This is a genomic window from Kitasatospora sp. NPDC098652, assembly GCF_044760155.1.
Classification (GTDB): Bacteria; Actinomycetota; Actinomycetes; order Streptomycetales; family Streptomycetaceae; genus Kitasatospora.
The window spans coordinates 812703-928045 of the sequence record NZ_JBIWAQ010000002.1 but is presented as its reverse complement, the minus strand read 5'-3'; the positions used below and the strand labels follow the sequence as shown (position 1 = coordinate 928045).

The window sequence follows — 115343 nt, the reverse complement described above, 5'->3', positions numbered from 1 at the left end:
GGGTGAGGTACGGCATGCAGGACGGGCAGGAACAGCCGGACGGCGGTGCGCCGGGGGAGCGCGCGCCGACGGGCGGCGTGCCCGCCCAGGGGCGGCGCGGGGAGCCGGCCGGGGACGTCTACGACTGGTTCCGGCGGGGCGCGCAGCTGCTGGCCCAGGGGCATCCGGCGGCGGCCGAGCAGTTGCTGGCCCGGGCGGCGGAGGCCGAGCCGCACTCGCGCAGCATCCGGGAGGCGCTGGCCCGGGCGCAGTTCGACGCCGGTTCGTACGCGGCGGCGCTGGAGAACTTCCGGGCGGTGGCGCTGGCCGATCCCTCGGACGACTACGCTCAGTTCGGGTGGGGGGTCGCGGCGGCCCGGCTGGGCGACTTCGAGACCTCCGCCGAGCACCTGGCGCTGGCGGTGGCCATGCGGCCGGAGACCGACCACTACCGGGCGGCGCTGCGGCAGACCAGGGCGACCCTGGCGGCCCGCGCCGGAGCCTACGGCCCGCTGCTGCCCGGAGCGCCCGGCTACCGTGAGCCGGGGGTGCACGGGCAGGTCGGGGGAGAGCCGGGCGGCGTCGACGAGGACGCCTGACCGGGCGGGCAGTGACGAGCAGACGAACCGCAGAGAACGCGGACGAACCGCAGTGAATGAGGTAGGGCAGGCATGACCGAGACGGCCACCCCCGCGCGACGGACCGCCCCCGGCGGCAGCGACCGCCCGCTGACCGAGGCGTACGACACGGCGCTGCTGGACCTGGACGGCGTGGTCTACGCCGGCCCGCACGCGATCGAGCACGCAGTGGACTCGCTGGCGGCGGCCCGGACGGCCGGGATGCGGCTCGCGTACGTGACCAACAACGCCTCCCGCCCGCCGCGCGTGGTCGCCGAGCACCTGACCGAGCTGGGCGTGCCGGCCGAGCCCGCGGACGTGATCAACTCGGCCCAGGCGGCCGCCCGGGTGGTCGCCGAGAAGGTGCCGGCCGGGGCGAAGGTGCTGGTCGTGGGTGGGCTGGGGCTGGAGGAGGCGCTGGCCGAGCGCGGGCTGGTCGCCGTCCGCTCGCTGGCCGAGGAGCCGCTCGCGGTGGTGCAGGGCTTCGACCCGTCGGTCGGCTGGGCCCAGCTGGCGGAGGCCGCGTACGCGGTGCGCGGCGGGCTGCCGTGGGTCGCCTCCAACACCGACATGACGGTGCCGACGGCGCGCGGGATCGCGCCCGGCAACGGGACGCTGGTGGCGGCGGTGCGGGCGGCGGCCGGAGTGGACCCGGAGGTGGCGGGCAAGCCGCTGCCGCCGATGCACCGGGAGACCGTGCTGCGGACGGGTGCGCGGCGGCCGCTGGTGGTCGGGGACCGGCTGGACACCGACATCGAGGGCGCCTTCAACGGCGGGGTGGACAGCCTGCTGGTGTTCACCGGGGTGACCACCCCGGCGCAGCTGCTGGCGGCCCCGGTCGAGCACCGGCCGACGTACCTGGCGGCCGACCTGCGCGGCCTGCTGGTCGCGCAGCCGGCCGTGACGGCGGTGACGGCGGCGGGCGGCGGTTTCGCGTGCGGCGGCTGGACGGCGGTGGCGGAGGGCGGTGCGCTGCGGCTGACCGGTGCCGGGGACCGCTGGGACGGCCTGCGGGCGCTGTGCGCGGCGGCCTGGACGGCGCTGGACGCGGACGGCGGGCCGGTGGACGGGCGGAAGGCGCTGGCCGAGCTCGGGTTCTGAGGTGGTTCGGGACGGTCGTCTTGGACGGTTGTACGAGACGACCGTCTGAGTCGTACGTCCGATTCAGACGTCCAGGGCGAGGCATCCAGGACGGGGCGTCCGGATCGGGCGTCTGACACGGACGTACGAACCGGTCCTCGGTACGGACGTCCGTCTCAGACGCCCGGCCACGACCTCAGAGCAGGGTGCGCAGCCGCAGCAGGTCGCGGAAGCCGGCCTCCAGCTTGATCCGGCCGCTCGCCCAGGCGGAGGCGAAGTTGAGTTCGCCGCCGACCAGGGCGAGCAGGTCGTCGCCGGTCATGGTGAGCCGGATCGCGGCCTTCTCGGCGGGCGAGCCGGGCACGGCGACCACGTCCTGGATCCGGCCGTCGCGCAGTTGCCCGGTGAAGGTCAGGTCGAGGTCGGTGATCCGGCAGCTCAGCGAGCGGTCGAGGGCGGCGGCCTTCCGGACGTCGCCGGTGGCCTTCGCCATGTTCCGGCTGAGCTGCTCCAGCGCCTCCCGGCACTCCTCGGCGTTCGCCACGGCGCTCGCTCCATCCCCAGGTCACTACGGTGCGGACTGCCGGGCCACGGTACCTCAGGAGGGTTTTGGCGGTAGCGTCGTCAGTGGGGTGCCCGGAATCGCCCGGGTGCCGAGGGCGACGGAGCGCGGCGCGCGGGCGCGCGCAGGCGCGGAGGAGGCACCCGGATGCTGCCGAGGACGGTGCGGGGAGCGGTGGCGGCCGCCGCTGTGGTGGTGGAGGAGGTCGGCAAGCGGGTCGTCGACACGGCGGCCGCGGTCCTGGAGAAGACCGGCGTCGACGTGGCCGAGGTGGAGCGCAGGCTGGGCGGCCAGTTCCCGCCGTCGGCGAAGACGCTGCAGACCCTGGCGGAGGAGGCCGTCACCGCCGGGCGGGCCGGGGTGGACCTGGCGGTCGGGGTGGCGCGTAACGAGGTGGAGAAGGCCTTCGAGAAGGTCGGCGACCAGGTGACCAAGGTCGGCGTGGTGCTGGCGTACCTGGAGAGCAAGCTGCGCGAGGTCGAGGAGGATCCGGCCGTGGCCAAGGCCGGGTCGGGCCCGGCCGGGTACCCGGCGGAGGAGCCGGTGCCGGCGCCCCGGGCGGACGACCTGTTCGGGCGCGGCTGGGAGTTCGAGGACGAGCGCGTGGCGGCGGAGCCGATAGTGGCCGAGCGGGTGGAGGTGGATGAGCCGGTCGAGGTCGATCCGCCGGTGGCACCGCGGCGGCCCGTGGCGGCGGCCGGGCACCTGGCGGCGGAGCGACCAGCGGCGGAGGCGGAGAAGGCCGCAGTGGTGAAGAAGGCCACCGCCGCCAAGAAGACCGCTGCCGCCAAGAAGGCCACCCCGGCGAAGAAGACCACCCCGGCCAAGAAGACCACCCCGGCGAAGAAGACCGCCGTCGCCAAGAAGGCCACGGTGAAGAAGACGGTCGCTGCGAAGCCGACCGAGGCGGCCGGCCGGGCCGGGACGGCGGCCAAGCGCACGACGACGAAGAAGACCACCGTCCGCAAGGCCAGCAGCACGAAGAAGCCCGATGTCCGGGACGAGTGAGCCGGGCGCACCGGCCGAGCCCGCCCAGCTCGTCGAACCGACTGAGCCCGCCCAGCCCGCCCAGTCCACTGAGCCCGCCCAGCCCGCCGCAGCGGTCGGGCCGCTCGGCGTCGAACTGCTGCCCACCGGGCACCCCGGGGTGGACGCCGGGCTGGCCCGGCTGGAGGCTCTGGACGGGGTCCCGGCCGAGGCACACGTCGCGGTGTACGAAGATGTTCACCAGCGGCTCGCCGACGCGTTGGCCGCACTCGACCGGGAATGATCCGCAGGACCCGTAGGAGCTGAAACACCAGTGGCAGTGGCACGACGCCGACTCGACGCGGAGCTGGTCCGCCGCAAGCTGGCCCGGTCGCGTGAGCACGCGTCCGAGCTGATCGCGGCCGGCCGGGTGACCGTCGGTGGCACCACCGCGACCAAGCCGGCCACCCAGGTGGAGACCTCGGCGGCGGTCGTGGTGGCCAAGGACGACAACGACCCCGACTACGTCTCGCGCGGCGGGCACAAGCTGGCCGGGGCGTTCGCGGCCTTCGTGCCGCAGGGCCTGGTGGTCGAGGGCCGCCGGGCGCTGGACGCGGGCGCCTCCACCGGCGGGTTCACCGACGTGCTGCTGCGGGCCGGGGCGGCCCACGTGCTGGCGGTGGACGTCGGCTACGGGCAGCTGGCCTGGTCGCTGCAGAGTGACGAGCGGGTGACGGTGATGGACCGCACCAACGTCCGTGAGCTGACCCTGGAGTCGATCGGCGGCACCCCCGTCGACCTGGTCGTCGGCGACCTCTCCTTCATCTCGCTGGGCCTGGTGCTGCCCGCGCTGGCCGCCTGCGCGGCCCCGGACGCGGACCTGGTGCTGATGGTCAAGCCGCAGTTCGAGATCGGCAAGGAGCGGCTCGGCAGCGGCGGGGTGGTGCGCAGCCCGCAGCTGCGTGCCGAGATGGTCCGGCAGGTCGCCGGGCAGGCGTGGGAGCTGGGGTTGGGCGTGCGGGCGGTCACCGCGAGCCCCCTGCCGGGGCCCTCCGGGAACGTCGAGTACTTCCTCTGGATGCGCCGGGACGCCCCGCAGCTGGACCCCGCGGACGCGGACCGGGCCGTCGCGGAGGGGCCCCGATAGGGTGCTCTGCGAGCGTCCGGCCCGTCATGCTGGATGGCGCGGCCGCACCGGGCCGAGGGCGACCCGGCAGGCGTAGGGAGAGGGCAGCGGCATGAGCGATGAAGAACGCACGGTCTTCCTGATCGCGCACACCGGCCGGGAGGCGGCGCTGCGCAGCGTCGAGGCCCTGGTGCACGGGCTGCTGAAGTCGGGGCTGCGGATCAGGCTGCTGGAGGCGGAGGCGGTGGACCTCGACCTGCCGGACGGGGTCGAGAAGGTGGCCGAGGGGCCGGGCGCGGCGGACGGCTGCGAGCTGATCCTGGTCGCCGGCGGGGACGGCACGCTGCTGCGCGGCGCGGAGTTGGCGCGCTCGCACGGGCTGCCGATGCTGGGCATCAACCTGGGTCGGGTCGGCTTCCTGGCCGAGGCGGAGCGGGACGACCTGGCCGTGGTGGTCGAGCGGGTGGTGGACGCCGACTACGAGGTCGAGGAGCGGATGACGATCGACGTCATCGTCCGCACCAACGGCGACGTGGTGCACGAGGACTGGGCGCTGAACGAGGCGTCGATCGAGAAGGCGTCCCGGGAGCGGATGCTGGAGGTGGTGACCGAGGTGGACGGCCGTCCGGTCTCCAACTTCGGCTGCGACGGGGTGGTCTGTGCGACGCCGACCGGTTCGACGGCGTACGCCTTCTCGGGCGGCGGGCCGGTGGTGTGGCCGGAGGTGGAGGCGCTGCTGATGGTGCCGATCTCCGCGCACGCGCTGTTCGCCCGGCCGCTGGTGACCTCGCCGGACTCGGTGCTGGCGGTCGAGGTGCAGCCCAAGACCCCGCACGGGGTGCTCTGGTGCGACGGGCGCCGCTCGGTCGAACTGCCCGCCGGGGCGCGGGTGGAGGTGCGCCGGGGGAAGACGCCGGTGCGGCTGGCCAGGCTGCACCGGGCGCCGTTCACGGACCGGCTGGTCGCCAAGTTCGCGCTCCCGGTGACGGGTTGGCGCGGCCGCTCGAACACCCCCTGCTGACGGCCGGCCGGAGCCTCCGGGCGGCTCAGACCGCCAGCGCCTGGCCCTCGTCGGCCGAGCCGAGCCGGCCGCCCGCCGTGGCGCGGGCGGCCAGCGCGGCCAGCCGCCGCACGGCGGCGGGGACGGCCGGGGCGGGCACGGTGAGCGGGATCCGGATGTGGTGCTCGAAGGCGCCGTCCGAGCCGAACCGGTTGCCGGCGGCGATCCGGATCCCGGCGTGCTCCCCGGCCTGGGCGAGCGCCGCGCCGGACAGGCCGCCGGTGGTGACCCAGAGCGCGAGGCCGCCGGGCGGCAGCCGGAAGCTCCACTCCGGCAGCTGTTCGGGCAGTGCGGCGGCGAAGGCGTGCGCGGTGGCCCGCAGCCGGTCCAGCTGGTGGGCGCGGACGGCGGGGAGCGGTTCGCCCAGCAGCTCGGCGGCGATCAGCTGGTCGAGCACCGGGGTGCCGACGTCGCTGTAGACCCGCTCGGAGGCCAATCGCCGGACCAGCGCGGGCGCGGCCCGGACCCAGCCGATCCGCAGGCCGCCCCAGAGCAGCTTGCCGGCCGAGCCGACGGTGACCACCTGGGCGGCCCGGTCCAACGCCGCCACCGGGCGCGGCAGCGGTGTGGACTCCGGTACGCCCCAGCCGAGTTCGGCGGTGGTCTCGTCCACCAGCACGATGCTCCCGACGGCCCGGGCGGCGGCCAGCAGCCGGCGGCGCTGGTCCTCGTCGATCAGCGCGCCGGTCGGGTTGTGGAAGTCGGGGATGACGTACGAGACCTTGGGGGCGGCCCCGCGCAGCACCCGCTGCCACTCCTCCAGGTCCCAGCGCCTGCGGGCGCCGGAGGCGTCGTACGGGACCGGCACCAGGCGTGCCCCGGTGAGGCGCAGCGCCTGGAGGGTGTGGGCGTAGCTGGGGGCCTCGACGGCGACCCGGTCGCCGCGGCCGACCAGCACCCGCTGGACCAGGTGCAGTCCGCCCATCGCGCCGGTGGTGACGAGGATCTGGTCGGGGGTGGTGGGCAGGCCGCGCTCGGTGTAGCGGCGGGCCACGGCCTCGCGCAGCACCGGGACGCCGGTGGGGTAGTGGCCGTGCCCGGCGGCGTACTGCGGCAGCAGTTCGACGGCCCGGGCGGCGGCCCGGCCCAGCCAGGGCTGGGGGGCGGGCAGGGCGGCGACGCCGAGGTCGAGGGTCCGTTCCTGTTCGTCCGGCGGGACGGGGTGCAGGGCGTCGCTGGGCGGCGGGGCGCCCTCGGGCAGGGCGGTCCAGCTGCCGGCGCCGCGGCGGCTGAGCAGGTAGCCGTCGCCGCGCAGGGCCTCGTAGGCGGTGGTGACGGTGGTGCGGCTGAGTTCCAGGGCGGAGGCGAGTTCGCGTTCGGCGGGCAGCCGGGCGCCGACCGGCAGCCGGCCCTCGGTGACCAGCAGCCGGATCTGCCCGGCCAGGGTGCGGTAGGCGGGGCGGCGGGCGGTGGCCGGTTCGGGCAGTCGCGCGGTGGCGAGCAGCCGGGCCAGCGCGGGCGGGGTGACGGTGGTGTGCCAGTCGGCCATCGCTGATCAGTCCACTTGCTCGGGATTGGCCCTGTCATGAGCCACTTTGGCCTCTTCATGATGGCAGGGCGGCCACCGCGCCGCCACCACCGGGGCCGGCCCGGGGTGCAGCACCACCCGCAGGAGCAGCAGTGGCCAGCACGACCGCGTCCACCTCCCCGTCCGCCTCGACCGCGTCCGCCTCGACCGCGTCCACCTCGACCGCGTCCACCTCGACCGCGCCCGCCTCCCCGACGGCCCCCGCGTCCGGCGCCTCCGGCCCGCAGCCCGCCCGGCCGGGGCTGGCCGTCCGGATCCTCGGCGACACCCACGCGCTGGGCCGCCGGCTCCCGCAGCTCGCCGTCGGCCTCGCCCTGTACGGGGCGAGCATGGCGCTGATGCTCCGCTCCGGCCTCGGCCTCGACCCCTGGGACGTCTTCCACCAGGGCCTGCAACGTGTGTTCGGCCTCACCGTGGGCGCCTGGGTGACCGTCTGCGGCGCCCTGGTGCTGCTGCTGTGGATCCCGCTGCGCCAGCGCCCGGGGGTGGGCACCGTCGCCAACGTGCTGGTGATCGGCGCGTCGATGGACCTCACCCTGCGGGTGGTCGACGGCCCGCAGGGCCTGCCCGCCCGGGCCGCGCTGATGGCCGCCGCGGTGCTGCTCAACGGCGTGGCCTCCGGCCTCTACATCGGCGCCCGGCTCGGCCCGGGCCCGCGCGACGGCCTGATGACCGGACTGCACCGGCGCACCGGGCGTTCGCTGCGGCTGATCCGCACCGGCATCGAGGTCACGGTGCTCGCCGTCGGACTGCTGCTCGGCGGCACCGCCGGGGTCGGCACGGTGGCGTACGCGCTGCTCATCGGTCCGCTGGTGCAGTTCTTCCTGCCGTGGTGCACGGTGCCCACCGCCGCCGAAACGCCCCGGAAGGAGTGAACCCGGCGGCATGGAGTTGCCGCGCGCCGTTGCCGCTCGTCGCGCTCCGGGGGCGGAACCTCGTAAGGTCGTCTCCGTGTTGGACGAGATGCGGATACGGGATCTTGGGGTCATCGACGATGCGGTGGTCGAGCTGGCTCCCGGCTTCACCGCCGTGACCGGTGAGACCGGCGCCGGCAAGACCATGGTGGTGACCAGCCTCGGCCTCCTGCTCGGCGGCCGCGCCGACCCCGGCCTGGTGCGCCACGGGGCCGGCCGCGCCGTGGTGGAGGGCCGGCTGGAACTGCCCGCGGACTCCCCGGCGGCGGTCCGGGCCGTCGAGGCCGGGGCCGAACTGGACGACGGAGCGCTGCTGATCAGCCGGACCGTCTCCGCCGAGGGCCGCTCCCGGGCGTACGTCGGCGGGCGGGCCGTCCCGGTCGGGCTGCTCACCGAACTCGGCGAGGACCTGATCGCCGTGCACGGCCAGACCGACCAGCAGCGGCTGCTGCGCCCGGCCCGCCAGCGCGGCGCGCTGGACCGCTACGCGGGCGCGGCGGTCGCCGAGCCGCTGGCCCGCTACCGGGAGACCTACCGGGCCCTGCGCGAGGTCGCGGCCACCCTGGAGGAGCTGACCACCCGGGCCCGCGAGCGCGCCCAGGAGGCCGACCTGCTGCGCTTCGGCCTGGACGAGATCGCCGCCGCCGAGCCGGTGGCCGGGGAGGACGTCGAGCTGGCCGCCGAGGCCGAGCGGCTCGGCCACGCCGACGCGCTGTCCTCCGCCGCGACCCTCGCCCACGCCGCCCTGGCCGGCGACCCGGCCGACCCGGAGGCGCTGGACGCGGGCACCCTGCTCGCCCAGTCCCGGCGCGCCCTGGAGGCCGTGCGCCACCACGACGAGCGGCTGGCCGCCCTGGCCGACCGGCTGAACGAGGTCGGCTACCTGCTGGCCGACGTCGCCGGGGACCTCGCGGGCTACGCCGACGACCTGGACGCCGACCCGGTGCGCCTCGCCGCGGTCGAGGACCGCCGGGCCGTGCTGGCCCAGCTGCTGCGCAAGTACGGCGGCGAGCGCAACGACCTCGCCGAGGTGATCGCCTGGGCCGAGGCCGGCTCCGCCCGGCTCGCCGAACTCGACGGCGACGACGAGCGGATCGACCAGCTCGGCGCCCAGGAGACCGAGCTGCGCGCCGAGTTGGCCGAGCTGGCGGCCGAGGTGTCGGCCGCCCGGCAGGCCGCCGCCGGGCGCTTCGCCGAGGCCGTCTCCGCGGAGCTCGCCGAACTCGCCATGCCGCACGCCCGGGTGACCTTCTCGATCACCCGGGTCGACGACCTGGCCGGCATCGAACTGGACGGCCGTACCGTCGCGTACGGGCCGCACGGCGTGGACGAGGTCGAGGTGCTGCTCGCCCCGCACCCGGGCTCCCCGCCGCGCCCGATCGCCAAGGGCGCCTCGGGCGGTGAGCTGTCCCGGGTGATGCTCGCCGTCGAGGTGGTCTTCGCGGGTGCCGATCCCGTCCCCACCTACCTGTTCGACGAGGTGGACGCGGGCGTCGGCGGCAAGGCCGCGGTCGAGATCGGCCGCCGGCTGGCCAAACTGGCCGAATCCGCCCAGGTCGTGGTGGTCACCCACCTCCCGCAGGTGGCCGCGTTCGCGGACCGGCACCTGGTGGTGGAGAAGACCGTCGACGGCACCGTGACCCGTTCCGGGGTCAAGGTGTTGAACGACGAGGAGCGAGTGCGGGAACTCTCCCGGATGCTGGCCGGCCTGGAGGACTCGGAGCTGGGCCGGGCCCACGCCGAGGAGCTGCTGGCCACCGCCCGGGCCCCTCGCCACCGGTAGCCCGAACCGGCGGCCCTCCCCGTCGGGACGGCGACGCGCCCCCGGTGGCGCCGACTGTCCAAGAGGGCCGCCGACCTGGCATGGTGGCGGCTGGACACTGGCTTTCCAGTCCCGAGCGCCGCCGGGCGGGCAATCCTCGCGAAGCGGCGCGCGAACCTGATCGAGTCGGATGCGAGACGACGTGGACCATTCCGCTGCCCGGGCCACCGCGGCCGCCCCGGAACCGGGGCAGCTGCACGTGGTACTCGTTCTGGCCGCCAGCACCGGCGGCATCGGTGCGCACGTGCGTTCCCTGGCCCAGGGCCTGGTCGCGCACGGGGTGATCGTGACGGTCTGCGCACCGGCCGGTACGGACGCGCTGTTCGGCTTCTCCCGCACCGGCGCGCGGTTCCACACCGTCGACATCACCCCCACCTCGGGGGCCCGCAGCGACGCCACCGCGATCGGCGAGCTGCGCCGGGCCTTCACCGGCGCCGACGTGGTGCACGCCCACGGGCTGCGGGCCGGCCTGCTGTCCGACCTCGCGCTGCGCACCGCCGGCCGCTTCCCGGGCCTGCGCCCGGAGACCCCGCTGGTGGTCACCTCGCACCACGCGCTGCTGGCCACCGGCATGGAGCGGCGGCTGCAGCGGCTGATGGAGCGCCGGGTGGCGCGCGCCGCCGACCTGGTCCTCGGCGCCTCCTCCGACCTGGTCGCCAGGGCCCGCGAACTGGGCGCCACCGACGCCCGGCTGGGCCCGGTGGCCGCCCCGCCGATGCCCGAGGGCCGGCTCGGCCGGGCCGAGGCGCGGGCCGCGCTGCTCGGCGACGGCCCGGACCGCCCGCTGGTGCTGGCGGTCGGCCGGCTCGTCCCGCAGAAGGCCTTCGGGGCGCTGCTGGACGCCACCGCCGAGCTGTCCGCGCTGGACCCGGAGCCGCTGCTGCTGCTCGCCGGGGACGGCCCGGAGGCTGGCCCGCTGCGCGAGCGGGTCGCTGCCGAGAAGCTGCCGGTGCGCCTGCTCGGCTACCGCACCGACGTACCCGACCTGTTGGCCGCGGCCGACGTGGTGGTGGTCTCCAGCCGCTGGGAGGCCCGTTCGCTGGTGGTCCAGGAGGCGATGCGGGCCGGCGTGCCGGTGGTCGCCACCGCCGTCGGCGGCATCCCCGAACTGGTCGGCGACGCCGCCCTGCTGGTGCCGCCCGGGGACCCCGCGGCGCTCGGCCGGGCGGTGCGCGGGCTGCTGGCCGACCCGGCCCGCCGGGAGCAGCTGGTGGCGGCCGGCCGGCAGCAGGCCGAGACCTGGCCGGACGAGGCCGCCACCGTCGCCCAGGTGCTCAGCACCTACGACGAGTTGGTGCAGCGGGGCTGAGCAGCCCTCAGACGCTCGCCCGCTCCACCCGCTCCGCGGCCCGGTCGGTCTCGGCGCCGTCCGGCTGGGCCGACAGGTAGGCGGCGCCGCAGGCGGTCAGCCGCAGGGCGGTGTCGATCAGCGGGACGTGGCTGAACGCCTGCGGGAAGTTGCCGACCTGGCGCTTGAGCCGGGGGTCCCACTCCTCGGCGAGCAGCCCGAGGTCGTTGCGCAGGGACAGCAGCCGGTCGAACAGCTCGCGGGCCTCCTGCACCCGGCCGATCATGGCGAGGTCGTCGGCGAGCCAGAACGAGCAGGCCAGGAAGGCGCCCTCGTGGCCGGACAGGCCGTCCACGTTGTTGCCGGACTCGTCGTGGGTCGGGTAGCGCAGCACGAAGCCGTCCTCGGTGGACAGTTCGCGCTGGATCGCCTCGATGGTGCCGATCACCCGCTTGTCGTCCGGCGGCAGGAAGCCGACCTGGGGGATGAGCAGCAGCGAGGCGTCCAGCTCCCTGCCCCCGTAGTACTGGGTGAAGGTGTTGCGCTCGGGGTCGTAGCCCTTCTCGCAGACGTCCCGGTGGATGGTCTCGCGCAGGACGCGCCAGCGCTCCAGGTGGTTGTCGGAGGGGGCGTCCTCGGGGGTCTGCTCCAGCAGCTTGATGGTGCGGTCGACGGCGACCCAGGCCATCACCTTGGAGTGGACGAAGTGCCGGCGCGGGCCGCGGACCTCCCAGATTCCCTCGTCCGGGTTCTGCCAGTGGTCCTCCAGGTACTCGATCAGGCGCAGCTGGAGGTGGAGGGCGTGGTCGTTGCGGACCAGGCCGGTCATGTGGGCCAGGTGCAGGGCCTCCACCACCTCGCCGTAGACGTCGAGTTGGAGCTGCCCGGCGGCGCCGTTGCCGATCCGTACGGGCAGCGAGCCCTCGTAGCCGGGCAGCCAGTCCAGCGAGGACTCGGTGAGCTCGCGCTCGCCGGCGATGCCGTACATGATCTGCAGGTTCTCCGGGTCGCCGGCGACCGCGCGCAGCAGCCACTCGCGCCAGGCGCGGGCCTCCTCGCGGTAGCCGGTGCGCAGCAGCGAGGAGAGGGTGATCGCGGCGTCGCGCAGCCAGGTGTAGCGGTAGTCCCAGTTGCGCTCGCCGCCGATGTCCTCGGGCAGGGAGGTGGTGGGGGCGGCGACGATGCCGCCGGTGGGGGCGTAGGTGAGGCCCTTGAGGGTGATCAGCGAGCGGACCACGGCCTCCCGGTAGGGGCCCTGGTAGGTGCACTGGTCGGCCCAGTCGTGCCAGAACCCGGCGGTGGCGTCGAGCATCGCCTCGGCGTCCGGGACGGCCGGCGGCTCCAGGTGGGAGGCCTGCCAGGTGAGGGCGAAGGCGATCCGCTCGCCGGCCCGGACGGTGAAGTCGGCGTAGGTGGTGAGGTCGCGCCCGTAGGTCTCGGCCTCGCCGTCCAGCCAGACCGAGTCGGGCCCGGCCATGGCGACGGTGCGGTGGCCGCCGTCGGCCTGCTCGACCCGGTGCACCCAGGGGACGATCCGGCCGTAGGAGAAGCGCATCCGCAGCGCCGAGCGCATCCGCACGGCCCCGGCCACGCCCTCGACGATCCGGATCATCTGCGGCACGGAGTCCTTGCCGGCCAGCGGGCGGGGCGGCATGAAGTCGATCACCCGGACGGTGCCGCCCTGGGAGTCCCACTCCTGCTCCAGGATCAGCGAGTCGCCCCGGTAGCGGCGGCGGTCGGCGGGCACGGCGGGGGCGGCGGCGGTGGGCGGCGGGACGCGCAGGGCGGAGGTGTCGCCGAGGCGGGGCGGGGCGGCCTCGGCGGGGGCGGCGGCCGGGGCGGGGAGATCGGTCGCCACGGCCTCGGCCGGTCCGATCCGCCAGAAGCCGTGTTCATCGGTGCCGAGCAGGCCGGCGAACACCGCCGGCGAGTCGAAGCGGGGGAGGCAGAGCCAGTCCACCGCCCCGTCCCTGCTGACCAGGGCAGCGGTCTGCATGTCCCCGATGAGTGCGTAGTCCTCGATACGGCCGGCCACGTGGATCTCCAGTTCGCAATGTGGTCAGGGCATCGGCGAACCAGGAGCGAGCGGGGCTGCGGGGCCGGAGGTTCACCCCGGGACGTCCGGCCCGCCGGGGGGTGGTGGCGGGCCTTGCTGGAGTGTCCGCGCGGGGCTCGGTCGAGCCCCTGGGGTTGGGTGGGGAGGAGCTGGATTACGGGGAGGTCCGGTCGCGCATCGGGGACCGGGAGTGTCCTGACGCTCCCACGCCCTCCGCGTGCTCGTGCTGTCGCGATGCGTTCGTGCAGCTTACGACGGACGAAAGGGGCGAAGCACGCGGGCGCCGCCTCGTGTGGCGCCGCAATTCGGCGGAAATGCCGTGCATCGCGGGGGCGCGGCGCAGGATGGTCCGGAAGGATCAGCTCCGGGTGGCCGTAACGGACCGGCCGGCATGGCCCGGTCGGAGCGCCCCGGCTGGCCCGGTCCGGTGGGTGGTGCGACCGGTGTGACGCGTGCGGCGGATGGTGCGCTGGTGGTGCGCCCGGCGCACGCTCCCGGAGTGCCGAGCGCGGGGCGAAAGGCGTCCCGGTCAGGTCACTGTTACCCTGGTATCCCGTGGACCGGCGGGATCAAACGCCCCGGACCAGCCGAACCGACGACCCTTCGAGCGCCGCGCACCTGCCGGCCTCCCGTCGCCCGGCGAGCCGCGAGCCTCCCGCCCACGTCACTTTCGACACGCGACCCACGGGAGCCCCCTCTTGGCACAGCCCCATTCCGGCAAGGCAGCGAACGGCCGCGCCGTGACGACCAAGCACCTCTTCGTCACCGGGGGTGTCGCCTCTTCGCTCGGAAAGGGGCTGACCGCCTCCAGCCTCGGCGCGCTGCTCAAGGCCCGCGGCCTGCGCGTGACGATGCAGAAGCTCGACCCGTACCTCAACGTGGACCCGGGCACCATGAACCCGTTCCAGCACGGTGAGGTCTTCGTCACCGACGACGGCGCCGAGACCGACCTGGACATCGGTCACTACGAGCGGTTCCTCGACACCAACCTGCACGGCTCGGCGAACGTCACCACCGGCCAGGTGTACTCGACGGTCATCGCCAAGGAGCGCCGCGGCGAGTACCTGGGCGACACCGTCCAGGTCATCCCGCACATCACCAACGAGATCAAGTCCCGGATCCGCCGGATGGCGACCGAGGACGTCGACGTCGTGATCACCGAGGTCGGCGGCACCGTCGGCGACATCGAGTCGCTGCCGTTCCTGGAGGCCGTCCGCCAGGTCCGCCACGAGGTCGGCCGGGACAACGTGTTCTTCGTGCACGTCTCCCTGCTGCCGTACATCGGCCCCTCGGGCGAGCTCAAGACCAAGCCCACCCAGCACTCCGTCGCCGCGCTGCGCAACATCGGCATCCAGCCGGACGCGATCGTGCTGCGCGCCGACCGCGAGGTCCCGCAGGCGATCAAGCGCAAGATCTCGCTGATGTGCGACGTGGACGAGGAGGCCGTGGTCGCGGCCATCGACGCCAAGTCGATCTACGACATCCCGAAGGTGCTGCACGGCGAGGGCCTGGACGCCTACGTGGTGCGCCGCCTGGACCTGCCGTTCCGCGACGTGGACTGGACCACCTGGGACGACCTGCTGCGCCGCGTCCACGAGCCGCAGCACATCGTCAAGGTCGCCCTGGTCGGCAAGTACATCGACCTGCCGGACGCCTACCTGTCGGTGACCGAGGCGCTGCGCGCCGGCGGCTTCGCCAACAACGCCCGGGTCGAGATCAAGTGGGTCACCTCGGACGACTGCGAGACCCCCGAGGGCGCCCGCGAACAGCTCGGCGACGTCGACGCGATCTGCATCCCCGGCGGCTTCGGCGACCGCGGCGTCAACGGCAAGGTCGGCGCCATCACCTTCGCCCGCGAGAACAAGGTCCCGCTGCTGGGCCTGTGCCTGGGCCTGCAGTGCGTGGTCATCGAGGCCGCCCGCAACCTGGCCGGCCTGCCCGAGGCCAACTCCACCGAGTTCGACGCCGCCGCCAAGCACCCGGTCGTCTCCACCATGGCCGAGCAGCTGGCGATCGTCGACGGCAAGGGCGACCTGGGCGGCACCATGCGCCTGGGCCTCTACCCGGCCAAGCTCGCCGAGGGCTCGATCGTCCGCGAGGTCTACGGCGGCGAGCCGTACGTCGAGGAGCGCCACCGCCACCGCTACGAGGTCAACAACGCCTACCGCGCGGACCTGGAGAAGACCGGCCTGCAGTTCTCCGGCCTCTCGCCCAAGGGCGACCTGGTCGAGTACGTCGAGTACCCGCGCGAGGTGCACCCGTACCTGGTGGCCACCCAGGCCCACCCGGAGCTGAAGTCCCGCCCGACCCGCCCGCACCCGCTGTTCGCGGGCCTGGTCAAGGCCGCCATCGAGATCAAGACCGCGGCCTCCGAGTAGTTCCTCACTTCGGCCTCGGTGGTTCACCGGACGGCGGCCCCGCGATTCCCGCGGGGCCGCCGTTCGGCGTTAGATTGTGTCGTACTGACGAAAAGGGGAGAGCGATGGACGAGCGGAGCGACCTGGTGATCGCCGACACGGCCGAGGAGTGGGAGGTCCGGGCGAGCTCGACGCCGTTCCAGGGCCGGGTCACCGGCGTGCGCAGCGAGGAGGTCCGGATGCCCGACGGCAGCTGGTCCCGGCGCGACTACCAGACCCACCCCGGCTCGGTCTCCGTGCTCGCCCTGGACGACAAGCAGCGGGTGCTGGTGCTGCGCCAGTACCGCCACCCCGTCCGCCAGCGGCTCTGGGAGCTGCCGGCCGGCCTGCTCGACGTGCCCGGCGAGAACCCGTGGCACGCCGCCCAGCGCGAGCTGTACGAGGAGGCGCACTGCCGGGCCGACACCTGGAGGATCCTGGCCGACTACTACACCTCCCCGGGCGGCACCGACGAGGCGCTGCGGATGTTCCTGGCCACCGACCTCGCCGAGGCCGAGGGCGAGCGGTACGAGGCCGAGGGCGAGGAGCAGGAGATCGAGGTCGCCTGGGTGCCGGTGCCCGAGCTGATCCGGCTGGTCCAGGCCGGGCTGCTGCACAACCCGACCCTGGTCACCGGCGTCCTCGCCGTGCACGCCGCGCTGACCTCCCCGGACGGCCTGGACGGGCTGCGCCGCCCGGACGCCCCGTGGCCGGCCCGCCCCTTCGAGGCCTGAGCGCCCGTCGGGGCGCCGGCCCCGTTCGGGGCGTGGGCGAACCAGCGGGGTTGATGCCTTGGGGTGATTCGCCGGTTCGTACGACCGGATGTCACCTCCGATCAGTCGGACGGTCGAACTACGCTTCGCAGACAGGGCGCCCGTCCCGGGCCGCCTCCGCCGAGCGCAGCGGGCCGACCGGCCGGACGCCGGGCGCGGGATGACGTCGGGAGTGGCACGGGTGGCGAGGAAGACGGCGACGATGGACCCCGGCCCCGACGCGCCCGCCGGCGCCGTCCCGGGGCTCGACCGGCTGCCCGCCGGGCCCGCCCTGTTCGCCGGGCGGCGCACCGAACTGGCCGCGCTGCGGGCGGCCGCGACCCGCCGGGTGAACGGCCGCTGCCCCGTCCTGGTGCTGGCCGGGCGCCCCGGCTCGGGCCGCACGGCGCTCGCCGCCCGCTTCGCCCGGACCGTCGCCGCCGACTATCCGGACGGCGTGCTGTTCGCCCGGCTGTCCGCCCCGGACGGGGGGCGGGTGCCGCCGGGCCGGGCCGCCCGGCTGCTGCTGGAGCAGCTCGACCCGCAGGCCGCCGTGCCGCTGCCCGGCGTCGTCGAGGACGGGCGGGACGAGCCGGGCGGCGTGGCCCTGCGGGAGGCCCTGGCGGGACGCCGGGTGCTGCTGGTGCTGGACGACGTCCGGGACGCCGGGCAGCTGTGGCCGCTGCTCGCCGACGAGCCCGGCTGCCTGGTGCTCGCCACCACGGCCGGGCCGCTCACCGGCATCGAGGACATCGACCCGGTGATCCTCGGCGGGCTGGACCGGCAGGCCTCCGGGGAGCTGCTGGCCGACCTGGTGGGCGGCACCCGGGTCTCCTGCGACCCGGTCGGCGCGGCCGACCTCGCCGAGGCCTGCGCCGCCGGGCCGGCCGCGCTGCGGCTGATCGCGCGGTGGCTGCGCGGCAACCCGAAGATCGCGGTCACCGACGCGGTGCGCGAGCTCACCCGGGCGGTGGGGGAGGAGTCGGAGGCCGCGGGCGCCAAGGGCGCCGGCCGCGGCCGGGCGGGGAAGGCCGCGAAGGGCGCGAAGACCGCCAGGGCCGGCCGGACGCCGAGGACCGACGCGGCACCGGAGAAGAAGGAGGAGGGCGCCCAGGCGCAGGACGGCGCCGCGGAGCCGGTCGCCGGGCCCGAGCCGGCCGGCGACCCGTCGACCTGGGTCAAGCCCGGGCCCGCGCCCGCCGAGCCGGTGCCCGTCCCCGACAACGACCCGCTGCTGGGCGCCTTCACCCTGCTCTACCGGGGACTGCCGGCCGCCCAGGCGCGGATGCTGCGCACCCTCACGCTGGCCCCGGCGCAGACCGCCGACCCGCGCACTGCCTCCGCCCTGGTCGGCTGCCCGGTGCCGGAGGCGGCCGCGACGCTGGCCGCGCTGGCCGAGCTGGAGCTGCTCGGCGAGGAGGCGCCGGCCGCCGACGGCACCCCGCGCTACCGGGTGCCCGGACGGCTCTACCAGCGGCTGGTCCGGCTGCGGGAGCAGGAGGACCGCCCCGCCGAGACCGAGCTCGCCCGGGCCCGGCTGCTGGAGCGGCTGGTCCGGCTGACCGAGTCGGCCCGCGCCCTGCTGGACCCGGCCGACGGCCCGGCCCCCGACCCGCTGCCCGCCGCGCTGCGGCTGGACTCGGCCGGGCACGCCCGGGACTGGCTGTCGGGGGAGCGGGAGCTGCTGCTCGGCGCGGTGGCCGACGCGATCGGCCAGGGGGACCTGGACGGCTCGGCCGGCCGGCTGGTCACCGCGCTGCTGCGGGCACTGCCGCTGACCGGCACGGCCGCCCCCGCCGACCTCTACCGGCTGCACGAGCTGGTGCTCACCGTCGCCGAGCGCAACGGGCGCCCCCGCCGGGCCTCGGCGGCGCTGCTCAACCTGGGCGACCTCCAGGCCTCGGCGGGCCGCTGGGAGCAGGCCGCCGGGCACTACCGGGCCGCCCTGGAGCACGCTCGCGCGGTCGGCGACGAACCGCTCTGCGCCCGGGCCCTGGAGGGCGCGGCGGGCTGCCACCGGGCGCTCGGCGACGCGGTGCGCGCCGCCGACTGGTACGGGCGGGCGCTCGGGCTGCGGCAGTCGCTGGGCGACCACGCGGCCGAGGCCCGGCTGCTGGCCCGGGTCGCCGAGGCGCACACCGCCCAGCGCCGCTTCGAGGAGGCCGACCGGGAGTACCGGGCCGCGCTGGCCGTGCTGCGCCGGATCGGCGACGAGCGCGGCCGGGAGGCGATCGGCACGGCCCTCGCGGACCTGCGGGAACGCGTCGACGGCGGGTGGTGAGGGGGGTTTCGGAGGTATCGTCGGAAGTGCCCTGATACGGCACTTATGACAGGTAGGTTCCAGTGGAAGCCTACGAACCTGCCAATGTCTTCGGCGAAATTATTCGATTTGGAAGGCTGACAGGCCGCCTGGGCTTCATTACACTCGAACTCAGTCGCGCAGCGATCCCCTGCCCCGGCATGCCCGGAGGCTTCCCCACGTGCGCGTCGCCCACCGGTCTTCTCCGGTCGGGACCCCCATGGCAAGAGGACGTGTTCAGTCGTGAAGGTCGGCATCCCCCGCGAGGTCAAGAACCACGAGTACCGCGTGGCCATCACGCCCGCCGGCGTGCATGAGCTGGTCCGCAACGGCCACGAGGTCTACATCGAGGACAACGCCGGTCTCGGCTCCTCGATCCCCAACGAGGAGTACGTGGCCGCCGGCGCCACCATCCTCCCCACCGCCGACGAGGTGTGGGCCACGGCCGACCTGCTGCTGAAGGTCAAGGAGCCCATCGCCTCCGAGTACCACCGGCTGCGCAAGGGCCAGACCCTCTTCACGTACCTGCACCTGGCGGCCGACCGGGCCGGCACCGACGCGCTGGTCGCCTCCGGCACCACCGCCATCGCCTACGAGACCGTGCAGCTGGGCAACGGCGCGCTGCCGCTGCTCGCCCCGATGTCCGAGGTCGCGGGCCGGCTGGCCCCGCAGGTCGGCTCGTACCACCTGATGCGCCCGGCCGGCGGCCGCGGCGTGCTGCCCGGCGGCGTGCCCGGCACCCACCCGGCCAAGGCCGTCGTCATCGGCGGTGGCGTCTCCGGCTGGCACGCGGCCACCATCGCCATCGGCATGGGCTACGACGTGACCCTGCTGGACCGCGACATCAACAAGCTGCGCGAGGCCGACCGGATCTTCGGCACCAAGATCAAGGCCATCATGTCCAACTCCTTCGAGCTGGAGAAGGCCGTCCTGGACGCCGACCTGGTCATCGGCGCCGTGCTGATCCCGGGCGCCAAGGCCCCGAAGCTGGTCACCAACGAGCTGGTCTCCCGGATGAAGCCGGGCTCCGTGCTCGTCGACATCGCCATCGACCAGGGCGGCTGCTTCGAGGACTCGCGCCCGACCACGCACGACGAGCCGACCTTCCAGGTCCACAACTCGGTCTTCTACTGCGTGGCCAACATGCCGGGCGCCGTCCCGAACACCTCCACCTACGCGCTGACCAACGCCACCCTGCCGTACGTGCTGGAGCTGGCCAACCGGGGCTGGAAGGAGGCGCTGCGCCGTGACGCGGCGCTCGCCAAGGGTCTGAACGTCCACGAGGGCCAGATCACCTTCCCGGCCGTGGCCGAGGCCTTCGGCCTGGAGTCGGTCACGCTGGAGACCGTGCTCGCCTGAACCCCCTGACCGCGCGGCGGTCGTTCGCCCCCGACCCGATGCCCTCGGGTCGGGGGCTTCCGCGTGCCCGTGAACAGCGGGTGGACCGGGCGGGTCGCTCTGTCGTCAATTTCCGTCGGTGGTGTCACCCGACCCTCGGCGTCCCGCAGAAACGTTAGGGTCATGGGCCTGCTCATCCCTTGACAGCAGCCCGCCCGATAGTCGACACATCGTGCCCACTACCGTGGATTGTGTTGCTGCGAACGCCTTGAACGGCCTAGAGTCGCAAACCGTCGGCATGCTGCCACGCTGACGAATCGACATAGAGTCCTGGATCCCCAAGGAGGTAAGACGACTTGTGAATGAGTCGACAATTGCTCCCGGGGGTGGTCAGCCAGGACTGGCGGAGCTCACCGCCGGCCAGCCGAGTGAGGAGCCCGGGGCCCGGCAGGCATCCGTGGGCTCGGCCGAGGTCGGCTCGGTCGCACTCCGCACCTTCGAAGCACGCCAGAACACAGCACAGGTGACCACGGTGACCGATCACGACGCCGACTTGGCGGCCTACGGCCTGGCCTACGGCGAGTTCGCCTACGGCGCCTACGACGACCCGGACGCCGAGTACGAGCCGGACCCGGAGTACGCCGCCACGCTGGCCCCCGACGCCGCGCGCCAGCGCCGCGAGCGGGTCGGCCCGACCGGCCGTCCGCTGCCGTACTTCCCGATCCCCGCGCCGGTCGCCGAGCACGGCCCCGCCCAGATCATCGCCATGTGCAACCAGAAGGGCGGCGTCGGCAAGACCACGTCGACCATCAACCTGGGCGCGGCGCTGGCCGAGTACGGCCGCCGGGTGCTGCTCGTCGACTTCGACCCGCAGGGCGCGCTCTCGGTCGGCCTCGGCGTCAACCCGATGGAGCTCGACGTCACCGTCTACAACCTGCTCATGGAGCGGGGCCTGACGGCCGATGAGGTGCTGCTCAAGACCGCCGTCCCGGGCATGGACCTGCTGCCCTCCAACATCGACCTCTCCGCCGCCGAGGTGCAGCTGGTCAGCGAGGTGGCCCGGGAGTCCGCGCTGGCGCGCGCCCTCAAGCCGCTGCTGCCGGACTACGACTACGTCATCATCGACTGCCAGCCCTCGCTGGGCCTGCTGACGGTCAATGCGCTGACGGCCGCTCACAGCGTCATCGTCCCGCTGGAGTGCGAGTTCTTCGCACTGCGCGGCGTCGCGCTGCTGACCGAGACCATCGAGAAGGTGTGCGAGCGGCTCAACCCCGAGCTGCGCCTGGACGGCATCCTCGCGACCATGTACGACTCGCGCACCGTGCACAGCCGCGAGGTGCTGGCGCGGGTCGTCGAGGCGTTCGGCGAGCACGTCTTCCACACCGTCATCGGGCGGACCGTGCGCTTCCCGGAGACCACCGTCGCCGGCGAGCCGATCACGACCTACGCCACCAACTCGGTCGGGGCCGCCGCCTACCGCCAGCTCGCCAGGGAGGTGCTCGACCGGTGCCGCCCCGCCGAGTGAGTCTCCCGGGTGCCGACGAGCTGTTCCGGACCACCGGCGGGATGGCGCTGTCGCCGTCCCTCGCCCCGCGTCCGGCCGCCGAGGCATCCAGACCGGAGACCGCGCGGCCCGTCAACGGCACCGAGGGCCCCGAGGCCGCCCAGGGGCCCCAGGACGACCGGCAGGCGCCCCAGGAGCAGCAGCCCGCCGCCGCGGTGCCGCCGCCCGGCCAGCCGCCCGTCCAGCGGGCCGCCGGGGGCCAGGGCGCCGCACCGGCCGCGGCCACCGTGCCCGGCGGCCGCGGCACCGCGCCCGCACCGGCGGGCCGCTCCCACGCCGGCGCCGCCGAGGAGCAGGCCGGCGCCGCCGGACGCGCCCGGCCGCGCGGCCGGGCGCCGCGCCGCCCGAGCGGGCGTGAGCGGCACGACGAGAAGATCACCGTGTACGTGTCCGCCGAGGAGCTCATGGACCTGGAGCACACCCGGCTGGTGCTGCGCGGCGAGCACGGCCTGGCCGTGGACCGCGGGCGGATCGTCCGGGAGGCCATCGCGGTCGTCCTGGCGGACCTGGAACAGCGCGGTGAGGCCTCGATCCTGGTCCGGCGGCTGCGCGGCCGCTAGGGCCCGTCTGCTGGCCGCCGGTGGCGGCGTGCCGCGGGTCCGTGGCGGGCCGGTCGGCGGCGTGCCGGCGGCGTGTCGGTGGGCCCCGTGGCCGGACGGCCGGTGCGGGCGGGTGAAGATGGACCGCCATGCCGAGCACCGCCGAACCAGCCGCCAGCGCCGTGAACGCCACCGAGGAGGAGTCCCGGGGCGGCTTCCGGGTGCGGCTGGACAACTTCGAGGGCCCCTTCGACCTGCTGCTCGGCCTGATCGCCAAGCACAAGCTGGACGTCACCGAGGTGGCACTGGCCACCGTGACGGACGAGTTCCTGGCGCACATCCGGGCGATGGGCCCGGACTGGGACCTGGACGCGGCGACCGAGTTCCTGGTGGTGGCCGCCACCCTGCTCGACCTCAAGGCCGCCCGGCTGCTGCCGGTGGCCGAGGTCGAGGACGAGGCGGACCTGGCCCTGCTGGAGGCGCGTGACCTGCTGTTCGCGCGGCTGTTGCAGTACCGGGCGTACAAGCGGGCGGCGGCCGTGTTCGGCGAGCGCTGGGCGGCCGAGCTGCTGCGCCGCCCCCGGACCGTCGGGCTGGAGCCCCGGCACGCGGAGCTGCTGCCCGAGGTGGTCATCACCGTCGGCGCGGAGCGGCTCGCCCAGCTGGCGGCCAAGGCGATGGAGCCCAAGCCGAAACCGGTGGTGTACGTGGACCACATCCACACCCCGCCGGTCAGCGTGCGCGAGCAGGCCGCGCTGGTGGTCGGGCTGCTCACCGAGCTCGGCGAGGCCTCCTTCCAGCAGCTGGTCGCGGACGCGCCGGACACCCTGGTGGTGGTCGCCCGGTTCCTGGCGCTGCTGGAGCTGTACCGGGAGCGGGCGCTGGACTTCGAGCAGCCGGAGGCGCTCGGGGAGCTGCGGGTGCGCTGGGTGGCCGAGGAGGGCCGGGGCCCGGTGGAGGTGACGGACGAGTTCGACCGGCCCGCCGGTGGTGCGGAGCGGGCCGAGGAGAAGGACGGGCGGCGATGAGCGGCGGGCAGGACGGCGGGAAGGACGGCGGGCGGCCGGTGCGGCGCCCGCTCGGGCTGCCGGGGCAGCCGCGGGCGGAGGAGTGGCTGGAGCCGGCTTTCGTGCTGCTGCCGGAGCCGATGGTGGCGCCGGTGGCTGCTCCGGTGGTTGCTCCGGAGCCGGGGGACGGCGAGCCCCGGGTGGTGCACCAGAAGTCGGCCCCGTCGACTTCCGGTGCGCCGGATTCGGTCGGAACGGATGCGGCCGAAAGGGATGCGGCCGGAACGGATGCGGTCGGAGCGGATTCGATTGCGGCGGATGCGGTCGGGGCGGATCCGCTCGGGCCCGGGCCGGTCGGGCCGGGGCTGCGGGCCGAGCTGGAGGCGATCCTGATGGTCGTCGACGAGCCGGTCGGCGAGGAGCGGCTGGCCGGGGTGCTGGAGCGGTCGAGGGCCGAGGTGGCCGCGGCACTGCGCGGTCTGGCCGCCGAGTACACCGCCCAGGGGCGCGGCTTCGACCTGCGGCTGGTGGCCGGCGGCTGGCGGTTCTACAGCCGGGAGACCTGCTCCGAGGCGGTCGACCGCTTCCTGCTGGACGGCCAGCAGGCCCGGCTCACCCAGGCCGCGCTGGAGACCCTGGCGGTGGTCGCCTACCGGCAGCCGGTGTCCAGATCGCGGGTTTCCGCCGTCCGCGGTGTGAACTGTGACGGCGTGATGCGTACCCTGGTACAGCGAGGACTGGTGGAAGAGGCCGGATCCGAGCCCGAAACAGGTGCGATCCTGTATCGGACGACGAACTACTTCCTGGAACGGATGGGGCTCCGCGGCTTGGACGAGCTGCCGGAGCTTGCTCCCTTCCTGCCCGAGGTCGACGACGTGGAAGCGGAGTCCCTGGAGGGCACGATGATCGCGGAGGCGGTCTCCGCCGCTGCCGCGCAGGCCGCGGACGGCAGTGGCGAGGCCGATCGGGCAACGCCTGATCGGTAGGGGGAGGTGAGGTCGGCCGAGACGACCGCACATCCCAGACGGAACGACGTACGGACACTTTGATGCGTAGCAGTGGCAACGGCAGGAACGGCAGCGGCGGCGGTAGCGGTCGCGGCGGACAGGGCGGGGGTCGGGGCGGCTCCTACGGCGGCGGCAGCGGTGGCGGTCGCGGCGGGTCGGGCTCGGGTTCGGGCTCGGGTTCGCGCGGCGGCTCGTACGGCGGGGGCTCCTACGGCGGTGGCTCGTACGGCGGCGGCTCGGGCTCCGGCTCGCGCGGTGGCTCGTACGGCGGCGGCTCGGGCTCCGGCTCGCGCGGCGGTTCGTACGGCGGCGGCTCGGGCTCCGGCTCGCGCGGCGGTTCGTACGGCGGCGGCTCGGGTTCCGGCTCGGGCTCGCGCGGCGGTTCGTACGGGCGCGACGGCGGCCGTCGGGACGACCGGCGCGACGACCGCCGCTTCCCGGACCGCCCGCTGCGGCCCGAGGAGCGCAGGTACGACCGTCCTGAGTTCGGTGGCGGCCCGAACGCCACCCCGGCCCGCGGCGGCTTCACCGGTCGGCGTCCCGGCCCGGCCCCGCGCCCGCGCCGGGAGGGCCAGGGCGCCCCGGGCGACCCGCGCCGCCAGCCGCAGCGCTCGCGCGAGCTCCAGGCCAAGATCGAGGACGCCGTGCTGGCCCGGCACGACAAGCCGGCCGTCAAGCTGCCCAAGACCTTCGGCGAGCCCGAGGGCGAGCGCCTGCAGAAGGTGCTGGCCCGGGCCGGCGTCGGCAGCCGGCGCGCCTGCGAGGAGCTGATCGAGCAGGGTCGGGTCGCGGTCAACGGCAAGCAGGTCACCGAGCAGGGCAAGCGGGTCGACCCGGAGAAGGACGAGATCAAGGTCGACGGCCTGACCGTCGCCACCCAGTCCTACCTGTTCTTCGCGCTCAACAAGCCGGCCGGCGTGGTCTCCACCATGGAGGACCCGGACGGCCGCCAGTGCCTGGGCGACTACGTGACCAACCGGGAGACCCGGCTGTTCCACGTCGGCCGGCTGGACACCGAGACCGAGGGCATCATCCTGCTCACCAACCACGGCGAGCTGGCCCACCGCCTCACCCACCCGAAGTACGGCGTGACCAAGACCTACCTGGCCGCCATCCAGGGCCCGATCCCGCGTGACCTGGGCAAGCAGCTGGCCAAGGGCGTGGAGCTGGAGGACGGCTACGCCCGCGCGGACAGCTTCAAGGTGGTCTCCAACGTCGGCAAGAACTACCTGGTCGAGGTGACCCTGCACGAGGGTCGCAAGCACATCGTCCGCCGGATGCTGGCCGAGGTCGGCTTCCCGGTCGAGAAGCTGGTGCGCACCCACTTCGGTCCGATCGCCCTGGGCGACCAGAAGTCGGGCTGGCTGCGCCGCCTGACCAACCCCGAGGTCGGCCAGCTGATGCGTGAGGTCGGCCTGTAGGACCCCGGCCGTACGGCCGTTGTTCGTCGGAGGGTCCCCCGCCCGTGGTGGCGGGGGGCCCTCCGGCGTGTGTGTGAGCCGGGACGCAACCGCTGGTCACGGCCTTGTCAGCGCCATGATCCGTGGCCGAGGATGGCCACCGGAGCACGGCCCCGCCGCGTGGCGGGACTGCGCCAGCACGGGCGCCGCAGGGGTGTTCCGGAGCGAACAGGGGGAGACGGCGTCGTGTCCGATGCAGCACTGGGGCGGTCCGCCGGACACGCGCTCGGCCCGTTGGGACTGGCCGAGCCGGACGGGCAGGTGTACGCGGCACTGGTCGCCAACCCGCAGTCCACGGCGGCGGAGCTGGCCGAGAGCTGCGGCCTGACGGTCCAGCAGGGCGTGCGGGCGCTGGACCGGTTGGCGCAGCAGGGGATGGCCACCCGGGCCCCGGTGGACCGGGAGCGCTACCTGCCGGTCGCCCCGGACGTGGCGATAGGGACCCTGATCGGCCACCGGGAGTCCGAACTGCGCAGCGCCCGGGCCGAGATGCACCGGCTGATGGACGCCTTCCGGGAGGCCTCGCGGTACACCGACCCGGCGCACTCGGTGGAGGTGCTGACCGGCGGTGAGGCGATCGCCCAGCGGCTGGAGCACATTACCGGGACCAGCCAGTACCAGGTCCGCGGCTTCGACCGCCCGCCGTACATCCAGGACCCGGTTTCGGCGATGCCGTTGCAGCGGCGGCGGCTGCGGGAGGGCCTGCGGTTCCGGACGATCTACGACCGGGAGGCGGTGGCCTGGCCCGGCCGCCTGGAGCGGAACATCCTGGTCGGCGTCGCGGACGGCGAGGAGGCGCGGGTGCGGCCGACGCTGCCGATGAAGATGATCATCTCGGACGACCGGATGGCGATCATCCCGATCAGCGTCGGCGACAGCGTGCTGGACGCGGCCTACGTGATCCACCCCTCGGCGCTGCTCCAGGCACTGGACACGCTGTTCGAGGCCGAGTGGGAGCGGGCCGTGCAGTTGCAGGCCGCGATCGGCACCGGGGACGCCTCCCCGGAGCCGGACGCCGACCACCGCAAGCTGCTGGGGCTGCTGGCCGCCGGGCTGACCGACGAGTCGATCGCCCGCTCGCTGGGCTGGAGCGCCCGGACCACCCAGCGGCGGTTGCAGGCCCTGATGCGCTCGCTGGGCGCCACCACCCGCTTCCAGGCCGGGATGGCGGCCCGGGAGCGGGGGTGGCTGTGAGCCGGGGTGGCTGTGTGCCAGGGCGGCTGTCGAGCCGGGGTGGGCTGTCGACCGGGTGACGGGCTCCGGCCGGCCCCTCAGCTCCAGGGGCTGAGCGAGGCCCAGCGGCCGTCCGGGCCACGCTCGACCTTCTCCAGGCCGACCACGGCGGAACGGTTCAGCCGCCCGTAGATGTGCGGGAACAGCACGCCGGGGGTGGCGCCGGGCGGTGGGGCGCCGTGCGGGGCCTCCCACTTGACCATCGGCTCCACCAGTGCCTCGTCGATCAGCAGCACCATCAGCGGGTCCGGGGTGTCGGCGAAGAAGGTGTTGGCCACCGCGAGCGCCGTCTGCTCGTCCGCCGAGCAGTGGATGAACCCGTCGGTGAGCAACGACGCGGTGGTGTACGGGCGGCCGGGGTCGGACAGCCAGTCGTCCAGGGGGGCGAGATGGAGGATCATGTTCCTTTTCTACCCGCTTTCCGGTTCTGAGCGGCCGTCACGGGGCTCCGGCGTCACAGCCCGGCCACCTTGGCGGCGGCGGACACCTCGTACACCAGGGTGAGGCTGCGGCGGGCGCCCGGGCCGAGCGGGACGTCCCAGCGGACGATGCCCTCGGTGTCGAAGGCGTCCGGTGCCGGGGAGCACTCCTCCTTGCGCAGCCGCACCTCGACCTCGGCGACCTCGGAGACCGGCACCCGCTCGCGGACCGTGACCAGCTGCTCGTCGTGCTCCTCCGGGCCGGAGAAGCGGGACAGGTGCAGCCGGACGGTCCGGGTGGTGGTCCGGCGGCCGCTCAGGGCGGTGGTGCCGCTGCGCTCCTCGGTCTCGCGGACCACCCGGTAGCCGTCCGTACTGCCGAAGGACAGCTCGGCGTCGGCGCCCGCGGCGGTGAAGCGCAGCTCGCCGCGGCCGGTGAAGCCGCTGCCGCGGACCAGCTCGACCGGGCCGGCCAGCAGCGGGTGCCCGGCCGCGTTGCGGAACCGGACCACCCGGGTGACCAGCGGGGACAGCTCCGGGGCGCAGGCGAACTCGCTGCTCGCCGGGCCGGTGAAGGCGCCCAGCGGGACCCGGTGGGCGCGGCCGTCGGAGGGGACGGTGGCCGGCGCGGGGGCGGGCAGCACCCGGACCTCGCCGCCGTCGTCCAGGCCGGGGACGGCGGCGTCCGGGCCCAGGGTGCTGACCTCCTCCTCGCGCAGCTCGACCTCGACCGTGCGGCGCTCCTCGTCGGTGCGTTCGCGCAGGACCAGCCGGTCCTCGGTGAGCGCCGGCGGGTCGGTGGCCAGGGCGGAGCGGGCGGTGGAGAAGGTCAGCCGGGCGCCGGTCCAGTCCTCGCCGGTGCGCTGCCAGACCACCGCCTCCGACTCCAGGCGCAGCTTGCCGGCGTCCAGGGTGGCGCGGTACGACGGGCGCCACAGCGCGCAGGGCACCAGGTGGTGGACGGTCAGCTCGGCCGGGCCCGGGTGCTCGGCCTGGACCGTGAGCTCCAGGTGGGCGTGCAGCTCGGCGGGCTCCTCCTCGGCCTCGTCCAGGGCCAGCAGGGCCTGGGAGCGCTCCTGGTCCAGGCGGCGCAGCCGGGACCGGGTCGCGCGCAGCTCCTCGCCGTGGCGCTCGCGCTCGGCGTCCACCCGGTCCAGCTCGCGGGCCCAGCGGGTGCGCTCGATCTCGCCGACGCCGGCGCCCTCGCCGACCTCGCGCAGCAGGTCCGCGGTCAGCTGGGCGAGCAGGGCGAGCCGGGCCTCCAGCCGGGCGCGGGTCTGGTCGGCGAGGCGGTACTCGGCCTCCAGCCCGTGCAGCCGGTGGCGCAGCGCGGAGTCCGCCGGGCCGGGCGGCAGCGGCGCGCGCGGGGACCAGGAGCGCACCAGCCGGGCCTCCAGCACCCGGGTGCCGGGCGTGGCGGACTCGGCGCGCAGGGTGCGGTCCACGGCGAGGGCCGTGAGCGGGCCCAGCCGCAGCCGCTGGACGCCCGCGGTGAGGTGGACGGTCACCGAGCGCTCGACCTGGGCGCGGTCCTCCAGGCAGGTGACGGCGGTGACGGGGAGGGGGAGAGGGGTGGCGACGGAAGGAGGGACGGGGAGGGGGACTGGGAGGGGAGCGGTCTCTTCGGTCATCTGTCAGTTCCTCCGGTTTCCGCCGACGATGGCCTTTCCGGCCGGGATCTTGATCTGGTAGCCGCCGTCCAGCTCGGTGCGGCCGCCCGGCGCCAGCTCGACCCGCCAGAGCCGGGTGCCGGCCGGGTACTCCGGGGTGGGGACGGTCGGGGCCTGCCAGTCCGCTCGCTCCTCGATCCGGATCTCGGCGTCCGAGGCGACCGGCACGCGCTCGCGCACCTCGACCGTGACGGGGCGGCCGAGCCGGTTCGCCAGTTGGACGTGCACCCGGTGGTCGAGCACGGTGCTGTTGCCTTTCAGCATGCCGGTGGCGGACTCGCGCAGCTCGGTGCGGCGCGCCACCTCGACGCTCTCGGTGACGCCGATGCCCAGGCTCCGGGTGCCGCCCGGGGCGAGGGTCGGCAGGGCGGCGGTGAGCAGGAACTCGTCGTCCACGGTGACCTCGACCGGGCCGGCCAGGACGGCGCGGTCGGTGCGGTTGGCGAGCACCAGGGTCGCGTACACCTTCTCCTCGACGGCCGGGACGGTGACGTACTCGGGGCTGACGGAGAGCGGGATCTCGTCCACCGTGACGGTGTGCCAGGTGCCGTCGGAGGGGACGTCGGCGCGGGCGGCGGCGTCGAAGCGGTGGTCGAAGGAGCCGGCCGAGACGCGGGGCGGGACGGCGTGGCGGGGGAGGGCGAGGCCGGTCAGGCGGGTGCCCGGGTGGATCCGCTGTCGGGTGTCGTGCTCCAGCCGGGCCGGGGCGGGGCGCAGGGTGCCGCGGCGGTCGGCGGGGGCGTCGGGGCCGGCCAGCTGGAGGTCGGGGTAGTCGAGCAGGTCGGCCGCCGGGACGAAGCCGGTGGCGGGCGGCGGGGTCGCGCCGCGGCGGCGGGCGCCGCGGCGGGCCTCGGCCGGCGGGGCGCCGCCGAAGGCCTGCGGCATCGGGGCGGCGGCGGGGGCTGCGGCGCCGGGGGCGGGCGGGGCGCCGTAGCCGGCGAAGCCCGGCGCCACGGGGGCGGGGGGTACGGGGGCGCTGGGTGCGGAGAGCGCCGGGGCGGGGGGCGGCTCCGGGACGCTGAGCATGCCGCCGCCGGACGGGCCGGCGGGCGCCGCCTCGTCCGCGAGGAACTCGGCGCGGGGGCCGGCCGGGCGGGCGCCGCCGACCCGGGCGGAGAAGCGCGGGCCGGGCTTGGGCGCGCCGGGTGGGACCGGGAGCGGGACGTTGCGGCGGCGGGGACGGCGGTCGGGGCGGTCGGCCGTGGCCGTGTCGTAGCCGGTGAAGAGGTCGGACAGGCCGGCCGGGGGCTCGCGCCAGCCGGAGGGCGGCGGGGCGGGCTGGCTGCGGCCGATCCGCAGGGAGGCGAGTCGGGGGAGGTCGGTGCGGCGGTCGAGGTCGGCGGTGGACAGGGCCAGTCGGACGCCCGTCCAGTCCTCGCCGGTGTGCTGGGCGACGGCGGCGCGCAGGACCAGGTGGGCGGTGTCGGCGCCGGTGCGGTGGCTGAGGCGGTAGGCGGGGACCCAGCGGGCGGTGGGGACGCCGTACTCCAGCTCCAGTTCGATCCGGTCGGGGGTGGGGGCGGGGGTGGGAGCGGGGGTGGGGGTGTCGGGTTCGGGGGCGGTTCGGGGGGTGTCGGGGGCTGGGGTGCTTGCGCCGGTGGTGAGGGTGAGCAGGACGGTTTCGGTGGTGCCGACCGGCTCGGTGCGGTCGGCGGTGGATGCCCGGTCCAGTCGGTCGGCGGCCAACTGGCGCTCGTGGTCGGCGAGTTCGATCTCCCGGGTGAGCTGCTCGGAGCGCTCCTGGAGGCGGGCCAGCCGGTCGTCGACGAAGTCGGCGAGCTCCAGCCAGGCGTCCGCCGGGGTGCGGCGCAGCGGCTCGTCGGGGCGGCGCTGGGGCGGGACGGCGCGCAGCGCGGCGGTCTCGGCGATCGCGGCCAGGACCAGCCGGTGGCGCTCGGTCAGGGCGCCCTGGCGTTCCGAGGCCTCGTCCAACTCGCGCTGCAGCTGCGTGAGTTCACCGGGCTCGTGGAGTTCGGCGAGGGTTTCGAGGCGGGCCTCGACCACCGTGGTGCCGGCCGGGCCGGAGAGCACCCGGGCGCGCAGCGAATCGGCGCGCAGCGAGTCGGGCAGACCGGTCAGCCGCAGCCGACCGCCCGGGGGGACCGGAACGGTGGCCCGGCGCCGGCACACTGCGCCCTCGGCGTACACCACGACGGCGTCCAGGACGGACGGGTGGGCCGGTACGGTGGCCGGCCGTTTCGACGGCCCGGTGTGGCTGCTGTGCTGATCGTCCATGCGCATCCCCTTCGTTCGCGTCCGGTCGTCCTGCCGGCCGGCCGTCCGGTGTGCCGCGGCTCGCCCCGTCTGTCCCCCGGGCGGCCAGTCTGCCCCTCCGGGGGCCGGGCGTCGCCGGATTTCCCGGGGCACGGCGTGTGCACTGGGTGGGACGGGGTGCGGGGTGTGTTGGTTGCCGGGGCGTGGCGGTCGGTGGGGGCTTTGGTTGCCGGGGCGTGGCCGTTGGCGGGGTCGGGGGTCGGCGGGGGTCGTCGGGTGGGAGGATGGGGCGCGGGCGCGCCCGGTCGGCTCCGGCTCTTCGTCGCGCCCTCCGGCACCCGCTGAGCACCGCCCGAGGTCGAGCACCGTCCGTCGTTGCGCACCGTCCGTCGTTGTGCAACACCCGTCGTTGCGCAGCACCCGTTCGTCGAGCACCGCCCGTGTGAACCCGTCCCGTCGAGAAACCGTGATCGAGGAGAGCCACCCGCCATGCGCACTGCCGTCGTCGTCGGCACCGGACTGATCGGCACCTCCGCAGCCCTGGCCCTGGCCGCACGCGGGCTGACCGTCCATCTGGAGGACGCGGACCCGGACGCCGCCCGCACCGCCGAGTCGCTCGGCGCCGGCACCACCGAGCCGGCCGAGGGCCCGGTCGACCTGGCGATCATCGCCGTCCCGCCGGCCCTGGTCGGCAAGGTCCTCGCGGACTGCCAGCGCCGCAACCTGGCGCACTGGTACACCGACGTGGCCAGCGTGAAGTCCGGTCCGGGCAGCGAGATCGCCGCGCTGGGCCTGGACACCGTCCACTACATCGGCAGCCACCCGATGGCCGGCCGCGAGCGCTCCGGCCCGCTGGCCGCCCGCGCCGACCTGTTCGAGGGCCGCCCCTGGGTGCTCACCCCGACCGCCGACACCGACACCGACACGCTCAATGCCGCGCTGGAACTGGTCGCGCTGTGCGGCGCGGTGCCGATCGTGATGGACGCCGAGGCCCACGACCGGGCCGTGGCCCTGGTCTCGCACGCCCCGCAGCTGGTCTCCTCACTGGTCGCGGCCCGGCTGGAGCACGCCGACGAGACGGCCATAAGGCTCTCCGGCCAGGGCGTGCGCGACGTGACCCGGATCGCCGCCTCGAACCCGGGGATGTGGGTCGACATCCTGTCCGCCAACGCGGGCGCGGTCGCCGACGTGCTCGCGGAGGTCGCCAACGACCTCGGCGAGACCGTCACCGCGCTGCGCGCCCTGGCGGCCGAGGAGGCGGGCACGCGCCGTGCTGGTGCCGAGGGCATCGAGGCGGTGATGCGGCGCGGCAACACCGGCCAGGCCCGGATCCCGGGCAAGCACGGCGCCCCGCCCACCCGGTACGAGACCGTCGCGGTCGTCCTCGGCGACCAGCCGGGCGAGCTGGGCCGGCTGTTCGGGGAGGTCGGCGAGGCCGGGGTCAACATCGAGGACGTCCTGATCGAGCACTCGGACGGGCAGCAGGTCGGCTTCGTCCAGCTGTCGGTGGCGCCGATGGCGGTCAAGCGGCTCACGGCGGCGCTGCGCGCGGGCGGGTGGAGCGTCCGGGACTGACGCTCCCGGGCGGTGTCCGGGTCGTGGCGGTGTTCGATCTGGGCGGCGCCCGGGTCGGGGTGGTGCGGGGGGAGCGGACGGTGCGGGGAGCAGACGGGGAGGGGGAGTGGGCGTGATCATCGAGTTGCCGCTGGGGGAGACCCGGCACGGGTTCGCGGGCGAGCCGGTGGACCTCGGGAACGAGCGCTTCCTGCGGGCGGTAGTGGGCGGGGACTTCCTGGTCCGCCACCGCAGTGTGGCGGCGATGGTCGAGCGGCCCCGCCCGCAGCCGGTCCGGGCGGAGTTCTTCGACCCGGAGCCCGCCGAGCCCGAGCCGACCTGGAGCCTGCTGCTGCGCGCCGCCCACGCGGCCTTCGCCGACCACCTGCCGCTGAGCCTGTCGCCGGACGTGCTCTGGTACGCGGTGGTGCACGAGGTCGCGGTGCACGTACGGATGTACCCGCCGCGCTACCGGGCGCTGTTCGGCGCGGCGGACCGCTCGCGGGTGCTCGTCGTGCGGGACGACTCGCTGGTGCCGGGCGGCTCGCCGGTGGGCGGGGACGCCGACTGGGCGCGGTCGGTCCGGCTGGTCCGGGAGCCGCTGACGGCGGCCCTCGGGGCGGAGCTGGTCGAGCTGTTCCGGCCGGCCTTCTCCACCACCACTCCGGACGACGAGGCCTCGGCCCTGGTCGCGCTGATGGACGTGGTCAGCCCCTACTACGACTTCCGCTGGGAGACCCGCTGCGGCATCCCGCGGATCCGGCTGGAGGGCACCGCCGGGGACTGGGCACTGCTCGCGGACCGGGTGGACGTGCTGGCGGAGCGCTTCGACTGGCTGGTGCCGTGGTTCGACGGCCTTCGGCCGGTGCTGGCGGAGATCGCGGCGACGGCGGCGGGCGGTCAGGTGGACGAGGGCTTCTGGCGCTCGCTGTACAAGTGGGAGTCGGTGTCCGGCGGCCCGCTGGTGACCGGCTGGCTCACCGCCTTCTTCGCCCACACCCAGACCCCGGACGGCCCCCGGCTGCGGCAGACCTTCGGCTGGCGGGAGGCGGCGGGCACCTCGTACCACCCGGACGCCTTCGCGGTGAACGACTTCCCCTCGCACCTGTCCGCGGTGCCGTTCGTCTGGGACCTCCTGGGCGTCGAGCGGCCGATGGTCCTGGTCGGCGGGGTGCTCGGGATCGAGCGGGACGGCGACTTCCTGCGGCCCCGGCTGGGGCACGCGGTGCTGGAGGTGCTCCAGGAGGGGCCCGAGCCGGCGGACGTGCTGCCCGGAACGGGGTGGTGACCGCCCCGGAGGTGGGGTGGTGATTGCCCCGGAGGTGGGGTGGTGACCTGGCTGGGACGGGGTTCGGCGGCGGTCCATTAACCTTGAGGGAGAAAATCCCCGGCCGCTCGCCCCCGTAGGCGCCGGCTTCCATGCGTCAGCATGCTCAGAGAGAGGTTCGGCCCCGTGGACACTGCCGACCGAGCGCACGCCCCGGTCGTCGTCGCCATCGACGGACCCTCCGGCTCCGGCAAGTCGACCGTCTCGCGGGCGGTCGCCGCCCGGCTGGGCCTGAGCTTCCTGGACACCGGCGCCATGTACCGGGCGATGACCTGGTGGATGCTGGCCAACGACGTGGACGTCGACGACCCGGAGGCGGTGGCCGTCGCGTGCGGCAAGCCCGTCATCGTGTCCGGTACGGACGCCGACGGGCCGACCATCACGGTGGACGGTCAGGACGTCTCCGGCCCGATCCGGGGCCCCGAGGTGACGGCGCACGTCAGTGCCGTCTCCGCGGTGCCGGCGGTGCGGGCCCGGCTGGTGGAGCTGCAGCGCGGCTGCGCCGAGGTCGCCGAGCGCGGCATCGTCGCCGAGGGCCGGGACATGGGGACCGTGGTGTTCCCGCGGGCCACCGTCAAGGTGTTCCTGACCGCCTCCGAGGCGGCCCGGGCCGCGCGCCGGGCGGCCGAGCTGCGGGCCAAGGGCGTGGACGAGGCGACCATCACCGCGATGGCCGCCGACCTCGCGCGCCGCGACGCCGCCGACTCCTCCCGGGAGACGGCGCCGCTGGCCCAGGCCGCGGACGCGGTGCTGGTGGACACCAGCGAGCTCACCCTGGAGCAGGTGATCGGCCGGATCACCGCGCTGGTGGAGGAGCGGGCAGGACTTTCGTCGGTCTGACCGATCGACCCTCGTGAGTCCTGGCGACTCCGGGGTCCGGTCGGCCGGTCCGGCCGACCATCGAACGAACCGCGGGCCGTCAGGCGCCGCGGAGGAAACCATCGCGCTGCCCCAGCGGGGCAGGTACGCACGGCACGCCCCTGGGAAGGGCCGGGCCGGGAAACGGAACAGACGAACATGACCGCAGACCACTCCGCCGGGCCCGGCGAGCTGGACGCCGCCGACTACGCCGAGTACCTGGCCCTCGCGGCCGAGGAGGGCTTCGACCTCGACGGCTTCGACGGCGAGGACGGCGCCGAGCACGTCCGACTGCCGGTGCTGGCCGTCGTCGGCCGCCCGAACGTCGGCAAGTCGACCCTGGTGAACCGCATCATCGGCCGCCGTGAGGCCGTCGTCGAGGACAAGCCGGGCGTCACCCGCGACCGGGTCACCTACGAGGCCAGCTGGAACGGCCGCCGCTTCAAGGTGGTCGACACCGGCGGCTGGGAGATCGACGTCCTCGGCATCGACGCCATGGTCGCCGCGCAGGCCGAGCTGGGCATCGAGCAGGCCGACGCGGTGCTGTTCGTCGTGGACGCCACCGTCGGCGCCACCGACACCGACGAGGCCCTGATCAAGCTCATCCGCCGGGCCGGCAAGCCGACCGTCCTGTGCGCCAACAAGGTCGACGGCCCGTCCACCGAGGCCGAGGCCGCCTACCTGTGGTCGCTGGGCCTGGGCGAGCCGTTCCCCGTCTCCGCCCTGCACGGCCGCGGCTCCGGCGACCTGCTGGACGCCGTCATGGACGCGCTGCCCGAGGCCCCGCCGCAGACCTTCGGCGACGCCGCCCCCGGCGGCCCGCGCCGGATCGCGCTGATCGGCCGGCCCAACGTCGGCAAGTCCAGCCTGCTGAACAAGGTCGCCGGCGAGGAGCGGGTGGTCGTCAACGAGCTGGCCGGCACCACCCGTGACCCGGTCGACGAGATGATCGAACTCGGCGGCAAGACCTGGAAGTTCGTGGACACCGCCGGTATCCGCCGCCGGGTCCACCTGACCGCCGGCGCCGACTTCTACGCCTCGCTGCGCACCTCCGCCGCCCTGGAGAAGGCCGAGGTCGCGGTCGTCCTGATCGACGCCAGCGAGACCCTGGCCGAGCAGGACACCCGGATCATCTCGATGGCCGTCGAGGCCGGGCGCGCCGTCGTCGTCGCCTACAACAAGTGGGACCAGCTCGACGAGGAGCGCCGCTACTACCTGGAGCGCGAGATCGAGCGCGACCTCGTCCAGGTGCAGTGGGCCCCGCGCGTCAACGTCTCGGCCAAGACCGGCCGGCACATGGAGAAGCTCGTCCCGGCGATCGAGACCGCGCTGGAGGGCTGGGAGACCCGCATCACCACCGCGCGCCTGAACGCCTTCCTCGGCGAGCTGGTCGCCGCCCACCCGCACCCGATCCGCGGCGGCAAGCAGCCGCGCATCCTGTTCGGGACCCAGGCGGGCATCCGTCCGCCGCGCTTCGTGCTGTTCGCCTCGGGCTTCCTGGAGGCGGGGTACCGGCGCTTCATCGAGCGTCGTCTGCGGGAGGAGTTCGGCTTCGTCGGGACGCCGATCTCGATCTCGGTGCGGGTGCGGGAGAAGCGCAAGAAGAAGTAGGTAGAGGCTGCGGCCGCAGTTGTGGCTGTGGCTGGGGCTGTATGAGCTGGAGGGCTCCGTCACCGGTGGTGGCGGGGCCCTCGGGCGTTTCTGCCGCCGTCTCAGCGGTGATCGCCGGTGCGGCCCGGGGGGAGCGAGAGCATCTGGCGGTGGCGGCCGCCGGTCGGGGCGGGGGCGGGGGCGGTGGCGAGGCCGGTGGCCGTGCCGAGCAGCGGGGCCGGGGCCGGCGGTGGGGCGGGCACGGTGTGCTGGACCGCGCCGAGGTAGCCGGCGGCGACCCAGCCCTGGCCGTGGCCGTCGCTGGTGGCGGTGGTGGGGGCGGGGGCCATGGCGGCGGTGGGCTCGGGGTGGGGGGGTGCGTGGGTGTGCGCGTGGGGGTTCGGCTGGTGCTGGGGGTGGACGTGCGGGTGGTGCTGAGAGGTGTGGTGCTGGGCGGTGTGGTGCTGGGCGGTGTGGTGCTGGGGGGCGTGGTGCTGGGGGGCGTGGTGCTGGGTGGTGTGCTGCTGGGGAGTGTGGTGCGACTGCGCCGGCATGAACTGGGGGAGGCCGGACGGCTGGCCCGCGTAGGTGTGGAAGGCCTGCTGCTGCGCCGACGGGTACGGGCGCTGCTCGCCGAGCAGCAGGTGGCCGTCGCGGATCGCGAAGCCGGTGAACCTCAGGTCCTCCTCGCCCGAGCGGTCGCCGGGCAGGGCGCGGAACAGTCGTCGGTACTCGGAGTACAGCTCGTCGTAGATCGGGGTCGTCGAGTGCGGGTGCTCCGCGTCGTACGACGGGCGCATGCCCGGGATCGAGCGGGGGGCGGTGGTCGACCGTCCGGCGGGTGCGGAGACGTCGTAGCTGTACACGTAGGGGCCAACGAGTGAGAGGCGGTGGGGATGCGGGGGCGTTCGGCGTACCGATTCGGCGTACCGGGTGGGCGGAGGAGGGGCGGACGGTCCTCCTCCGCCCACCCTCCGCCTCGGCGCGCCGGGCGGCGGGATCAGGTGCCGGCGAGCGGGAGGGAGGCGGCGACCACCTGGCCCAGCGCGACCGCCCGCTCCAGCGCCTGGCGCAGCAGGTCCTCGCGGGGCTGGCGGCCGACCATGCCGGCCGGGACGGCGTACATGGTCACCTCGGAGAGCTGGCTGGCGGCCATCCGCCAGGCGTCGGTGACCTGGAGCGGCTGGTGGGCCTGCCACCAGCCGGTGCTGCCGCCGGCCGCGGCTGGCTGGAGGATCGCGTGCAGCTTGCCCATGGCGACCAGGACCGACCAGCCGGGCAGTTGCTCCGGGGTCTCGTCGAGGTCGGCGACCGGCTGGAAGCCCGCGTCCTGGAGCAGGTCGAGGAACTCGTCCTCGCCGGAGGTGCTGCCGGGCCGGCCGACCGGGCCGGTGGGCTCGACCACGAGGGAGGCATGGCCGACCTTGCCGTGCAGGACGAGACCGCAGGTGATGCCGAGGATGGCGGCCTGGCCGGGGGCGGGCGGCTGCGCGGCGGGGGCGGTGGGGGTGGCCGGTGCGGGGAGGGCGAGGTCCGGGGCGGGGACGGTGAGGCCGGGGGCGGCGGGCTGCGACTGGTTGATGCTGCGGACGGCGCCGACCAGCTGCTCCTCGGCGACCGGCACCACCTGGGAGGGGATGCATCGGGCGTGGGCGAAGGCCAGGACCGCCGTCTCGTCGCCGACGAACAGCACGGTGCTGGTGGGCTCCACGTGGGTGTCGCCGGGGGTGCGGCAGGAGGTGCATTCGTAGCTGTCGGGGGCGCGGTCGCCGCCGAGCAGGCGGTCGGCCTCGTCGTCGCCGATCTCGGACCGGACCTCGTCGCTGACGTCGAGCATGCGCGGCACGGGTTCTCCTCGGATGGGTGCGGGTGGGGTCAGGGGCGGACGCGGGGGCGGACGCGGGGGCGGACGCGGGGGCGGGCATGGGGTGGGGCATGGGGGCGGGCATGGGGAGGTCGCCATGCCCAACGGGCCCTTGTGTCAGGCGTCACGGGTGCCCGGCGAGGCTGACGGGAATTGCCCCGGATCCGACCGCGCCGCGTGTTCTCGTGGTCGCAATCTGTCGATGTCGGTGACAGGACTGCCGGAATGAAGCGGTGAGGTGAGTCACGCCGACTTGATGTTTGATCTAGGAATCGATGGCCAAAGCGGACATTCCGGGCAAGAACGTGTGGCTATTACCGCCGGTAACCCTTTGCTGAGCTGGGCAGACCGGTGGTGTTTTGGTTTCCCCGCCGACCGACCCCTAGCTTTCTTGGCGGCGCAACGAGCGCCACCCGGGTTCACCCCCGACGCACCGCTCCCCGGCTCCGGCCGGGCGCGGCAGGTGCCCGCCGACGCGATCGCTCGAACAGGTCGCCGGCGAGCGGCTGGGTGGCCAGGACGGCAGCGGCACGTCCGACACGTGCACGGCCGTCCGACGGACGCGGCAAGCGAAACGCGGCCCTCCCCAGGGTCTGGTTCCGCATGCCCGCCCGGGGCTGTCGAGAGGAACCCCATGACCTTCCGTAACGAGAACGCCGCTGCCACCACCACCGCCGCCACCAAGCGCAACCGCGTTCGGATGGCCGTCGTGGCGGGCGCCGCTGTCGCGGCCCTGCCGGTGGCCGGCCTCGTCACGGCCACCTCGGCCTCCGCCGCCCCCGTCTCCACCTGGGACGCCGTCGCCCAGTGCGAGAGCGGCGGCAACTGGGCCATCAACACCGGCAACGGTTTCTACGGCGGTCTGCAGTTCACCTCCAGCACCTGGGCCGCCTTCGGTGGCACCGCCTACGCCGCGCAGGCCAACCAGGCCAGCAAGGCGCAGCAGATCGCGGTCGCCGAGAAGGTCCTCGCCTCGCAGGGCCCCGGCGCCTGGCCGGTCTGCTCCGTCAAGGCGGGCCTCACCAAGGGCGGCGCCCCGGCCGCCGTCGACACCTCGGCCGGCACCTCCGCCGCCAAGCCGGCGCAGACCCCCGCGCCGAAGGCCGCTGCCCCGAAGGCCGCCGCCCCGAAGGCCGACGTGGCGCCGAAGGCTGCCGCCCCGAAGGCCGCTGCGCCGAAGGCTGACGCCGCGCCGAAGACCGACGCCCCGTCGAAGCAGGACGCCGCGAAGTCCTCGAACGCTTCCAAGTCCTGGAACACCTCCAACGACGCCAAGCCGGCCAAGGGCAACTACACCGTCAAGTCCGGTGACACCCTGAGCTCCATCGCCGCCGCGCAGGGCCTGGACTGGCACGACCTGTACAAGAACAACGCCAAGGTCGTCGGTGGCAACCCCGACCTGATCTTCCCGGGTCAGACCCTGAGCATCTGAGGCATGCTGAGCTGACCTCTGGTCGCTCTGCTGTTCGTCACGGCCGCTCCTCCGCCACGCGGGGGAGCGGCCGTCGGCGTTCCCGGCGTGGCGGGGTGGGGTGGTGTCCGGGCTCCCTAGGGTCGGCTGCTGTGTCGCGTTCGTCTGACGTGTTGTGCGGGGGCGTCGTGTTGTGCGGGTGCGGGTGCGGGTGCGGGTGCGGGTGCGGGCGGCCGGGTGGGTGTGATGGTCGGACGGTCCGGGCCGTGATCCGGGCGGGCGCTGCCGTGGCGGTGGTGCTGGCCGTGGTCGCGGGTGGCGTACGGGCCGGTGCGGCGACGCGGGTCGCGGACCTCGTCTGGGACCAGCTCGCCGACTGCGAGAGCGGCGGCGACTGGCAGGCGGACACCGGCAACGGCTACTACGGCGGCCTGCAGATCCGGCCGACCACCTGGGCGGAGGCGGGCGGGCTGCGCTTCGCCGACCGGCCCGACCACGGGAGCCGGCGGGAGCAGACCACCGTCGGGGAGGAGATCCTGCGGCAGCAGGGGTGGGAGGCCTGGCCGGCCTGTGCGCGGGAGCTGGGGATGATCGGGCCGGGGGTGGGGGCGGGGCCTGGGCCTGAGCCGACATCGGGGCCGGGGGTGGGGCTGGGTCCGACATCGGGGTCGGGCTCCGGGGCGGAGGAGCCGGAGCCCGAGTCGGAGCCGGAGCCGGACGGAGGCGGGGGAGCGGCTCGTACCGGGGCAGGGGCTGCGGGAGGATGGTGGGGTGATCCAGGGTGAGCTGTTCGGGGAGCCGTCCGGCGAGCAGGCCGTCCGGGGGCGGTCCGAACCGGCTCCCGGGGCCGTGCTGCTGCCCGGTTGGCTGGACCGGGCCGCCCAGCAGCGGCTGGTCGCCGCCTGTCGGGAGTGGGCCCGCCCGCCGGCCGGGCTGCACAGCGTGCGGATGCCCACCGGCGGGCTCATGTCGGTACGGATGGTGAGCCTCGGCTGGCACTGGTACCCCTACGGGTACGCGCGGACCGCCGAGGACGGCACCCCCGTCAAGCCGTTCCCTCCCCTGCTGGGGGAGCTCGCCCGGCGGGCGGTCGCGGAGGCGTACGGCGGAGCGGTCGGCGCGATCGCGGGCGCGGCGGCCTACGAGCCCGACACCGCGATCGTCAACCACTACCCCCACGGCGCGAAGATGGGCCTCCACCAGGACCGCGACGAGCGCGCGGACGCGCCGGTGGTCTCGCTCTCGCTCGGCGACACCTGCGTCTTCCGGCTCGGCAACGCGGAGACCCGGACCAGGCCGTGGACGGACCTGGAGCTGCGCAGCGGGGACCTGCTGGTGTTCGGCGGGCCGGCCCGCTTCGCGTACCACGGGGTGGTGCGGACGCTGCCGGGGACGGCGGATCCGGGCCTGGGGCTGGAGCTGGTCGGGCGGCTGAACGTCACGGTGCGGCAGTCGGGGCTGGCGGCGTAGCCGGGGCGGGCGGCGTGGCCCGGGTGGGCGGAGGGGCCCCGGGTGATTCGCTTACTCGTTCGAGTGAATCGGTGGGTGGGGGTCGGTGAGCGGGAATGCCCCGGGTCGCCGGAGAATTCGAGTGAGCTGGAGAACTGGAACGGAATCACGAGAGGGAGCGCGCGCATGGGTACCCCCGTCGACGACCTCGTCGATCTGCTCGACCTGGAGCAGATCGAACTGAACATCTTCCGCGGGCGCAGCCCCGAGGAGGCCCTGCAGCGCACCTTCGGCGGCCAGGTCGCCGGGCAGGCGCTGGTCGCGGCGGGGCGCACGATCGACGACGCGCGCCCCGTCCACTCGCTGCACGCGTACTTCCTGCGCCCCGGGGTGCCCGGCGTACCGATCGTGTACCAGGTCGACCGGATCCGCGACGGCCGCTCCTTCAGCACCCGCCGGGTGCTCGCCATCCAGGGCGGCCGGTCGATCTTCTCGCTCACCGCCGACTTCCACAGACCGGAGGAGGGCAGCATCGAGCACCAGTACCCGATGCCGGAGGTCCCGGCCCCCGAGAGCCTGCCCAGCGCCCTGGACGAGGTCGGCTCCCGGCTCGGCGAGCTGCCCCCGTTCATCAGCCGTCGGCAGCCCTTCGACATCCGCTACGTCGAGCGGCTGCGCTGGAACAAGGAGGACCTGGTCGACGTCGAGGCGCGCAGCGGCGTGTGGCTGCGCACCAACGGTCCGCTGCCGGACGATCCGCTGATCCACGTCTGCGCCCTCACCTACGCCAGCGACATGACGCTGCTGGACGCCGTCCGCGCCCCCGTCGAGCCGCTCTGGGGCACCCGGCACTTCGACATGGCCTCGCTCGACCACGCGATGTGGTTCCACCGGCCGTTCCGGGCCGACGACTGGCTGCTCTACCAGCAGGAGTCCCCGATCGCCCACGGCGCGCGCGGCCTGGCCCGCGGGCAGATCTACGACCGGAGCGGGCAGCTGGTGGTGTCGGTGGTGCAGGAGGGGCTGTTCCGGCCGTTGAAGGGCTGACCGCTGTGTTGCCGCGGCATTGCAGTCTCCTTGCGGGGCCGACGGCTTGCCGGGAGCCGGGAATGATCCGCACCGGCGGGCGGTGTTGTGCAGGATGACCGATACGGACGGCCCGAACAGCGGGCCGTCCGCGGACCGGACCGGGAGGGTTGACCGATGACGGCGACGGCCGCGGAGGACTGGAAGCACTGGAGCGACGGGCGGGCGGCGTCGGTGAGCGCGCCGCACGGCCAGCTCGCACTCACCGGCACGCACTGGCTGGAGCCCGAGCCGGCCGAGGTCCCGGGCCTGCCCGGCCTCTGGTGGGCCGACGCCGAGGGCGTCCGGGTACGGGCCGCGGCCGCCGACGGCATCACCGTCGACGGTGCCGACGGGCCGGTCGACGGCGAGGTGCTGCTCCGCCCGGACACCGACCCGGCCGCCGACACCGCCACCCTGGGCGAGCTGCGGCTCGTCCCGATCGAGCGGGAGGGCGAGCTCGCCCTGCGGGTCTTCGACCCGGCCGCGCCGGCCCGCACCGCCTTCGCGGGCATCGCCGCCTACCCGTACGCGCCCGAGTGGGCCGTCCCCGCCGTCTACACCCCCTTCGAGGAGGAGGGTCAGTCGGTGCTCGTCCCGAACGCGGACGGCAAGGACCGGCCGCTGGCGGTCACCGGGCGGATCGAGTTCACCGTGGCCGGCGAGCACCGCACCCTGACCGTCGGCCGCTCCGGCCGGAACCTCACCGGCGTCATCGCCGACGCCACCAGCGGCATCGACACCTACCGCTTCCGCTTCATCACCCTGCCGGAGCCGGACGACGAGGGCCGGACGGTCCTCGACCTCAACCGGGCCTACCTGCCGCCCTGCGCCTTCGCCGACCACTTCATCTGCCCGTTCCCGCCGCCGGGCAACCGGCTGGACTTCGCGGTGGAGGCGGGGGAGAAGCAGGTGCTCACCAGGTAGTCCGGCGTTCCTTTCGTTCGCGGGGCTCCGCCCGTGGTGCCGCGTCGGCTCGGCGGGCCCGTCGGGCGGGGCCGCGGGCGCTGATTCCGCACCGTCGGGCGTTCGAGGGGCCCCGGTGTCGGGTGCGGCGGAGGCCGGGGCAACCATGGACTGTTGTGACCACCAACCAACCCCCTGATACCCCGACCGCCGTCGCCCCCGCCGCTGCCGTCCCTGCTCCTGCTGCCCCCGCCGCTCCGGCCGTACCGGTGCACGTGCCCTGGTACCGGCGGGCCTTCGCCGACCTCAGCCCGCTGCGCGAGAACGCCGACTACCGCCGGGTCTGGTCCGGGCAGGCGGTGTCCTCCATAGGCCAGCAGATGACCGCGGTGGCCGTCTCGGTCCAGGTCTACGACCTGACCGGCTCCGCCTTCGCCACCGGCCTGGTGGGCCTGTTCTCGCTCGTCCCGCTGGTCGCCTTCGGCCTGTACGGCGGCGCGATCGCCGACACCGTCGACCGCCGCAAGCTGGGCCTGATCGGCTCGGCCGGCCTGGCCACCGTCTCCGCCCTGCTCGCCGCCCAGGCCCTGGCGGGCCTCAGCCTGGTGGCCGTCCTCTACGCCGCCGTCGCCCTCCAGGCCGGGTTCTTCGCGATCAGCTCGCCCGCCCGCTCGGCGATGGTCCCCCGGCTCGTCCCCGCCCACCAGCTCCCGGCGGCGAACGCGCTGAACACCGTCAGCATGAACCTCGGCCTCACCGTCGGCCCGATGCTCGGCGGCGTCCTGATCGGCGCCTTCGGCGCCCAGGCCGCCTACCTCGTCGACACCGTCGCCTTCGCCGGCACCCTGTACGCCGTGTGGCGCCTGCCCGCCATGCGGCCGGAGGGCGAACGCAAGGGCCGCGCCTCCGTCCTCGACGGCCTGCGCTTCCTGCGCGAGCAGCCCAACCTGCGCACCAGCTTCCTCGCCGACCTCGCCGCGATGATCTTCGGCATGCCCCGCGCCCTCTTCCCGGCGATCGCCGTCACCTTCTACGCCGGCGACGCCCGCACCGTCGGCCTGCTCGTCTCCGCCCCGGCCGTCGGCGCCCTGATCGGCGCCCTCTTCTCCGGCTGGGTCGGGCGGGTCCACCGCCAGGGTGTCGCCATCCTCGCCGCCGTCTCCGCCTGGGGCCTCGCCATCGCCGCGTTCGGCGCCCTCCACAACCTCTGGCTCGGCCTCCTCCTGCTCGCCGTGGCCGGCTGCGCGGACACCGTCAGCATGATCTTCCGCAACACGATGATGCAGGTCGCGGCCCCCGACGAGATGCGCGGCCGCCTCCAGGGCATCTTCATCGTCGTCGTGGCCGGCGGCCCCCGCCTCGGCGACTTCGAATCCGGCGCCGTCTCCGCCCTCAGCAACCCCGCCACCTCCGTCATCACCGGCGGCCTCGCCTGCGTCGCCTGCGTCCTCCTCCTCGCCGCCCGCCGCCCCGCCTTCCTCACCTACGACGCCCGCCACCCCACCCCCTGACCCCCTCCCCACCCCACCCCCGAAACCTGGCAGCGAGCACCCCCCGACGTGCTGTATTGTTTTCCACGTCGCCGGGACAACAACCGGAGACAAGGTCGAGAAGCCGACCGGCAAGGCCCCCCAGGGCCCCACCGCAAGGCGCCGAGACCACGGGACGTGGCGCAGCTTGGTAGCGCACTTGACTGGGGGTCAAGGGGTCGCAGGTTCAAATCCTGTCGTCCCGACGTGAGTCGGAAAGGCCGTTGGCCGGGTTAACGCCCAGGTCAGCGGCCTTTTGCATGACGGGCCGTCAGAGACCAGGGGAATTGGTTCGCATACTGTTTGGGACCAATTTGGGACCAAGGCGACTCGGCGGCCCCCCTGGTGGTCTCGAGTGGGCCCGAAATGCCCGTTTACCCAGCTACGCTAAGTGACCGTTGCCAATCTGTGATAGTCGATTTTCGGTCACGTTTCTGGCGGAAATCGGGCTTGTGTGGCGAGAGTTGGCCACGGCTGACCGCCTCTCAGGTGGCGGGATCGTGTCCAGCTCGACACAATCGCCGTTCGCTCGGGTGCCGCGAGCGGTCTCAACGCCGTGCCGCACCCAGGGCATCGATGGCTCTCCGTGACGATCTCCTGGATGGAGGGGCCCGGCGTTAGGCGCGGGTCGGCTGCGCGGGTACTCGGTAGGCTCGCGAGGACCTGAGGAGGCATCAGCGCAGATGGTCCGAGAGTTCACGAGGTACCGGTACTGGTCGGAACGGCAGATCCGCGCCCTCGGTCGGGACAACGGCCTGCACCTGGGTTCCTCGTGGCGCCTCTCCACCGCGAGCACCCCGTCCTCGCTGTTCGGTATCTCGCTTCCGGTCGTGGGCATCCAACGTGCGGAAGGCCGCGAGCGGAGCCGGAAGCAGGTTGCCGACCGGCTTGTGCGGGCACTTCGGGGTCGGATCGCCGTGACCTATGACGAGCCGCAGGTGCTGCTCGCCAGCGGGGTGGGGAAGGTCGCGTTCTCGGCCTTCACCGACGGCCCGGCCCGGGAGAAGGGCATCGTGCTCCATGCCCGCACCGAGAACGGCTCCGGCCAGCGGGTCGACCTGTGCTTGTTCGGCAGCGTGGACAACATGGCCGACTTCAGTGCCGGCGAAGCGGTCGAGGGCAGTTCCTCGTCCGCCTGGTACGCAGTCGCCGAACTCCTGACAAGCCGGGGTGCGCGGAACAGCTCGCAGTGGGATGAGCCGGGGCTCGCCATCGAGGCGTTGAAGATCGCACTTGGGGACAGGGAGCGAGGCGAGGACGGCTCGCCCCACGAGCCGTGGATACGTCCGTGGGCTCTTGGCCATGCGACCGACGTCGAGTGGCTGGCGGTGATCTACAGCGACGTCACGCTCGACCCTGAGCGGTGGAATTTCAGCGGAACAACCCTCGAAGGCACTCAGAGGATTATCGTCGGGGCGCCGCTGTGGGTCCGAACGGCCACTTCGAAGGCAGTTGTCCGGTACGCAGACCTCCGCCAACCGCCGACCGTGGGGCTGGCTGCCTGGCGCCGCCTGCGGTGACCCTGCACCCGTAGCCGTTCAATTCAGGCTTGAAGTATGGCCACAAGGAACGGAATGGAACTCTTGCCGCGAAAGCTGTCTGGGCGGACAATTGGGTCATTCGCGCTGGACTCTCGGAAGTGCCGGATGTGAAGACGGATCCACCGAGGGGCGAGCCGCCTCCCGGGCCAGACGAACTGCCAGGCAGCCTCAGTCCGCGCCAGCAGGCCCTTAACGTACGTGCGTTCAGCGCGGTGGTCGCCAAGTTCAAGGACGCCCTCCTTGAGGGGCCAAACGCGCTCGCGGTTGCCCGCGACATCGTCGCGGCCTTCGCGGACAGCCAAGCATCGGGAGGGCCGACCAGGAGCGATGTCTGGACATCGATCAACGAAAGGCGCTCACCGCAGTACGGCGAAGGCTTCTTCGACGCCCGATGGACGGTTTTCGAGCACTACGGCGCGATCCAGCCCTACCTCGCCAAGAAACACCAGCAACGCTACGCGCTGCACCCTGCCGTTGGACCGGCCATCCTGGTCCATGAACGGCTGCGCCGACACCGAGGCATCGACGAACTGGCAGCGCTGCTGGACGAGACCAGATCCTTGATCAAGCAGCGCTCCCGGGACCGGGCCGCCATCGAGGCCGGCCTGACGTACTCGAGGCAGGTGCTGAGCCTCTACGCGATTCACCTGGAGCGGCTGGTCGCCGTCGCCAGCATCCGAGAGCTTGCCGAAGAACAGCGGGAACACAACTTCCCGGGCCTGACCGAGAAGGTGGAGTTCCTCAACAAGGAAGTCTCCGACCACTTCCCGAACGATCACGCCCTCGACTACCAGGCGGTGGCTCTGCTGAGCGCCGAGCAGCGCTATCAGCGAGCGCTGGCAGCCGCCATCCAGCGGATCGTCGAACAAGGTGGGCGGACCCTCGACTTCGCTGTGCTCAGCGCGGAGGAATACCTTGAAGCCGCCCGCCACGCCCCGCTGGCCCTGCTCGGCCAGTTCGGTGCCGATCTCGTGGCGGACCCGCCGGCCGTGTGGATCGACGCGGGCATGCTGATGAGGACGGTCGAGGAATTCGCTCCCTATACCCGGCTTCGGCGCCGCCCGACCATGCCGCAGGTTCCGCCGGAGCGCGATCCGGTGCAACGGATCGGCGAGGCCCGGGTCCGCGAACGCAGCCGGCAGGACCACTTGGCCGAGCGTGTCCTCGTGGAAGGCGACCGAGCGGATCTCACCGCTGAACTGCAGCGGTCCCGCTGGCCGGCCGCCGCCCGCCTGCTCGCAGACCTGATCGGGCTCGACGCGGACCCGTACGCGCCGTACCGCCTGGAGATCGGCATCAACCTCATCGTCGACCGCATCGGCTGGGTCACCTACCTGCATCCCGTCTACCTGCACCGGCAGGAGGCCCACGTAACAGAAGACCCGCGCCGCCGCAGGCACGAGGAGCACCATGGAAGCCTCTGACCCCGCCTACATCCTGGCCACTGCCCGAGCCCAGGGCCTGGTCGACACCCACGGCCTGTCGACACAGACCGTTGAAGCCGCGCAGCGCCGGGCCGTCGCATGCGGTCGCCTCCTCGTCGAATGTGCTGGCCCTGTCCCGCCACCGGCTCTCACCCCCGGCCGGCCGGGCGCAGTTCGCCACGTGCGAACCCTGGGATGGTCTGTTCCGCCCGTGCCGGAGGAAACTGCCGCCTACCCGGTGAAGCGCCTGAGTCCGACCCAGTCCGTCACCTTCGCCGTGTGCCTCGCAGCAGGCTGGCGAGACGTCCGCCTCCCGCCGTACCCCGGAGAGCCGTTCGACCGCGCGCTGATCATCGACACCCTGATGGACATCGGCGCTGACTCCAAGACGGTCAAGGACGCCCTCGACACCGAACTGCCCCTCCTCCTGCTCATCTACAGCGACGGCGCGCACCTCCGCCTCGGTCCCGCGGTCGCAGCTTTGCCCGACACCTTCACCGAGGCCGTACGCCGAATGCACGACCATCTGCCCCGCCCACCTCAGGCGGCCAACCGACCTGCGGAGGAGGGCGCACCATGACCGAGACACTCTCCGACCGGGAGGAGACGCTCGTCCTGGCGGCCGTCGCCGCCCTGGAAACCTCCGACGGCCTGGTTCCAGCAGACGCCTTCCCCGCCCTCGCCGACGACGCACTGCGCGCCGCCGTCGCTGGCCGCCTGAACGTCGCCGGCCGCACACTGATCGCTCGCGAGCATCGCACGGTAGCCGGTTACACCAGCGGCTACGACGACACCGTGGCCCGCCAGCTCGCCGCCGATGGGATCGGCCTCCTCCCGGAAGTCGACCGCGCCGTGCTCGCCATCGTCCTGCTGCGCACCGTGGCGATTCCTCGCGCCGGTGGCTTGCACCAGTCCACGTCCTGGCTGAGCGAAGGCCCCGGCACCTCCATCGCCGAGATCCACAGCAACACCGACGACGACCTGACCTACGCGCTGATCCGCCCGGCGGTACGACGGCTCAAGGCCCGACGCCTGCTGCGTACCGGGTACCTCGGACAGATCCTGCCCGGACCGGCCCTGCTGCGGCTCACGGAGCCGCAATCGGCGCGCTTGTGGGAGGACCTGGTCCTCGTCACCCTGCCCGACTCCCCGTTCGCCGACGTCATCCGACGCCAACGAGAGCGACAGGGCAGGGGGCCGCGGTCCCGGTCGGCCAAGGAGCTCGAATCATGACCACTCACCCGACTCCCGAAGAACCCACCGGCACCCGGGAGATTGATCTGGGCGTCATCGGCGACCGCCAACTGGTGGCCGTGCAGACCTTCGACATCGCCCGCCACCCCTCGGCCGCCGTCGTCACCGTGCCTGGATGCTTCGTCGCGGTGACCGGCAAGGGCCCGGAGGACTCCAACGAAAGCGGAAAGACGAGCTGGCTCGCGGCCGTCGCGCTCCTGCTTGGCGACCCCGAGTGGCGCATGTACGGAGCGGGCCCGGCGTCCGTTGCCCAGCTGCTCTTCGAGCCCGACACCGCCGGTGTCGCCGCCCAGCGGTACCCGGCGGCGACGTTCGGCTTCATCGTGGGCGTGTTCGTCGATCCGGACGACGTCCCGGCGACCGCCCACACCGTCTGGATGAGGATCTCCGCCACCGCCCCCTACGTCCAGGTCCGGCACGCCCCGGGGATCCACCTGGCGACCGACGACGACGATGAGGAACGCCACCAGTCCGCTCCCGCGATCTTCAAGTCGCTTCCAGGTCCGTCACTGGGGGCGATCCAGTACGCCGAACGTCTCTACGGACCGGTCCCGCGCTGCCTCGCCTACCTCACGTCCCGGGGCAAGCGCCGCGGTGGTCCGTCGCTGCTGAAACTGGAGACCGGATTGTTCACGCCGGCCGGCATCGGGGCGGCCCTGATCGACCTGACGGGCCGAGCCCACCTGCTCGAAACCGACGAGAACGTCCGCCGCGACCTCGCGCGAGCGATTGTCCAGCTCGACGAGCGGACAGCGGAAAACGAGACCGCCCTCATCGAAGAGGAACAGGCTCTGTACGCGGTCGAACAACGCGACAAGGCACGCTCCAACCTGGCCCAGGCCAACGAGTACTGGGACCTGCACTACGCCCGCGGCCTGCTCGACGTCCTCGCCAGGAAGGAACAACTGGAACAGGAGAAGGAGAGCCACCGGACAACGCTCGAAGATGCGCAGCGCGCCGTCGCACGCGCGAAAGCCGCGTTGGACGCGGTGCGCGACAGCCGCCAGGCGGACGAGGCCCTGCGCGCAGCATCGGAGAAGAGCCAACGGGCGACCAACCAGCTGGAAGACGCCCGTACCCGAACGGCGGGCCTGAAGAACGACATCGCCCGCACCCAAGAACGCATCCAAGAGGAAGAGCACGAGGCCGCCGGCGCTCACGGCACCCTGGCCGACGCCCGTTTCCTCGCCGGTGAAGCACGCCAGAGCACGCTCACGGCCGAAGTCACTCGAACCGCTGCGACCACCGCCCACGCCGCATCGGTGCGCGACGTCGAGCAGGCCGAACGAGGCCACTACGGCAACGCCGGCCGTGCCGTGCAGATCCTCGCTGACGCCGGCATCGAGGCAGTCGGCCTCCTGGACGGCCTCGATCTCCCGGCCAACCAGCGCGCCCGCTGGGAGGCCCGTCTCGCTCTCTACCGGGACGCGGTCTGCATCGACGCCGACCAGGCCGAGCAGGCCACCCAAGCACTGGCCGAGCTGCCAGGCGCGGTGATAGTCCTTCGCCAGCACGGCAGATCAGGCCGCTCCCCAGCGTTCGCGCCGTCGGCCCTGCGGCCCTTCCTCCACACCCTGGCCGAACGACTGCAGACCACGACCGATCCGGTCGCTGCCCTCGACGACGAGCTCGGCCTGTGGATCCTCGGCGGATTCCCCCAACCCATCACCGGACGCGACGCGCTGATCGAACGCCTTCGCCACGTCGCGGACGAGACCGCGCACGCCCTTCGGACCGCCGAACAGACCGCGGAGCAGGCACACACCACACAGGCCGACGCCGAACTGCTCGTCCGCCGACTCGAACACGCCGAGCGAGCCACCGCACTGCGGGAAGCGCGCCGAACGGCGCAGGGCGAGCTTGCCCGGGCCGAAGCTCAGCTGCAGAACCTGTCGGAGGCCGCCGAAGCCGCCAAGCAGAACGAGAGCGATGCTCTCGTGCAACAGCGGACCCTGGGCCTCCAACGCGACAACGCGGAGCACCAGCTGCGCGACGCACAGCAACAGCAGGCAGCTGTGGAGACGCAGATAGAGGAGGCCGATCGACAGCTCGCCGCCTTGAACACCCCCTACTGGCTCGACCGGGCCGGCAGTCGCGAACAGGCCCTCACCGCACTCCGCTGGCCTCAAGACGGCGAAGGGCCGGACCCCGGCGCACAGCCTCCCGACCGCAGAAGCGAGATCTCACTACGAGACAACGCGGGACGCCACCTCCTGCAAGCCATGGCCGACCTCGGCATCAACTCCATCACCGGTGCCAACGCCCCCACCCCCGCAATCACGAACGCCATCCACCTGCGCACCAACCAGGCCAGCGACGAAGGCACACGACAGTTCCCGGGCCCCGAGGCGTTCGAGGAACCGGCCACAGCGCTCCAGGACTGGCTCGACACCCGAGCCGACTCCGACCGCGGAACGCGAACCCGTATCACCACCAACCGCGAGGAACGCGACCTCGGCCTCACCGCCGGCCAACGCACCGTCGCCGACCTCCAGCAGAGCGTCCACGCCATGCAGGACAGCATCACCCTGCGACTCGACCAAGCTCTTCAGGACATCGAGAACGCACTCGACCGCCTCAATCGCGCAGCCGGCCTCTATGGCGTTGAACTGCGCCGCACACTCACGCCACCGGCCTCACTGTCCGACCTGTGGCGCTGCGAGATCACCCCCTGCTGGCGGCGCACTCCCACGGGCCCCATGCTCCCGTACGACAACATCACCAACGCCGCGCAGGAGAAGCTGTTCTCCATCCACCTCGTCCTCGCCGCTCTCCTCGCCTCACCCCACCCCCGCGGCCGGCTTCTCATCCTCGACGAACTCGGCGACGCCTTGGGCTACCACCACCGCCGGGAGGTCCTCGCGGCGATAGCCGGCACCGCCCAGGAGCACGGCATCACCGTCCTGGGGACCTGCCAGGAGACGCTGATGGACGACGCAGCGGACTTCTGCGGCAGCATCCTCTACTTCCACTACCCCAGCCACACCGAGGCCCTCAACACCGCCACCCGGATGTTCGGCTACGACGACAACAACGAGCGCGTCGAGATCTCCCTCGAAGCCCTCCTGGCAGGACGCACCTGGTGGTGACCGGGACGGCCAACCACCCCCACCACGGCCCGGTCATCCACCTGGCCGGAACCCCGGCTGGGCTGACCGCACGCTTCGTCCAACGCACTACTCGGCAGGACGACGGAACCCGCCGCACCGTGCGGACCCGAGGAGGACGGCTGCGGGACACCCATGTCGACCTCCTGCCCGCCACAGCCCCCGATCCGGCCGCGCTCGACCTTCTCCTCTCCACCCGGCGGCAAGGCGACCGCGCCTTCATCCTGGGCGCGACCAGGCGGACATGGTCTGCCGTCAAGACCCGGTTCAATGAGGACGCCTGGGCGCTCGCCATGGAACTCGTCCGGGCGGGCACGGTCACCGTTCGCTGCGAAGTCACCGAAGACCTCACCATCGGCACCCCGACCCACTGGCACCTCACCGCTTCCGGCCGCGGCCACGCCCGGCACCTCGAAGAAGCCCGCGTAGTGCAAGCCCAGCGCCACGCTCGCATGCTCCAACGCGCTCGCGACGCCATCGCCAAGCTCCACGTGCTCCCGGAAGGAATCGTCGAGGACGATGTACGACGGCTCGATGAAGCGCTCGCCCACGAGATGCAACGTCCCGCACCAGCGAACAAGCGCATCGCGCTCCTCGTGGCACTGGCCAACGATCTCGCCGAAGGCACTCGTCACACCAGCACACGTGCCTTCTCCCTCGCGCACACCCGAGACTCCAAGACCTGGGACGACGCAATCCGCGCTCTCCGAGACTCCGGAGTCCCCGCCGTCCTCGCGGAAGCCGTCGGCCTGCGCGGGCACAGCCGGATCGGCCTCGGCGGACCCATCACCGCGAAGCCGGCGGAACAGAACCGGCCGCTGGACGGCCTCGGGATCGTCCTCATCCCGGCAGCGACCGCCGACCTGCAGCTCCAACTGCGCAGCCACACCCTGATCACGGTCGAGAACCTCCAAGCCGCAGATGCCGTCTACGAGGCACTTCGCACGAACCCGCAGAGACCCGGGGTCGTCTACCACGCCGGCATGCCGAGCCACGACATACTCCGGCACATCGCCGACCTCGCCGAACAGGCGGACGACATCATCGTTGCCCCCGACGCAGACCTCGGCGGGGTCCGGATCGCCGCCGCGATCTGGAACTCGCTCACGCCGCGTGCCCAACGCCGAACCACGATCTGCGACATCGGGCTCACACCGACCCACACCCCTCAAGCACCCTGGTCACCCGACAGCACCATCTGGCACGACCTTCAGGCCATGCTCGCCGGTCCCGCAGCGGCGCTGGCCAGCGGCTGCCTCCAACGCGGCTACCCGGTCGAGCAGGAAGGCTGCATCGCCGAGACCGTGATCGCCTTGGTGGCGAGGCGAGCGACCTGATGGTGAGACACCGTTGTCGGCAGCGGCCTTTAAGGTCCGATCGCAGGCGGATGAGCAAATCGGAGCCCGCGGGCTGGACGCACCAACTACCGCAGAGCCGAGGCATGCTGACTGCAATGATGGACAGATGAGTCACGATGACAACGTTCGGCGCCTGGGCAAGAAGTTCGCAAACGCACGCTATCCGACGTTCGGACCCATGCTGACGGGCTTGCGCGTCCAGGGCTTCCGGGGCGTGCCGGACTTGATGCTCGAGTTCAAGTCACCCGTGACAGCGCTCTCAGGGCTCAACGGGACCGGGAAGAGCACGGTCGCACAGCTTGCCGCCGCAGGCTTCCGTCAGCCACCCGAACACGACTGGTACCGCTACTACGTCAAGCACTTCTTCCCGGTCTCGGTCGCTGACCCGGAGCCGTTCACCCTCGGCGCCCAGATCCAGTACCTCTACGCCGCAGAGAACGGCTTCCAGACGGTGACGGTAAGTCGATCAGCAAAGTCCTGGTCAGGGCAGCACCGGCAGCCTGAACGCGCAACCTACTACAGGGGGTTCGCGCAGTTCATCCCGAAAGTGGAACGGCGTGACCTGTCCATCTACGGGGCCGCCAGCCTGGAACTGGGGGAAGCGAACCCCCTTGATCCCACTGCGGCGCAGCACGTCGGACAGATCCTCGCTGTCCCATATGACCACCTGAGCTTCACCGAAGTCCTCACCACAAACAAGACAGCAACGCTCGCCATGGCGGGCCGCGGAGGACGGCGCTACTCCGAGAACCACATGGGGACCGGGGAAGGCCGAGTCCTTTACATGGTGAACACGCTTGAGACCGCACCACCCAAGAGCCTCGTGGTCCTCGAGGAGCCCGAAACCTCGCTGCACGGCGACGCCCAGGTCCGCCTCGCCAAGTACCTCGTCGAGGTCGCTCTCCGGCGAGGCCACCAGATCATCATTACCACGCACAGCTCCGCGATCCTTGGGCAACTTGGCCGAGACTCGGTCGTCTACCTGCGGCGCACCCCGACCGGCGATGTGACCGCTACCCACGGACTGAGCACGTACCAGATCGACTCGCACCTCCAACGGGAGGGCCGGACCCCCGATGGCATCACCGTGTGCGTCGAGGACGAGTTCGCACGCTGTCTCGCCAGCGAGATCTTCCGCACGGCTGACCCCGACCTTCTCGCCGGATGCTCCTTTCTCACGATCGGAGGAGGACAGGAGATCCCCGCTGCCGTGAAGCTGCTGCGCGGCGCGAAGGTGCGCGCAGTCGGCCTGAGCGACGGGGACATGCCGCACGACGGGACCGAAGGAGTGCGGACCCTGCCTGGGACAATTCCGCCGGAGAAGGAGGTCTTCTCGCATCCGGCGGTCAGGCACTACTTTGCCGCCACACCGTTCGAGATCGATCTCCACGAGGTCCTGGCCGGGGTCTCCGACCACCACGACTACGCGGGGACTGTGGCGGCCCGACTCATGATGGATGAACCCGCAGTCGTGAGCGTGGCCTGCCGGACCTATGCGGCGGCCCACAATTCGGGTGATTTCGACGAAATTGTTAGATTCGTCCGATCGGAAGTCGGAGATCGGCGCTAGGAGCTCTGTTCCGTACACCCCTCCGCGTCGACCCGTAGGCGGCGCGGAGCACTGAGAAGCCGACGGTGCGAGCCTCCAGAGGGGGCGCGAGGCTGACGCGTCAGTCTCCAAGCGCGATGTCGAATTGGTCGAGCCAGTGGACGTCGCCGTTGCCCGCGGTGGCGACGACGCCGGCGGTGAGCCAGATGAACGTGGGGAGGAAGTCGTCGCCGAGCTGGTCGGCGGCCTCGTTGACGGTGGCACCGGATCCGTCGGGGTGGCCGATGATGCCGGCGATGTGCATGACCTTGCGGCCATGGGCCGTGCCGAGCGACGCGCGGACCCAGTCGACGGCTGCGGAGGCATCGTCCGGGCTGAGTCCGGCTTCGCGGGCGCCCGAGAGCCAGCCCGTGAGGGCCCCGAAGAGGAGAGAGGCCATGAGGCCGGCGGCTTCCTCGCCTTCCGTCGCGGCTGCCCGGTCGATGCCGAGGACAACGCGCATCGCGATCCGGGGATCACGCCGGTCGATGATGGCGTTGATGACGTTCCGCAGGCTCTCCAGGGGTGCGTCGGGTTGGGGCCCCTCCGGCCGCGAGCGGTGACCGCGCTGGTGCGCCTTGACTGCGTCGGAGAACGCCTGGACTTCGGCGGCGCTGAACAGGTGTCGGGTGTCTTCGGTCACCACGTATCCGAGGTCCCGCCAGGCGTGGACGAAGGCCGGGTCGATCCCGGCCTGTTCGGCGATCACCGCCATCTCGCCGAGCATCTCGGTGATGCGATCCTCGGGCATCGGACGGGGTTCGTCGGCGTCTGGGTCGAAGAACAGCGGGTCGTCGGGCCCGGGTTCACGCCCGAACTTCTCCCAGAACCGCTGCAGCTGGCGCTGAACGGCGTCCTGGATGCCCTGCCCACTCTGGCTGTCGGGGTGCCAGGAGACCTCATGGCCTTCGTCGGTGCGGCGGCGCTGGACGAAGCGGGGGTCCATGTGTCGGTCGGCGGCGGTCTGGGCGTGCGACTCGTTGAAAGCCTCTTGCCGTTGCACCTCAGCGGCCCTGGCGCGGGCTGCTTCCCGCTGGCGCCGCGACTTCTTGTTCGACATGGCAAGTTCCTCTTCCCCGGACTCAGCTGTACGGAGCCTAGCGTCACAAGGAGGAGCTCCGCGCAGCCGAGCGGAGAGGCCCCCGCGCGGCGGCACGGAGACCTCCCCCAAGGTGTCGGAGCGGGTTAGTGTCAGCTGGTCAGGGCGAGTTGGCGGATCTGCTCGACCTCGACCTTCGGTCCGGGCAGGCCGCGGGAGGCGTTGATGTACGCGCTCAGCTGGGCGCCGGCGCGTTCGATCGAGCGCAGGTCCGGGTGGAGGTACCGCTGGGTCGTGGTCAGTTGGCCGTGTCCGGCGATGCGCATGAGCACGTGGGGCGGGACGCCGGCGTCGGCGAACCAGGTCAGCGCGGTGTGGCGCAGGTCGTGGCGGCGCAGATACTCGTAGCCGAGCCGAATGACGACATCGTCCCAGTGGGTGGCGTCGCGCAGCACGGCGGTGGTGATCCGGCCGCCGAGGGGGCCGGTGAACAGCCTGGCGTCGGGGCGGTTTCCGACCCGGGATATTCGCCAGGAGATGTTGGGACGCAGCTCCGGGATGATCGGGACGAGGCGGGAGCGCTTGCCCTTGGTGCCCTTGTCGATCAGTCCGCCGGGGGCGGTGGTGGTCTGCCGGCAGACCCGCCAGATCCACTTGTCGGTGTCGGTGTCGATGTCACCGGCGCGGACGCCGGAGACCTCGCCGATGCGGGCGCCGGTGCCGCCGGCGAAGCGCACGACGTCGCCCCAGCCGTCGTACTGGTTGTAGGAGGCGGCCACCAGGGCGGTGGCGAGGCGGTCGAGGGTGTCCCAGTCGTGCAGCGCGAGTCCGCGGGGGTCGTGCTCCTCGTCCTCGGCGGTCTTGATCAGCTTCTGCCAGCCGTGGAGGCGGGCAGGGTTGATCTCGATGATGCCGTCGCGGATCGCCTGCTCCATGATCCTGACCCACACCGCGATGGTGTTCTTGAGGGTCGAGATGCCGGCACCGTCGGCGATCCAGGTGTTGAGCGCACGGTCGGCGATGCCGGCGGTGATGCCAACGACTTGGAGGTGTCCGACGGTGGGCTGGACGCGAAGGCGCCAGCCGGCCATGTACGGAGCGTGGGTCTTGAGTTCGAGGCCGCGCATCGCGAGGCCCATCACGGAGTCGCCGTACTCCGAGAGGGAGGTGGTGGCGAGCTCGACGCTGACGCCGCGGCCGGCCGCCTTCACGATCCGGCCGAGCCAGTCCTTCGCTGCGTCCTCGGTCGGGAGCATGGAGGAGCGCGAGGGGCGCTTGCGCTTGTCGCTTGGGTCGGTCCAGCGAACCCGTGCGCGGTAGGGGTTGGGATTGCCCGGTCGGTACTCGATGTCGGTGTTGAGCTTGACGCCGACCGGGGCGTCTATCCGCTCGGGGGCCGTCATCAAGCCGCCACCTTCGGTACCACGAGGCAACTGGCTAGGTAGTCGGTGAGGTCTTGGTGTCGGTAGCCGATCCGGCCACCGATCTTGACGTAGGCCGGGCCGACATTCTCCCGGCGCCAGCGGCGCAGCGTTGCCGGACTGACCTTGAGGATCGCTGCGGCCTCGTCGGCGGTATGGAGGAGTGTGGACACACTCGAGGGCGAGCAGACACAGTCCCCGGTTGGAGGAGAGGAAGGCGGAAGCGCACTGAGTGCGGCCCGCGTCCGGACATGCGGCATTATGGGGCGAGCCCTCTCTGGTCGATAGCCAAGGGGTGGCTGGGTCTCCGGGGCGGACGGATGCTGCCAGGCGAAGGCCGTCTCGGAGACCGTCAGTTGTGACGGTGGGGGAAGCCGGGGAAACGCGGCAGGGTGCAACGAGGCCCCGAGCAGCGCGTCCGAGCTACCCGGAAATCGGACTGGTGGGGGCTTCGACGAACTCAAGCCCAGCCGGAAGCGGTGCCGGCTGGAGCCCGTTGGCACGCATCTGATCACGGACCGCCTTGAGTCGGGCGCAGTCCTCGTGGGCCATGCGGTCGAGTTCTTCCGCTTGGCGGGACAACTGCTCGTAGCGTGCTGAGCCGAGAGCCTGACGGGCCTGAACGCGGCGGTTGTGGGCTTCGCGGGTGGAGATCAACGCGGTGCGGACGTCGACGTCGTGTTCACGGAAGACGGCGAGCACGGCACGGGCCGAGCCGGACGGTGGTGCTTCGCCCAGATGGTCCTCGCCGGTGATCCACGCTGCTGCCTCCCAGACGGGGATGGTCACGTTGGGCAGGAGGTCGATGTCGGCCTGGTCAGCCAGCGGAATGAGCAGCGCCACGAGCGGCAGATCGAGGGCGTGTGCGAGAACGATTGCCTCCTCGAGCTTGAGCGAGTCCCGCTGCCCCTTCTCGATCTTGGTGATGGTGTTCGCGGCGATGGGCACGCCCCTTGCGTCGCATGCTGACGACAGGTCAGCCGTCGTCATGCCGAGTTGGCCCCGCCGCGTCTTGACCACTTGGGCGATCCGCGCCGTCAGCGCCGCCGGCCACTGCTCCTTGGAATCTGTCACAAGGGAAGAATACATGAGCCATCTTCTGCGTCCATGGCAGATGTGATAGATGTTTCTCGCACAGAGAACATCGCATGGGAGGGAATGTGCCGTGAACGCAGTTCGGACTGCCCGGCCGGGAAAGTGGTCGCCGGAAGCTCTCGCTGCCCTCCCGCCGGCGATCCCGCTGTCGGTGGCCAACGAGCTGCTCTCACTCGGCAGGACGGTTGGGTACCGAATGGCCCGTGAGCACTGCTACCCGGTCACCGTCGTTGAGGTGGGCGGCAGCTACCGCGTGATCACCGCGGACCTCCTCCACTTCCTGCGCCCACGAACCTCCCGAAGCGCGGCGTAGGACACCGAGCCGCCGGGCATCGTGGCAGCGGCGGAATGATCACGCCAACGCGCGGTGCTGCCTGCTCCGGGGTGTACGTCGCCACCGCGCGGGCGGGACGAAGAAAGGAACCGCATGTCAGACCACGAGCAGGTCGCACCGTCGGAGGACCGCCTGCCAGCGATGCTCGCGGCCAGGTGGGTGCTGAACGGCAGGACACCGCGCCAACACCAGGAACGGTACGCGGCCTTCCTCGACGTGATCGACGAGGAGTGCACGGCCGCAGCGATCATCATCGGCCTCGACACCCGCTACTTCGCCAGCCAGCACCTGCTCCCCGCCTGGCTCGAAGACGTCGCCTCCGGCTACGAACCCACGGCGGCCACCGCTCGCCTGCTCCGCCGGGAACTGGAGCACGTCGGCGACCGCCAGCCCGAGCGCGCACAAAGGCTTGAGGGCGCACTGGACCGAACCGGCCGCGCGTGGTCGCACATGCTCCAGGGCATCGTGCTGGCCAACGCCGGCGACATCGTCGCGATCTTCCATGAAGACCGACTGAAGCTCGGCCACGAGCTACGCACCCTCATCCATGCGGAACTCCCGTGCGCACGACTGCCGACAGACGAAGGCGACCTGCTGGTCGGGCGCGTCCCGGCCGTTCTCGGACTGTTCCTGACAGAACGCGAGCGCGGCCTGAACGGACTGATCCTGGACCGGGAGCACACTCACATGTTCGACACCGCTACGTGCGTCCTGTTCCTGCGTAATGTGGTCACCTTGAGGGGGTGGCCGGAGCTGGCCCCGTACGTCGAGGCCGACCTCAGCAACCCTGCATCGGTGGCAGACACAGGTGACGAGCCGGACTGGCCGCACATCGGGTTCGGCACCGGCTTCCAGGACCTCGGTCTGACCCGATCCGACCTGCTGCCCGCCCTGCAGGCGGCAATGAACGGGCGAGAGGTCCCCGTGGCCGGACCCGCCGCCCGCGGCCGGAGGGCGTAGAACCTGGAGGGCACAAGGAGGGGACAACGCCCGTGCAGCAGAACCTGGATGACCTGTCGACCGTCGACCTGGAGGAGGTCCTCGACAGCACGGAGAACCGCCTGGGCTGCACTGTCCAGCGGAAGGCCGGCCACTACTCGGCCCACAACGGCTCCGCCGGGTTCCCCACCGAGGCGGGCACCTGGGTCCGGCTGGCCTGGCGATGGCCAGACCGGCTGAACGGCCAACGCTGGACCGGCTTCGAAGCCGCCGCCGCCCTCACCGGCGTTCCCCGGCCCGAATGGTTCGCCGCGGCTTCCTGGACCGACACCCGGCACGGCGTGGTCTGGCGCGCGGACGAGATGACGCACATCCCGGCCCGGTCCATCTCCCACCGCGCCGACCTCAGCAGTGACCCGCACCTGCCCGAGCGGTGGTGGACCGACCTGCGCGCCGCCCTCGACGCGCTCGGCGCTCACACCACCGACCGCCTGTGCATGCCCCAGGCCCACCTCACCGGGCGCATCCGCGAGATCTACGGCGACACCGTCGACACCGCCGTCACCGACTGGGCCTGCGCCCACGGCGACCTCGGCTGGGCCAACCTGTGCGGCCCCGACCTCGCCATCCTCGACTGGGAGGACTGGGGCAACGCCCCCGTCGGCCTCGACGCAGCCTGCCTCTGGGCAGCCTCCCTCCCACAACCCGCCATCGCCGAGAAGGTCCTGGACCTCTTCGCCGACGTCCTGCAGACCCGGTCCGGACGGCTGTCCCGCCTCCTGCTGTGCGCCAACACCGCCCGCACCCACAAGCGAACCGGCACCCCGGGGCCGCACACCGACACCATGGCCCGGACCGCCGACCAACTCCTGGCCGAACTCACCTGAGCGAGCCGCGCGCCCGGCTCCCCGCCAGGAGGCGGGCAGGACTGCCTTCTCGCCGGTGGGTGGGCGGCGGTGGCGGCCGGCCACTCATGCCCCGACGTAGGCGCGCAGGTCCTCCGAGGCGCCCCAGCCGTAGGTGGAGAATCCCCGCCCGTCGCCGGTGAGGTAGGCGGTGAGGGCGGCGTGCGAGGTGGGGAACATCGGGGTGGGCAGGTTCTCGGCGTCCACCCAGAGGACGGCGAGGTGCTTGTCCGGCTCGGTGTTCGTCAACTCGCCCTGCCAGGACGTCGCGACGAACACGGAGAGCAGAAACGGGCCCTTGCCGTCCCAGCCGGCCTTGACCTGGATGGTGTGGACGAGCCGCAGGTCCTCGGGATCCACGACCAGCCCGCTCTCCTCGCGCAGCTCGCGGGCGGCGGCGTGGTCGAGGCGCTCGCCTTCCTCGGCCTTGCCGCCTGGGACGGTCCAGGCGGGCACCGTGGACCAGGAGTCGTTGGCGTAGTGCACGCCGGCGATCGTGCCGGCCTTCTGGTCGTGGACGATGACGCACACGGCCTGACGCAGGGACTGCATGGATGCTCCAAGAAGTAGGGGGCGGAGGAGGCTTAGAGGGCAGTGTCCGGGGTGCGCAGCAGGTCCAGGACCGTGCGGGCGTAGCCGAGGACCTCCTCGTCCCGGTGATGATCCAGGGCCCAGCGCAGCGCGGCCGGGCAGTCGATCGCGGCCCACGCCCGGCACGCCGCCAGCTCCCGCGCGGTGAGCTCACGCCCGTAGCCGGCGATGAACGCCGCTCGCAGGTCGGCCCGGTGCGGGGTGAGCTGGAGCATGACCCGCATGAGGTCCCGGCGCACCGGTTCTTCGGCCTGGCTGCGCTCGAAGTCGATCAGTCCGAGCGTCAGTTCGCCGCGGATGCCCTCGCGGCGCACGATCCAGTTCCGCGGGCCGAAGTCGCCGTGACAGTAGGCGAGGGGGGTGATCGGGGGTTCGGAGCGGGTGGCCTGCGCCAGGACCTCGACGTCCTCCTGGGTGAGTTGGGCGTCACGGGCGCGGGCGAGCGCCCGTTCGCGCTCCTCGGCCCAGGGAAGCCGGCCGCCGACGGGGGCGGTGGCCGTTGGATGGGCGTGGATGAGGGCCGCGAGCTGCCCGGCCTGCCGGTACACCTCCCGCTCCTCGGCTGCGGTGAGGGCGGCCCTGATGACCGGGGTACCGGCCAGCGCGGTGGTGAGGACGAGCAGCGACCGGGCGTCCTCGGCGAGCAGGTCCGGTGCCAGGCCGACACCGAGGGCCGGCGCGAGGACCCGGTAGGCGGTGGTCTCCCGCCGGTGCATGAGCACGTTCTTGTGGCGCTTGGCGAACAGACGGCGTCCGCCGGTGTCGATGACCTCCCACACGACCGGGTGGCCCGCACGGGCGAACGATCGCACGCCCACCAGCTCGTACCGCCCCGCGGTCGCGCGCAGCAGCCGGTCGACGTCCTCGGGGACGACTGCGGCGCTCACGCTGCCCACCCCAGGGTGGACAGGCAATGGCCGTGGCCGATCTCAGCGAGCGCGTGAACGGTGTAGGGCACCGTGGTGTCCGGGAGCTCGTCCAGCGGCCAGCGGCGAAGCGCGTGGCACTTGTGCGGCTCGGCGTTGCGGAGCAGGCCGTCGTAGCGGGTGGGTCGGAAGAACAGCTGGAGGCGGCTGCGGCCGTCGTCGGCGTCGAGGTGGTGCAGGGTGTGGACGAGTTCCAGGTCGGCTTCGGCGATGCGGATGCCGAGCTCCTCCTTGGCCTCGCGCGCCATCGAGCCGGTGACCCGTTCGCCGGGCGCCATGTGGCCGGACGGAAGGTGCCACATGCCGTTCGCGTAGGCGGTGTTGCGGCGGCGCCCGAGGAGCACGGTGCCGTCGACGACGAGGACCAGGTGGACGCCGACGACCAGGGTCAGCGGATCGGTCCCGGAGGGGTGAGACCCGGTGGTGGGCAGCCGGTGGGTGTCGCCGAGCCGCAGGTCGCTCTCGTCGCCGTCCCAGACGGGGTTGTCCATGAAGACCTCCAGACACGGTGGTGTTCGAGCACGCCATGCCGCACATCCGCCTCCCAGTCAGGGAAGTGCGCGGTCAGGGAGTCGAGTTGAGAGGATGCGTGGGAGTGGAGGTCACCGATGATGGTGCTGTTCGATTTCGCTGTTCAAGCGGATTTCCTCCGGGCGAGCCCGGGTCGAACGGGGACGTTTCGAGCACCTCCTGGGCACCGGCCAACGCCTCCTCCAGGACGCCGCGCAGGGCACCCGGCAGGGTGCCCGAGCCCAGCGTGCAGGCGGCGAGCGCCCGTTCGAGAGCCTCGCGCCGGGCCGGGTCGAGGTGCTGGCGGACGCTCTCGTGGCCGAGGAGGTCCCGTAGCGCGTAGCCGTCGCCGGATTCACCCGTTCGGCTGGTCAGCTGGGCGAGGAGGTTGCGCGTGCCGGGGGTGTCGGAGCCGGCCGCGTCGAGCGCGGTCAGCGCGAGGCGGGTGGTGAAGACGGCCAGGCCCTCGTCGGGCTCGAAGGCGAGGTAGTGGTCGATCGCGGTCTCGGAGGCCTGGTCGTCGCCGGGGCGGCACAGCGCGGTGAGGACGGCGGTGACGGCGTCCTCCCAGGCGCTGCCCGGCTTGGTGTCTTCCAGCAGGGTGCGGGCGGCCGGCAGGTCGCCGTTGGTGGCGGCGGCGAGGACGGCGGTCTGGCGGCCGTCGAACATGCGCTGGCCGATGCCGCGGTGCTCCTCGATGTGGCGCAGGGCCTCGGCCCAGCGGCCGGCGGAGGTGAGGGCGCGGGTGCCGTCGGCGAGGACGACGCGCCACAGCCATGCCCGGACCTCGCCGCGCTGCGCGTCGGTCTCGGTGAGCCGGGCGGGCACCAGGATCCCGTCGACGGCGGTTTCGGTGCCGGTGCTGACCGCGCGGTAGAGGTCGAGGAGGAGCTGGTGGCCCTGCTGGTGGTGGTCCGCGCGGATTCGGAGCCGGGCGAGGTTGACCAGGGGTTCCAGGCCGCGGATGGCGCTCATCGCGGGGAGCGGGCCGCGGGTGAGGTAGAGGGTGGCGTGGCGGTGGCACAGCTCGCGCGCGTAGTCGGGCAGGCCGATGTCGGAAGCGAGGAGGGCGGCTTGGTTGAAGACAGTGGATGCCTCGCCCGGGTCGCTCTGCCGGGAGGCCGTGTCGGCCAGCTGCTGGAGCCGGCCGACACGGGCGTCGAGAGGCAGGCACACGGGCCGGGGCCTGGCGACCAGCGGGAAGCGCTGGGCTATGGGTCCGGTCGGGTGCACGCGGCTACTCCCAGATGACGGTGATGGGGTGGTCGGGGCGGTCCAGGACAAAGCGGCCGGCGGCCGGATCGGCGACGGCGGGCGCGTCCGGGAGCTCGAAGCGCAGGGCCCGGTCACGGAAGCCCGCGTTCCAGGTGCGGAGCTGTTCGGCGACGAGGTCGGCGAGGGCGGCGCCGCCGGGGCCGTGGCCGACGACGCCGGTCTCGTAGGTCTTGCGGCCGTCGCTGCCGGGCTCGGCGGCGCGCAGGGTGAGATAGGCGAGGGAGCCGTCCTGGACGGTGGCCATGGCACCCCAGGGGAGCATGGGGGTGACGCCGCGGTCGCGGGCGTCGCCGGTCACGCTCATCCGCATGATCGAGTGGGGCAGGGTGAGGGCCAGCCAGAGGTCGTGGAACTCGTAGGTGGTCCCGGCCGGGACCGTCACGCCGGTCCAGACCTCGTGGCGCTCGGTGTCCAGGATGCCGAGCAGCAGGTCGGCGTCGACCGTGTCGCTCTGGTCCTTGTGGACCTGGAGGGTGACGTCGCCCTGGCTGGTGAGGGCCACGGTACGGCGTTCGTCGTCCATGCTGCCGCGCAGCGGCATGAAGACCGCGAGCTGGTCGTCGATGGACACCCAGGCATCGCCGCGGCGTTCGAAGGCGATGACCCTGCCAGCGGTGCCGCGCAGACGCAGCGGGACGACGATCCGGCCGCTCGGCTTGACCTGCTGGAGCCAGGCGGTGGGCATCTCGCTGGTGCTCACGGTGGCGATGACCCGGTCGTACGGAGCCCCTTCGGGGTGTCCGAGGGCGCCGTCGCCGAGGACCACGGTGACGTTGTCGACTCCGGCGTCGGCGAGGTGCTTGCGGGCGCCGTCGACGAGGTCGTCGTCCACGTCGACGGCGACCACGTGCCCGCCGGGGCCGACGATGGTCGCCATGTAGGCGGCGTTGACGCCGGTGCCGGCGCCAGCCTCGAAGATCCGCTCACCGGGCTGGGCGGCGAGCTGCTCCAGCATCATGGCGACGATCGCGGGCTGGGAGGCGGCGCTGATCCGGGTGCCGGAGCCGTCGGTCTTGGTGTAGGTGAAGTTGTCCGCGTAGGCGGCTTCGAGGGTGAACCCGGGCAGGAAGTGCTCGCGGCCGATGCTGCGGAAGGCGTGCTCGACCGGGGTGCTGGTGATGTGCTTGCCGGTGAGCAGGCGCTCGGTGAGGGCGTCGCGCAGCTGGTCGGCGGTCGGGGTGTCGGTGCTGTCGCTGAGAGTAGTCACGTGGGCGACCCTAGTGGTTGTGCGGATGGTGGGCTGCGAGGGCTCGGGGCTCTCGCCGGAGTGGAACACTGCGGCCACCGCCCGTGCGGCGGTGGCGGATTGGTGGTCGACGGGCATGCCGGACCTGTTGGCGTGGAAGAGGACCTGGTGGGCGAGGACGGCGCGCAGGCCGCGGGTGAGGCGGCCCTCGCGATGCAGCCGGACGAGGTCCTGCCCGGCCTTCTCGAAGGCGCCGACCCAGTCGGCGTGCCCGGCGAGCGGTTCACCGGGGCGGGTGAGGTGGCGGGTGTCGACGGTCATCAGCCGGCGCATCGCGGCGGTCAGGGTGGCCACCCGCTCGGGTGCGAGGGTGGGCGGTTCGGGCCGTAGGTCGGCGAACCTGCTCCAGACGGAACCCTGTTCGTACCAGTCGAGGCCGGCGGCGCGGAGCATGGTGGAGACGAGGACGACGAAGGTCTCGGTCCGCCCGAGGGCGGGCGGGTCGGCCTGGGCGGCGCGGTTCAGCAGGTGCCGGCTGTCGGTGTGGAAGAGCCGGTGGGCGGTCTCCATGCCCTCCTGCCCGCCGAAGGCGTCGGTCTCCGGCTCGTAGACCACGGTGGCCCAGCCCGTGAGGAGGCCCGCCTCGGTGAGGTTGTCGAGGAGCGCGGTGACGACGGGGGCGGGGGTCTCGGCGCGGTAGCGCAGCCGCATCCCGCCCTTGCGCATGTACCACCAGCCGTCCAGGTCGCCGGAGTTCTGGGCGAAGTCGAGGGCGGGGGCGAGGTGATGGGCGGCGGTCTGCTCGACCGTGGCCGGGTCGGGGAATGTGAGGTCGTGCTCGATCCAGGTGTCGGTCATCGGTCGGTCCTTGGTCAGGCGGTCAGGAGACAGGCGTCCCAGCGGGTCGCCGGGGCGATGCCGGTTGCGGGGGCGAGCAGCGCGAGCGCGGTGCCGGCGGCGCCTTCCAGGAAGGCGGGCCCGGTCGAGGCGAGGAGCCACCGGGCCTGGGCGTCGGGGTCGGTGTGCGGGGGGTGGGTGGTGTCCAGCAGCAGTTCGGCGGCGGACCGCAGCCGGGCTGCGTTGCGCGAGGTGGCGTCGGCGGCGGCGCGGTGGGCGATGTGGGCGAGCCCGGTGTAGCCGTGGCAGAGCGAGATGTCGGTGGTCGCGGCCAGCGAGAGCGGATCGTTGAGGGCGGTGGCCAGGCCGTCCTCGGCGTCCTGGCGCAGGCGGCTGTCGCCGAGGGCCAGAGCGGCGAGCTGCTGGGCGCGGGCGAGGCCGGCGGTGCCGTAGCACCAGCTCGGCCGCTGCGGGGCCAGCGGCCTGCGGACGGTGCTGGCCAGGTGCCCGGGGGCGATCCAGTACGGCCAGGCGTGCCGGTCGCGCCAGCGTTCCAGCCAGGCCAGGATCGTGCCGATCGCCGCCCGCTGTCCGTCCACCTCCACGCCGCGCCGAAGGGCCAGGGCGAGCAGGGCGAGCGGACCGGCGATCCCGTGCGCGAGACCGTTGTTGGCGTGCCCGCCGGGGAAGCGGTCGTCCGGCTTGCCGGACGGTCCGCTGAGGGTCCACCAGCCCGGCAGCACCTCGCCGTCGTGCTTGACGTCGTCGGTCAGACGCACCAGGCAGGCCAGGACGGCGCGGATCGCCTCGCCGTCCGGTGCCCGGTCCAGCAGCACGGAGCCGAGGCCGGCCAGTCCCCGGATGGTGTCGAACTCTGCGAGGGCTGGGAGTTCGCCGCGATCGATTCGGGAGAGCGCCCTCTCACAGCGGCGCCGGGCGTCGGCGGCGACCGCCTGGCCGAGGTGGTCGAGGGCGCGCTGGTAGGAGCCGGGCCGGGCCTGGGCGGCGCAGCCGAGGACGTGGGCCAGGGCGGGGGCGCCGTAGTAGAGGTGGCTGTCCCGTCCGCTGGTGACCTGGGTGTCGGCCGCGACGGCGAGCCAGGCACGGGCCGGTTCCCACGGGCCACGGCCGGCGGTGGCGCGCTCGACGTGCAGCAGGGCGACGCCGGGGGCGCCGGTGGCCAGGGACTGGCGCCACTGCGGGCGCGAAGTCCAGTTATCCGGAGCGTTGTTGGGGTCGGCGAGCAGGTCGGCGATCCGGTCGGACAGCTGGAGGGCGGGGTGCTCGGTCACAGGTCACCGTCGCGGGAGAGGCGGGCGAGGGCGGCGGCGCGGGCCAGGTAAAGGACTTGGGCCTCGTCGTCGAAGTCGATGCGGTGGGCGCGGGCGTAGGAGCAGTGGAGCAGCGAGCCGAGGACGTCGTCCGGCGCGATGCCGGGGGTGAACAGGTGGGGGAAGAACGCTCGGTAGGCGTCGAGGGCCTGGTGGCGGTCGGCCCAGGCGTCCACGATCGCGCCGCCGCCGGGCTGTCCGCGCAGTGCCGCGAAGTCGTCTGCGGGGTCGGCCAGGCGGACGGCCTCGCGGAAGAGGGGCCGGGCGATGGCGGCGGGGGGCGTGGCGGGGACGTTGCGGATGAGCCAGTGGAGTCCGGCGGAGGGTGAGCCGGTGAAGCCGGAGGCGATGGCGACGGCGTGGGCGGTCAGTAGGGCCAGGCGCTCGGGCCGGTCGGGCTGGGACAGGTGGGCGAGGACGGCGGCGGAGTCGGTGCGGAAGACGCGCTCGGCGGCGGCCCACGCCTGGCCGGTGCCCCACCGGCCGTACTCCGGGTACGAGGTGGGGTACACGACCTCGGACAGCAGCCCGGCCCGGTGGAGTTCGGAGGTCCAGGTGCTGATCACGGCGGCGGCCGGGCCGAACCCCTCGGGGCGGGGCAGCGCGATGCGCAGCCGCAGGTGCTGGCGGGGGTCGCGGAACCGCGCGAACCACCAGGCAGGTTGGCCGAGGCGCTCCAGGAGGTCGGGCAGGTGCCGGGTGAGGACCGTGTCCTGGCGGTCGATGTCGCCGTACAGCGAGGCGAGCAGGACCCGCGAGGCGCCCGGGGCGTCGCCGTGGGGGTGTCGGAGGACCCGCGCGGGGGCGGGCTTCGGCAGGCGGGGCCAGGCCGGGGGCCGGGTGGCGGTGACCGGGACGGCGATCTCGTGCGCCCGGCCGCCCGCCCAGCCCAGGTCGGCCGGAGCCGGCGTCTCCACCAGGACGGCGTGCGGCGCGCGGGCGAGGTGAGAGCGCAGCAGCACTCGGTGACCGGTTTGGTCCAGGTCGAGCGGCAGGCCCTGGCTGTCGGCGGCCAGCAGCAGCCGCCGCGGTGCCCGGAGCCGTCCCAGCAGGTCGAGCAGGGCCTTCTCCCACTGCTCCCACGGCGCCCGCGCAGGCGGGAGCTCGGCCGCGGACAGCCGCCAGGCGGCCGGGGAGAGGATGACGCGCCCGTGCCGGAGCCGGGGCCGAAACGGCAGGGCGTGGAGGGCGCCCCAGGAGAAGGCGGTGACCTGCGCGCTCTGGGCGCGGGAGAGTTCGGTGATCAGCCGGGCCATCGGCGAGGTGTGTGAGCGCAGGTTCAGGGCGTGGGTGGCGGACGCCTCGATCCGGCGACCGTGCTCGGGGTCCGCCAGGTACATCCGTCGCCCGTCGCAGCCCACCGCCAGGTCCTCCAGCCGCAGGACGTCCTTCCCGCTCGGGTGGTGCTCGCCGAGGCTGACGACCAGTTGCCCGGTCGCCGTGCTGCGGGCCACGTGCCCGGTCGCCGCGTCCAGCGGAGGGCAGGACAGCTGTGCGGCGACCGCCCGGTCGTCCATGGTCGGCAGGCTCGTCAGCACGCCGGTGAACAGGGCCTGGTGCCTCGGTTCCAGGAGGTGGAGGAAGCGGCCGGTGGAGACCCCGGCGGCGCGGGCGACGGAGACGACCTCCAGCCAGAACTCGCCCCGGTCCAGGGCCTGCCGACTGGCGGCCTGGAGGGCGGCGACGATCTCCAGGTGCGGGGGCAGGCGCGGCCCCTCGGCGGGGCCGAGGTCGAGCGCGTCCAGCAGCCGGTCGTCCAGGACGACCTCGCGCTGGCCGTCGAGTGCGGCCCGCTGGGCGAGTGCGGCCAGGACCTCGTCGCGGTCGCCGAACCGTGCTGGCTCGGCAGGCCGGGCACCGGGGTAGCCGTCGGGCCAGCCGATCCCCGCGTCCGAGACCATGTCTCGCAGCAACACCAGTGAGCCTCGTCCGTACCTCTCGTAGAAGCGCTGGTGGTAGGAGCGCCAGGCCGCCGACCCGTACGGCAGCGGGCTGAGCCGGGCGAGCAGACCGGCCGCCTTCGCGGCTTCGTCGGCCACCGCCCAGGGCAGCACGAGATCGGCGTCCAGGCGCACGTCCACGGCTGGCACCGGGCGCTCGCTCGTGCCGGGCCTCGCGGCGGCCATCGCGCGGGTGATCTGCGCGCGGGCGGCTCGGCTGGGCGCCTGGGCGTGGGCGCCGATCGCATGGTCGGCGGCGCGCAGGTCGGCGAGCAGGGTGGCGGCTTCCGGGACCTCGTCGGCGCCGGACTTCTCCAGTTCGGCCAGCAGGTGGCCGAGCGGGTCCGCCTCCGTGGCCGGAGCGTGGAGGCTGGTGATCAGCGCACGGTGGGTGACCAGTTCGGCGAGCAGGCCGTCGATCCGCGCGCGGGGCGTGCTCGGGTACTCGTCGTACAGGCGCAGGGCCAGGATTGAAAGCGGTACTGGACGGCGGGCGGCGGCGAGGGCGAGCACGACCGCAGGGGTGAGGCGCAGGTTCACCTCCACCGCGCCGGTGCCGCCTCGGGGCCGCTCCAGCGGCTGGTGCGGGACCACCAAGCGGTCGCCGCGGCCCACGACGGTGTCGTTCGCCACCACCATCAGCCGTTCAAGCACCGCAGGCATGTGCTCCAACTCGCCGATCAGTTGGGCGATCCAGCTGGCCTGGGCCCGAGCGACGGTGTGGTGGTCGTCGCCCCAGCGCAGGTCGGCAGCGGGTCCGAAGGTTGCGGCTTGGACGCCGGCGAAGTGTCCGAACGGGGTCGGTCGGCGGCTCGCGCGCAGCAGGTAGCGGGCGGTGGACAGGGCGGCGTGGCGCACCTCGCGCGGCTGCGGCTGCTCGTCGGAGACCAGCCGTTCGACCTGGCGGGCCAGGACCGGGCTCGCGAGGGCGAGCGCCTCGGCGGTGCCCTCGTCGGCCCACACGACGCGCAGCCACTCGATCTGCTGGGCGGCGAGTTCGGGGCTGGCGTCGGTGAGGTCCGGCCAGGCGGGGACCGGCAGACCGGGACGGGCGACGGCGCGCACGAGCGCCACGTCGGCGGCGCGGTAGTCAGCTGACCGGGCGGAGCGGCGCATCTGGGGACCTCGGTGGTAGTCGGGCTGGTGGTCGGGCGGTGGTGCCGCCGGACGGGTGTCCGGCGGCACCACCGGGTCGATCAGTGGAAGCCGGTGGTGCAGGCGCCGCAGGTGCTGCCGCAGCCGTCGTCGGTGAGCACCTCCAGGCTGGCGGCGTCGGTCAGCTCGACGAGCGTCACGTCGAGGTCGAAGTCGTTGACCAGGGCGGCCGGCGCCGCGGTCTTGATCTCACGGGTCATGGTTCTCTCCTTCGGGTTTCCCTTGCGGGGCCTGGCCTCGGGGCGCGGAAGCGCGCCCCGCATCACCAGGAGTCAGTGGGGGCGACCACGTCGCCCGCGGTCGGTAGGTCCACGGGCGGCAACCGGTCGGCCGTGCACGCGGGGGCGTCACGGCTGGTCGCGGTGACCGAGTGCGGGATCGTCATTGCGGACGCCCTGGGGACGCCGACGGTTGGACACCCAAGTCGAGCAGCTCCTTGGTCTGTTCGACGGTCAGCCGTCCGTCGCGCATGGCACGGCGCTGCGGGAAGAGCCAGCTGGCCAGTTCGATCCCGTCCGGGGTGACGTAGTTGTACGGGAGCCGGACATGGCCGTGCTGCGCCCGGAACTCGCGAAGGGCCTGGATGTTGCGCTGGCGCTTGTACTCGTCGCCCGTCAGGTGGAAGTTGCGCTCCCGCACGAGCTTGGCGCGTTCAGCCGGCATGGTGCCGGCCCGGTAGAGCTGGAGTTGGCTCATGCGCCAGGCCCCCAGCTTGAGGCCGGTGGCGGTCACGTGCTTGACGGGCACGAGGGGGTGGCCGTGCTCGTTGGAGAAAGCCAGCCAGGCGGCGAAGTGCTGATGCCATTGGTGGTCGCGCGAGTTGACGATGAAGCCGAGTGCCCGCAGCTCGTCGGCCCGGTCCTGGGGTAGGTCGGCGAACGCCAGCCGCCGTGTGCCGACCTGGGAGCCCAGAGGCCGACCAGCCGGGTTCACGTAGGTCTGCGGAACGTTGAGATGGCCGAACTCGCTGCGGAACTCCGTCAGGTCGCTGACGAACAGCTCCCACTTCGAGTCGTACTTGTTCCATACGATGCCGAGGGCTTCGAGCTGGCCGACTTCCTCGGCTGTCAGCAGCTCTTTGGCGTGGCGGTTGCGCTGGTACTCGAGCCAGTTGCCGACTGCGAGATCGTCAGGTGTAGTCCAACCGCGCGGGATGTCGATGTGCCCGTGCTCGGCGTGGAAGGCCGCAGTCGCTGCCAGGAACTCCTCCCAGGGGGCAGTCGCGGACCGGATAACCTGCAGGGTGATCGCTGACGCGAAGCTGGGCGGCACCTCGATGCCGGTCACCGAGAGCCAGTCGGGCAGTGCGTGGGCGGTGCTGCCGGCCCCTTGGTAGCTGTCGTGGCCCAGGGATCGGCGCATGGAGGCCAGGTCCACCGCGAGGTCGTCGTCGTGGGAGGCCATGGCCCTTACGACCCCGAAGGCGGTGGAGTACGGCGATGTGTCGAGGGCCTCGACGGGATCGTCGTCGGGTCCGAGGAGGACCGGGGTGAAGAACAACGCCTCCTTCTCGACGGTCGGGTCCGGCAGGCGCGCGGCCCGGCCGAATGCCTGGACGTAGTCGATCGGCCCGCGCGGTGACAGGAAGGCGACCGAGTCGATCTCCGGGATGTTCACGCCTTCGGTCAGGACGTGAGCGTTCGATACGACGACCAGGCCGGGGACGTCCGAGCGCAGGTGGTCCAGGATCTTGTCCCGCTGGGCCACACTCTGGCCCCCGTGAACGTGTCCGGCCCACAGGGCCGGTGGGCGTTCGTCGGCCGGCAGCAGCTCCAGCGCGCGGTGCAGGGTGCTGGAGAACCACCTGGCGTCGGCGATGGTGCGGTGGTAGGTGACCATGCGGCGGGCACCGAACTGGGTGGCGGCCCGCAGCAGAGCGACCTGCGTGGCCAGTACCGGGGCGGAGATGGCGCTGGGGCCGGTCGACAGGAACTCGGGGTCGGTGGCGGCCGTGGCCAGGCGGTGGACCTCGGAGTCGGTGATGACGGGCATGACCAGCCGATACCTGGCCAGGATCTTGAGCTTGACCGCCTGACCGAAGGAGAGGCGGTGTCCGACCCGGCCGAACACCTTCTCGTTCTCCATGCTCAGGACCCTGCTGAACTCGTCCGCCGCGCGGGTGGCGATGTTCTTCAAGGTCGCCGTCATGTTGAGACGACGAACGGCGGGGATGAGCGCCTGGTCGTGGACAGCTGCCCAGGTTCGGTCTTCCCAACCAACGGTCCGGTGCGCTTCGTCGATCACCAGGACGTCCCAGGCCGGCATCCCGTGGTCGGCGTGCGCGCTGATTAGCACCTCCAGGCTTTGGAGGGTGCAGCAGACCGTCACCTTGCCCGGCCGTGCGACCTGCTCGGCCAACTGCGCGGCGTCGGAGAGGACCAAGGCTTCGGCGGCATCGAGACGGGCCTGGAAGCGGGCAAGCAGCCGGCTGTCGGAGCACACGGCGATGACCCGTCCAAGGCTCGCCCGTCCGAAGGCCCGGTCCAACTCGTCGAGGGTCTGGGTGATCAGTGCGAGGCTGGGGAAGGTCCGCAGCACGCGGGTCGGGGCGAAGTGCTCCGCGATCGAACCGCTTGTACGGGTCTTCCCGGTCCCGCAGGCCATCGTCAGGATGACCCGGTCCTCGGAGGAGAGTACTTGGGTGATGTCCTCCATGGCCTGGAGCTGGTGAGGCCGAAGAACTGTTTGACGCAACATCATCTCCGTCGTGACTTTGCTTTACGGCTCGATGCCCGCCAGCACTGCCGGGGTGCCGTCGATGACGGCTTCGTCGGCGTGGCCGGTGCGCTGGGGCGGTAGTAGGCGGGGCGCGGCCTGGGCCAGGCAGGAGTCCGCCAGGGCCAGCAGGGAGAACGCCTGCGGGTAGTTGCCGAGTTGGCGGCGGTTGACCGGGTCGTATTCCTCGGCGATCAGGCCGAGGTCGTTGGGCAGGAGGAGGAGCCGGTCGAGGAGTTCTCGAGCCTCGCCGGTGCGGCCGATCGCGGCCAGGGCATCGGAGAGCCAGAACGCGCAGGGCAGGAAGGCTCCCTCGCGCCCGGCGAGGCCGTCGACGTTCACGCCCTCCCGGTCATGGGTGAGGTAGCGGTGTACCAGGCCCTCTGGGGTGGACAGTTCGCGCTGGACGGCCTCGACGGTGGCGATCACCCGCTTGTCGTCGCCCGGCAGGAAGCCGAGGACGGGGATGAGCAGGAGCGCTGCGTCGAGGTCCTGGCCGCCGTAGTACTGGGTGAACACCCCGCGCTCGGGGTCGAGCCCGTTCTCGCACACATCAGCGTGGATCTCGTCGCGCACCTGCTGGAGGTGGCGCACCATGGCCTTGGAGACGGTGCGTCGGCGCGCGAGGAGGGTGGCGGCGCGATCGAAGAACACCCAGCACAGCACCTTGGAGTGGGTGAAGTGGCGGCGAGGTCCGCGGACCTCCCAGATCCCCTCGTCGGGCTCGCGCCAGCGCTGCTCCAACTGCTCAGCCAGCGCGAGCAGCAGACTGTCGGCAGCCGGGTCGGGCTGGAGGCCGGCGTCCTCCGCGACGAGCAGGGCGTCGGCCACCTCGCCGTAGACGTCGAGCTGGAGCTGGCCGTGGGCCGCGTTGCCGACGCGCACCGGCCGGGAGCGTTCGTACCCGGGCAGGTGGTTCAGGACCTCTTCGTCCACGGGGGGCTTGCCGTCGACCGTGTACAGCACCTGAAGGCTATCGGGGTCCACGTGGCTGGTCAGCCAGTCGCGCCAGGCGCCCGCTTCCTCCAGAAAGCCGAGGCGGGCCAGGGTGGCGGCGGTCAGCGCGGAGTCACGCGGCCATACGTACCGGTAGTCCCAGTTGCGCTCGCCGCCGATCTCCTCGGGGAGCGAGGTGGTGGGCGCCGCGATGATCCCGCCGTCCATGTGGCACATCGCCCGCAGGGCGACCGTGGCCCGAAGTACGGCGTTGTGGTGCGGGCCTTGGTAGGTGCAGCGGGAGGACCAGTTCTGCCAGCACTGGACGGTGCGCGCCAGTTCGTAATGGCCGTCGGGTACCTGCGGAGTCTGGGTGCGGGAGGGCTGCCAGGTGAGGGCGAGTACGACCTTCTGGCCGGCGGTGACCTCGAAGTCGGCTCGGCTGCTGCCGACCGCGCCGGGGCTGTGGCGGGGTCCGTCGAGCACGTAGGTGTCCCGCAGGAGGGTCGCGGTCAGGCGGGCCCGGCCGTGGTGCTCAGCACGGTGGACGGTCGGGACGAGGGAGCCGTAGCCGGGGCGGGGGCGGAACTGGGAGGCGACGCGGACGGTGCCGCTGATGCCCTCGACGATGCGCACGATCTGGGCGGGGGCTCGGCCGTGGTCGTCCGGGGCGGGCATGAAGTCGATGACGCGAACGCAGCCGCTGGGGGTGTCCCACTCCTGTTCGAGGATCAGGGAGTTGTCGCGGTAGCGGCGGCGTGTGCAGGGCTTGGGTGCGGTCGTGTCGTAGCGGGCGGGTGCCAGGCGCCAGAAGCCGTGCTTCTCGTTCCCGAGCAGGGCGGCGAAGACAGCCGGGGAGTCGGGGCGCGGCCAGCACAGCCAGTTGATGGTGCCGTCGCGGGTGACGAGGGCGGCGGAGCGGGTGTTGCCGAGCAGGGCATGGTCCTCGATCGGCGGTGCGGACAGGGCACGGGGCACGGAGTGGTCCTGACGTGGGTGGGAATTGGTGCGTGGGAGCGCCGGAGGGTGCGGGCGCGCAGACAAGTCGGAGCTGGTCGTGGTGGGAGACCTGGTCGATCACGCGCAACGGCGCGGTGCGGGGGGTCTGTTGGGTGGTGCGGTCCGGTCACCTCCTCTTCCCTGGGTTGTTGGGGTGCGGCCCTGGCCCGAACGGCCGCCATGGGTGTGGTGCGGGGTGCTTACGCTGTCTGTTTGCCGGCTGGGGCGGCGTGGCGGAACGGCTCGGCAGGCCAGTCGGGTTTGATGTCGCGGAGGAGGACCAGGCCGGCCAGGACGGCGGTGATGCTCGCCTGGATCTGGGTGCGGACACCCAGCCGGACGCGCAGGCCCCTGTCGTACTCGCGCACCGTGTGAGGGGTGACGTCCAGGTCGGCCGCCAGTTCCGGCGCGGTGCGTCCGCCGACCCATCCTTGAAGGATCCGCTGCAGGCGTCCGGGGAGCCGGAAGTCAGTGGTGGGCGGGGTGTGCGGGCCGGTCACGATGCTGTGAGCGGCGCCCCAGGCGACCAGCTGCGGCACGGTGCGCGTTCCCGTCGTGCTCAGCAGGGCGCGAACGGCCTCGTCGACGTCGGCGGGGGCGAGGGCGAGGATGGGGTCGACCGTGATCGTGCGGGGTTGGGCCTCCGCGGCGAGGTGGCCGAGCAAGCGTGTCTCGCGTTCGGAAAGGGCGTGTGGGGGCAGAGCGGTGTTCATCGGGGCACCTCCGGTGGTCGGTGGGTGGGTCACGGGCGGCCGGTGGTTCGACTGAGGTAGCCCAGCAGGCGGTGGCCGAGCCCGGCGGCGTCGCCGGTGCCGATGACGAGGACCAGGTCGCCGGGCTCGGCGAGGTCGGCGATCTGCTGCTCTGCGCTTGGATCGCACGGGCCCACGCGCAATCGAACCAGCGCGCTGGTTGGCTGCGCGGCCTCGGCAACGGCGTCCAGCGGGTCGGGGATGTTCAGCACGGTCAACGGGGTGGCGACCGGCAGCAGGACGACGCGGTCGCCTTCGCGGCCGGCGGCGAGGGCCTTGCCCAGTTCGGTGGCGTGTGCGCTGGTACGGGCGATGCCGTCCGGCTCCAGCACGACGATGAGGTTGCCCTCGGTGAGCATCCGGGCGGCCTGCACGTCGGCGGCAACCTCTTGGGGGTGGCGGGCGCGGGAGTCGCACACGGTGATCCGTGCTTGGGTGCCGGCTTCGGTCAGGGACCGCTCGACGCCCTTGAAGGCAGCCAGGCGCTCGGCGATGGCCCCAGGGTCCTCTCTGGCGACCAGGGCGGTGGCGATGGCGGCGCAGGCAGCCAGAGCGTGGTGACGCCCTGCGAGCGGCACGACGAACTGGTGCGTGGTGCTCTGGTAGCGGAGGGCGAGGAGGTGTTCGCGGCCGAGCCAGCGGGGGGAGAGCACCCACACGTCGGCGCTCTCGTCGAGGCCGACCGTGACCACGGTGGGGCCGGGCTTGGGGCGGTCGCAGAGCCTCTCGTGGAGGATCTTCGCGCCCTTGTCCCAGAGCGGCAGGACGACGGTGGCGGAGCTGCGGGCGAGCCGGGTGGCGGCGTCCAGGGCTTCGATGGTGTCCTCGAAGTGCGGGGCGTTCGCGGCCACGGCGGTGATCAGTGTGAGGGCGGGCGACGGCTGGCGGTAGGCATGCTGGTGGTGCTGGCGGTGGGTCCAGGACCCCGGCGGTGCGGCCTCGTGTGTACCGGTGTCGGGGCACAGGTCCACGACGAGGCGCCGGCCTCCGCCCTGCCCGGGGGCGGTACCGGCGGCGGGGGCGTTGAGGATCCAGCCGGTGGAGCCGTCGTTCAGGGCGGCGGCCAGGACGGCGGTGGCGGTGGCGGTGTCGTGGCTGCCGCCCACCGCCACCAGCGGCCGGCCGGCGGCGGCGCACAGCATGGCGAGTGCGTGGGCGCGGGCGAGCACCGGCACGCCGAGGGCCTGGGCGCGGTCGAGTTCGGGGTGAGGGACGGCGACCACGCCGGACCAGACCACGGCCGTGCGGTCGTTGCGGATGCTGTCGGCGGTGAAGCCGACCGTGGCCTCTACGCCGGCCGCGCGCAGACGGGCGGCGGCCGGGCTGTCCTGGTCGGCGCGGTCGATGCTGGCGGTGACGTCCAGACCGCGGGAGGCCAGCCACAGGGCCAGGCCCTCCATGCCGGAATCGGTGACGCCGACCAGGTGGGCCTTGACCAGCAGGTCGGGCACGGCACGGGCAGGCGTGGTGTCGGTCTTCGCTTGGGGTTGCACGAAGGTGTCCATAGCGGGTCTCCAGCGCAGGGGGAACGGTGGTGGGGGTGGAACCGGGACGGCCGCGGGCCCGGGGGTGTGGCTCCGCGGCCGTCCCGGGGCTCAGGCCTGGGCGAACCCGCGCGCCAGCTCCGCGTCGGTGACGCGGCCGGCGTGGTGCTCGACCTCCAGCCAGGCGAGCGAGACGAGGTGGTCGACGACGCGTTCGCCCAGCAGCTCGCGGGCGGTGCGGCTGGCCTCGAACCGCTCGACGGTGGCCCAGGGGTGGCGGGAGAGAACCCGGGCGTCGCCAGCCCACTGGGCATCGCCGGTGACGGGCATATCGGGCGCGAGCTTGCCCGTGATGCCGTGTCGGATCGAGGCAAAGGCGGCGGCCAAGGCGAGGTAGGGGTTGGCGTCCGCACCGGGCAGACGGACCTCCAGATGGAGGCTGGGGCCGTGGCCGACCACCCGCACCGCGCAGGAGCGGTTGTCCCGCCCCCACACGAGTTTCGACGGCGCGAACGGCCCGCCGAGCCGCTTGTGGCTGTTCACGTACGGCGCCCACAGCGGGCCCATCTCGGGCAGCGCCTCCAGCAGCCCGGCGACCGCCTGCCCGCCCGCCTGCGACAGGGCGCCCGCGTCCTGCTCAGAGGCCGTCACCGGCTGGTCGCCCTTCCACAGGGACAGGTGCAGGTGCATCCCGGAGCCGACCCCGTCGCTGGGCGCGGCCATGAAGGTGGCCGCCAGCCGGTGCTGCTCGGCCACCGCCCGCGCGGCGTGCTTGAACAGCACGTGCTGCTCGCAGGCCGCAGGTGCCGGTCCGTAGGGGAAGGTCACCTCCACCTGACCCGGGGCGCTCTCGAACTTGAGCGCCTCGACGGGCAGTGCGGCCCCGGCCAGGGCCTGGCGCAGCGACCGGGAGAAGTCGGCCGCCGGGCCCGGCCGGTCGAGGGCGTAGTCGCGGTTGTCCCAGGTCACCGGGCGAAGCCCGCGCCAGCCGGCCGCCGCAGCCTCGGAGACGGTGCCCTCGTACAGGAGGAACTCGGTCTCGATGCCGACCCGCGCCTCGAATCCCAAGTCCTGCAGCCGGGCGAGCTGTTCGTCCAGGACGGTGGCCGGGGACAGCGGGTGCGGCCGTCCGCCTTCGAGGGGGCGGGCCAGCACGAGCGCGCTGTTCGGCTCCCACGGGATCACGCGGGCGTGGTCGAGGTCGGGCAGCACGGCGATGTCGCCGAAGCCGGACTCCCAGGAGAACTCGCCGGCGGGCAGGGGCGCCATGCCCAGGTCCGTGCCGAGCACGTAGCCGCACATCTCCGGGGTGACCGGGCCGGACTCCAGGCGCCGCAGCAGCGTGCGGGCGTCGTGCTCCTTGCCCTTGAGCCTGCCCTGCGGGTCGACGGTGGCCAGCAGCACGGTGTCGAGGCTGCGGGAGGCCACCAGCTCGGACAGTGGGCCGCGGGGAGAAGGCAGCGACGGTCCGGTCAGAGGGCGGGCTGTGCGCATCGCGGGTGTCATACGATCTGCTCCTCGATCGCGGCGAGGTTCGGGTCCTGGACGACCGGGGCGGAGAACCGCTTGCCGGCCATCCGCCACCACACCCAGGCCAGCGCCAGGACCACCAGCAGGGTGACGGGCGCGTAGTTGAAGGTGTCGATGGTCACGGGGTAGCGCTGGGGCAGGCAGACCAGCACCGTCAACACGACCACCCACACCACCGCGGTGATCCCCACTGGGCGGCTCCACCGGCCCAGGTTCCACGGCCCCGGAACGAACCGGTCCCGCTGCCGCAGCCGCAGGTAGACGGGGATGATGTAACTGGGAGTCATGCCGATCACGTTGACCGCGGTCACCGCTCCGTAGGCGGTCGCGCTGTACAGCGAGGGCACGGCGAGGGCGAACGCGACCACCACCGACAGCCACACCGCCGGCACCGGGACCTTGTTGGACCGCGAGACCCGGCGCCAGGTCGCCGAGCCGGGAAGGGCGTTGTCGCGGGAGAAGGCGTAGACCATGCGGCTCGCAGCGGTGACCTCGGCGGAGCCGCAGAACAGCTGGGCGCCGATCACGATCAGCAGCAGGGCCTTGGCCCCGGTCGTCCCGAGTGCGTCCAGGAAGACCTGGGCGGGCGGCACGTCGGCGGCGGCGGTGCCCGCGTAGTCCTGGACCGCGAAGAGCAGGCCGGCCAGCAGCACGAACCCGGCGATCAGCGATATCCAGATCGAGCGGACGATGCCGCGCGGGGCGGCGATCCGCGCGTTGGTCGTCTCCTCGGACATGTGGGCGCTCGCGTCGTAGCCGCAGAAGGTATAGCCGGCCAGCAGCAGGCCGACGGCGCTCACGTAGACCGGGTTCGACCACCCGGTGCTGTTGGCGTAGTGCCCGAACACGAAGCCTGGGCTCTGGTGGTGGGAGGGGACGACGGCGAGCACCCCGACGATCACCAGGACACCGAGGACGTGCCACCACACCGAGACGGCGTTGAGCAGGCTCACCACTCGCACGGCGGCGACGTTCAGCAGGGCGTGGACCAGCAGCACGACGGCGAAGATCGCCAGGACCAGGCCGGGTGAGGTCTCGACTCCCCACTGCAGGTTGGCGAACGCGGCGATGAAGGACGCGGCGCCGTAGTCGATGCCGGCGATCCCGCCCAGCAGGCCGAGCAGGTTCAGCCAGCCGGTGCCCCACGCCCAGCGCGGGCCGCCCAGCCGCAGCGCCATGTAGTACAGGCCCCCGCTGGTCGGGTAGGCGGAGGTGACCTCGGCCAGCGCCATGCCGACCAGCAGCACGGCCAGGCCCACACCCAGCCAGCCCCACATCATCACGGCCGGGCCGCCGCTGACCAGGCCGAACCCGAAGAGCGTCATGCAGCCAGAGAGCACCGAGATGACGGTCAGGGAGATGGCCAGGTTCCCGAACCCGCTCATCCTGCGCACCAGTTCGGGCTTGATCCCCAGACCCGCCAGATGGTCGTCATCCGCGTGGGAGTAAAGGGCCTGGTCAGAGCGTGGCATGAGGAAGCCTCCGGAAGAGAAGGTCGGCGGTATCGGACTTCGGCCGTTGGGCCGGGAGGACAGCGGGAGATCAGCGGGCGGCGGCGGCCGACTGGGCCAGCACCTGCCGGAAGAGGTCGTCCGGACGTCCCCCGACGCTCGCCCACGGCTGGGAGGAGACGAAGGGGGCCATCGCCACGAGGACCTCGGCGGCATCGGCCGGCCGGCGGATCGCCCACAGCGCGTGCGCGAGGTGGCCCTCGTCCACCACCGGCCACCGAAGGCCCGGTTCGCGGGGCGCCGCACGCCAGTTCTCGTACGCCTGAAGCACGGTGGAGCGCCCGCGCTCGTTGTTCGTCCACTGCAACGCCGCCGCGTCCTTGCGCTGCGCGCGCCGGTAGCTGTCGACCATCAGGTACAGCGGAAGGGCATACAAGGGCGAGCCGGCCGGGGCCGCGGGGACGAAGGTCGCCAGGAAGGTGCCTGCGGTCCCGCTGTCCCCCCGGGCGAGCCAGAACCGCAGCATCCGGTGGAACGCCTCCCTGTTCCACGGATCGGAGCGCCGGGCCTGGGCGAGCAGCCCCCACGGTCCGGGCGGGAGCATGTGGTCCGGTGCCGGGATCCGGTGCACGGGGTGAGACTGGCCGGGATCGAGCTGGGCCAGGCTGAGCAGGCAGACCCACGGGACGGGATCCTCGGGAAGGGTCGAGGCGGCCTCCCAGCACAGGTGCCGTGCCTGCTCGAGCAGTTGGGCGATCGTGCGCGGGTCTGCCCGCTGCGTCACGGCGGTGATGGCCCGGTCCACGGCTGTGCGGGCCAGCAGGGTCACCAGCCCGGTGCTGTCCGGGGCCTCGGCGCGCCAGTGGTGCAGCACGTTGGTGCGCGCCGAGACGGCGGCCAGGACCTGGGTGCGAGCCGTCCATACCGGCCAGTTGTCCCACGAGCGCGCCAGCAGGGTGTGCGCGGACATCCACCGCCCCTGCTGCAGTTCCTCGACAGCGATCCGCAGGTCACTGTCGTGGCCGGCGGGGTGCTGGACGAACCGGCCCGGGTCGAGGGCGGTGACGGCGTCCATGGCCGGGTCCTTCCTGGGCAAGACGGCCGCGCGCACCTGAAGCGAGGGCGGTGAGACCGAGTGGAGACGGGCCGATGCCGGTGAGACGGGGCCCGACCAGTGATGCCGGATTTCCGGCGGGTCATACGGAACCACCGGCCAAGGCCCGCCCAACAGTGCAGACTTGTTGCATCGTGTTGCAGTTGATGTTGCAAACCCGCCTGCGACCTGCGAAGTCGTCGCCGAAAAAATCTTGGGGGAGAGCGCGATGAGGCAAAGGGGGCGGCTGGCCGCGCTACGCAGGGCCGCCGGCCACACCCAGGAACAGCTCGCGCACCTGATGAGCGTGGACCGGTCGACGATCCACCGCTGGGAGAGCGGGGCATCGACCCCGCGCCCGTGGCAGATCGACAAGCTCGCCGTGCTGCTGGAGATCCCGCAACGCGAGATGCGATCCGTCTTCTTCGGGGACTCGGCCACCGGTCCCGCGCCGGACGGCGGGGCCGAACGAACCGCGCCGGCGGCGACGCACGCAGCACCGCTGACCGCACTCCCAGGCCCTCGGGACTCCCGGGAACCCGATCCGGCCCCAGGCCGGTTGGCGGCGGTGGACGCGCTGATCGGCGACTGGGCCGCCGTCAACGCCGGCCCCTCACCAGCCGCTACCTCCCTGTGGGTGACGGGCGAGGAGATCGCAGTTGCCGAGGGGATGCTCGGGATGTTCCGTCAGCTCGACCACACGCACGGAGCCAGGCACCACTGGCGGCAGGTCAGCTCCTACATCGACAACGAACTCGACGCCCTCCTGCGCCGACCCGCAGCGGACGAGCACGTCGCGCGCCAACGAGCCCAGCTCACCGTCGGATTCTGCGAACTCGCCGGCTACCAGGCCGTCGACACCGGCAACCCCGACCGAGCCCAGGACTACTACCAGCGCGCCCTGACCCTGACCACCGCGACCAACGACCAGGCGTACGGCGCCTACCTGGTGGCGGTGAACCTCGCCCACCTCGCCCTGCACCGCGGACACCCGCAGACCGCCCTGCGCTGGGCAGCCTCCGCCCACGCAGCGGCCGGCACCACGGCGAGCCCCTCCACCCGGGCGGCCATCACCGCGGTCCTCGCACGCGCGAACGCCAGACTGCTGCGAGAACACGAGGCGACCGCGCTGATCCTGGAGGCCGAGCAACTGCTCAACACGGCCGACCCGCACGACGAACCGCCCTGGATCCGCTACTTCACCCACGCCTACCTCGCCGACGAGGCCGCGCACTGCCTCCACGACCTCGGCCGCGCACCGGCCGCCCGGACCCAGCTCACCGACGCGCTCCACGGCGTCGGCGCGGACAGGGTCCGGCGACGCGCGATCGACGCCGCGCTGCTCGCCGCCACCTGGCTGCGCAGCTCAGACCTCGACCAGGCGGTCGCCGCCGGGCGCGACGCCGTCGCCTTCGCCGCCAGAACGGGATCCGGCCGGTGCGTCGAGCGGGTGGCCGGCCTGCTGGCCGACATGCGTCACCACGGCGACTACGCCCCGGTGCGGGACCTGCGCGACTTCGTCCGTGCCGTGCTGCCGGAGGCGGACACGCTGGCGGTCACGATGACGAGCGATTCATGACGTCCCGGTAGAAGGCGAGTTCGGCACGGAGCGCCTGCTCCCGGTGCGCGGGCGCGGACAGGTAGTGGTCCCCGCCCTCCAGGAGCAGACTGGCGTGCCCGCTGTCGAGTGCGGCCAGCTCCCGGGCGAACTGCACGGCCTCCGGCGCGGAGGTGATCGTGTCGGCCGACCCGTGGATCACCAGAACCGGGCAACGGACCCGGGACGGCTCCACCGCACCGGCAGGGCCCCGCAGAACAGCGGCGTGCGGACGCTGGAACGTCGGCACGGACACCTCCCACCGCGCAGGGTCGATGATCGCCGACGTAGCCGTTGCACCACTGAACGGGCCCGGGTGGCACGCCGCCTGCAGCGCTGTGTAACCGCCGGCGCTCGCGCCGCTGATGAACACCGCACCGGGCATCGCCACGCCGCTCGCCCTCAGGTGGTCCGCGACGACCGCGCAGTCCTCCACGTCGTAGTCGCCCCAGTGGCCGTGGAGCGCCTGCCGGAAGCTGCGGCCCCGGCCGGTGCTGCCGCGGTAGAGGACCTCGGCGACGGCGAAGCCGTGGCTGACGAAGAACTGCGTGGTCCAGTCCAGGCGAAGGGGAACGTCGTCCGTCGGACCCGGGTGCGCCCGGACCAGGAGAGGCACCGGCCGCGCTCCGCCGTGCGGTCGGTACAGGAGGAACCTCACGGACCGCTCGCCGACCGCTGCGACCTCGACCGACGGGAGAGCCGGCGTCCAAGGCAGAGGGGCCTCGGCGAGCGGGCCGCCGACCGGGAAAGCGGGGGAACCCGGCTTCGCTCCCAGGTCGATCGACCAGAGAGCCGGCGGGCTGCTCGGGGTGGAGCCGATCACGGTGAGCACGTCGCCGTCGACGGCGACGTACGGCTTCACGGAAGTGAGGTTCGCTCCGAGTCTCCGCCGACCGCCTTCGCCGTCGACCGCGAGCAGCTCGGTGGTGAAGCCGTCCGAGACCGTCAGCACCACCGTGCCGTCGCCGCCGAACCCGTACGACTGGTACCCGCCCTCCCAGGGCGCGGGCGCGCAGTCCGCCTCGATCGGCGCGACCGCCTCGACCACGCCGTCACGAAGACGGTGCAGGTTCCACCACCCGGACCGGTCCGACACGAAGTACAGCAGCCTGTCCGGACCCCACGACGGCTGCACCACCGACTCCTCGGCGCCACCCGCCACGACCTTCTGTGACGCCGCAGCACCCGAGCGCACGTCGGCCACGAGCAGCTGGGAGCCGTCCCACGGCATCCGATCGCGGTCCCACTCCACGTACGCCAGCTCGTCCCCCGTCAGCCGGGGGCAGGCGAGGAAGCCGTTGGAGCGCACCAGCACCCGGGCGTCGCCGGCCGGTGACACGGCGACGATCTCGTCCACAGTGTCATCCCCGCGAACGGCGAGCAGACCACCGTCTGGCGCGGAAGCGAGGTCCCCGTAGCGCCAGACCCCTGTAGCGGGAAGGATCCGCTGGAGCGCGCCACCAGTCGGCTGGCGCAGGAGTGAACCGTCGCCGCCGACGAACCACAGCCCGTCCGGGACGACCGCGAAGGCGCCGCCGCCGTAAGCATGGAGGTCCCCGCCGACCGGTACCTCCGGAGGCGTCACCACAACCGGGCTGCCCGAGTGGTCGGCCCTCACGACTCGTCGGCAGCCGCCGTGATCCGGATCCGACTGCAGCCACCACAGCGAACCACCCACGGAACGAAGTTCGTCGTAGGCCACCGCCGTCCGGGCCACCCACGCGGGCGACAACCCCATGTCCTCGGTCATTCGATCGCGGTCCTCTCGGCCTGCCCGGTCGGCTGCCCGTAGGCTACCCGCCGACCGGCGGGTCACCGCACCCCGCCCGTGCCGCCATGTGCTCCGGAGCCGAGCGGCGCTCGGCACACCCCCGGCGAGCGCCTTGTTCTGTGTGGGTCACACGGAACGGCAGACAACGGCGATGCGACAGGGCAGATTTGACGCATCAGGCCGCAGCCATGCAGGGAACCCGGCTGCGGACTGCGGCTGTTCTGGAACACCAAGTTCGGGAGAACGCGATGAAGCGGGACGGGCAGCTCGCCCAGTGGCGCCGGGCAGCGGGCCTCACCCAGGAGAAGCTGGCTCAGCGCCTCGGCGTCGACCGCTCGACCGTGCACCGGTGGGAGACCCGCAAAACGGCGCCGCAGCCGTGGCAGATCCCGTTGCTCGCCAAGACGATCGGCCGCACCGCCGGGGACCTGGAACTGCTCTTCGACAGGCGGACGAACAGGAGCGAGACAGATACCGCCGATGTCGCCAAGGGTGACGGTGCCACCGCGGCATCGCCCGATGAGCTGCGGGACGCCTTCCTGGATCTCGAGCGACGGTACGACCGAGTCCCCTCCTCAACCCTGCTGGCCGAAGCCGGGCAACACCTCGCCCGCCTCGACCAGCTGGCCCGCCAGTGCCGGCCCGGGCCACAACAGCGGGACGTACTGACCCTCCAGGCCGAGTCCAGCACCCTGATGGGGAAGCTGATCTGGGACGCCTCGCAACGACACGACCACGGCGGCGCGCGCACGTACTACTCGCAGGCAGCCGCGATTGCCCGCCGCCTGCACGACCCCGCCCTGGAGAGCCACGCCCTCCTCCGGTCGAGTTACATCGACCTCTACGGCACCAAGGACGCGACGACCGGCCTCGCGCTCGCCGACGCGGCAGCAACACGGGCGGCACCGGTCAGCCCCGCGCTGGCGGCCCTGGCGCTCCTGCACGCCGGCGAGGCGCACGCCATGCTGGGAGACAGGCGCGAGTGCGAGCGGAGCATCGGCCTCGCCCAGGAACAACTGGCCCATCTGGACACCGGCTCCACCACCGGCCTCATCTCGCCGGACAAGGTCGGTCGGCTCGCCGGCTCGTGCTACCTCGAACTCGGCCAACTCCGCAGGGCACAGGACGAGCTGGAATCCGTCGCCGGAAGCCTCGGCCGCCGCCAGAAGTCCCGGACGATCGTGCTGGGGAACCTGGCCCTCTCCCTCATCCGACAGCGGCAGGTCGACGGAGCCCTCGAAGTCCTGCACCAAGCCGTCGACGAGCTCGCGCAGACCCGCGGCGGCGGGGGAATGACCCTGGTGTTCGCCGCCGCTCGGGAGCTGAAACCCTGGCGGCGGGAAGCCCAGGTCCTGGACCTCCAGGACCGGCTGCTGTCCTTGATGGCGGCACCCTGACCGAAGGAGACGATGCACCTGTGGGCCTGAGCCAGGACCGAGACAAAGCCGAACTGCGCGAGCGCGTCTGGACCGCACTGGACGCCGCCTCGGCAGTCGAGGACGACACAGCACACGGCAGGATCCCCGCCTTTCACGGCGCCGAGACGGCCGCCCACCGCCTTGCAGACCTGCCGGCATGGCACGCCGCCAAGATCGTCAAGGTGGTACCGGACACACCCCAGGAACCAGTCCGTGCCCTCGCTCTGAGCCAGGGCAAGACCGTCTACATGGCCGTACCCCGGCTGGCGGCTGCCGCGCCGTTCTACGTCCTGGACCCCGCGCGCCTGACCGTCTCCCCCGCGGTGGCCGCGAATCGCAGGCAGGTCCCGAACCTGACCACGGCCGTCGACGTCGACCAGCTGGCACCCGTCGACGTCGTCGTCCTGGGCAGCGTCGCGGTCGACCGGACCGGGGCCCGGATCGGCAAGGGCGCCGGCTACTCGGACATCGAGGCCGCCCTCCTGACCGAGGCCGGACTCATCAGCGAACGGACCGTGATCGTCACCACGGTGCACCGTCTCCAGGTGGTGGACCAGGTGCCGACCGAGGCCCACGACGTCAAGGTCGACGTGATCGTCACCCCGGAGGAGGTGATCATGTGCCCCGGGCCGCGTACGCCCGCTCGGATCCGGTGGGAGGACCTTCCGGAGGACAAGATCGCCGCGATCCCGGCGCTCGCACTGCGCCGGGCACAGCGCGGCTGAACTCCGCATGGCGCCTTCCAGGCGAGCGGAGTCGTCCTGTGGTGGTCAGCGACCGTGCCCGTTGACCACCACAGGACGGCCGGCTCAGGCTGACTCCTCCTTGGGGGCGTAGCGCAGGAGCACGACATCGCCTACGGCCTCCGTGCCGAGCAGGCGCATCCGGCGTGCGCTCCCACCGGGGTAGGAGGCCGGGTGGAGGAAGCGCGGTGCGCCGGCATCGCCCACTACGAGCGGCGCGACGGCGAGGTGGATCTCGTCGACCAGACCCTGGGAGAGGAACTGGGTGTGGATCTGGCCGCCGCCCTCCACCATCAGCCGGCCGACACCGCGGGTGGCGAGGTCGTCGAGCAAGGCGCCGAAGTCGACGGTCTCGCCGGTGGTGACGACTTCCGCCAGACCGTCCAGTTCCTCGCGGAGCTTGGCGACGGCGGAGTCGGTGGTGTAGACGACCTTCTTGTCGCCGAAGTGCCAGAACTTGAGATCGCGGTTCAGATCACCGCTGGCGCTGATGGTCACCTTGAGCGGGAACTCCGGCTTGCCGGCGGCAACGCGGGCGGCACGGCGCTGCTCGCTGTTCACGAGCAGCCGGGGGTTGTCGCTGCGGAGGGTGTTGCCGCCGATGAGGATGGCGTCGCTGTCGGCGCGGACCTGGTCGACGCGGTCAAAGTCGGCTGGGTTCGACAGCAGGAGGCGGTCGGGTGAGGCGTCGTCGATGTGGCCGTCGACGGAGGTGGCGACGCTGAGCAAGACGAAGGGGCGGGTGGCCATCGCGGTCCGTTCTCTCGGTGGTGCCGGGTCTTTGGTGATCACGCTTCATGGAGGAGATGGCTGTCGAAGGCCGCCCGGAACCGGTCGACCTCTAGGACACCCCGGCATCGTTGCAGCAGCCCGTCAAGCATGGCCAGCTCGGTGAAGATCCGGGCGGAACCTGTGCTGAGCGCGATACCGAGTGCGGCCTCGCCCGTCGCGGCTGCCTGCTCCGGTCCGTTCGCCGCGAGTTGGGAGATCGCGGAGCGGGCGAGGTAGACGCCACGGTCGCGACGGAAGTTGGACGGCAGGGAGCGGATCGCCTGTTCGAAGCCGGCCACCGCCTCCTGGTGGTGGCCGAGCAGCGACAGCGACCGGGCTCGCTGGGCCTCCACGTAAGCGGCGTTGAGCCACCTGCCCCGCCCGATCGGTGCCTCGGAGGGATCGGTGACCAGCGCGAGTGCTTGGTCGAAGGTGTGTTGGGCGGTCAGCTCGTCCCCGAGGAGCGCGTGCCCGTGAGCGCCGTAGACCGCGCCCATGGCGCTCAACCGGCTCCCGGGGCGGGCCAGGCGCTGGGCGTAGTCGGCGAGGTCGACCGCATCGACCGACTCCTTCATATCGCCCGCCAACTGGGCTTTCCTCGCCGTGATGTAGGCAATCAGGTCGTGGTCGCCGCAGGCGCTCGCCCAGTCCGTCGCACGGTCCGCCCAATATTGGGCGGACCGGTGGTCACCACCGTCCTGGTGCAGCCAACTGCAGAACTCCGCGTACTCCGCGAGTAGCTGGAGCAGCGCCTTCCGGTCGTTGCCGCTGGCCTCCCGGCGAAGGCGCTGGATTAGTTGGATGTGCTCCTGGGCGGTGGCGAGGACTTCCCGCGGGCCGAGGACGTTGTCGCACTCCACGAGGGACCTGCGCAGAGATCGCATGCTCTCGACCGAGTGAAGTCCGGGAGAGAGCAGCGCCGGTAGAGCCTGAACCTGGGGCTTGGTGAGGCCGGACAGGCGCGCGACACCGCCCGTCGCCGAAACTCTGTGAGACAGTGCCTGGCGCGGCATCATCACGAAGACGACCCGCCCGTCAGCTGTGCGGCAGCCGACACGAGCACCGTCGTCCATGAGCGCCAGCGTGGCCGCCCCCGCAGGCACCGGGCTGTCCGGCTGTGGCAAGGCCCGGCCCGCTCCGTCAACGGCCGCGACAGCCCCAGCAGCAGGCTCCGCGGGATCAGGCGCTCGCAGGGCAGCAACAAGTCCGTCTGGGTTCACCCGCAGCAGGCCAGCCAGCTTCGACATCTGCCACGGTTGAGGTGAGGAGCTACCTCGCTCCCACCGGCCAACCGTCGACCGGTCGACGTCCATGGCCGCCGCCAGTGACTCCTGGGTGAACCCAACTGCCACGCGAAGCTCGACAAGCCGCTCGCGGCGCGCCCCCATCACCCGTCCCCTCGACCTGAAGTGCCATCTCAGGCAGTGAACTCGCCTGGTCAGCCACCGGTTTGCCACGCCGATGCTCCATCGGTGCATCAATTCTGCTCTGTTCGGATGGCACGCGCAGCGATTCCCTGGTGTTCGCCGGAGAGCCCGGCGAACACCAGGGAATCGAGGTCACTATGGAGAACTTCTCGACCGCCGTCGACGGCGACGCGGACGACGGACTGCTGGTCGCCAAGCGGAGCATCGTGGCGGCTCGTGGCCGGGCCGACATGCCGTCCGACGTCACCGGTGGCCGTTCCGACGGCAACGACAACGAGTAGTCGGAACGCCCACGACGATGCATGACACCGCTTCGTGGGCGGCGCGTCTGGGCGCGGAGACCTTCCTCGCCCAGACGCTGCACCGCTCCCACCTTGTGATCCCGGGCAGGCTGGACGATGTTGCCGGCCTGCTGTCCTGGGACGACCTCAACACCATCTTGGCCACCCACCGACTGGAGCCACCCCGCCTGCGCCTCTCGGCGGACGGCGAGACCCTGCCTGCCCACCGATACGCCTCCACTGTCACGAACCGGCGTGCCGCTACCTGGCAGCGGATTCAGCCCGCCGAGCTTCATAAGCATCTGGCCGAAGGCGCGTCGCTGGTCCTCGACGCCGCCGACGAGCTGCACCTCCCGCTCCGGGCAGCTGCCGTCGGTCTCGAGCAGTTCCTCGACACCCCCGTCCAGGCGAACGTTTACGCCTCCTGGACCGCCAAGGAGGGCTTCGGTACCCACTGGGACGATCACGATGTCGTCGTCGTCCAAGTCGAAGGTGTCAAGCGGTGGCGCCTCTACGGCCCGACCCGCACGGCCCCTGCCTGGCGCGACGTCGAGAGGCCGGCCGAGCCGACCGGCGAGCCCATCGCGGACTTCGTGCTGACCCCGGGCGACGTGCTGTACCTGCCCCGCGGATGGTGGCATGCAGTCACCGCCGACCAAGGTAGCCCGTCGCTCCACGTCACCTTCGGCCTGGTCGCGCACACCGGTGCCGACCTCCTGGCGTGGGTCGTCGACCAGGTGCGCGCCGATGCCGTCATCCGGAGGGACGTCCCGCGCTTCGCCACCGCGGAAGACCAGGCTGCCTACAGGGCCGACCTGCGGCGCGCCGTCCTCGCGGAACTCGACGCTCCCGACCTGGTCGCCCGGTGGGCGAACTCGATCGACACCACCCACCAGGGCCGTCCCGTACCCTCGCTCCCCTTCGTCGACGGGATCCCCGTCCCGAGCACCTCCACTGAGGAGGGCACGGTCGGCTCCCTGACGATCACCTTGACGGCCCCCCGCGCCCAGATGACCCAACACCCGACTCGCGGAACGCTCACGCTCGCGGCGGCCGGCACCGAGTGGGATCTCCAAGATCGAGTCAGGCCCGCCCTGGAACAGCTCATCGCTGGCCGGCCGTTGACAGTTCGCGCGTTCGCTGACCTCGCCGGCATCGGCATCAGGACCGCCATCGTCCTGGTGAACGAGCTCCTCGTCGGCCAGGTCGTCCGCGTCAGCTGTAGGGGGAACTGGTGACCGCCGTCCTCGGTTTGGGCACGTACAAGGTGCGCGACGTCAAGCTTGCGGCGCGCACCGCCCTGGCCGGCGGAACTCCTTGGATCGACACCGCCCCCAACTACGCCGCCGGCGAAGCCCACCGGGCACTCGCTCCGCTGCTCTCTGAGTACCCCGGCGTGCGAGTGGTGACGAAGACCGGCTTCTACACCGCTGACCAGGCACGTGCCGCGATGGCCGACGGTGCGCTCACCCTCCCCGAGTCGAGCGCCGGGCACAGCCTTGAGCCTGGATTCGTCCGCTGGCAGACCGAACGCTCCCTCGCTGGGCTTGGCCGAGCCGACTTCGTCCTCGTCCACAACCCGGAGCGCGCCGGGGCGCACCGACCGCAGGTCCACACGGCCCTGCGCGGGGCCTTCACCGTGTTGGAGGAGTTCGTTCAACTCGGCCGTATCACCGGATACGGCGTGGCCACATGGTCGGGATTCCGGAACAGCGTGTTCACTGTCCCGGAACTTCTCCGCCTCGCCCAGGAGGCCGCAGGGTCCCACGAATGCCACTTCGCCGGCCTCCAGCAACCCGTCAGCCTTGTGATGGCGGGCCCGATAGCCCAGGCGCTCGGGTCCGCGCCCAGTACTCTCCTCCAGGCCCGCGAAGCCGGGATCACCACCTTCGGGTCCGCGCCTCTCCACGGCGGAGAACTCCCCGGGTTGGTGACACCCGAACTGATCGACTTCGTCCGCCCCGGCTTGACGGCTGCCACGGCAGCCCTCCTGGTCGCAGCGTCCTGCCCTGGCCTCGACGTCGTGCTCCTGTCCGCCAGCGGAGCTGCCCACTGGCAGGATGCTCGGCAGGCCATCACTGTGCCGCTGGAGCCCGACAAGCTCAGGAGCGTGATCCGTGCAGTCACCTGACGAACCGACTCGTGTCCGGATGGAAGCCGCGCACGCCATCGCGGCCACCCGCCTCGGCGTGACCTGCAGCGGCAACCCTTCCTGGGGCTTCGCGGGCAGCACCATCGGCCGCGCGGCCGGCGCCTACTGGCTGCGCGTCGCCGCGACGTCGCCGACCAGCACCCGCAAGGACGGGCACGGTATCGCGGGAGCGGACGTTCTCGTCCCGGAGGACGTTCCCCGGCCGCGGCTTCATGCTCTCCTCGACTGGACGGAGGGCGGCCACGGTTACCAGGCCGACCTCCTCGACCACATCGCCGACCCGGTCGTCTCCGCCCGGCCGGACCTGACTGAGGACCCGGGCCTGCCCGACACCTGGTGGCGCCGGCTGCGCAGCGCAACCGAGAGCCTGGCCACGGCCAGCGGTCCGCGGACCACCGTCCGGGACACATGGATCGAGAGGGCGTTCCCCCAGTTCCTGGGCATCCCGGCCCCGGAAGCAGTCCAACGGGTCACCGGCCACGGCGACCTCCACTGGGGCAACCTTTCCGGTCCCACGCTGACCATCATCGACTGGGAGCGCTGGGGTATGGTCCCCGTCGGCTTCGACCCCGGCATGCTGCATGCCAACAGCCTTCTTGTCCCAGCTGTTGCTGCTCGGATCCGTCAGGAGTTCGGGGCCGTCCTCGACACCCCGGCTGGCCGTATCGGCGAGTTGACGGCGATCGCCGAGATGCTCCAGGCCGTCGCCCGCGGCTGGTACCCGGAGCTCGCCGCCCCACTAGGGGAGCGAGCCCACGAGTTGACCGGCATCGAACCGCCGAGGGAGGTGGCCCCCGAACTGGTCAAGTAGCCTCTCCCGCCCTCTTCGGCTCTGCCTAGGCTGCGGACGCCCCAGCAGCCGTGGCGAGAAGAGCTCCTGCGGAGGTCAGCACACGTCCCATATCGGTGTCGAACTCGCCATCGGCAAGTCCGAGCAGGAACGCCCTCCACTCCTGGGCGTCGTAGAACAGGATGGTGCCCTGGGGGTCAGCAGAGTGGCGCAGGGCCACGGCGCCTTCGGAGAGGAACGCCACCTCCAGACGATCGGCCGGATCGCTTCGCGGTGCTGCCAGCCACGTCATGCTGCTGAGATCGAGGGCGTAGAGGTCCGCCTTGGCGGCACCGATGGAATGGGTCATACCGCGACCAGCTCGCCGGCGAGAAGAGCGGAGGCGAAGTCGCACATCGACTGGCTGCTGGTCCTGATCGGAGGGATCTGGGGGTTCTTCGAGTCACGAATCGCAACTGCCGGCAGCGTCGGCATCGGGGCCAGCTCCACGCATTGGCCGTTGTTGGCGGTGTACGTGCTCTTGTGCCAGCTGGTTCCGGTGAGGGGGGCCGCGTACAGCTCCGCTGCGTTGATCATTCTGATGCCAGTTTTCTCTCGGTCTGCTCGATCACTTCGAGGCTCTCGGTGACGCTGAGGGCTGCGTCGGTGAGGTAGTTGGACAGGCGGACCAGACGCCGCAGACCCAGTGCATCGTCAACGAAAACGCTACCAGTCACCGCCTCCGCGAACGCAGCCTCCGGGCCCTCCTGGTCTTCATTGGTGAACATGCTGAACGCCCCGGTCTGCGTTCCCTCCTCGCCCTTGCTGAAGGGGATCACTCGGAGATCGACATTGGGCAGGGCCATCACCTCGCGGAGGCGGCGCAGCTGCGCAACCTGGACGGCGGGGCCGCCGACGTGGAACTCGAGGGCGGCCTGGGTGATCACACCTGAGAACTGCAGGGGGTCGTCCTCGTGATGGATGCGGCGCTGGCGCCGCATCCTGACCTCGACGAGGCTGTCGATCTGATCGGGCCCGAGCGCAGCGAAGCCCACACCGGTAACCGCGCGGGCATAGTCCTCGGTTTGCAGGAGGGAGGGGATGTATACGACTTGGTAGTCGAAGACGGCCGCTGCCTCGTGCTCGTAGCGGATGAACTCGGCGTACCGCGAGCTGAGGACATCCGCGTAGGCGTCCCACCACATGCTGGTGCGCTTCCGGCCGCGCTTGGCCAGCGCCTCCAGGTGGCTGCGCTCCTCCTCGGGGACGTCGAACAACTCCATCAGGGCGTCGTAGTCGTCGGGGTTGGTGCTGCGCTGGCCGGTCTCGATGCGGGTGACCTTGGAAATACTGCAGCCCAGGTGAGTCGCAACATCGGCAGCCGTGAAGTCGCGCTCTTCGCGCCGGCGCCGTATGTCGGAGCCGAACTGCTTGCGCGCGGTGGCCGGGCTGCTCGGGATGGTCGCTGCCATCTGGTCCCTTCCGAGGTCGGGGCTCGCCTTGTCCGGTCAGGGTAGGCCACCTCCGCCCGGTTGCGGACAGTGTACGCGGCCGTTGCTGTTCATATGACTGGCTCCGTGACTGGCAATTTGCCAGTCACGTGCTTGACGGGACGTCATCTCGCGCGGGACGCTACCGATGTGACGCAGTGCACTCCCGGGAATCCGGAGTGCTATCGCTGCGTGCCCTCGGTTTGCCTCGGAGAGGACACCCATGGCTCTTGAACACCCGCCGCCCTCATGCCCGGTTGCTGTGTCCGACGGTTGGGAGAAGCTCGCGGACGGGCTGGCCGTCCAGCGGATCCACCTCCACAGGAGAGAGCTGGAGGACGCTCTCGGTAAGGGAGCCGCCGAGTGCGGCCTGCCCGCGCAGGCTTCCCCGCTCGCCCTGATCAGTCGGCCGCTGCCGCTGGCTGACGCGGCGGTGACGGACGTCTCGACTGCGGGGCTCCTGCCCTTCGTCACCGTTCCCCAGCAGATCGGCCGCGGCACGGACGACGGCCCGCTGGTGGCTCCGGCCCGTGCCGTCGCGCAGCTGCTGACGGCCGGCGGTCTGGAGGACGCCGCTGCCCAGGGCATCGAGGCGGTCTGCGCCGCGTCCGCCTGGTGGGTCGGAGCGTTCGCCGTGCTGCGGCACCGCGGCGGCCACCACGTCCACATCGACGACGACGTCACCGACACCGTGGCCCTGACCACCCTCGTCGACGCGACCCACGCCGTCGCTCTTGGAGCCGCGACCCGCGTCCTGCGACGCCGCCTCCAGCTCAGCGGGGACGGTAACCCGCAGATGCGGGACGCCTACTGCCGTGCCGTCACCGAGGCCATCGTGACTGAGCCGACTCTGCCGGCCCTCTTGGAGAGCCTCAGCGAGCTGCGCCTGGTGGACCTCGTCGCCAACGCGCTGCCGTGGCGCGGCCAGTACCTCAAGTACCGCAGCGGCCTCGGCGCCGGACAGGTGGAGTAGATGAGCAACGAAAGTCTGCCCTCGGGTTTCCTAGTCGTGGTCGAAGGGCTCGACGGCACCGGCAAGACCACCCTGCGCAAGGGCCTGTTCCAGCTCCTCAAGAGCCTGTACGGTACGACCCCGCTGTCGATCCTGACGACCAACTGGCTCGACCCGAGCGTCGCCGCCGACCTGGAAGAGGGCAAGTACCGCCCCAGCGAGGCGAACCGTACCCGCTACCTCGCGGCCCTGCGCGCCGACAAGCGGGCCTCCGTCGAGCAGCTGATCGTGCCCGCGCTGCGGCACCGGCCGGTAGTCGCCGACCGGTGGCTCCTGTCGGAACTGGCCTTCTTCGCCGTCAAGCACGACGCCCCGGCGAAGGAGACGTACGCCGCGCTGGAAGACGCCATCGCGGTGCGGGCAGACCTGACGCTCCTGCTGGAGCACAGCCCGCAGGAGGCGATGGCCCGGGCCGCGAGCCGCTCGGGTGACGCCGTGCGCGAGGACTGGGACGTCCTGGACGTCCAGACCCGGGTACGGCGCACGTACGACGAGGTCGCCGCCGACCCGGCCGCCTTCCCCAAGCTCGGCCCCATCGTCCGCATTGACGCTTCGCTGGACCGCGCCGGCGTTCTGGCCGCCGCCTGGACCGCCCTGCGCGAGCACCAGCTCCTGCCCGCCCTCTCCCTGAAGGAGACAACGTGAGCACCACCCTGTCACCGATAGCCCGGCCGCTTGCCGCGGCGCTCCACAACGCCGCCGTGAACGGACGCCCGGTGCGGGCGGTGGGCGCCGTCAACGCGCTCGCCGCCAAGATCGCCGCCGACAGCGGGTTCGACGCGCTGTGGGTGTCCGGCCTGGAGGTCTCCACTGCGCTCGGCTTGCCCGACGAGAACCTCCTCGGCCCCCGTGACCTCGCGGACGTGGTCCTCGCCGTTCGCCGCACCACGGACCTGCCGGTGATCGTCGACATCGACAACGCCGGCGGGGCAGTCGGCACGGCGGGCCGCTTCGCCAGGGACCTCGCCCGTGCCGGAGCGAGCGCGGTGTGCCTGGAGGACAGTGCCTACCCCAAGACCAACTCCTTCTCGCTGCACCGCGACCAGGGCCTCGCCGACCTCGACCTGGTCCGCGAGCAGCTCAAGGAGATCCGGGCCCAGGCCGGGGAGCAGATGTTGCTCATCGCCCGCACCGAGGCGCTGATCTGCGGCGGGTCGCTCGCCGAGGCCACCGCCCGCGCCGAGGCGTACGTCGCGGCCGGAGCGGACGCGGTCCTGCTGCACTCCAAGGACGCGTCCGGCGAGCAGGCGCTGGGCGTCGCGAAGGCGTGGACGGGACTGGCCCCGCTGGTGAGCGTCCCCACCGCCTTCCCCCAGCTGGGGCCGGACGAGCTCGGCGCCGCTGGCTACGCGCTGATCATCTACGCCAACCAGCTCAGCCGGGCGGCGATGGCCGCGATGCGCGAGGCGGCCGACACCTTCCGCGCCACGGGCGCCTTCGACCCGGCGCGCCTGGCCGGCGTCCAGGACCTCCTCCAGGTCGCCGACCCCGCCGCCCGCGCCAGCCTGTAGCCGCCCGCCCCGAAGACAAGGAGGAGCCCGGCATGACGCAACTGCCCAAGATCAGCGTCTCGGTGAAGGCCGCGATCGTCCACGACGGCGAGATCCTGCTGCTGTCCTACGACGACACTGACGACGGCGGCGACTTCCACTACAACCTGCCCGGTGGCAAGGCCGTCGAGGGGGAGTCGCTGCGCGACGCGGTCGTGCGCAAGGTGCTGCAGGAGACCGGCCTGAACGTGCGCACCGTCCGGGAGCTGTTCGTCGTCGAGTACGTCCCCGGACAGTACGGCTTCGACCTCGGCCCCCAGCACAAGACCCAGCACAACTTCCTCGCCGAGATCACCGATGGCAACACCGAGCCGCGGATGTCCGACCCGATCGACCCGATGCAGGTCGGTTTCGAATGGGTGCCGCTGGCCGACCTGCCCGGCAAGCACCTGCTGCCGAAGGTCAACAAGCCGCTCCTGGACTCGCTCGCCAACCCCCGCGACATCCTGGTGGACCGGTGGTGAGCGCGCCGGCCGTGAGCCGTCCGACCGCCCTGATCGTGGGCGGTGCCACCGACCGCAGCACGCTCGCCCAGGCGCTGCCCGACTGGACCGTGCGCACCACGGACTCCCTCGACGTCCTCGACGACACCGCCGCCGTGGTGGTCCTGCGTTCCGGGGTCAGCCTGGGAGCCGACCAGCTGCGGCGCCTGCCGGGACTGCGGCACGTCATCCGCGCGGGTTCCGGCCTGGACGGCCTGGACCTGCCGGAGCTGGCCAGCCGCGGAATCACGGTGCACCGCAACCCCGTCCCCGCCGCCGACTCCGTCGCGCAGTGGGCGCTCGCGGCGATCCTCTCGCTCGCCCGGCGTATCCCGCTCGGGCAGTCGGCCCTCGCCGCGGGCGTGCACCTCAAGGCAGGCTGCCTTACCCGCCCGCTCGCTGAGGCCCGCCTCGCGATCTGGGGCGCCGGAGCGATCGGCCAGGCATGCGAGGGCGCCCTGGCCGCGCACGTCGGCGAGATCGCCTACGCGGCCCGACCCACCATCCCCGCCGACATCCGCCAGCTCCCGGCCGCCGCCCTGACCGAGTGGGCCGACATCCACCTGGTCGCTCTACCGGGCACGCGCGAGAACCAGGGAGCCTTCGGCCCGGCCTTCCTGACCGCCGCGCGCAGGCGCCGCCCGATACTCGTGTGCGTCGGACGCCTCGCCACCCTCGACGTCCCGTCGTGCCTGGAAGCGCTCGACGACGGCGACCTCGCCGGCCTGGCCCTGGATCCCGTCGATCCCGAGGACATGAGACTGCTGCCCCGGGTCGGAACACCGCGCAACCTGGTCGCCACCCCGCACATCGGCGCCCAGCGCACCGACGTCCGCGACCGCCTGGACGCGTGGGTCGCCGCCACCGCCCGCTCCCTGGCCGACCGGCACGAGCAGGTGAGACCGTGACGCCCTGGCACACCGAACGCCTGCGGATCGCCCACGCCACCGCCGCGGTCCTGGCCGCCGAGTACCCGGGCGCGCAGATCCGACTCGAAGGCGCCCTCGCCCACGGCCTCGCCCACGCCCGCTCCGACATCGACCTGCGGATCGTCACCCCGGCCGGGCAACCACTGCGGGTGGTCTCGCAGGTGGTCGACGGGATCCGCGTCGACCTCCACACCAGCACCGCCGAGGAACTCGGCGAACTGCACGGCCTACTCGCCTCCTTCGACCTGCCCCGCGAGGGCGACGTCGCAGCCTTCCGCACCGTACGGAGCCGCCTGAGCGACCTGACGACCCTGCGCACCGCCGCCGTCCTCGACCAGGGCGAGCAGAACCTGGTGCTCGACAAGAACGAGACGGACCAGTACGCCCGGTGGGCACTGGCAGACCGTGTCCAGGCCGCGATCAGCCTGACCGAGGACCTGCTCGGGCTCATCGAGGCCCGCCAGCGCCTCGCCGAGCAACTCGTCTGGCAGCGCCTGGCCGTGGTGGTCGCGCAGGCCGAGGCCGCCGCAGCCGGGCAACCACTGCTGGGCGAGAAGTGGCTGCCCGCCCTGCTCGGCCTGGCCACCGGCCCCGGCCAAGCCCCCCGAGCCGTCCCTACGCTGCCCGACACCAACCGGCCCTTCGGCACCGATACCGCCTTCCGAGCCGTCCGAACGCGACTCTGCCAGGCCCTGACATCCAGCTGGGGCACACCCGAACCCGGCGACCCGTCCCTCGACCCGTCCTGGTCGGGCCGGGGCTGGCTGCCCCAGCGGTGCAGCGACGGCTGGGCCCTGCAACGCGGCGACGACCTCATCCCGCTTACCGACGCCCAGTTCCACGCCTGGGCCACCACCACCCGCTCCTGACCACCCCGACCGGCCGGAGGCACCCATGCCGGACACCACTACCAGCACTGAGCCCGCCGGCATCGAGTCCCTCTGGCTCGCCCTGGAGGACACTGACCTCGACACCGCCGTCTCGATCGTCTGCAAGCTGCGTAACGATGTCTGCGACGTCGACTGTTTGTATTGCTTCGAGAAGCGCAAGGAACGCCCCGGCGGCGCCGCCATCACCCGCGAGCAGATCCGCAAGCTCGGAACGCTCTTCCCCGGCCGACGCCTTGTGATCGAACTCCACGGCGGTGAGCCGCTCACCGTCGGTCAGGACGCCATGGCCGAGATCCTCGACGAACTCGCCGCCCAGCCCGCCGTCCTGCGCGTTCACCTCCAGACCAACGGCGTCAAGCTCGACGACTCCTGGCTCGACCTCTTCGAACGGCACTACCCGCAGTTGAGCATCGGGATATCCCTCGACGGGGACGAGCAGGGCAACTCCTGGCGCGTCGGCTACGACGCGCAGCCGATCTATCCCCGGATCGCCGCCGCGCTCGACCTCCTCGCCCGGCGTGGGCGCACCTGCGGTGTCGTCACCGTCGTGACCCCGAAGGTCCTGGGCCGAGCCGCTGAGATCCTCGACCACATCGCCTCGTTCACCGCGGTCAACGCCATCAACCTGGTCCCGGCGTTCGACGCCTCGACTACAACCGCAACCGCCTCCGCATCCCGAAGGACACCCGCCAGCCGTCTCCTGCAGCAGCTGGCCATCACGGCGCAGGGACCGGACTGGGCGATCACCCCCGACCAGTACGCCCGGTTCGTTCTCCAAGCCGCTGGCCATTGGATCGCGGCCGGCCACCACCACCGGATCAAACTGGACCCCGTCGTCGCGGTGATCCGCCAGCTGAACGGTGTTGGAGGGGACCACTGCCACTTCTCCAACCTCAAGTGCTCGCACGTTTTCACCGCCTACCCCAACGACGACCTCGGCTCCTGCGACGAACTCCCGTGGCCGGCCGCCAAGCTCCTGCCGCTGACCGTTGTCGGTGAGCAGCAGATCACGGCAGCACAGCACGCCAACACCCTGCTCACGGGCGGGCGAGCCATGATGGCCAAGTGCCTCACCTGCCCCTACCGGGCGGTGTGCGGCGGCGGGTGCACCGCGACCCGCTGGCGCATGCTCAAGGCCACCGGCAGCGACGACGCCTACTGCCAGCACCGCGCCCGACTCGTCGACGGCGTCGCCGCCCTCCTCGCCGCACCCGGCCACCCCGCCGGAGCGCTGTGCCGCACCGCCCACTGGCGGCGCCACGCCGTCAACGAGATGGCCGACGCCGACGCCTTCCTCGCCCGCTGGGACAACCCCGACGCACCCCGCAAGCCGGCCCGGCTGGTCACCAGCGAGTACGGCAACATCAACACGAGCGGCCTGCCCGGCATCCAGGAAGCCGACGACCTCGACCCCCTCCACCCCCAGTGGGCCGACGGCATCGAACCCCGCGTCAAACCACTCCTCGACACCGTCACCGGAAACTGGGGGGCCGTCACCTACGACAGCTGCGAGGGCCACCAGCACACCGGCAGCGACGCACCGCCGTCCCCGTTCCGCGTCGGCCTCCTGCCGCGCAACCCCGCCGAATACGGAGAACTCGCAGCCCGCGCCTGCCACGCCGTCACGCGCGCCGCCCCGTACCTGCCCGCCGGACTGCAACTCCAGCTGATCCACACCGACCTCGCCAGCACGGCCACCGGCAGGACCCACCGCACCATCGAGATCCGACTCGTCCCCACCGACGGCGACTGGGACACCTACTTCGCCGGTCTCGACCAGGGCGCCCGCGTCCTGATCCACGCCGCCCGCCACGCACCGGCCCTCGACCGCTGCCCCTGCGAGCGCGACACCCCCTGAACCCGCCCGCAACCGTGCGGGCGAAGGCGATGCACGCGAGACGGCCGCTCGCCCACCGCCCGACCATCACCACCCCGACAGAAAGAGGACGATCCATGGACCAGACGGACCAGATCACCGGCTTCCTCACCGCCGTCGACGAGCTGCGCGGCGAGGACTCCACCGTCCGCACCACCGCCCACACCTCCCGCGTCTCCGCCGAGGGCTGGCCCGCCGCCGACGCGCCGGTCAACGCCGAGGACAGCGAGGCCACCACCGAGGAGAACCACACCGCCTGAACCGCCTGACCTGGGGCCGGGCCGCCATCCCCGACCGGCGGCCCGGCCCCAGCCACCACCAGCGACCGGAGGAACCCCATGGCCACCCCCGTCCAGCACACCGGCTTCCGCTTCGCCCCCACCGACCGCCTGCACCCCCGGCGCGTCCAGCGCATCCACACCCTCGCCGCCACCGCGCCGGCCCCGGCGGCGGAGCACGCCTTCGCCTACGCCACCGCACACCACTACCTCGAAGGCGCCGACGCCGCCGCCCGCGCCGGAGACCACGACCTCTTCACCTGGTACACCGACCACCCCGACGCGGGCGCCCACGCCCTCGCCACCCCGACCGCGGTCGGCAACTGCGTCGTCATCGCCCCCGAGCAGCTCATCACCTCCCCGATCTCCGACACCCCGTACTACGTCCTGAACCCCTACACCCGCCCCGCGCCGGGCGAACACCAGGAACTCGCCCGCGCCGCTTACGCGGTGGCCGACAACACCGGATTCGGCGACCTCCTGGCCGGCCACGCCCGCATCCTCGTCTTCCTCGGCCGCAAGCAGTACAACGACACCTTCGACAGCTGGACCATCAGCCGCCTGCCCGGCACCGTCTTCGTCGACCACGTCGCCGACCCCGCCGCGCTTGCCCGCGACCTCATCCACGAAGCCGGCCACAACTGGCTCAACGACGCGCTCGCCGCGGTGAACTGCAAGCTCGACGACCAGGCCCAGTTCCACTCCCCGTGGAAGCGCACCCTGCGGCCCGCGTACGGCTTCCTCCACGCCTGCTGGGCATTCCCCCTCACCATGATCTACACCGCCCGCGTCCTGGAGCGCACCGACGGCGCCGCCCGCAGGTTCCTCACCTCCTACCTCGACCTCCAGCGGGCCTTCCTCGCCGGCACCGGGCCCGACCATGCCCGAGCCATCGAACTCATCCCCGACGAGGACCTGCGCGAGTGCCTGCACGCCGTGCACCAGCAGGCCATCCGGCTGTGAACACCGCCGCTCCTGGCCTGTCGGTCCTGGTCCACCGCCCCGGCGAGCAGCCGCAGCGGTGGACCACCGGCCTGGCCCACCTCGAAACCTCCACCCCCATCACCCCGGACACCGCCTTCATCACCGGGTCCACCGCCAAGCAGATCACCGCACACCTGGTGATCGAAGCCGCAGTTGCCGGCGCCCTGCGGCTCGACCAGCCGGTCGCCGAACTCGTCCCCGCCATCCGCGTACCCGGCGTCACCGTCACCGACCTGATCACCCACCAGTCCGGGATCCGCGACACCGAGTCCCTCCTCCCGTTCGCCGGACTGCGCGACCTCGACCACTACACCGCCGACGACCTCCTCGCCCTGGCCGCCCGCGAGAAGCACCGAGCAGTCCCCCCAGGCCAGTTCCTCTACAGCAACACCAACTACCTCCTGCTGACCCGGATCCTGCAGACGGTTCACGGAACCACGCTCGACGACCTCGCCCGCGCAAGCGTCTTCGGCCCCCTCGGGATGGACGCCACGCGCTTCAAGAACGACCCCCGCGACGTCATCCCCAACGCGGCCAGCGCCTACCGCCCCACCAGCACCGGCTGGCAGCACACCGCCCAACCGGCGCCCCTGCCCGGAGCCGGATCGCTCTCCACCACCCCCGACGACCTCAACCGCTGGCTCGACCACCTCCACCGGCTGTGGAACCGGGACGGCGGACACCTGCCCCACCAGCACGCGATCCCCTACCGCCCCAGCGACCACGCCCCCTACCTCTACGGCGCCGGCCTGTACGCCGACCCCAGACCCGGCCGCCGCACCGTCTTCCACTCCGGACACGAACACGGCTTCTCGGCCGCCGCGCACCTCACCAGTTCCGGTGCCCGCGTCGTCTGCCTGTCCAACCACGCTGGCGTAGACGCCGCCCGTGCCGCGGCCGTAGTGGTCGCCGCCCTCGGCACGGCCGTCCTCGACCTGACCGCTCTGCTGACCGAACACGTCGCGGCCACAAGCGACTTCGTGGGGCCTGGTGTGCCTCTAAGTCAGGCTGACGATCGGGCCCACGTCGAGGTCGGCACGTACGCCTGCCCAGAGGTCCCGGGTGTACTTCGACTCACCCGCACCAGCAGCGGGTTCCATCTGTGGCGGCTGGGCACCTGCGACCAGCTCGTCCAGACAGGGCCACGAACTCACGCTGGCCCCGGCTATCGCATCACCCTCGACCGCGACCAGCATGCAGCGTCCTTCCAATTGGACCTTCAGCGAGCCCCAGGACTGCAGTACCAGCAGCGTGACCGGGTGATGTGAGCGGCAGTTGTGTCCGTCCGCCCGGCATCGAACCGACCAACCAGCGCCATCACCCGGAGCACGCCGTGATCACCCGCCGAGACGCCAGCAGAATCACTGCCGAAGCCGAGAACGCCCTCCTCGAAGCCCACGGACTCACCCCCGCCGACCTGATCGCCGCCGGCACCGAGGCCCGCGTCTACGCCCTCGGCCACGACCAGGTCCTCAAGGTCTACGCCGACCCCGACCAGCTCGGCGCGCTGGAGACCATCGCCGACCTCTACCAGCGCTTCGACCGCACCAGCGTCCCCTTCGCCCTGCCCGAGATCCAGAGCATCGAGCAGCACGGCCCCCTGCTGGCCGTCACCGAGACCCGCCTATCCGGTACCCCGATGGGCGACGCCCTCGACCTCACCGACCCGGCCACCGAAGCCGAGTACCTGGCCGCCGTCCGCGACTTCACCGGCCTGCGCCTGACCACCCCGCTCGACCGGCGCATGCTCCTCGACCCCGACCCGGCCCACCAGGGCGAGGGCTGGAACGCTTTCCTGCGCCGACTCCTCGGACAGAAGCTCCCCAAGGTGCTCGCCGACCTGCGCCTCGACGTCCCCGCCGTCGACAGCATCACTGAGCGACTCACCAAGCGGCTCGCCCGCCCCTACACCGGCCCCGAAGGCGTCATCCACGGCGACCTCTACCCGGACAACATCCTCGTCACCGCAGACGGCAAGGTCAGCGCCGTCATCGACTTCGGCACCTTCACCCTGCTCGGAGACCCTCTCTACGATCTCGCCGGTGCCTGCGCCTACTACCGGATGTATGACGAGGACCGCGTCGACGTCCGCAACCGCCTTCTGGCCGCCGCCGCCCAGGACCTCCCCGCCGAGCGGCGCGACGACCTCGCCGACTACCTGCACCTGGTCGCCCTGCTCAGCTGCGACCTCTATCCCGAGCAGGACAAGGACATCCGTGACACGGGCCACTACCAGTGGGCCGCCGACGTCCTCAACACCTCCACCGAGTGGAAGGGCCGATGACCAGCTTCCTGCCTGAGCCCGACCCAGAGCGCGGAAGCTGGCTGCCGCCCGAGGAGTTCATCGCGACCCTTCCCCGGGCGACCGCGTACGCCTCGTTGTACATCACCGATCAGCACGGCTGGCCGGTGCTGCTCAACTCCTCGGTGTACAAGCCTGACAGGGGCCAGATCTGGCAGTTCCCGGGCGGACAGATGGACCCCGACGAGGCGCCGCGGCAGACCGCGATCCGGGAGACCGAGCAAGAGACCAGCCTCAAGCTGGAGTGCGGCCGGCTGCTCGCTGTCCACTTCCTTCCGCCCGAACCAACTTGGCCCGCGAACAAGTTCGGGCTGATCTTCGACGGTGGCGCTCTCAGTAGCGAGCAGCTCGCGTCGATCCGGCTCGACCCCGAAGAGCACAGCGAGTGGGACGCGCGCCCGGTCGAGCAGTGGGCGGCCGTTCTCAACCCTCGCAGCATGGGCCGGCTCCGAGAAGTCGCCCGCGCTGCACAGACCAGATCAACGGCCTACATTGAGCACGCCGGGAGCGACTTCGTCGACTACATCTGAGCGATGATCACCGAACGCGTGCGTGAGTGAGTGCGTGAGCGATCGGTGGGGAGGACCGCGAGTTTGCGGCTGGAAGTGATCAGCGCGAGCAAATGGCGCACGCGGGCCGGGTGGTGATCAGCATCACTCGGTTTGCGGTTCCCTTGCAGCGAGTTGCTCGCTATGGTCCGTCGTCCCCCGGCTGGAACGGCCCGGCCGAGGCTTGAGGAGGACCTCCCTGCGTATCCACCGCAGCTCGCACCCGTCCAATTTCCTGATCGTCCCGAACGAGCTGGCGCAGAACCGCGCCATGAGCTATACCGCCCGTGGGTTGCTGGTGGACCTGCTGTCTCGCCCAGACGACTGGCGCGAGACGTGCCGGCAGATGGCGGACTCGAGTCCCCAGGGCCGTAAGGCGTTGGAGGCGGCGCTGGACGAGCTGCGGGTGTGGGGGTACTACCGGGTGGACGTGGTCCGGCTGTCGAACGGTCGGGTGCGGTCGGAGGCGCACGTCTTCGACCGCCCGCAGGCGGGGCTGCTTCCGGGTGCCACTGCGCCGGGCTCCGGTGAGCCGGACACCGCTGGACGTGACGCCCTTCCAAAGGACCTGGTGAAAGTACCCTCCCTCCCAGAGCCGGATCCGGTCGACCAAGGCGGCGCCACAGGGAACGAGGGAGGGCGGGAGGAACCCGCTCCTGCTCTGGTCCGTGCCCGGACCGTGGAACCGGCGGCGGAGCTGGACGAGTCGAGCGTCGAGGCGGTCAACGCGCTGATGCGCGCGGTCAGACCGGAGCGGCGTCTGCCGCTCGGTGCGGCGGAGGCGGCGGCGCTGGCACCGCTGGTCAGGGAGTGGCTGGAGCGGGGCGGCTCGGAGGACCAGCTGCGCACGGCGCTGCTGTCCGGGCTACCGGAGATCGTCTACTCGCCGCAAGCGGTGGTGCGGTCGCGTCTGGAAAGGAAGATGCCGGCCGAGCGCCCAGCAGCGGTCGCGCGGCAGGGCGCGGAATGTGCGGAGTGCCGTGATCCGCTGCCGCAGCCGGGGCTGTGCCGACGGTGCCAGGGGGCGGAACCCCGTCCTGTCGGCGAGGTGCACGGCGCCGAGGTGACGGCGCGAGGGAGAGCCAAGGTCCGTGCAGCGATGGCCGGTTCAGCCGTGTGAGGCGGGCTGGCCGCCCAGGCCGCCCTTGGGTGCCCGTGGGGCGGCTGTTCGGCGGGTGTTGGGGGCGTGTGAGCCGTCGTCGGACATGGCCCGGCGGCTACTGGAGGCGGCGGTGCTGCCGGGGACGGACCCCCGGCAGCACCGACTGCGCCTACAGCCGGACGGGCAGCGACTCCAGACCCCGGATGAGGCGGGAGCGGCGCCACGGCAGCTGCTCGGCTGGGACGGCCAGCTGCATCCCGGGGAAGCGTTCGAGCAGGACGCGCAGTGCGGTCTCAAGTTCCGCGTGGGCGAGCGGTGCTCCGAGGCAGCGGTGGATGCCGTGGCCGAACGAGAGGTGGCTGGCGGCGTCCGGGCGGTAGAGATCGAGCCGGTCCGGATCGGCGAATCGCCCGGGGTCGCGGTTGGCGGCTCCGGGGGACACCAGGACCGGGGTGCCGGCGGAGAGTTCGACGTCGCCCAGCTGCACCGTGTGCGCGGCATGGCGCCACGTGGCGATGCTCACCGGGGCGTCGTACCGCAGGAGTTCGTCCACCGCGGCGGGGACTTGGTGCGGGTGGGCCCGCAGGTCCTCCCGCTCAGCCGGGTGCTGGAGCAGGGCGAGGACGGCGTTGCCGATCGCCGCCGTGGTGGTCTCGTGGCCGGCGATCAGGAGCAGTAGGCCGAGGGAGACCAGTTCCTCCTCGCTGAGGCGGTCGCCGTCGGCGTCGCGGACGGCGATCAGGCTGGACAGCAGCGCCTGATCCGGCCGGGAGCGCTTGGCAGCGATCAACTGGGTCATGTAGTCGGCGAGGCCGTGGGAGGCCGCGTCGATCCTGGTGTTGTCGCCGGTGGCGAACAAGTCGGTGGACCGGGCGCTGACCATGTCCCAGTCCTCCGGCGGTACGCCGAGGAGCTGGCAGATCACGGTGACCGGGAGAGGGCCGGCGAGATCCGCGATCAGGTCGACCTCGCTGCCCGGCTCCCAGCGGTCGATCATCTGCTCGGCCAGGTGACGGATGCCGGGCCGGAGGTTGTCCACGGTGGAGGGGGTGAAAGCCCGGACGACCAGCCGGCGAAGGCGGGTGTGTGTGGGCGGGTCGGTGTGCAGCATGGTGTGGGCGACCGCAGGGTGGAGCGAGCGTCCGGACGGACGCTCGGCGAAGAAGGCCGCGGTGTCCTTGGAGAGGTCGGCGGCGAGCGCCTGGCGCGCCTGCTCGTAGCCGGTGACGGCAACCGCCGGCCCGGTACTACCGCCCAGGGGGACCGGGAGGATCGGGGATCGGCTGCGCAGTGCCGCGTAGGTCGGGTAGCGGTTCCGGTAGAACTCCGGGTCCGAGAACGGGGAGGAGCCCACGTTGCCTGTCCTTCCTAGGCTGCGGTGAGCGCCGGGACCTGGTGGTCAGCGGCGCGCAGGACGATTTCGGCGGTCGCGTACTGCCGCGAGACCGAGCGTAGCCACACCGCCTCGGCGCGCAGGTCTCCCTCGCGGGCGTCGGCCCCGGCCGCTCGCGGGGCAGGATCGTCCTGGGCAGGGGCACCCGCACGGGCGGCCCGGATCGCTCCGGCGACGACCGCTGCCTCGACGATTGCAGCGCCGCGATCGGTCCCGGCGTGCCGAGTGGTGGCGACGGCAGCTGCAGCAGCCTGCTGGACCGCGCGCGAGCGGTGCTCGTCCAGGGTGAGGATCCCGTCGCAGACCTCCACGACTCTGCGGTGGAGGACGAGGTCGGTCTCGGTCTCACCGCCGATCGTCCGGAGGACGATGCTGGGGCAGACCTGGGTCAGGTCGCGCCACAGCGGGGTGAGGTCCGCGACGGACTGACGCTCCCACCGGCGCCGGAGGAGCTGCGTCACCGGCCAGACGATGGCCGGCAGGGTCAGCCCGGTCGTGATGAGCAGCACGCTGACAGCCGGCGCGGTCACGCTGAACGCGCAGCTGACCGGGGTGACCGGTGATGAGCAGCGGGGGCCGCCTGGGAAGGCGTTCCACCCGAACAGCGCCGCCCCGGCGTTGACGGTCTTGTAGGTGGCGTAGACCAGGGCGACGGCACAGCCGGCGGCGGTCGTGCGCAGGCCGAGCCGCTGGGTGGTCCGCGTTGCTGTGCGCGACCTGGTCCAGGTCTGGGTGAGGCAGTCGACGACGGCGTACGAGAGGTAGGCGATGTACGCGAAGGCGTAGATGTGAAGGGACGTTGGGCCCTCGGCCGGGCCGCCGTTCGTCTCGACCCTGCTCCACATCAGCTCGCCGGGCGTGATCGCGAAGGCCGTGGACATGGTGGCGACGGCCACGGCCAGGAGGCGCAGTCGCCAGCGGATCCGCCGGCGGGCCTCGGGCGCGTCGTAGTTGAGGTAGAGGAGCACGGCGGACACGGCGGCTCCCGCGGACAGGGTCGCGCTGTTGCTGACCAGCCGGGAGAGGTCCGGGGCGATGGCGTCCTCCACCGCCCGCACCGTCGGCTGGTAGGCGCTGAAGGCGAGCGCGAAGCAGGCCAGAAGGGCGGACAGGGACCAGGTGCCTGCGGGCCGCCGGCCCGGGCGCCGCCGGAATGCCCAGTAGAGCGAGGCGGTGAGGAGAATGAGGGGCATGCCGCCGAAAATGACGTTGATCACGACGTTCCTTGAGGGTCAGGAGAAGATCGCGTCCCAGCGCTCATCGGCGACGCTGGGGCGAGTGGCGGGCAGCACGGTCCCGCGGTACATGCGCTGAAGTATGAGGGTGGCCATCATTTCCGCCTCGATCTCCGCGTCGGTTTCGTACGACGTGCGGGCGGAAACTCCGAGGACGCTCCAGTCCATCAGGCCGGCGAGTTCCTCATCCGACATCAAGTCGGCGAGATCGATCTCACCTTTGTGCTCCCAGAGGATATGGGAGAGTTCATGGGCGACAATCTGCCGCCTGTGCAGTGCTGAGGCGTTTTCCTCGTAGTAGATGACCTCACGGTCGGCGTATCTCTTGCGCAGTCCACATGAGAATGCGCCCCTCATGTCAACGGGCTCGCAGATGATTGTCCGCCCGACCAATGAGGCGACCGCTTCAATCAGGTCTTTCTCGCCGAATCGGTGCGGCAGATCCAGGCGCCCGAGTCGATCTTCACAGGCGTTCCGGAGTGAACCCGCATGCACGGCACCTCCCAGAGATGATCAAGGATTCTGCTGGAGTCTTGGGCGGGCCCTGGGCATCCCCTCGCGCGCCCAGGGCCCGGGATCAACCGGGGTCAGTGCCCCATGCCGACGCCGCCATCGACGGGGATGACTGCACCGGTCACATAGGAGGCGGCGTCGGAGGTCACAAAGGCGACAGCAGCCGCGACCTCGTCCGGTCGGGCCATGCGGCCCATGGGTACGCGCTGAAGCAGGGACTCGCGCTGGGAGTCCGTGAGGACAGCGGTCATGTCGGTCTCGGTCAGGCCGGGGGAGACCACGTTGCTGGTGATCCCCCGCGAGGCCAGCTCGCGGGCGAGGGAGCGGGCGAAGCCGATCAGGCCCGCCTTAGAGGCGGCGTAGTTGGCCTGTCCGGCCTCCCCCGTCATCGCCCCCGCGGAGGAGATGAACACCAGGCGGCCGAACCGGTGACGCAGCATGCCCTTCACGGCCCGCTTGGCGACCCGGTACGCCCCGGCGAGGTTGGTCTGGAGAGTGGCGTCGAAGTCCTCCTCACTCATGCGGAGGAGCAGGGTGTCGCGGGTGATGCCCGCATTGATTACGACGATCTCGATCGGTCCGTGGGCCGCCTCCACCGCGGAGAACGCCGCGTCGACCGACTCGGGACTCGTGACGTCGCACGGCACCGCGAGGAGCCCGTCCTCCGTGCAGTCGCCGCTTCGGGAGGTGACAGCGACCCGGTGACCCTGCTCACGGAGCTGCCGCGCGACCGCCAGGCCGATTCCGCGGTTGCCGCCGACGACGAGGGCGGATCGAGACATGGGTCTACTCCAAACGTGGGGGGTGAGGGGGCCGGCGCGACCTCGCGGCGGCCGGTAGTCCCACCCTGCCTCACCATGGTCGGAACTGGCTGTTCCGGAACTGGCACTTCCGGAACAGCCAGTTCCGGAACTGGGAGTTCGTGCTACGCGCATCGACTCCGCTGCGTTACCGCCGGGTTGGGTTAACAGAAGGTAATCAATCGACCCCGAGGCCCGTAGATACTGGAATCTGATGCCCCGTCGAAATCGGACCTCATGATCATCTATTACTGACGGGTCATCATCCGAAAACGAGCGTCGAAATCGATTCGTTACATCGCTTGGACTTCGCTATTGGTGTGGTGTTCGCCACAGCTTCCTGGTAGGCCCGAGCGTTGGCGGCTGCCTAGACTCGACGGCTATGAAGACCGACCACGAACGCCTGTCAGCCCGCGATGAGACGTTGGCGGGAATGGTGGAACGCTGGCGCCTGCGCCTGGATGCCAACGCGATCCCGGGCCTGGTGAAGACCACCGGTTCCGCTCGCCGCACCGCCGAAGTCTCGAAAAGCGAAATCGCCCGCTATACCGGTGTCAGTCCCCGCTGGTACAGCAAGCTCGAAAACGGTGAGGAGGCCAGCTTTTCCGAGGACTTCCTGGAACGGCTTGCTTACACGCTGCGGCTGAATGACGCCGAGAAGCTTGCGCTGTTCCATCGGGCGATCGGGCGCGGACCCACCGAGCGCGGCGCGGAGCCGGACGCGAAGGCGGCGATGGACAGAGACATGGAGCGCTTTCTCGCGAAGCAGCTGCCCAATCCCGCCTACATCTCCGATGTCGCCTGGAACGTCGTCGCCCACAACAGCCCCGACCGGGCGATGTATCCGTGGGTGTACAGCGGCAACATCATGAGGTGGAGCTTCCTTTACCCCGAGGCCCGCGAGCAGCTGGTCGACTGGAAGGAGGGCTGGGCCGTCCCCTTCCTGGCGCAGATCCGAACCGCGGCGGCGCAGCACCCGGACAACGTCCAACTGAAGGAGCTCGTGCGGGACATCATGGAGGGCTGCCCCGAGGCGCAGGAGCTCTGGGACCGCCACGACTACTACGTTCATCCGGACGGTGACGTCAGGTACATGCGGATGCCCCACGGCGGCGACGACAAGGTGCCCTGCCGAATCATGGCGTTCGCCCCTCTGCGCAACACGAAGCTCCGCTTCATCGTCTCGTTCCACGGGGCCTGAAGCGCTCCCCGTCGACTCGAGCACGGCCGCCCGGATGCTGGACGGCCTGCCAGCGCCGTCGGCCAGAACGGGCGCAGCATCGGCAGGCACGTGGCTGAAGTCGGCGCCGACCGGCGCGAGGTCCAGGGCCACGGAGCCAGCCGGCTCCGTGGCCCGAAGTCGAAGAATCGCAACGTCGAGCGCGCCGGCGATGGGGGCCTCGGGGCAGGGGTGCCCCGGGGTGGGGTCCTGCGCGCCGAGAATCGCGCCCGTTACCGCCTAGGGGCCGGGGTATCGGGGTGGCCTCGACGGGAAGCGCGGCCCGTCTATGCGCATAGATGAAGTTGAAGAATAAATGGTGTGCCGTCTTCGCACTCCGGGGGTTACGCGGGGGGGATCGGGGGGAGTCCCTGGGACTCTCTCGCCATGTCGATCATCTCCGTGATGCGGGAGAGGTTCTTCGCGTTGAGGCCCTGGCTGCGCAGCGCGATCGACTGGACGCCGGAGTCCCGCATGGCGGTCGTCAGGTTGCGCTTGGCGAGTACCGTCTTCACCTCGTCGTCGGGGACGACCCAGATCGTCGGCGGCGCGTCGAAGAAGCTCGAGATCGCGGTGAGGGTGTTGATGGTCGGGTTCGCCTTGGCCCCGCGTCTCAGTTGCTTGATGGAGGACTCGCTGATGCCGGTGCCGGCCACGACCTCGGCGATCGTGTACGGGCCGCGCCCCTCTGGGTGCCGGTGCTCGAAGAGATAGCCCAGCCGCGCTGCGATGCGCGCCGCCCCCGCATCGGCGTCGATGTGCTCGGCCATCGCCACTCCTCCCGTGTCAGATCGTCCCACGGGGACACTTTAGTGCCTGATCGTGCTCGCACGCACTTCTTGGGGACAATCTAGTGCCCACGGGCGGGGCATTTTGGTGTACGTTGATCACGTCGAAGGGGCAATAAAGTGTCCGATCCTCGGCGGTGCGCTGTTCGGCGCGCCGTTCCGGGGAGCTGGCCGGCCCACTGGCCCGCTGAGCGGGCCGCCTCGGCCGTCCTTGTCGAGGGCCCGGGAGTTGGCGCTCCCGGGCTCCTCGTACCACGAGGACGTCGATCACGTCCGAAGATGACCGGCCTTCGTATCTGACCACGCAGCCGGGCGTCTCCAGCTCAGGAGTCTCCCATGTCCTCCTTCTCGGGTACAACCACGGTGCCGACCCGGCCCGCCGGCATCGAGATCGCCACCGCCCCGGCCTCCTTCGTCGAGGCCCTCGTCGGCCTCCTCGCGCCGGACTCCGCGATCGTCCGGCTGGACCGCGGATCGCACGGATTCCCCCGCACGGCCAGTGCCTTCGACGTCCACCGGTGGCCCGTGCCCCAGTCGCTCCCCGAGCGGCAGATGGCGGCCCGCTGGATCGTCCAGCATTTCCCCGGCCTTGACGCGCGCCTTGCCCACGAGCTGGACCTCGCCACTGGGCGGCTAACTGCCGTGGCCGCGGCCGAGCCCTCCGCCATGGCGGCCTGACCCAGGGCACAACCCAGCAGCCTGACCACCCCGGCCCCGCCGACCCCGGCGAGCACCGGTGATCCGTCCTGCCTCGACCCGCACGAGGCCGCTGCTCCCCTGCGCGTACAACCGCCCGAATCTGCCGGCGCCGTGCCCCGAACTGCAACAGCTCGTGGGGCCAAACCGCCGTGCCCAGCGAAACCAGGACTTCTGTGCCCAGCCCCACCTCGCCCGTCCGCGCCGCCGAAGCGCAGGGGGAGCAGAAGGCGACGGGCGGCTCCGGCCTGCTCGTGCCCGACCCCGCTCAGTGGATATCGACCACCTCCGGACGCATCGCGCCGGACCCGTACACCTGGCTGCAAGCCGTCCACTGGGTGCGCGACGCCCAGGTCCATACCCCGGCCCGCACCCACGGCCCCCGCTTCGGCAACACCACGGTCCGTATCGCTGAACTGCTCGCCCAGCTCACCCCGTGCAGACCGGGCGTCGACTACCTCGTCCGGATGCTCAAGGTGTCCGAGCGCACCGTGCAGTACCACCTGTCGATCCTGCGGGAGTCCGGACTGCTCACCTACACCCTCAAGGGCAGCCGCATACGCCAGGCCGCCGCCAGGGCAAGCGAGTTCGTCCGGACCATCCCGACTGCGTTCGACGAAACCATCGGCCTGCGGACCGTCTCCTCCCAGACCTTCATCCGCACCGTCGTCGGCGTCGTCTCCGACGAGAGCCGCCTCGCCCTCGCCCGGCTCGGCAAGAAGGCCGCGCGGACCGTGCGCCGCACCAAGCGACGAGGCGCCCGGAAGGCCGGCATCAACTCCTCTGCGAAACCCTCCCGTTGCACCCCAATGGGGGCAGGTGCTGTTACTTCTTCTCCTGCAGCACCTACCAACAATCCCTCTGAGGGCGACCTCGGGAACGGGAAGGACCAGGAGGTTCGACCGGAGAAGCGGATCCGGCGGAAGCTGAACGCGGTCGGACGGCGCCACCAGCTGGCCCTCGAACTCGTCCGGCAGGTCCCGTGGCTCAGCGGCAGCCCGGTTGCCCGGATCGCCTGGGCCGTTCGCCACCTCGCGGACGCCGGCTGGACCGCCAACGAGGTCATCGCGGTTCTGGCCCAGCGGGCGCCCGCCCGCCGCGTCCACCGCCCGGTCGGCTTCCTGACCGCCCGCCTCGTCGGAGCCGAACTGCTCTACGACACCGCGGCCAAGCGCGCGGCGATCGTCGCCTGGTGGCGAGACAGCCCTCAGGCGGCCAAGGAGCGCCACGCCGAGTGGCAGAGCACCTGGCAGGCCCCGCGCAGCTTCGCGGTCCGGCGCCTGGTCCAGGCCGCCTGGACGAGCGCAACCCGCCGCGAGCCGCTGGTGGCCCTCGACGAGGAGCCGACCAGCGACGAGCAGCGCGAAGTCCGCGTCACCGCGTGGCGCCAGTACCTCACCGGAAGACCCGAACTCGTCACCTCCGCCCTGGCCCTGGCCGGTCGGGACCAGGCCGAGCAGATCTACGGGCACGACCTCGTCGAGCGCGTCCTGCGCCTTCGCACCACCAGCAGCCACCTGAGAGCAGGAACCGCCTGATGAGCCACAACGAGAACAGCGGCGTCGACCTCGCCCGCCCCGTCCTGCGCCGAGCCCGCGTCGAGGCGAGCAAGTGCCCCGCCGGCCGCTCCGCCGAGGAACCCCACCGCGCTGCCACGTACAGCGGAGCCACTCAGGTTGCCAACACCAAGGCCCGCGCGAACGCCTCGCCGGGATACCTGTGCGCTCTCGCACAGCTGCAGGCCAGCCGCCCCAGCGCGCCGGCCGACTCGAGGACGAGCCCGGCCGTCGACCAGCGGATCAGAACCCTGGCCAGAGAGACGGCCCTTCGTCTCTCCGGCCAGCGACCCGGCTAGTCACCGAACGGCCGGCACCAGCGCGACCAACCCGACCCCGGCCGCGCCGCCGCCCGCCCCGCACTTCCGCGCCCCTGCGGCAGCGGACCCACCCGGAGAACCACCCCGTGTCCAGCACCATCATCTCGATCACCAGCCGCCGCGACCACGCATGGGCGAGGCAGGCCGCCTGCGCCGGCAGCCAGCAGCCCGATCGCTTCTATCCCTCGCCCGACGAGACCGCGAAGAACCAAGCGGCGAAGGCTCTCTGCGCCAGCTGCCCCGTCAGCGACGAATGCCTCACCGAGGCCCTGGAGACCAACGACCGCTACGGCATCCGCGCCGGCCTCGACGAGAGGGAGCGACTCGTCCTGCACGAGCTCAACACCAATGGCCGCTGGGAGGAGGAGCGGGTCGTCGCCGCGCTGAACGGCCGTCCGGTCCACCTCTCCCGCCACGAGCGCAACAGCGTCTCCGTCGTGGCGGCCATCCTCGGCCTCGACCCGCGGATCTGGGCGCCCGTGCTCGGCATCGGCCGCACCAGGGCACTCACCCGACTGCGCGAGGCCCGCGCGCAGCTGGAGCGGCAGCCCTTCCTGCTGCGTCGAGAGCAGCGCATCGCCTCCGAGTTCAACCCCGACCTGGCGGCGGTGGCGGCGTGAACGAGCCGGGCGGCAGCACGCCGACTCGCATGTCCCGCTGGGACAAAGCGGCGATCGGCGTGATGGGCGCGGTCGGCGGCACCCTGAGCTACGACGCCTTGCAGCAGATGGCCGTCGCCATGCACGTCCGCTCGGAGCTGTCCTACCTGTTCCCAGTGGCGATCGACGGATTCATCGCCTACGGCGTACGGGCATTGGTCGTGTTGAAGGAGGCGCCGCTGCGGGCCCGCGCCTACACCTGGTCGGTGTTCGGCGGCGCCACAGCCACCAGCGTCTGGGCCAACTGGACCCACGCCGTGCGCCTCAACGAGTCGACCCCGCCCGGGCAGGGACTTCACCTGACCAATACGGCCGTCGGCGCGCTCAGCACCATCGCCCCGCTGGTACTCGGCGGCGCCACCCACCTCTACATCGTCATGTCGCGCCACGCCACCCCCGCCGCGGTGCTGAGCGAGTCGGACGAGGCCGAGGTGCCGAGGGAGGAGGCGCTCACGGCTCGCACGGAGCGGACCGACCCCGCCGCACCGAGCGCCCTCCGCACTTGGTGGCGAACCCGATTCCGCCGAAGCCGCCCTGACACCCCGGAGCTCGACCACGACCAGGCCCTTACCGAGCAGCCGCGCCTTCGGCTGGTCGGCGGAGACCAAGCGGGTCCGTCCGGTTCGG

General features: G+C 72.3%; 102 protein-coding genes, 1 tRNA gene and 1 pseudogene. 65 read left to right on the top strand and 39 right to left on the bottom strand.

The genetic code is table 11. From position 1 onward, the window contains the following. The first annotated feature begins 14 nt into the window (after nt 1–14). Together ACIQWA_RS08115 and ACIQWA_RS08110 are read left to right on the top strand one after the other, a co-directional pair. On the top strand, nt 15–578 hold the full coding sequence (locus ACIQWA_RS08115; RefSeq protein ID WP_402479640.1) for a tetratricopeptide repeat protein: 564 nt from the start codon (nt 15–17) through the stop codon (nt 576–578). 72 nt (nt 579–650) lie between these two features. Then, nucleotides 651–1697, top strand: coding sequence for an HAD-IIA family hydrolase (locus ACIQWA_RS08110; RefSeq protein WP_402479637.1), 1047 nt, complete (start codon nt 651–653; stop codon nt 1695–1697). A 175-nt stretch (nt 1698–1872) separates the two neighbouring features. Here the strand turns inward: ACIQWA_RS08110 and ACIQWA_RS08105 are convergent, their stop codons facing one another. Beyond that, a complete protein-coding gene (locus ACIQWA_RS08105; protein WP_360238481.1) occupies nt 1873–2220 on the bottom strand; it encodes an alkyl sulfatase C-terminal domain-containing protein in 348 nt (115 codons plus the stop codon). A 165-nt stretch (nt 2221–2385) separates the two neighbouring features. Between ACIQWA_RS08105 and ACIQWA_RS08100 the strand changes: the two genes are divergently transcribed. From ACIQWA_RS08100 to ACIQWA_RS08085, 4 genes are all read left to right on the top strand, one after another. After that, nucleotides 2386–3246: a hypothetical protein gene (locus ACIQWA_RS08100; RefSeq protein ID WP_402479636.1), complete on the top strand. Its 861-nt coding sequence runs from the start codon at nt 2386–2388 to the stop codon at nt 3244–3246. Then, nucleotides 3230–3508 carry a hypothetical protein gene (locus ACIQWA_RS08095; RefSeq protein WP_402479633.1) on the top strand — a complete coding sequence of 93 codons (279 nt, stop codon included), beginning with the start codon at nt 3230–3232 and terminating at the stop codon, nt 3506–3508. Before ACIQWA_RS08100 ends, ACIQWA_RS08095 begins: the two co-directional genes overlap by 17 nt. Before the next feature lie 36 nt (nt 3509–3544). Next, a complete protein-coding gene (locus tag ACIQWA_RS08090; RefSeq protein WP_360238501.1) occupies nt 3545–4351 on the top strand; it encodes a TlyA family RNA methyltransferase in 807 nt (268 codons plus the stop codon). 91 nt (nt 4352–4442) lie between these two features. Then, entirely contained in the window at nt 4443–5351 is a 909-nt protein-coding gene (locus ACIQWA_RS08085) for an NAD kinase (RefSeq protein WP_402479630.1), read from the top strand. Nucleotides 5352–5376: 25 nt separating this feature from the next. Here the strand turns inward: ACIQWA_RS08085 and ACIQWA_RS08080 are convergent, their stop codons facing one another. Further along, nucleotides 5377–6879, bottom strand: a complete 1503-nt coding sequence (locus tag ACIQWA_RS08080; RefSeq protein ID WP_402479628.1) for a PLP-dependent aminotransferase family protein — start codon at nt 6877–6879, stop codon at nt 5377–5379. Between the two features lie 281 nt (nt 6880–7160). Here ACIQWA_RS08080 and ACIQWA_RS08075 point away from each other — a divergent pair, with 281 nt between their 5' ends. From ACIQWA_RS08075 to ACIQWA_RS08065, 3 genes are all read left to right on the top strand, one after another. Next, nucleotides 7161–7793, top strand: coding sequence for a YitT family protein (locus ACIQWA_RS08075; protein WP_402479735.1), 633 nt, complete (start codon nt 7161–7163; stop codon nt 7791–7793). An 88-nt stretch (nt 7794–7881) separates the two neighbouring features. After that, nucleotides 7882–9615 carry a DNA repair protein RecN gene (gene recN / locus ACIQWA_RS08070; RefSeq protein WP_402479734.1) on the top strand — a complete coding sequence of 578 codons (1734 nt, stop codon included), beginning with the start codon at nt 7882–7884 and terminating at the stop codon, nt 9613–9615. Between the two features lie 181 nt (nt 9616–9796). Beyond that, entirely contained in the window at nt 9797–10963 is a 1167-nt protein-coding gene (locus ACIQWA_RS08065; RefSeq protein WP_360238471.1) for a glycosyltransferase family 4 protein, read from the top strand. Between the two features lie 7 nt (nt 10964–10970). Here the strand turns inward: ACIQWA_RS08065 and ACIQWA_RS08060 are convergent, their stop codons facing one another. Then, nucleotides 10971–12977, bottom strand: a complete 2007-nt coding sequence (locus tag ACIQWA_RS08060; protein ID WP_402479625.1) for a glycoside hydrolase family 15 protein — start codon at nt 12975–12977, stop codon at nt 10971–10973. A gap of 719 nt (nt 12978–13696) precedes the next feature. Between ACIQWA_RS08060 and ACIQWA_RS08055 the strand changes: the two genes are divergently transcribed. From ACIQWA_RS08055 to ACIQWA_RS08010, 10 genes are all read left to right on the top strand, one after another. Then, on the top strand, nt 13697–15376 hold the full coding sequence (locus ACIQWA_RS08055) for a CTP synthase (protein WP_402479622.1): 1680 nt from the start codon (nt 13697–13699) through the stop codon (nt 15374–15376). Nucleotides 15377–15480: 104 nt separating this feature from the next. Further along, a complete protein-coding gene (locus tag ACIQWA_RS08050; RefSeq protein ID WP_360238467.1) occupies nt 15481–16128 on the top strand; it encodes an NUDIX hydrolase in 648 nt (215 codons plus the stop codon). A gap of 220 nt (nt 16129–16348) precedes the next feature. After that, nucleotides 16349–18427 (top strand): tetratricopeptide repeat protein, encoded by a 2079-nt coding sequence (locus ACIQWA_RS08045; protein WP_402479620.1) that lies wholly within the window; start codon nt 16349–16351, stop codon nt 18425–18427. A gap of 261 nt (nt 18428–18688) precedes the next feature. Then, nucleotides 18689–19804 carry an alanine dehydrogenase gene (gene ald / locus ACIQWA_RS08040; protein ID WP_360238463.1) on the top strand — a complete coding sequence of 372 codons (1116 nt, stop codon included), beginning with the start codon at nt 18689–18691 and terminating at the stop codon, nt 19802–19804. Nucleotides 19805–20240: 436 nt separating this feature from the next. Further along, nucleotides 20241–21308 (top strand): ParA family protein, encoded by a 1068-nt coding sequence (locus ACIQWA_RS08035; protein ID WP_030245868.1) that lies wholly within the window; start codon nt 20241–20243, stop codon nt 21306–21308. Further along, on the top strand, nt 21305–21907 hold the full coding sequence (locus tag ACIQWA_RS08030) for a hypothetical protein (protein ID WP_360238461.1): 603 nt from the start codon (nt 21305–21307) through the stop codon (nt 21905–21907). Before ACIQWA_RS08035 ends, ACIQWA_RS08030 begins: the two co-directional genes overlap by 4 nt. Nucleotides 21908–22035: 128 nt before the next feature. Beyond that, a complete protein-coding gene (locus ACIQWA_RS08025) occupies nt 22036–22914 on the top strand; it encodes a segregation and condensation protein A (protein WP_402479616.1) in 879 nt (292 codons plus the stop codon). 344 nt (nt 22915–23258) lie between these two features. Further along, complete coding sequence (gene scpB / locus ACIQWA_RS08020; RefSeq protein WP_360238493.1) at nt 23259–23879, top strand: SMC-Scp complex subunit ScpB; 621 nt, start codon at nt 23259–23261, stop codon at nt 23877–23879. Nucleotides 23880–23941: 62 nt separating this feature from the next. After that, nucleotides 23942–25321 carry a pseudouridine synthase gene (locus ACIQWA_RS08015; protein ID WP_402479614.1) on the top strand — a complete coding sequence of 460 codons (1380 nt, stop codon included), beginning with the start codon at nt 23942–23944 and terminating at the stop codon, nt 25319–25321. Nucleotides 25322–25546: 225 nt separating this feature from the next. After that, nucleotides 25547–26554 carry a helix-turn-helix domain-containing protein gene (locus ACIQWA_RS08010; RefSeq protein WP_360238455.1) on the top strand — a complete coding sequence of 336 codons (1008 nt, stop codon included), beginning with the start codon at nt 25547–25549 and terminating at the stop codon, nt 26552–26554. A gap of 77 nt (nt 26555–26631) precedes the next feature. On the opposite strand, the gene ACIQWA_RS08005 is transcribed toward ACIQWA_RS08010, so the two are convergent. From ACIQWA_RS08005 to ACIQWA_RS07995, 3 genes are read right to left on the bottom strand one after another with little or no spacing between them, the layout of a single operon-like run. Next, entirely contained in the window at nt 26632–26994 is a 363-nt protein-coding gene (locus ACIQWA_RS08005) for a DUF952 domain-containing protein (RefSeq protein ID WP_360238453.1), read from the bottom strand. Between the two features lie 53 nt (nt 26995–27047). Further along, nucleotides 27048–28643: a DUF4139 domain-containing protein gene (locus ACIQWA_RS08000; RefSeq protein WP_402479611.1), complete on the bottom strand. Its 1596-nt coding sequence runs from the start codon at nt 28641–28643 to the stop codon at nt 27048–27050. A gap of 3 nt (nt 28644–28646) precedes the next feature. Next, nucleotides 28647–30917 (bottom strand): DUF4139 domain-containing protein, encoded by a 2271-nt coding sequence (locus ACIQWA_RS07995; RefSeq protein ID WP_402479609.1) that lies wholly within the window; start codon nt 30915–30917, stop codon nt 28647–28649. Between the two features lie 468 nt (nt 30918–31385). Here ACIQWA_RS07995 and ACIQWA_RS07990 point away from each other — a divergent pair, with 468 nt between their 5' ends. From ACIQWA_RS07990 to der, 4 genes are all read left to right on the top strand, one after another. Beyond that, nucleotides 31386–32471 carry a prephenate dehydrogenase gene (locus tag ACIQWA_RS07990; RefSeq protein ID WP_402479606.1) on the top strand — a complete coding sequence of 362 codons (1086 nt, stop codon included), beginning with the start codon at nt 31386–31388 and terminating at the stop codon, nt 32469–32471. 112 nt (nt 32472–32583) lie between these two features. After that, entirely contained in the window at nt 32584–33738 is a 1155-nt protein-coding gene (locus ACIQWA_RS07985) for a DUF4419 domain-containing protein (RefSeq protein ID WP_402479603.1), read from the top strand. A 141-nt stretch (nt 33739–33879) separates the two neighbouring features. Further along, complete coding sequence (gene cmk, locus ACIQWA_RS07980) at nt 33880–34617, top strand: (d)CMP kinase (RefSeq protein WP_402479601.1); 738 nt, start codon at nt 33880–33882, stop codon at nt 34615–34617. Nucleotides 34618–34794: 177 nt separating this feature from the next. Then, nucleotides 34795–36246 (top strand): ribosome biogenesis GTPase Der, encoded by a 1452-nt coding sequence (gene der, locus ACIQWA_RS07975; RefSeq protein ID WP_360238439.1) that lies wholly within the window; start codon nt 34795–34797, stop codon nt 36244–36246. 101 nt (nt 36247–36347) lie between these two features. Here der and ACIQWA_RS07970 read toward each other — a convergent pair whose 3' ends face one another. After that, entirely contained in the window at nt 36348–37091 is a 744-nt protein-coding gene (locus ACIQWA_RS07970) for a hypothetical protein (RefSeq protein WP_402479599.1), read from the bottom strand. 134 nt (nt 37092–37225) lie between these two features. Beyond that, nucleotides 37226–38062 (bottom strand): hypothetical protein, encoded by an 837-nt coding sequence (locus ACIQWA_RS07965; RefSeq protein WP_402479732.1) that lies wholly within the window; start codon nt 38060–38062, stop codon nt 37226–37228. 661 nt (nt 38063–38723) lie between these two features. Between ACIQWA_RS07965 and ACIQWA_RS07960 the strand changes: the two genes are divergently transcribed. The 14 genes from ACIQWA_RS07960 to ACIQWA_RS07895 all read left to right on the top strand — a co-directional run bounded on the left by ACIQWA_RS07960 (nt 38724) and on the right by ACIQWA_RS07895 (nt 54703). After that, nucleotides 38724–39521: a transglycosylase family protein gene (locus ACIQWA_RS07960; RefSeq protein WP_402479596.1), complete on the top strand. Its 798-nt coding sequence runs from the start codon at nt 38724–38726 to the stop codon at nt 39519–39521. A gap of 245 nt (nt 39522–39766) precedes the next feature. Beyond that, entirely contained in the window at nt 39767–40285 is a 519-nt protein-coding gene (locus tag ACIQWA_RS07955) for a transglycosylase family protein (protein ID WP_402479594.1), read from the top strand. Then, on the top strand, nt 40275–40970 hold the full coding sequence (locus ACIQWA_RS07950; protein ID WP_402479730.1) for an alpha-ketoglutarate-dependent dioxygenase AlkB family protein: 696 nt from the start codon (nt 40275–40277) through the stop codon (nt 40968–40970). The genes ACIQWA_RS07955 and ACIQWA_RS07950 overlap by 11 nt, the downstream gene beginning before the upstream one ends. A 165-nt stretch (nt 40971–41135) precedes the next feature. Continuing rightward, nucleotides 41136–41996 carry an acyl-CoA thioesterase II gene (tesB, locus tag ACIQWA_RS07945; protein ID WP_402479592.1) on the top strand — a complete coding sequence of 287 codons (861 nt, stop codon included), beginning with the start codon at nt 41136–41138 and terminating at the stop codon, nt 41994–41996. 156 nt (nt 41997–42152) lie between these two features. After that, nucleotides 42153–42941, top strand: a complete 789-nt coding sequence (locus tag ACIQWA_RS07940) for a DUF1684 domain-containing protein (RefSeq protein ID WP_402479590.1) — start codon at nt 42153–42155, stop codon at nt 42939–42941. Nucleotides 42942–43096: 155 nt separating this feature from the next. Next, nucleotides 43097–44431: an MFS transporter gene (locus ACIQWA_RS07935; RefSeq protein ID WP_402479587.1), complete on the top strand. Its 1335-nt coding sequence runs from the start codon at nt 43097–43099 to the stop codon at nt 44429–44431. Between the two features lie 150 nt (nt 44432–44581). Beyond that, nucleotides 44582–44655: transfer RNA gene (locus tag ACIQWA_RS07930), tRNA-Pro, on the top strand. A 477-nt stretch (nt 44656–45132) separates the two neighbouring features. Further along, nucleotides 45133–45969 (top strand): hypothetical protein, encoded by an 837-nt coding sequence (locus ACIQWA_RS07925; protein WP_402479585.1) that lies wholly within the window; start codon nt 45133–45135, stop codon nt 45967–45969. A 233-nt stretch (nt 45970–46202) separates the two neighbouring features. Continuing rightward, nucleotides 46203–47414 carry a hypothetical protein gene (locus ACIQWA_RS07920; RefSeq protein ID WP_402479582.1) on the top strand — a complete coding sequence of 404 codons (1212 nt, stop codon included), beginning with the start codon at nt 46203–46205 and terminating at the stop codon, nt 47412–47414. Continuing rightward, nucleotides 47401–47994 (top strand): hypothetical protein, encoded by a 594-nt coding sequence (locus tag ACIQWA_RS07915; protein WP_402479580.1) that lies wholly within the window; start codon nt 47401–47403, stop codon nt 47992–47994. The genes ACIQWA_RS07920 and ACIQWA_RS07915 overlap by 14 nt, the downstream gene beginning before the upstream one ends. Next, the gene (locus ACIQWA_RS07910; protein ID WP_402479578.1) at nt 47991–48647 is read left to right on the top strand and encodes a hypothetical protein; all 657 of its coding nucleotides are present in this window, start codon (nt 47991–47993) and stop codon (nt 48645–48647) included. Before ACIQWA_RS07915 ends, ACIQWA_RS07910 begins: the two co-directional genes overlap by 4 nt. Beyond that, nucleotides 48644–51757, top strand: a complete 3114-nt coding sequence (locus ACIQWA_RS07905; RefSeq protein ID WP_402479575.1) for a hypothetical protein — start codon at nt 48644–48646, stop codon at nt 51755–51757. The genes ACIQWA_RS07910 and ACIQWA_RS07905 overlap by 4 nt, the downstream gene beginning before the upstream one ends. Continuing rightward, nucleotides 51751–53112, top strand: a complete 1362-nt coding sequence (locus tag ACIQWA_RS07900) for a hypothetical protein (RefSeq protein ID WP_402479573.1) — start codon at nt 51751–51753, stop codon at nt 53110–53112. The genes ACIQWA_RS07905 and ACIQWA_RS07900 overlap by 7 nt, the downstream gene beginning before the upstream one ends. 127 nt (nt 53113–53239) lie before the next feature. Continuing rightward, nucleotides 53240–54703, top strand: a complete 1464-nt coding sequence (locus ACIQWA_RS07895; RefSeq protein WP_402479571.1) for an ATP-dependent nuclease — start codon at nt 53240–53242, stop codon at nt 54701–54703. Nucleotides 54704–54803: 100 nt separating this feature from the next. Here ACIQWA_RS07895 and ACIQWA_RS07890 read toward each other — a convergent pair whose 3' ends face one another. The 4 genes from ACIQWA_RS07890 to ACIQWA_RS07875 all read right to left on the bottom strand — a co-directional run bounded on the left by ACIQWA_RS07890 (nt 54804) and on the right by ACIQWA_RS07875 (nt 58255). Then, nucleotides 54804–55781 carry a hypothetical protein gene (locus tag ACIQWA_RS07890; RefSeq protein ID WP_402479569.1) on the bottom strand — a complete coding sequence of 326 codons (978 nt, stop codon included), beginning with the start codon at nt 55779–55781 and terminating at the stop codon, nt 54804–54806. Nucleotides 55782–55912: 131 nt separating this feature from the next. Next, complete coding sequence (locus tag ACIQWA_RS07885; protein WP_402479567.1) at nt 55913–57163, bottom strand: tyrosine-type recombinase/integrase; 1251 nt, start codon at nt 57161–57163, stop codon at nt 55913–55915. Next, nucleotides 57163–57354, bottom strand: a complete 192-nt coding sequence (locus tag ACIQWA_RS07880) for a helix-turn-helix transcriptional regulator (protein ID WP_402479566.1) — start codon at nt 57352–57354, stop codon at nt 57163–57165. The genes ACIQWA_RS07885 and ACIQWA_RS07880 overlap by 1 nt, the downstream gene beginning before the upstream one ends. 250 nt (nt 57355–57604) lie before the next feature. After that, on the bottom strand, nt 57605–58255 hold the full coding sequence (locus tag ACIQWA_RS07875; RefSeq protein ID WP_402479564.1) for a helix-turn-helix domain-containing protein: 651 nt from the start codon (nt 58253–58255) through the stop codon (nt 57605–57607). 448 nt (nt 58256–58703) lie between these two features. Here ACIQWA_RS07875 and ACIQWA_RS07870 point away from each other — a divergent pair, with 448 nt between their 5' ends. Further along, nucleotides 58704–59570: a hypothetical protein gene (locus tag ACIQWA_RS07870; RefSeq protein ID WP_402479561.1), complete on the top strand. Its 867-nt coding sequence runs from the start codon at nt 58704–58706 to the stop codon at nt 59568–59570. Between the two features lie 32 nt (nt 59571–59602). Then, on the top strand, nt 59603–60436 hold the full coding sequence (locus tag ACIQWA_RS07865; protein ID WP_402479559.1) for an aminoglycoside phosphotransferase: 834 nt from the start codon (nt 59603–59605) through the stop codon (nt 60434–60436). Between the two features lie 84 nt (nt 60437–60520). On the opposite strand, the gene ACIQWA_RS07860 is transcribed toward ACIQWA_RS07865, so the two are convergent. From ACIQWA_RS07860 to ACIQWA_RS07790, 15 genes are all read right to left on the bottom strand, one after another. Beyond that, a complete protein-coding gene (locus tag ACIQWA_RS07860) occupies nt 60521–61006 on the bottom strand; it encodes an NUDIX domain-containing protein (RefSeq protein ID WP_402479557.1) in 486 nt (161 codons plus the stop codon). Between the two features lie 32 nt (nt 61007–61038). Beyond that, on the bottom strand, nt 61039–61932 hold the full coding sequence (locus ACIQWA_RS07855; protein ID WP_402479555.1) for an aminoglycoside phosphotransferase family protein: 894 nt from the start codon (nt 61930–61932) through the stop codon (nt 61039–61041). Next, the gene (locus ACIQWA_RS07850; RefSeq protein ID WP_402479552.1) at nt 61929–62462 is read right to left on the bottom strand and encodes an NUDIX domain-containing protein; all 534 of its coding nucleotides are present in this window, start codon (nt 62460–62462) and stop codon (nt 61929–61931) included. The genes ACIQWA_RS07855 and ACIQWA_RS07850 overlap by 4 nt, the downstream gene beginning before the upstream one ends. 73 nt (nt 62463–62535) lie before the next feature. Further along, nucleotides 62536–63714 (bottom strand): hypothetical protein, encoded by a 1179-nt coding sequence (locus ACIQWA_RS07845; RefSeq protein ID WP_402479550.1) that lies wholly within the window; start codon nt 63712–63714, stop codon nt 62536–62538. A gap of 4 nt (nt 63715–63718) precedes the next feature. Continuing rightward, nucleotides 63719–65800 carry a methyltransferase, FxLD system gene (gene fxlM / locus ACIQWA_RS07840; protein ID WP_402479547.1) on the bottom strand — a complete coding sequence of 694 codons (2082 nt, stop codon included), beginning with the start codon at nt 65798–65800 and terminating at the stop codon, nt 63719–63721. Between the two features lie 14 nt (nt 65801–65814). Beyond that, nucleotides 65815–67071, bottom strand: coding sequence for a lanthionine synthetase C family protein (locus ACIQWA_RS07835; protein ID WP_402479545.1), 1257 nt, complete (start codon nt 67069–67071; stop codon nt 65815–65817). Next, on the bottom strand, nt 67068–70166 hold the full coding sequence (locus ACIQWA_RS07830) for a lantibiotic dehydratase (RefSeq protein WP_402479542.1): 3099 nt from the start codon (nt 70164–70166) through the stop codon (nt 67068–67070). Before ACIQWA_RS07830 ends, ACIQWA_RS07835 begins: the two co-directional genes overlap by 4 nt. 80 nt (nt 70167–70246) lie before the next feature. Continuing rightward, the gene (locus tag ACIQWA_RS07825) at nt 70247–70405 is read right to left on the bottom strand and encodes an FxLD family lanthipeptide (RefSeq protein ID WP_402479540.1); all 159 of its coding nucleotides are present in this window, start codon (nt 70403–70405) and stop codon (nt 70247–70249) included. A gap of 181 nt (nt 70406–70586) precedes the next feature. After that, nucleotides 70587–72902: a Helicase associated domain protein gene (locus ACIQWA_RS07820; protein ID WP_402479727.1), complete on the bottom strand. Its 2316-nt coding sequence runs from the start codon at nt 72900–72902 to the stop codon at nt 70587–70589. A 21-nt stretch (nt 72903–72923) separates the two neighbouring features. Beyond that, the gene (locus tag ACIQWA_RS07815) at nt 72924–74834 is read right to left on the bottom strand and encodes a glycoside hydrolase family 15 protein (protein ID WP_402479537.1); all 1911 of its coding nucleotides are present in this window, start codon (nt 74832–74834) and stop codon (nt 72924–72926) included. 221 nt (nt 74835–75055) lie between these two features. Continuing rightward, entirely contained in the window at nt 75056–75568 is a 513-nt protein-coding gene (locus ACIQWA_RS07810) for a hypothetical protein (protein WP_402479534.1), read from the bottom strand. A gap of 29 nt (nt 75569–75597) precedes the next feature. Continuing rightward, nucleotides 75598–77112 carry a Mur ligase domain-containing protein gene (locus ACIQWA_RS07805; RefSeq protein ID WP_402479531.1) on the bottom strand — a complete coding sequence of 505 codons (1515 nt, stop codon included), beginning with the start codon at nt 77110–77112 and terminating at the stop codon, nt 75598–75600. A 90-nt stretch (nt 77113–77202) separates the two neighbouring features. Continuing rightward, entirely contained in the window at nt 77203–78585 is a 1383-nt protein-coding gene (locus ACIQWA_RS07800) for a glutamine synthetase family protein (protein WP_402479529.1), read from the bottom strand. 8 nt (nt 78586–78593) lie between these two features. Further along, nucleotides 78594–80093, bottom strand: a complete 1500-nt coding sequence (locus ACIQWA_RS07795; protein WP_402479526.1) for an amino acid permease — start codon at nt 80091–80093, stop codon at nt 78594–78596. A gap of 70 nt (nt 80094–80163) precedes the next feature. Beyond that, nucleotides 80164–81147 (bottom strand): hypothetical protein, encoded by a 984-nt coding sequence (locus tag ACIQWA_RS07790; protein ID WP_402479523.1) that lies wholly within the window; start codon nt 81145–81147, stop codon nt 80164–80166. A 247-nt stretch (nt 81148–81394) separates the two neighbouring features. On the opposite strand from ACIQWA_RS07790, the gene ACIQWA_RS07785 reads away from it, so the two are divergent. Beyond that, nucleotides 81395–82744 carry a helix-turn-helix domain-containing protein gene (locus ACIQWA_RS07785; protein WP_402479521.1) on the top strand — a complete coding sequence of 450 codons (1350 nt, stop codon included), beginning with the start codon at nt 81395–81397 and terminating at the stop codon, nt 82742–82744. Here the strand turns inward: ACIQWA_RS07785 and ACIQWA_RS07780 are convergent. After that, a complete protein-coding gene (locus ACIQWA_RS07780; protein ID WP_402479518.1) occupies nt 82722–84119 on the bottom strand; it encodes a prolyl oligopeptidase family serine peptidase in 1398 nt (465 codons plus the stop codon). The genes ACIQWA_RS07785 and ACIQWA_RS07780 overlap by 23 nt on opposite strands. A gap of 662 nt (nt 84120–84781) precedes the next feature. Between ACIQWA_RS07780 and ACIQWA_RS07775 the strand changes: the two genes are divergently transcribed. Together ACIQWA_RS07775 and ACIQWA_RS07770 are read left to right on the top strand one after the other, a co-directional pair. Beyond that, nucleotides 84782–85930 carry a helix-turn-helix transcriptional regulator gene (locus ACIQWA_RS07775; RefSeq protein WP_402479516.1) on the top strand — a complete coding sequence of 383 codons (1149 nt, stop codon included), beginning with the start codon at nt 84782–84784 and terminating at the stop codon, nt 85928–85930. 20 nt (nt 85931–85950) lie between these two features. Next, complete coding sequence (locus ACIQWA_RS07770; RefSeq protein WP_402479513.1) at nt 85951–86676, top strand: 5-formyltetrahydrofolate cyclo-ligase; 726 nt, start codon at nt 85951–85953, stop codon at nt 86674–86676. An 84-nt stretch (nt 86677–86760) separates the two neighbouring features. Here ACIQWA_RS07770 and ACIQWA_RS07765 read toward each other — a convergent pair whose 3' ends face one another. The 3 genes and pseudogenes from ACIQWA_RS07765 to ACIQWA_RS07755 all read right to left on the bottom strand — a co-directional run. Beyond that, the gene (locus ACIQWA_RS07765; RefSeq protein ID WP_402479510.1) at nt 86761–87444 is read right to left on the bottom strand and encodes a RibD family protein; all 684 of its coding nucleotides are present in this window, start codon (nt 87442–87444) and stop codon (nt 86761–86763) included. Nucleotides 87445–87482: 38 nt separating this feature from the next. After that, entirely contained in the window at nt 87483–88349 is an 867-nt protein-coding gene (locus ACIQWA_RS07760; protein WP_402479739.1) for a DNA-binding protein, read from the bottom strand. 321 nt (nt 88350–88670) lie between these two features. Next, nucleotides 88671–88853 (bottom strand): annotated as a pseudogene (locus tag ACIQWA_RS07755) (helix-turn-helix domain-containing protein); the annotation flags it as partial. A 176-nt stretch (nt 88854–89029) separates the two neighbouring features. Here ACIQWA_RS07755 and ACIQWA_RS07750 point away from each other — a divergent pair. Genes ACIQWA_RS07750 through ACIQWA_RS07735 form a run of 4 tightly spaced genes read left to right on the top strand, consistent with a single transcriptional unit; the run spans nt 89030 to nt 92136 of the window. Further along, on the top strand, nt 89030–89173 hold the full coding sequence (locus tag ACIQWA_RS07750) for a hypothetical protein (RefSeq protein WP_402479507.1): 144 nt from the start codon (nt 89030–89032) through the stop codon (nt 89171–89173). Between the two features lie 17 nt (nt 89174–89190). After that, complete coding sequence (locus tag ACIQWA_RS07745) at nt 89191–90411, top strand: cupin domain-containing protein (RefSeq protein WP_402479504.1); 1221 nt, start codon at nt 89191–89193, stop codon at nt 90409–90411. Next, the gene (locus ACIQWA_RS07740; RefSeq protein WP_402479501.1) at nt 90408–91304 is read left to right on the top strand and encodes an aldo/keto reductase; all 897 of its coding nucleotides are present in this window, start codon (nt 90408–90410) and stop codon (nt 91302–91304) included. The genes ACIQWA_RS07745 and ACIQWA_RS07740 overlap by 4 nt, the downstream gene beginning before the upstream one ends. Before the next feature lie 19 nt (nt 91305–91323). After that, a complete protein-coding gene (locus ACIQWA_RS07735; RefSeq protein WP_402479498.1) occupies nt 91324–92136 on the top strand; it encodes a hypothetical protein in 813 nt (270 codons plus the stop codon). Nucleotides 92137–92161: 25 nt separating this feature from the next. On the opposite strand, the gene ACIQWA_RS07730 is transcribed toward ACIQWA_RS07735, so the two are convergent. The 3 genes from ACIQWA_RS07730 to ACIQWA_RS07720 are packed head-to-tail and all read right to left on the bottom strand — an operon-like array spanning nt 92162 to nt 93566. Then, complete coding sequence (locus ACIQWA_RS07730) at nt 92162–92464, bottom strand: DUF397 domain-containing protein (RefSeq protein WP_402479495.1); 303 nt, start codon at nt 92462–92464, stop codon at nt 92162–92164. After that, nucleotides 92461–92691 carry a DUF397 domain-containing protein gene (locus ACIQWA_RS07725; RefSeq protein WP_401086098.1) on the bottom strand — a complete coding sequence of 77 codons (231 nt, stop codon included), beginning with the start codon at nt 92689–92691 and terminating at the stop codon, nt 92461–92463. Before ACIQWA_RS07725 ends, ACIQWA_RS07730 begins: the two co-directional genes overlap by 4 nt. Then, nucleotides 92688–93566, bottom strand: coding sequence for a helix-turn-helix domain-containing protein (locus ACIQWA_RS07720; protein WP_402479492.1), 879 nt, complete (start codon nt 93564–93566; stop codon nt 92688–92690). Before ACIQWA_RS07720 ends, ACIQWA_RS07725 begins: the two co-directional genes overlap by 4 nt. Nucleotides 93567–93846: 280 nt before the next feature. On the opposite strand from ACIQWA_RS07720, the gene ACIQWA_RS07715 reads away from it, so the two are divergent. From ACIQWA_RS07715 to ACIQWA_RS07655, 13 genes are all read left to right on the top strand, one after another. Further along, nucleotides 93847–94557, top strand: coding sequence for a hypothetical protein (locus ACIQWA_RS07715; protein WP_402479490.1), 711 nt, complete (start codon nt 93847–93849; stop codon nt 94555–94557). Continuing rightward, a complete protein-coding gene (locus tag ACIQWA_RS07710) occupies nt 94558–95241 on the top strand; it encodes a dTMP kinase (protein WP_402479487.1) in 684 nt (227 codons plus the stop codon). Next, a complete protein-coding gene (locus ACIQWA_RS07705; protein ID WP_402479484.1) occupies nt 95238–96107 on the top strand; it encodes an isocitrate lyase/phosphoenolpyruvate mutase family protein in 870 nt (289 codons plus the stop codon). Before ACIQWA_RS07710 ends, ACIQWA_RS07705 begins: the two co-directional genes overlap by 4 nt. A gap of 32 nt (nt 96108–96139) precedes the next feature. Further along, a complete protein-coding gene (locus ACIQWA_RS07700) occupies nt 96140–96610 on the top strand; it encodes an NUDIX domain-containing protein (protein WP_402479481.1) in 471 nt (156 codons plus the stop codon). An 11-nt stretch (nt 96611–96621) separates the two neighbouring features. Next, nucleotides 96622–97536 carry an NAD(P)-dependent oxidoreductase gene (locus ACIQWA_RS07695; RefSeq protein WP_402479478.1) on the top strand — a complete coding sequence of 305 codons (915 nt, stop codon included), beginning with the start codon at nt 96622–96624 and terminating at the stop codon, nt 97534–97536. Further along, complete coding sequence (locus ACIQWA_RS07690; protein WP_402479475.1) at nt 97533–98426, top strand: hypothetical protein; 894 nt, start codon at nt 97533–97535, stop codon at nt 98424–98426. The genes ACIQWA_RS07695 and ACIQWA_RS07690 overlap by 4 nt, the downstream gene beginning before the upstream one ends. Nucleotides 98427–98451: 25 nt before the next feature. Beyond that, on the top strand, nt 98452–100305 hold the full coding sequence (locus ACIQWA_RS07685; protein ID WP_402479473.1) for a radical SAM protein: 1854 nt from the start codon (nt 98452–98454) through the stop codon (nt 100303–100305). A 95-nt stretch (nt 100306–100400) separates the two neighbouring features. Beyond that, a complete protein-coding gene (locus tag ACIQWA_RS07680) occupies nt 100401–100583 on the top strand; it encodes a hypothetical protein (RefSeq protein WP_402479470.1) in 183 nt (60 codons plus the stop codon). Between the two features lie 78 nt (nt 100584–100661). After that, nucleotides 100662–101564, top strand: a complete 903-nt coding sequence (locus ACIQWA_RS07675) for an aKG-HExxH-type peptide beta-hydroxylase (RefSeq protein ID WP_402479468.1) — start codon at nt 100662–100664, stop codon at nt 101562–101564. Then, entirely contained in the window at nt 101561–102853 is a 1293-nt protein-coding gene (locus ACIQWA_RS07670; protein ID WP_402479465.1) for a serine hydrolase domain-containing protein, read from the top strand. The genes ACIQWA_RS07675 and ACIQWA_RS07670 overlap by 4 nt, the downstream gene beginning before the upstream one ends. 65 nt (nt 102854–102918) lie before the next feature. Continuing rightward, complete coding sequence (locus tag ACIQWA_RS07665; protein ID WP_402479462.1) at nt 102919–103869, top strand: aminoglycoside phosphotransferase family protein; 951 nt, start codon at nt 102919–102921, stop codon at nt 103867–103869. After that, nucleotides 103866–104417, top strand: coding sequence for an NUDIX domain-containing protein (locus ACIQWA_RS07660; protein WP_402479459.1), 552 nt, complete (start codon nt 103866–103868; stop codon nt 104415–104417). The genes ACIQWA_RS07665 and ACIQWA_RS07660 overlap by 4 nt, the downstream gene beginning before the upstream one ends. A gap of 289 nt (nt 104418–104706) precedes the next feature. Continuing rightward, entirely contained in the window at nt 104707–105555 is an 849-nt protein-coding gene (locus tag ACIQWA_RS07655) for a hypothetical protein (protein ID WP_402479456.1), read from the top strand. Nucleotides 105556–105706: 151 nt separating this feature from the next. Here ACIQWA_RS07655 and ACIQWA_RS07650 read toward each other — a convergent pair whose 3' ends face one another. The 4 genes from ACIQWA_RS07650 to fabG all read right to left on the bottom strand — a co-directional run bounded on the left by ACIQWA_RS07650 (nt 105707) and on the right by fabG (nt 109460). Continuing rightward, on the bottom strand, nt 105707–106891 hold the full coding sequence (locus tag ACIQWA_RS07650; protein WP_402479452.1) for a cytochrome P450: 1185 nt from the start codon (nt 106889–106891) through the stop codon (nt 105707–105709). A gap of 14 nt (nt 106892–106905) precedes the next feature. Then, nucleotides 106906–108123, bottom strand: coding sequence for an MAB_1171c family putative transporter (locus ACIQWA_RS07645; protein WP_402479449.1), 1218 nt, complete (start codon nt 108121–108123; stop codon nt 106906–106908). A gap of 39 nt (nt 108124–108162) precedes the next feature. Next, nucleotides 108163–108660 carry an ImmA/IrrE family metallo-endopeptidase gene (locus ACIQWA_RS07640; RefSeq protein WP_402479446.1) on the bottom strand — a complete coding sequence of 166 codons (498 nt, stop codon included), beginning with the start codon at nt 108658–108660 and terminating at the stop codon, nt 108163–108165. A gap of 92 nt (nt 108661–108752) precedes the next feature. Next, nucleotides 108753–109460, bottom strand: coding sequence for a 3-oxoacyl-ACP reductase FabG (gene fabG, locus ACIQWA_RS07635; RefSeq protein WP_402479443.1), 708 nt, complete (start codon nt 109458–109460; stop codon nt 108753–108755). Nucleotides 109461–109860: 400 nt separating this feature from the next. Between fabG and ACIQWA_RS07630 the strand changes: the two genes are divergently transcribed. After that, nucleotides 109861–110679 (top strand): helix-turn-helix transcriptional regulator, encoded by an 819-nt coding sequence (locus ACIQWA_RS07630; protein ID WP_402479440.1) that lies wholly within the window; start codon nt 109861–109863, stop codon nt 110677–110679. A 362-nt stretch (nt 110680–111041) separates the two neighbouring features. On the opposite strand, the gene ACIQWA_RS07625 is transcribed toward ACIQWA_RS07630, so the two are convergent. Beyond that, nucleotides 111042–111467, bottom strand: coding sequence for a helix-turn-helix domain-containing protein (locus ACIQWA_RS07625; protein ID WP_402479437.1), 426 nt, complete (start codon nt 111465–111467; stop codon nt 111042–111044). Between the two features lie 354 nt (nt 111468–111821). Between ACIQWA_RS07625 and ACIQWA_RS07620 the strand changes: the two genes are divergently transcribed. From ACIQWA_RS07620 to ACIQWA_RS07600, 5 genes are all read left to right on the top strand, one after another. Continuing rightward, nucleotides 111822–112163: a hypothetical protein gene (locus ACIQWA_RS07620; RefSeq protein WP_402479435.1), complete on the top strand. Its 342-nt coding sequence runs from the start codon at nt 111822–111824 to the stop codon at nt 112161–112163. A 194-nt stretch (nt 112164–112357) separates the two neighbouring features. Then, nucleotides 112358–113719 carry a winged helix-turn-helix domain-containing protein gene (locus ACIQWA_RS07615; protein ID WP_402479433.1) on the top strand — a complete coding sequence of 454 codons (1362 nt, stop codon included), beginning with the start codon at nt 112358–112360 and terminating at the stop codon, nt 113717–113719. Continuing rightward, nucleotides 113719–114036, top strand: coding sequence for a hypothetical protein (locus ACIQWA_RS07610; RefSeq protein ID WP_402479431.1), 318 nt, complete (start codon nt 113719–113721; stop codon nt 114034–114036). Before ACIQWA_RS07615 ends, ACIQWA_RS07610 begins: the two co-directional genes overlap by 1 nt. A gap of 107 nt (nt 114037–114143) precedes the next feature. Next, nucleotides 114144–114677 carry a WhiB family transcriptional regulator gene (locus ACIQWA_RS07605; RefSeq protein WP_402479428.1) on the top strand — a complete coding sequence of 178 codons (534 nt, stop codon included), beginning with the start codon at nt 114144–114146 and terminating at the stop codon, nt 114675–114677. Between the two features lie 29 nt (nt 114678–114706). Beyond that, a partial coding sequence (locus tag ACIQWA_RS07600) for a DUF2637 domain-containing protein (protein ID WP_402479426.1) occupies nt 114707–115343 on the top strand: 637 nt, incomplete at its 3' end.

Coding starts and splice junctions, on each gene's coding strand:
- ACIQWA_RS08115 (WP_402479640.1), top strand. CDS start 15: ATGCAGGACGGGCAGGAACAGCCGGACGGCGGTGCGCCGGGGGAGCGC.
- ACIQWA_RS08110 (WP_402479637.1), top strand. CDS start 651: ATGACCGAGACGGCCACCCCCGCGCGACGGACCGCCCCCGGCGGCAGC.
- ACIQWA_RS08100 (WP_402479636.1), top strand. CDS start 2,386: ATGCTGCCGAGGACGGTGCGGGGAGCGGTGGCGGCCGCCGCTGTGGTG.
- ACIQWA_RS08095 (WP_402479633.1), top strand. CDS start 3,230: ATGTCCGGGACGAGTGAGCCGGGCGCACCGGCCGAGCCCGCCCAGCTC.
- ACIQWA_RS08085 (WP_402479630.1), top strand. CDS start 4,443: ATGAGCGATGAAGAACGCACGGTCTTCCTGATCGCGCACACCGGCCGG.
- ACIQWA_RS08080 (WP_402479628.1), bottom strand. CDS start 6,879: ATGGCCGACTGGCACACCACCGTCACCCCGCCCGCGCTGGCCCGGCTG.
- recN (WP_402479734.1), top strand. CDS start 7,882: ATGCGGATACGGGATCTTGGGGTCATCGACGATGCGGTGGTCGAGCTG.
- ACIQWA_RS08050 (WP_360238467.1), top strand. CDS start 15,481: ATGGACGAGCGGAGCGACCTGGTGATCGCCGACACGGCCGAGGAGTGG.
- ACIQWA_RS08025 (WP_402479616.1), top strand. CDS start 22,036: ATGCCGAGCACCGCCGAACCAGCCGCCAGCGCCGTGAACGCCACCGAG.
- ACIQWA_RS08015 (WP_402479614.1), top strand. CDS start 23,942: ATGCGTAGCAGTGGCAACGGCAGGAACGGCAGCGGCGGCGGTAGCGGT.
- ACIQWA_RS08005 (WP_360238453.1), bottom strand. CDS start 26,994: ATGATCCTCCATCTCGCCCCCCTGGACGACTGGCTGTCCGACCCCGGC.
- ACIQWA_RS08000 (WP_402479611.1), bottom strand. CDS start 28,643: ATGACCGAAGAGACCGCTCCCCTCCCAGTCCCCCTCCCCGTCCCTCCT.
- ACIQWA_RS07995 (WP_402479609.1), bottom strand. CDS start 30,917: ATGGACGATCAGCACAGCAGCCACACCGGGCCGTCGAAACGGCCGGCC.
- ACIQWA_RS07990 (WP_402479606.1), top strand. CDS start 31,386: ATGCGCACTGCCGTCGTCGTCGGCACCGGACTGATCGGCACCTCCGCA.
- cmk (WP_402479601.1), top strand. CDS start 33,880: ATGCTCAGAGAGAGGTTCGGCCCCGTGGACACTGCCGACCGAGCGCAC.
- der (WP_360238439.1), top strand. CDS start 34,795: ATGACCGCAGACCACTCCGCCGGGCCCGGCGAGCTGGACGCCGCCGAC.
- ACIQWA_RS07965 (WP_402479732.1), bottom strand. CDS start 38,062: ATGCTCGACGTCAGCGACGAGGTCCGGTCCGAGATCGGCGACGACGAG.
- ACIQWA_RS07960 (WP_402479596.1), top strand. CDS start 38,724: ATGACCTTCCGTAACGAGAACGCCGCTGCCACCACCACCGCCGCCACC.
- tesB (WP_402479592.1), top strand. CDS start 41,136: ATGGGTACCCCCGTCGACGACCTCGTCGATCTGCTCGACCTGGAGCAG.
- ACIQWA_RS07940 (WP_402479590.1), top strand. CDS start 42,153: ATGACGGCGACGGCCGCGGAGGACTGGAAGCACTGGAGCGACGGGCGG.
- ACIQWA_RS07925 (WP_402479585.1), top strand. CDS start 45,133: ATGGTCCGAGAGTTCACGAGGTACCGGTACTGGTCGGAACGGCAGATC.
- ACIQWA_RS07915 (WP_402479580.1), top strand. CDS start 47,401: ATGGAAGCCTCTGACCCCGCCTACATCCTGGCCACTGCCCGAGCCCAG.
- ACIQWA_RS07910 (WP_402479578.1), top strand. CDS start 47,991: ATGACCGAGACACTCTCCGACCGGGAGGAGACGCTCGTCCTGGCGGCC.
- ACIQWA_RS07905 (WP_402479575.1), top strand. CDS start 48,644: ATGACCACTCACCCGACTCCCGAAGAACCCACCGGCACCCGGGAGATT.
- ACIQWA_RS07895 (WP_402479571.1), top strand. CDS start 53,240: ATGAGTCACGATGACAACGTTCGGCGCCTGGGCAAGAAGTTCGCAAAC.
- ACIQWA_RS07890 (WP_402479569.1), bottom strand. CDS start 55,781: ATGTCGAACAAGAAGTCGCGGCGCCAGCGGGAAGCAGCCCGCGCCAGG.
- ACIQWA_RS07885 (WP_402479567.1), bottom strand. CDS start 57,163: ATGACGGCCCCCGAGCGGATAGACGCCCCGGTCGGCGTCAAGCTCAAC.
- ACIQWA_RS07870 (WP_402479561.1), top strand. CDS start 58,704: ATGTCAGACCACGAGCAGGTCGCACCGTCGGAGGACCGCCTGCCAGCG.
- ACIQWA_RS07860 (WP_402479557.1), bottom strand. CDS start 61,006: ATGCAGTCCCTGCGTCAGGCCGTGTGCGTCATCGTCCACGACCAGAAG.
- ACIQWA_RS07850 (WP_402479552.1), bottom strand. CDS start 62,462: ATGGACAACCCCGTCTGGGACGGCGACGAGAGCGACCTGCGGCTCGGC.
- fxlM (WP_402479547.1), bottom strand. CDS start 65,800: ATGACCGACACCTGGATCGAGCACGACCTCACATTCCCCGACCCGGCC.
- ACIQWA_RS07830 (WP_402479542.1), bottom strand. CDS start 70,166: ATGCGCCGCTCCGCCCGGTCAGCTGACTACCGCGCCGCCGACGTGGCG.
- ACIQWA_RS07825 (WP_402479540.1), bottom strand. CDS start 70,405: ATGACCCGTGAGATCAAGACCGCGGCGCCGGCCGCCCTGGTCAACGAC.
- ACIQWA_RS07820 (WP_402479727.1), bottom strand. CDS start 72,902: ATGTTGCGTCAAACAGTTCTTCGGCCTCACCAGCTCCAGGCCATGGAG.
- ACIQWA_RS07810 (WP_402479534.1), bottom strand. CDS start 75,568: ATGAACACCGCTCTGCCCCCACACGCCCTTTCCGAACGCGAGACACGC.
- ACIQWA_RS07805 (WP_402479531.1), bottom strand. CDS start 77,112: ATGGACACCTTCGTGCAACCCCAAGCGAAGACCGACACCACGCCTGCC.
- ACIQWA_RS07800 (WP_402479529.1), bottom strand. CDS start 78,585: ATGCGCACAGCCCGCCCTCTGACCGGACCGTCGCTGCCTTCTCCCCGC.
- ACIQWA_RS07795 (WP_402479526.1), bottom strand. CDS start 80,093: ATGCCACGCTCTGACCAGGCCCTTTACTCCCACGCGGATGACGACCAT.
- ACIQWA_RS07790 (WP_402479523.1), bottom strand. CDS start 81,147: ATGGACGCCGTCACCGCCCTCGACCCGGGCCGGTTCGTCCAGCACCCC.
- ACIQWA_RS07785 (WP_402479521.1), top strand. CDS start 81,395: ATGAGGCAAAGGGGGCGGCTGGCCGCGCTACGCAGGGCCGCCGGCCAC.
- ACIQWA_RS07775 (WP_402479516.1), top strand. CDS start 84,782: ATGAAGCGGGACGGGCAGCTCGCCCAGTGGCGCCGGGCAGCGGGCCTC.
- ACIQWA_RS07765 (WP_402479510.1), bottom strand. CDS start 87,444: ATGGCCACCCGCCCCTTCGTCTTGCTCAGCGTCGCCACCTCCGTCGAC.
- ACIQWA_RS07760 (WP_402479739.1), bottom strand. CDS start 88,349: ATGCGATCTCTGCGCAGGTCCCTCGTGGAGTGCGACAACGTCCTCGGC.
- ACIQWA_RS07750 (WP_402479507.1), top strand. CDS start 89,030: ATGGAGAACTTCTCGACCGCCGTCGACGGCGACGCGGACGACGGACTG.
- ACIQWA_RS07745 (WP_402479504.1), top strand. CDS start 89,191: ATGCATGACACCGCTTCGTGGGCGGCGCGTCTGGGCGCGGAGACCTTC.
- ACIQWA_RS07735 (WP_402479498.1), top strand. CDS start 91,324: ATGGAAGCCGCGCACGCCATCGCGGCCACCCGCCTCGGCGTGACCTGC.
- ACIQWA_RS07730 (WP_402479495.1), bottom strand. CDS start 92,464: ATGACCCATTCCATCGGTGCCGCCAAGGCGGACCTCTACGCCCTCGAT.
- ACIQWA_RS07725 (WP_401086098.1), bottom strand. CDS start 92,691: ATGATCAACGCAGCGGAGCTGTACGCGGCCCCCCTCACCGGAACCAGC.
- ACIQWA_RS07720 (WP_402479492.1), bottom strand. CDS start 93,566: ATGGCAGCGACCATCCCGAGCAGCCCGGCCACCGCGCGCAAGCAGTTC.
- ACIQWA_RS07710 (WP_402479487.1), top strand. CDS start 94,558: ATGAGCAACGAAAGTCTGCCCTCGGGTTTCCTAGTCGTGGTCGAAGGG.
- ACIQWA_RS07700 (WP_402479481.1), top strand. CDS start 96,140: ATGACGCAACTGCCCAAGATCAGCGTCTCGGTGAAGGCCGCGATCGTC.
- ACIQWA_RS07685 (WP_402479473.1), top strand. CDS start 98,452: ATGCCGGACACCACTACCAGCACTGAGCCCGCCGGCATCGAGTCCCTC.
- ACIQWA_RS07680 (WP_402479470.1), top strand. CDS start 100,401: ATGGACCAGACGGACCAGATCACCGGCTTCCTCACCGCCGTCGACGAG.
- ACIQWA_RS07675 (WP_402479468.1), top strand. CDS start 100,662: ATGGCCACCCCCGTCCAGCACACCGGCTTCCGCTTCGCCCCCACCGAC.
- ACIQWA_RS07660 (WP_402479459.1), top strand. CDS start 103,866: ATGACCAGCTTCCTGCCTGAGCCCGACCCAGAGCGCGGAAGCTGGCTG.
- ACIQWA_RS07655 (WP_402479456.1), top strand. CDS start 104,707: ATGAGCTATACCGCCCGTGGGTTGCTGGTGGACCTGCTGTCTCGCCCA.
- ACIQWA_RS07645 (WP_402479449.1), bottom strand. CDS start 108,123: ATGCCCCTCATTCTCCTCACCGCCTCGCTCTACTGGGCATTCCGGCGG.
- fabG (WP_402479443.1), bottom strand. CDS start 109,460: ATGTCTCGATCCGCCCTCGTCGTCGGCGGCAACCGCGGAATCGGCCTG.
- ACIQWA_RS07630 (WP_402479440.1), top strand. CDS start 109,861: ATGAAGACCGACCACGAACGCCTGTCAGCCCGCGATGAGACGTTGGCG.
- ACIQWA_RS07625 (WP_402479437.1), bottom strand. CDS start 111,467: ATGGCCGAGCACATCGACGCCGATGCGGGGGCGGCGCGCATCGCAGCG.
- ACIQWA_RS07620 (WP_402479435.1), top strand. CDS start 111,822: ATGTCCTCCTTCTCGGGTACAACCACGGTGCCGACCCGGCCCGCCGGC.
- ACIQWA_RS07610 (WP_402479431.1), top strand. CDS start 113,719: ATGAGCCACAACGAGAACAGCGGCGTCGACCTCGCCCGCCCCGTCCTG.